Source organism: Agrobacterium sp. CG674 (assembly GCF_053521645.1).
On record NZ_JBNWDZ010000001.1, the window covers coordinates 229028 to 340254 of the forward strand.

At 57.8% G+C, this 111227-nt stretch carries 112 protein-coding genes and 2 tRNA genes (2 of these 114 running past the window's edge); 36 read left to right on the top strand and 78 right to left on the bottom strand.

Annotated elements, in window-relative coordinates:
• From cpaB to ACQZ51_RS01120, 3 genes are all read right to left on the bottom strand, one after another.
• A protein-coding gene (cpaB, locus tag ACQZ51_RS01110) for a Flp pilus assembly protein CpaB (RefSeq protein ID WP_448774613.1) crosses the window boundary here: on the bottom strand, nt 1-394 show its start. Its footprint begins 416 nt before the window's first position; the window shows 394 of its 810 coding nt (coding positions 1-394); the start codon lies at nt 392-394; its stop codon lies beyond the left edge, outside the window.
• Between the two features lie 124 nt (nt 395-518).
• Nucleotides 519-1031, bottom strand: a complete 513-nt coding sequence (locus ACQZ51_RS01115; RefSeq protein ID WP_448774615.1) for an A24 family peptidase — start codon at nt 1029-1031, stop codon at nt 519-521.
• 98 nt (nt 1032-1129) lie between these two features.
• The gene (locus tag ACQZ51_RS01120; RefSeq protein ID WP_448774616.1) at nt 1130-1318 is read right to left on the bottom strand and encodes a Flp family type IVb pilin; all 189 of its coding nucleotides are present in this window, start codon (nt 1316-1318) and stop codon (nt 1130-1132) included.
• Nucleotides 1319-1832: 514 nt separating this feature from the next.
• On the opposite strand from ACQZ51_RS01120, the gene ACQZ51_RS01125 reads away from it, so the two are divergent.
• Nucleotides 1833-2156: a pilus assembly protein N-terminal domain-containing protein gene (locus tag ACQZ51_RS01125; protein WP_448775702.1), complete on the top strand. Its 324-nt coding sequence runs from the start codon at nt 1833-1835 to the stop codon at nt 2154-2156.
• A 172-nt stretch (nt 2157-2328) separates the two neighbouring features.
• Here the strand turns inward: ACQZ51_RS01125 and ACQZ51_RS01130 are convergent.
• The 4 genes from ACQZ51_RS01130 to ACQZ51_RS01145 form a co-directional block, all read right to left on the bottom strand.
• Nucleotides 2329-2415 (bottom strand) — tRNA-Leu (locus ACQZ51_RS01130).
• A 149-nt stretch (nt 2416-2564) separates the two neighbouring features.
• Entirely contained in the window at nt 2565-2876 is a 312-nt protein-coding gene (locus ACQZ51_RS01135; protein ID WP_448774617.1) for a SelT/SelW/SelH family protein, read from the bottom strand.
• A 72-nt stretch (nt 2877-2948) separates the two neighbouring features.
• A complete protein-coding gene (locus ACQZ51_RS01140; RefSeq protein WP_448774618.1) occupies nt 2949-3467 on the bottom strand; it encodes an N-acetyltransferase family protein in 519 nt (172 codons plus the stop codon).
• An 18-nt stretch (nt 3468-3485) separates the two neighbouring features.
• The gene (locus ACQZ51_RS01145; protein ID WP_448774620.1) at nt 3486-4061 is read right to left on the bottom strand and encodes a helix-turn-helix domain-containing protein; all 576 of its coding nucleotides are present in this window, start codon (nt 4059-4061) and stop codon (nt 3486-3488) included.
• Between the two features lie 149 nt (nt 4062-4210).
• On the opposite strand from ACQZ51_RS01145, the gene lepA reads away from it, so the two are divergent.
• Nucleotides 4211-6049, top strand: a complete 1839-nt coding sequence (gene lepA / locus ACQZ51_RS01150; RefSeq protein WP_042616306.1) for a translation elongation factor 4 — start codon at nt 4211-4213, stop codon at nt 6047-6049.
• 63 nt (nt 6050-6112) lie between these two features.
• Here lepA and ACQZ51_RS01155 read toward each other — a convergent pair whose 3' ends face one another.
• Nucleotides 6113-6421 carry a hypothetical protein gene (locus tag ACQZ51_RS01155; RefSeq protein ID WP_448774622.1) on the bottom strand — a complete coding sequence of 103 codons (309 nt, stop codon included), beginning with the start codon at nt 6419-6421 and terminating at the stop codon, nt 6113-6115.
• 70 nt (nt 6422-6491) lie between these two features.
• A complete protein-coding gene (locus tag ACQZ51_RS01160) occupies nt 6492-7919 on the bottom strand; it encodes an aminotransferase-like domain-containing protein (RefSeq protein ID WP_448774623.1) in 1428 nt (475 codons plus the stop codon).
• A gap of 106 nt (nt 7920-8025) precedes the next feature.
• Here ACQZ51_RS01160 and ACQZ51_RS01165 point away from each other — a divergent pair, with 106 nt between their 5' ends.
• Nucleotides 8026-8889 carry a DMT family transporter gene (locus ACQZ51_RS01165; protein WP_448774624.1) on the top strand — a complete coding sequence of 288 codons (864 nt, stop codon included), beginning with the start codon at nt 8026-8028 and terminating at the stop codon, nt 8887-8889.
• 99 nt (nt 8890-8988) lie between these two features.
• Here ACQZ51_RS01165 and ACQZ51_RS01170 read toward each other — a convergent pair whose 3' ends face one another.
• The 3 genes from ACQZ51_RS01170 to ACQZ51_RS01180 form a co-directional block, all read right to left on the bottom strand.
• On the bottom strand, nt 8989-10071 hold the full coding sequence (locus tag ACQZ51_RS01170; protein WP_448774625.1) for a GH25 family lysozyme: 1083 nt from the start codon (nt 10069-10071) through the stop codon (nt 8989-8991).
• A 223-nt stretch (nt 10072-10294) separates the two neighbouring features.
• Nucleotides 10295-12811: a methyl-accepting chemotaxis protein gene (locus ACQZ51_RS01175; protein WP_448774627.1), complete on the bottom strand. Its 2517-nt coding sequence runs from the start codon at nt 12809-12811 to the stop codon at nt 10295-10297.
• Nucleotides 12812-12986: 175 nt separating this feature from the next.
• Nucleotides 12987-14054, bottom strand: a complete 1068-nt coding sequence (locus ACQZ51_RS01180) for an alpha/beta hydrolase family protein (protein ID WP_448774629.1) — start codon at nt 14052-14054, stop codon at nt 12987-12989.
• A 143-nt stretch (nt 14055-14197) separates the two neighbouring features.
• Between ACQZ51_RS01180 and ACQZ51_RS01185 the strand changes: the two genes are divergently transcribed.
• Nucleotides 14198-15286, top strand: coding sequence for a helix-turn-helix domain-containing protein (locus tag ACQZ51_RS01185; protein WP_448774631.1), 1089 nt, complete (start codon nt 14198-14200; stop codon nt 15284-15286).
• Between the two features lie 18 nt (nt 15287-15304).
• Here ACQZ51_RS01185 and ACQZ51_RS01190 read toward each other — a convergent pair whose 3' ends face one another.
• The gene (locus ACQZ51_RS01190; RefSeq protein WP_448774632.1) at nt 15305-16408 is read right to left on the bottom strand and encodes a TRAP transporter substrate-binding protein; all 1104 of its coding nucleotides are present in this window, start codon (nt 16406-16408) and stop codon (nt 15305-15307) included.
• A 343-nt stretch (nt 16409-16751) separates the two neighbouring features.
• Between ACQZ51_RS01190 and mbfA the strand changes: the two genes are divergently transcribed.
• Entirely contained in the window at nt 16752-17735 is a 984-nt protein-coding gene (mbfA, locus tag ACQZ51_RS01195; RefSeq protein WP_448774634.1) for an iron exporter MbfA, read from the top strand.
• Nucleotides 17736-17780: 45 nt separating this feature from the next.
• Here mbfA and ACQZ51_RS01200 read toward each other — a convergent pair whose 3' ends face one another.
• The gene (locus tag ACQZ51_RS01200) at nt 17781-18179 is read right to left on the bottom strand and encodes a RidA family protein (RefSeq protein WP_448774636.1); all 399 of its coding nucleotides are present in this window, start codon (nt 18177-18179) and stop codon (nt 17781-17783) included.
• Nucleotides 18180-18379: 200 nt separating this feature from the next.
• Here ACQZ51_RS01200 and ACQZ51_RS01205 point away from each other — a divergent pair, with 200 nt between their 5' ends.
• Complete coding sequence (locus ACQZ51_RS01205) at nt 18380-18973, top strand: TetR/AcrR family transcriptional regulator (protein ID WP_448774638.1); 594 nt, start codon at nt 18380-18382, stop codon at nt 18971-18973.
• A 16-nt stretch (nt 18974-18989) separates the two neighbouring features.
• Here ACQZ51_RS01205 and ACQZ51_RS01210 read toward each other — a convergent pair whose 3' ends face one another.
• Nucleotides 18990-19604: a transglutaminase-like cysteine peptidase gene (locus ACQZ51_RS01210; RefSeq protein WP_448774639.1), complete on the bottom strand. Its 615-nt coding sequence runs from the start codon at nt 19602-19604 to the stop codon at nt 18990-18992.
• Between the two features lie 98 nt (nt 19605-19702).
• The gene (locus tag ACQZ51_RS01215; protein WP_448774641.1) at nt 19703-20512 is read right to left on the bottom strand and encodes an alpha/beta hydrolase; all 810 of its coding nucleotides are present in this window, start codon (nt 20510-20512) and stop codon (nt 19703-19705) included.
• A gap of 186 nt (nt 20513-20698) precedes the next feature.
• Between ACQZ51_RS01215 and infC the strand changes: the two genes are divergently transcribed.
• The 6 genes from infC to pheT all read left to right on the top strand — a co-directional run bounded on the left by infC (nt 20699) and on the right by pheT (nt 26733).
• Complete coding sequence (gene infC, locus ACQZ51_RS01220) at nt 20699-21235, top strand: translation initiation factor IF-3 (RefSeq protein ID WP_342365783.1); 537 nt, start codon at nt 20699-20701, stop codon at nt 21233-21235.
• 243 nt (nt 21236-21478) lie between these two features.
• Complete coding sequence (gene rpmI / locus ACQZ51_RS01225; protein ID WP_042616318.1) at nt 21479-21682, top strand: 50S ribosomal protein L35; 204 nt, start codon at nt 21479-21481, stop codon at nt 21680-21682.
• A 40-nt stretch (nt 21683-21722) separates the two neighbouring features.
• On the top strand, nt 21723-22127 hold the full coding sequence (rplT, locus tag ACQZ51_RS01230) for a 50S ribosomal protein L20 (RefSeq protein WP_042616319.1): 405 nt from the start codon (nt 21723-21725) through the stop codon (nt 22125-22127).
• Nucleotides 22128-22345: 218 nt separating this feature from the next.
• Entirely contained in the window at nt 22346-23194 is an 849-nt protein-coding gene (locus ACQZ51_RS01235) for a lipopolysaccharide kinase InaA family protein (protein ID WP_448774643.1), read from the top strand.
• Between the two features lie 20 nt (nt 23195-23214).
• A complete protein-coding gene (gene pheS / locus ACQZ51_RS01240; protein ID WP_448774645.1) occupies nt 23215-24297 on the top strand; it encodes a phenylalanine--tRNA ligase subunit alpha in 1083 nt (360 codons plus the stop codon).
• A 12-nt stretch (nt 24298-24309) separates the two neighbouring features.
• Nucleotides 24310-26733: a phenylalanine--tRNA ligase subunit beta gene (gene pheT, locus ACQZ51_RS01245; RefSeq protein WP_448774647.1), complete on the top strand. Its 2424-nt coding sequence runs from the start codon at nt 24310-24312 to the stop codon at nt 26731-26733.
• A gap of 60 nt (nt 26734-26793) precedes the next feature.
• Here pheT and ACQZ51_RS01250 read toward each other — a convergent pair whose 3' ends face one another.
• The gene (locus ACQZ51_RS01250) at nt 26794-27795 is read right to left on the bottom strand and encodes an aldo/keto reductase (protein ID WP_448774648.1); all 1002 of its coding nucleotides are present in this window, start codon (nt 27793-27795) and stop codon (nt 26794-26796) included.
• Nucleotides 27796-27912: 117 nt separating this feature from the next.
• Between ACQZ51_RS01250 and ACQZ51_RS01255 the strand changes: the two genes are divergently transcribed.
• Nucleotides 27913-28803, top strand: coding sequence for a LysR family transcriptional regulator (locus tag ACQZ51_RS01255; protein WP_448774650.1), 891 nt, complete (start codon nt 27913-27915; stop codon nt 28801-28803).
• Here ACQZ51_RS01255 and ACQZ51_RS01260 read toward each other — a convergent pair.
• The 4 genes from ACQZ51_RS01260 to ACQZ51_RS01275 form a co-directional block, all read right to left on the bottom strand.
• Nucleotides 28793-29236, bottom strand: coding sequence for an N-acetyltransferase family protein (locus ACQZ51_RS01260; RefSeq protein WP_448775705.1), 444 nt, complete (start codon nt 29234-29236; stop codon nt 28793-28795). The two genes, ACQZ51_RS01255 and ACQZ51_RS01260, sit on opposite strands and share 11 nt — an antisense overlap.
• On the bottom strand, nt 29236-30171 hold the full coding sequence (locus tag ACQZ51_RS01265; protein WP_448774651.1) for an aldo/keto reductase: 936 nt from the start codon (nt 30169-30171) through the stop codon (nt 29236-29238). The genes ACQZ51_RS01260 and ACQZ51_RS01265 overlap by 1 nt, the downstream gene beginning before the upstream one ends.
• A 111-nt stretch (nt 30172-30282) precedes the next feature.
• Nucleotides 30283-31272: a GlxA family transcriptional regulator gene (locus ACQZ51_RS01270; RefSeq protein WP_448775707.1), complete on the bottom strand. Its 990-nt coding sequence runs from the start codon at nt 31270-31272 to the stop codon at nt 30283-30285.
• Complete coding sequence (locus ACQZ51_RS01275) at nt 31272-31832, bottom strand: isochorismatase family protein (protein ID WP_448774653.1); 561 nt, start codon at nt 31830-31832, stop codon at nt 31272-31274. The genes ACQZ51_RS01270 and ACQZ51_RS01275 overlap by 1 nt, the downstream gene beginning before the upstream one ends.
• A 172-nt stretch (nt 31833-32004) precedes the next feature.
• Between ACQZ51_RS01275 and ACQZ51_RS01280 the strand changes: the two genes are divergently transcribed.
• Nucleotides 32005-32991, top strand: coding sequence for a Gfo/Idh/MocA family protein (locus ACQZ51_RS01280; RefSeq protein WP_448774655.1), 987 nt, complete (start codon nt 32005-32007; stop codon nt 32989-32991).
• On the opposite strand, the gene ACQZ51_RS01285 is transcribed toward ACQZ51_RS01280, so the two are convergent.
• Both ACQZ51_RS01285 and ACQZ51_RS01290 read right to left on the bottom strand, forming a co-directional pair.
• Nucleotides 32988-33353 carry a hypothetical protein gene (locus ACQZ51_RS01285; protein ID WP_448774657.1) on the bottom strand — a complete coding sequence of 122 codons (366 nt, stop codon included), beginning with the start codon at nt 33351-33353 and terminating at the stop codon, nt 32988-32990. The genes ACQZ51_RS01280 and ACQZ51_RS01285 overlap by 4 nt on opposite strands.
• A 67-nt stretch (nt 33354-33420) precedes the next feature.
• Nucleotides 33421-33651, bottom strand: a complete 231-nt coding sequence (locus tag ACQZ51_RS01290; protein WP_448774658.1) for a hypothetical protein — start codon at nt 33649-33651, stop codon at nt 33421-33423.
• A gap of 195 nt (nt 33652-33846) precedes the next feature.
• Here ACQZ51_RS01290 and xseA point away from each other — a divergent pair, with 195 nt between their 5' ends.
• Nucleotides 33847-35445: an exodeoxyribonuclease VII large subunit gene (xseA, locus tag ACQZ51_RS01295; protein ID WP_448774660.1), complete on the top strand. Its 1599-nt coding sequence runs from the start codon at nt 33847-33849 to the stop codon at nt 35443-35445.
• 39 nt (nt 35446-35484) lie between these two features.
• On the opposite strand, the gene ACQZ51_RS01300 is transcribed toward xseA, so the two are convergent.
• Complete coding sequence (locus ACQZ51_RS01300) at nt 35485-35985, bottom strand: MarR family winged helix-turn-helix transcriptional regulator (protein ID WP_448774662.1); 501 nt, start codon at nt 35983-35985, stop codon at nt 35485-35487.
• A gap of 81 nt (nt 35986-36066) precedes the next feature.
• On the opposite strand from ACQZ51_RS01300, the gene ACQZ51_RS01305 reads away from it, so the two are divergent.
• The gene (locus ACQZ51_RS01305) at nt 36067-36930 is read left to right on the top strand and encodes an EamA family transporter (RefSeq protein ID WP_448774663.1); all 864 of its coding nucleotides are present in this window, start codon (nt 36067-36069) and stop codon (nt 36928-36930) included.
• Between the two features lie 4 nt (nt 36931-36934).
• Here ACQZ51_RS01305 and ACQZ51_RS01310 read toward each other — a convergent pair whose 3' ends face one another.
• The 3 genes from ACQZ51_RS01310 to ACQZ51_RS01320 all read right to left on the bottom strand — a co-directional run bounded on the left by ACQZ51_RS01310 (nt 36935) and on the right by ACQZ51_RS01320 (nt 39079).
• Nucleotides 36935-38173 carry an aminopeptidase gene (locus tag ACQZ51_RS01310; RefSeq protein WP_448774664.1) on the bottom strand — a complete coding sequence of 413 codons (1239 nt, stop codon included), beginning with the start codon at nt 38171-38173 and terminating at the stop codon, nt 36935-36937.
• A 73-nt stretch (nt 38174-38246) separates the two neighbouring features.
• On the bottom strand, nt 38247-38723 hold the full coding sequence (gene ybaK / locus ACQZ51_RS01315) for a Cys-tRNA(Pro) deacylase (RefSeq protein ID WP_448774666.1): 477 nt from the start codon (nt 38721-38723) through the stop codon (nt 38247-38249).
• An 8-nt stretch (nt 38724-38731) separates the two neighbouring features.
• Nucleotides 38732-39079, bottom strand: a complete 348-nt coding sequence (locus ACQZ51_RS01320) for an ArsC family reductase (RefSeq protein ID WP_448774668.1) — start codon at nt 39077-39079, stop codon at nt 38732-38734.
• A 191-nt stretch (nt 39080-39270) separates the two neighbouring features.
• On the opposite strand from ACQZ51_RS01320, the gene ACQZ51_RS01325 reads away from it, so the two are divergent.
• A complete protein-coding gene (locus ACQZ51_RS01325) occupies nt 39271-39438 on the top strand; it encodes a hypothetical protein (protein ID WP_202905893.1) in 168 nt (55 codons plus the stop codon).
• A gap of 338 nt (nt 39439-39776) precedes the next feature.
• Here the strand turns inward: ACQZ51_RS01325 and guaA are convergent, their stop codons facing one another.
• From guaA to dnaN, 19 genes are all read right to left on the bottom strand, one after another.
• Nucleotides 39777-41354 (bottom strand): glutamine-hydrolyzing GMP synthase, encoded by a 1578-nt coding sequence (gene guaA / locus ACQZ51_RS01330; protein WP_042616336.1) that lies wholly within the window; start codon nt 41352-41354, stop codon nt 39777-39779.
• Between the two features lie 84 nt (nt 41355-41438).
• Complete coding sequence (locus ACQZ51_RS01335) at nt 41439-42077, bottom strand: 5'-methylthioadenosine/S-adenosylhomocysteine nucleosidase (protein ID WP_448774670.1); 639 nt, start codon at nt 42075-42077, stop codon at nt 41439-41441.
• Complete coding sequence (locus tag ACQZ51_RS01340; RefSeq protein WP_042616338.1) at nt 42074-42523, bottom strand: PaaI family thioesterase; 450 nt, start codon at nt 42521-42523, stop codon at nt 42074-42076. The genes ACQZ51_RS01335 and ACQZ51_RS01340 overlap by 4 nt, the downstream gene beginning before the upstream one ends.
• 69 nt (nt 42524-42592) lie before the next feature.
• Nucleotides 42593-43045: a TspO/MBR family protein gene (locus tag ACQZ51_RS01345; protein ID WP_448775709.1), complete on the bottom strand. Its 453-nt coding sequence runs from the start codon at nt 43043-43045 to the stop codon at nt 42593-42595.
• A 50-nt stretch (nt 43046-43095) separates the two neighbouring features.
• Complete coding sequence (locus tag ACQZ51_RS01350; protein WP_448774672.1) at nt 43096-44187, bottom strand: DUF1513 domain-containing protein; 1092 nt, start codon at nt 44185-44187, stop codon at nt 43096-43098.
• Between the two features lie 3 nt (nt 44188-44190).
• The gene (locus tag ACQZ51_RS01355; protein WP_448774674.1) at nt 44191-45312 is read right to left on the bottom strand and encodes an imelysin family protein; all 1122 of its coding nucleotides are present in this window, start codon (nt 45310-45312) and stop codon (nt 44191-44193) included.
• Nucleotides 45312-46811, bottom strand: a complete 1500-nt coding sequence (locus ACQZ51_RS01360; RefSeq protein ID WP_448774676.1) for a di-heme oxidoreductase family protein — start codon at nt 46809-46811, stop codon at nt 45312-45314. The genes ACQZ51_RS01355 and ACQZ51_RS01360 overlap by 1 nt, the downstream gene beginning before the upstream one ends.
• Before the next feature lie 144 nt (nt 46812-46955).
• Nucleotides 46956-48233: an imelysin family protein gene (locus ACQZ51_RS01365; RefSeq protein WP_448774677.1), complete on the bottom strand. Its 1278-nt coding sequence runs from the start codon at nt 48231-48233 to the stop codon at nt 46956-46958.
• Nucleotides 48234-48380: 147 nt separating this feature from the next.
• Entirely contained in the window at nt 48381-49670 is a 1290-nt protein-coding gene (locus ACQZ51_RS01370; protein ID WP_448774679.1) for an RsmB/NOP family class I SAM-dependent RNA methyltransferase, read from the bottom strand.
• Between the two features lie 86 nt (nt 49671-49756).
• On the bottom strand, nt 49757-50125 hold the full coding sequence (locus ACQZ51_RS01375; protein ID WP_155398731.1) for a septal ring lytic transglycosylase RlpA family protein: 369 nt from the start codon (nt 50123-50125) through the stop codon (nt 49757-49759).
• Nucleotides 50126-50519: 394 nt separating this feature from the next.
• Nucleotides 50520-51398, bottom strand: coding sequence for an SDR family oxidoreductase (locus ACQZ51_RS01380; protein WP_448774680.1), 879 nt, complete (start codon nt 51396-51398; stop codon nt 50520-50522).
• Complete coding sequence (gene queG, locus ACQZ51_RS01385) at nt 51399-52514, bottom strand: tRNA epoxyqueuosine(34) reductase QueG (RefSeq protein ID WP_448775711.1); 1116 nt, start codon at nt 52512-52514, stop codon at nt 51399-51401. It abuts the gene before it with no gap.
• Nucleotides 52515-52617: 103 nt separating this feature from the next.
• Entirely contained in the window at nt 52618-53310 is a 693-nt protein-coding gene (locus ACQZ51_RS01390) for a glutathione S-transferase family protein (protein WP_448774681.1), read from the bottom strand.
• A 655-nt stretch (nt 53311-53965) separates the two neighbouring features.
• Nucleotides 53966-54946, bottom strand: coding sequence for a complex I NDUFA9 subunit family protein (locus ACQZ51_RS01395; protein WP_448774682.1), 981 nt, complete (start codon nt 54944-54946; stop codon nt 53966-53968).
• Between the two features lie 118 nt (nt 54947-55064).
• A complete protein-coding gene (locus tag ACQZ51_RS01400; protein ID WP_243256756.1) occupies nt 55065-55352 on the bottom strand; it encodes a DUF1330 domain-containing protein in 288 nt (95 codons plus the stop codon).
• 12 nt (nt 55353-55364) lie between these two features.
• Entirely contained in the window at nt 55365-56057 is a 693-nt protein-coding gene (pyrF, locus tag ACQZ51_RS01405) for an orotidine-5'-phosphate decarboxylase (protein ID WP_448774684.1), read from the bottom strand.
• Entirely contained in the window at nt 56054-56644 is a 591-nt protein-coding gene (locus ACQZ51_RS01410) for a histidine phosphatase family protein (protein WP_448774686.1), read from the bottom strand. The genes pyrF and ACQZ51_RS01410 overlap by 4 nt, the downstream gene beginning before the upstream one ends.
• A 15-nt stretch (nt 56645-56659) precedes the next feature.
• Nucleotides 56660-57253 (bottom strand): phospholipid N-methyltransferase PmtA, encoded by a 594-nt coding sequence (gene pmtA, locus ACQZ51_RS01415; RefSeq protein WP_448774687.1) that lies wholly within the window; start codon nt 57251-57253, stop codon nt 56660-56662.
• A gap of 194 nt (nt 57254-57447) precedes the next feature.
• Complete coding sequence (gene dnaN, locus ACQZ51_RS01420) at nt 57448-58566, bottom strand: DNA polymerase III subunit beta (protein ID WP_042616351.1); 1119 nt, start codon at nt 58564-58566, stop codon at nt 57448-57450.
• A 347-nt stretch (nt 58567-58913) separates the two neighbouring features.
• Between dnaN and rsmI the strand changes: the two genes are divergently transcribed.
• The 8 genes from rsmI (at nt 58914) to gshB (ending at nt 66181) form a co-directional block, all read left to right on the top strand.
• Nucleotides 58914-59771, top strand: coding sequence for a 16S rRNA (cytidine(1402)-2'-O)-methyltransferase (gene rsmI / locus ACQZ51_RS01425; protein ID WP_448775713.1), 858 nt, complete (start codon nt 58914-58916; stop codon nt 59769-59771).
• A complete protein-coding gene (locus tag ACQZ51_RS01430) occupies nt 59761-60123 on the top strand; it encodes a YraN family protein (RefSeq protein WP_448774689.1) in 363 nt (120 codons plus the stop codon). The genes rsmI and ACQZ51_RS01430 overlap by 11 nt, the downstream gene beginning before the upstream one ends.
• Before the next feature lie 148 nt (nt 60124-60271).
• The gene (ugpB, locus tag ACQZ51_RS01435) at nt 60272-61588 is read left to right on the top strand and encodes a sn-glycerol-3-phosphate ABC transporter substrate-binding protein UgpB (protein ID WP_448774691.1); all 1317 of its coding nucleotides are present in this window, start codon (nt 60272-60274) and stop codon (nt 61586-61588) included.
• Between the two features lie 77 nt (nt 61589-61665).
• Nucleotides 61666-62550, top strand: a complete 885-nt coding sequence (gene ugpA / locus ACQZ51_RS01440) for a sn-glycerol-3-phosphate ABC transporter permease UgpA (RefSeq protein ID WP_448774693.1) — start codon at nt 61666-61668, stop codon at nt 62548-62550.
• Between the two features lie 9 nt (nt 62551-62559).
• Nucleotides 62560-63408, top strand: coding sequence for a sn-glycerol-3-phosphate ABC transporter permease UgpE (gene ugpE / locus ACQZ51_RS01445; protein ID WP_448774695.1), 849 nt, complete (start codon nt 62560-62562; stop codon nt 63406-63408).
• A gap of 1 nt (nt 63409) precedes the next feature.
• Entirely contained in the window at nt 63410-64513 is a 1104-nt protein-coding gene (locus ACQZ51_RS01450; RefSeq protein WP_448774696.1) for a sn-glycerol-3-phosphate import ATP-binding protein UgpC, read from the top strand.
• A gap of 101 nt (nt 64514-64614) precedes the next feature.
• Complete coding sequence (locus ACQZ51_RS01455) at nt 64615-65121, top strand: cupin domain-containing protein (RefSeq protein WP_448774698.1); 507 nt, start codon at nt 64615-64617, stop codon at nt 65119-65121.
• Nucleotides 65122-65224: 103 nt separating this feature from the next.
• On the top strand, nt 65225-66181 hold the full coding sequence (gshB, locus tag ACQZ51_RS01460; protein ID WP_448774700.1) for a glutathione synthase: 957 nt from the start codon (nt 65225-65227) through the stop codon (nt 66179-66181).
• A gap of 54 nt (nt 66182-66235) precedes the next feature.
• Here the strand turns inward: gshB and ACQZ51_RS01465 are convergent, their stop codons facing one another.
• Entirely contained in the window at nt 66236-67819 is a 1584-nt protein-coding gene (locus ACQZ51_RS01465) for a peptide chain release factor 3 (RefSeq protein WP_448774702.1), read from the bottom strand.
• Nucleotides 67820-67909: 90 nt separating this feature from the next.
• Here ACQZ51_RS01465 and dut point away from each other — a divergent pair, with 90 nt between their 5' ends.
• Together dut and ACQZ51_RS01475 are read left to right on the top strand one after the other, a co-directional pair.
• A complete protein-coding gene (gene dut / locus ACQZ51_RS01470) occupies nt 67910-68380 on the top strand; it encodes a dUTP diphosphatase (RefSeq protein ID WP_448774704.1) in 471 nt (156 codons plus the stop codon).
• Between the two features lie 151 nt (nt 68381-68531).
• Nucleotides 68532-70064 (top strand): YifB family Mg chelatase-like AAA ATPase, encoded by a 1533-nt coding sequence (locus ACQZ51_RS01475; RefSeq protein ID WP_448774706.1) that lies wholly within the window; start codon nt 68532-68534, stop codon nt 70062-70064.
• Between the two features lie 1212 nt (nt 70065-71276).
• Here the strand turns inward: ACQZ51_RS01475 and cysK are convergent.
• The 4 genes from cysK to ACQZ51_RS01495 all read right to left on the bottom strand — a co-directional run bounded on the left by cysK (nt 71277) and on the right by ACQZ51_RS01495 (nt 74548).
• Nucleotides 71277-72245, bottom strand: coding sequence for a cysteine synthase A (gene cysK / locus ACQZ51_RS01480; RefSeq protein ID WP_448774708.1), 969 nt, complete (start codon nt 72243-72245; stop codon nt 71277-71279).
• 143 nt (nt 72246-72388) lie between these two features.
• Nucleotides 72389-73006 (bottom strand): LysE family translocator, encoded by a 618-nt coding sequence (locus tag ACQZ51_RS01485; protein WP_448774709.1) that lies wholly within the window; start codon nt 73004-73006, stop codon nt 72389-72391.
• 121 nt (nt 73007-73127) lie between these two features.
• Nucleotides 73128-73727 (bottom strand): EF-hand domain-containing protein, encoded by a 600-nt coding sequence (locus ACQZ51_RS01490; protein ID WP_448774710.1) that lies wholly within the window; start codon nt 73725-73727, stop codon nt 73128-73130.
• Nucleotides 73728-73834: 107 nt separating this feature from the next.
• On the bottom strand, nt 73835-74548 hold the full coding sequence (locus tag ACQZ51_RS01495) for a pyrimidine 5'-nucleotidase (RefSeq protein WP_448774712.1): 714 nt from the start codon (nt 74546-74548) through the stop codon (nt 73835-73837).
• 103 nt (nt 74549-74651) lie between these two features.
• On the opposite strand from ACQZ51_RS01495, the gene ACQZ51_RS01500 reads away from it, so the two are divergent.
• Nucleotides 74652-75554, top strand: a complete 903-nt coding sequence (locus ACQZ51_RS01500; RefSeq protein WP_448775714.1) for an EamA family transporter — start codon at nt 74652-74654, stop codon at nt 75552-75554.
• A gap of 1 nt (nt 75555) precedes the next feature.
• Here the strand turns inward: ACQZ51_RS01500 and argB are convergent, their stop codons facing one another.
• Nucleotides 75556-76440, bottom strand: coding sequence for an acetylglutamate kinase (argB, locus tag ACQZ51_RS01505; RefSeq protein WP_042616363.1), 885 nt, complete (start codon nt 76438-76440; stop codon nt 75556-75558).
• Between the two features lie 241 nt (nt 76441-76681).
• On the opposite strand from argB, the gene ACQZ51_RS01510 reads away from it, so the two are divergent.
• Nucleotides 76682-77047, top strand: a complete 366-nt coding sequence (locus ACQZ51_RS01510; RefSeq protein ID WP_448774713.1) for a hypothetical protein — start codon at nt 76682-76684, stop codon at nt 77045-77047.
• A gap of 70 nt (nt 77048-77117) precedes the next feature.
• On the opposite strand, the gene yihA is transcribed toward ACQZ51_RS01510, so the two are convergent.
• Genes yihA through rpmH form a run of 4 tightly spaced genes read right to left on the bottom strand, consistent with a single transcriptional unit; the run spans nt 77118 to nt 80140 of the window.
• Entirely contained in the window at nt 77118-77786 is a 669-nt protein-coding gene (yihA, locus tag ACQZ51_RS01515) for a ribosome biogenesis GTP-binding protein YihA/YsxC (RefSeq protein WP_192063306.1), read from the bottom strand.
• Nucleotides 77783-79588 carry a membrane protein insertase YidC gene (yidC, locus tag ACQZ51_RS01520; RefSeq protein WP_243256739.1) on the bottom strand — a complete coding sequence of 602 codons (1806 nt, stop codon included), beginning with the start codon at nt 79586-79588 and terminating at the stop codon, nt 77783-77785. The genes yihA and yidC overlap by 4 nt, the downstream gene beginning before the upstream one ends.
• Nucleotides 79588-79971, bottom strand: a complete 384-nt coding sequence (gene rnpA, locus ACQZ51_RS01525) for a ribonuclease P protein component (RefSeq protein ID WP_448774714.1) — start codon at nt 79969-79971, stop codon at nt 79588-79590. The genes yidC and rnpA overlap by 1 nt, the downstream gene beginning before the upstream one ends.
• Nucleotides 79972-80002: 31 nt before the next feature.
• On the bottom strand, nt 80003-80140 hold the full coding sequence (rpmH, locus tag ACQZ51_RS01530) for a 50S ribosomal protein L34 (RefSeq protein ID WP_042616368.1): 138 nt from the start codon (nt 80138-80140) through the stop codon (nt 80003-80005).
• A gap of 365 nt (nt 80141-80505) precedes the next feature.
• Between rpmH and ACQZ51_RS01535 the strand changes: the two genes are divergently transcribed.
• Nucleotides 80506-82533: a methyl-accepting chemotaxis protein gene (locus tag ACQZ51_RS01535; protein WP_448774716.1), complete on the top strand. Its 2028-nt coding sequence runs from the start codon at nt 80506-80508 to the stop codon at nt 82531-82533.
• Nucleotides 82534-82603: 70 nt separating this feature from the next.
• On the opposite strand, the gene ACQZ51_RS01540 is transcribed toward ACQZ51_RS01535, so the two are convergent.
• On the bottom strand, nt 82604-83950 hold the full coding sequence (locus ACQZ51_RS01540) for a dicarboxylate/amino acid:cation symporter (RefSeq protein ID WP_448774718.1): 1347 nt from the start codon (nt 83948-83950) through the stop codon (nt 82604-82606).
• A gap of 256 nt (nt 83951-84206) precedes the next feature.
• Nucleotides 84207-85184: an alpha/beta fold hydrolase gene (locus tag ACQZ51_RS01545; RefSeq protein WP_448774720.1), complete on the bottom strand. Its 978-nt coding sequence runs from the start codon at nt 85182-85184 to the stop codon at nt 84207-84209.
• Nucleotides 85185-85265: 81 nt separating this feature from the next.
• Between ACQZ51_RS01545 and ACQZ51_RS01550 the strand changes: the two genes are divergently transcribed.
• Entirely contained in the window at nt 85266-85685 is a 420-nt protein-coding gene (locus ACQZ51_RS01550; RefSeq protein WP_448774722.1) for an Rrf2 family transcriptional regulator, read from the top strand.
• Between the two features lie 20 nt (nt 85686-85705).
• Here ACQZ51_RS01550 and ACQZ51_RS01555 read toward each other — a convergent pair whose 3' ends face one another.
• The 15 genes from ACQZ51_RS01555 to ACQZ51_RS01625 form a co-directional block, all read right to left on the bottom strand.
• The gene (locus ACQZ51_RS01555) at nt 85706-85966 is read right to left on the bottom strand and encodes a hypothetical protein (protein ID WP_448774724.1); all 261 of its coding nucleotides are present in this window, start codon (nt 85964-85966) and stop codon (nt 85706-85708) included.
• A 79-nt stretch (nt 85967-86045) separates the two neighbouring features.
• Complete coding sequence (locus tag ACQZ51_RS01560; RefSeq protein WP_448774726.1) at nt 86046-86972, bottom strand: carbohydrate kinase family protein; 927 nt, start codon at nt 86970-86972, stop codon at nt 86046-86048.
• A 95-nt stretch (nt 86973-87067) separates the two neighbouring features.
• Entirely contained in the window at nt 87068-87766 is a 699-nt protein-coding gene (locus ACQZ51_RS01565; RefSeq protein ID WP_448774727.1) for an orotate phosphoribosyltransferase, read from the bottom strand.
• Nucleotides 87767-87836: 70 nt separating this feature from the next.
• Nucleotides 87837-88874: a dihydroorotase gene (gene pyrC, locus ACQZ51_RS01570; RefSeq protein WP_448774729.1), complete on the bottom strand. Its 1038-nt coding sequence runs from the start codon at nt 88872-88874 to the stop codon at nt 87837-87839.
• Nucleotides 88875-88970: 96 nt separating this feature from the next.
• Nucleotides 88971-90008, bottom strand: coding sequence for a 4-hydroxyproline epimerase (locus ACQZ51_RS01575; protein ID WP_448774730.1), 1038 nt, complete (start codon nt 90006-90008; stop codon nt 88971-88973).
• Nucleotides 90009-90077: 69 nt separating this feature from the next.
• Entirely contained in the window at nt 90078-91409 is a 1332-nt protein-coding gene (locus ACQZ51_RS01580) for an alpha/beta hydrolase (protein WP_448774732.1), read from the bottom strand.
• Nucleotides 91410-91589: 180 nt separating this feature from the next.
• Nucleotides 91590-92291: a hypothetical protein gene (locus ACQZ51_RS01585; RefSeq protein WP_448774734.1), complete on the bottom strand. Its 702-nt coding sequence runs from the start codon at nt 92289-92291 to the stop codon at nt 91590-91592.
• A 106-nt stretch (nt 92292-92397) separates the two neighbouring features.
• On the bottom strand, nt 92398-93108 hold the full coding sequence (locus ACQZ51_RS01590) for a hypothetical protein (protein ID WP_448774735.1): 711 nt from the start codon (nt 93106-93108) through the stop codon (nt 92398-92400).
• Nucleotides 93109-93114: 6 nt separating this feature from the next.
• Nucleotides 93115-94641 (bottom strand): glycosyltransferase family 2 protein, encoded by a 1527-nt coding sequence (locus ACQZ51_RS01595; protein WP_448774736.1) that lies wholly within the window; start codon nt 94639-94641, stop codon nt 93115-93117.
• A gap of 18 nt (nt 94642-94659) precedes the next feature.
• On the bottom strand, nt 94660-95388 hold the full coding sequence (locus ACQZ51_RS01600) for an HAD family hydrolase (RefSeq protein ID WP_448774738.1): 729 nt from the start codon (nt 95386-95388) through the stop codon (nt 94660-94662).
• Nucleotides 95385-96047: a hypothetical protein gene (locus ACQZ51_RS01605; RefSeq protein ID WP_448774740.1), complete on the bottom strand. Its 663-nt coding sequence runs from the start codon at nt 96045-96047 to the stop codon at nt 95385-95387. Before ACQZ51_RS01605 ends, ACQZ51_RS01600 begins: the two co-directional genes overlap by 4 nt.
• A gap of 453 nt (nt 96048-96500) precedes the next feature.
• Nucleotides 96501-96577 (bottom strand) — tRNA-Arg (locus ACQZ51_RS01610).
• Between the two features lie 189 nt (nt 96578-96766).
• Nucleotides 96767-98131 carry an ATP-binding protein gene (locus ACQZ51_RS01615; protein WP_448775716.1) on the bottom strand — a complete coding sequence of 455 codons (1365 nt, stop codon included), beginning with the start codon at nt 98129-98131 and terminating at the stop codon, nt 96767-96769.
• Between the two features lie 366 nt (nt 98132-98497).
• A complete protein-coding gene (pgi, locus tag ACQZ51_RS01620; RefSeq protein ID WP_448774741.1) occupies nt 98498-100129 on the bottom strand; it encodes a glucose-6-phosphate isomerase in 1632 nt (543 codons plus the stop codon).
• A 107-nt stretch (nt 100130-100236) separates the two neighbouring features.
• A complete protein-coding gene (locus tag ACQZ51_RS01625) occupies nt 100237-101940 on the bottom strand; it encodes a long-chain-fatty-acid--CoA ligase (RefSeq protein ID WP_448775717.1) in 1704 nt (567 codons plus the stop codon).
• 272 nt (nt 101941-102212) lie between these two features.
• Here ACQZ51_RS01625 and ACQZ51_RS01630 point away from each other — a divergent pair, with 272 nt between their 5' ends.
• The 4 genes from ACQZ51_RS01630 (at nt 102213) to ACQZ51_RS01645 (ending at nt 106707) form a co-directional block, all read left to right on the top strand.
• A complete protein-coding gene (locus ACQZ51_RS01630) occupies nt 102213-103259 on the top strand; it encodes an ABC transporter ATP-binding protein (protein WP_448774743.1) in 1047 nt (348 codons plus the stop codon).
• A gap of 157 nt (nt 103260-103416) precedes the next feature.
• The gene (locus ACQZ51_RS01635; protein WP_448774745.1) at nt 103417-104439 is read left to right on the top strand and encodes a Fe(3+) ABC transporter substrate-binding protein; all 1023 of its coding nucleotides are present in this window, start codon (nt 103417-103419) and stop codon (nt 104437-104439) included.
• Nucleotides 104440-104562: 123 nt separating this feature from the next.
• Nucleotides 104563-106236 (top strand): ABC transporter permease, encoded by a 1674-nt coding sequence (locus ACQZ51_RS01640; protein WP_448774747.1) that lies wholly within the window; start codon nt 104563-104565, stop codon nt 106234-106236.
• A gap of 78 nt (nt 106237-106314) precedes the next feature.
• Nucleotides 106315-106707, top strand: a complete 393-nt coding sequence (locus ACQZ51_RS01645) for a PRC-barrel domain-containing protein (protein WP_448774749.1) — start codon at nt 106315-106317, stop codon at nt 106705-106707.
• Between the two features lie 89 nt (nt 106708-106796).
• On the opposite strand, the gene ACQZ51_RS01650 is transcribed toward ACQZ51_RS01645, so the two are convergent.
• The 5 genes from ACQZ51_RS01650 to ACQZ51_RS01670 form a co-directional block, all read right to left on the bottom strand.
• Entirely contained in the window at nt 106797-107042 is a 246-nt protein-coding gene (locus ACQZ51_RS01650) for a DUF982 domain-containing protein (RefSeq protein WP_448774751.1), read from the bottom strand.
• A 101-nt stretch (nt 107043-107143) separates the two neighbouring features.
• Nucleotides 107144-107329, bottom strand: a complete 186-nt coding sequence (locus tag ACQZ51_RS01655; RefSeq protein WP_448774753.1) for a hypothetical protein — start codon at nt 107327-107329, stop codon at nt 107144-107146.
• 74 nt (nt 107330-107403) lie between these two features.
• Nucleotides 107404-108621: a class I SAM-dependent methyltransferase gene (locus ACQZ51_RS01660; RefSeq protein ID WP_448774754.1), complete on the bottom strand. Its 1218-nt coding sequence runs from the start codon at nt 108619-108621 to the stop codon at nt 107404-107406.
• Nucleotides 108608-109441, bottom strand: coding sequence for a DUF1365 domain-containing protein (locus ACQZ51_RS01665; protein ID WP_448774756.1), 834 nt, complete (start codon nt 109439-109441; stop codon nt 108608-108610). Before ACQZ51_RS01665 ends, ACQZ51_RS01660 begins: the two co-directional genes overlap by 14 nt.
• Nucleotides 109438-110799, bottom strand: a complete 1362-nt coding sequence (locus tag ACQZ51_RS01670; RefSeq protein WP_448774757.1) for an NAD(P)/FAD-dependent oxidoreductase — start codon at nt 110797-110799, stop codon at nt 109438-109440. Before ACQZ51_RS01670 ends, ACQZ51_RS01665 begins: the two co-directional genes overlap by 4 nt.
• Before the next feature lie 212 nt (nt 110800-111011).
• Between ACQZ51_RS01670 and ACQZ51_RS01675 the strand changes: the two genes are divergently transcribed.
• On the top strand, nt 111012-111227 hold the start of the coding sequence (locus tag ACQZ51_RS01675) for a sigma-70 family RNA polymerase sigma factor (protein WP_448774758.1). The gene runs 369 nt beyond the window's last position; only the first 216 of its 585 coding nucleotides appear in the window; it begins with the start codon at nt 111012-111014; the stop codon falls past the right edge of the window.

Consider the following 111227-nt stretch of genomic DNA (forward strand, 5'->3'; position numbering starts at 1 on the left):
CAGCCCGTTTGCCCGCTGGCAACAGGGCAGACATGATGCGCGTGCTGGAATCCACCACCTTCTCAGGCCGCAGTGGCTCGCCTTCAAACAAGGGCAGGCGCACCACAGAGCCGGTCAGCTCGGTTATGGCGTCTGGCCGTTTGGCCTCGGTCACGAAATTCTCATTAATGCTGCCCTGCGGCCATGCCGCCCACCGCACGGAATCCGCGCTCAGACGGCTTCCGACAGGCAGATTGACGGAAGACACCAGAATATTGACCGTCGGTTCTTTCTGAATGATGGCTTCCGCGTGCTCGACAACCTGCTGCGGGCCGCCAAGCTGCGTGGCCAGCAAACCGGCCAGACCGGCGGCGACCACGGCGACTGAAAGAATGACGATGCGAGACGGTTTCATGCTTGGGCCTTGAAGGAGTCAGAATCTCTCCCCACCATGGCCCGCCATTGGTGTAATTATAGTTAATAAAATGTGTCGCGCTGTGGTTAATGAGATTTAAACGCCGCCGGGATCAGGCGCTCGCCTACGAAATGCTTTGCATGGCGAGTTGCACGATGGGCGCCTCTGGATAGGTGAGTAAGCCAGCGGCAGCGATCGCAATGCCGTAAGGGACTTTTTTGGCGACAAGAAGAGAGTCTGGAAGTCGGAGGCCGATCACCATGATTTCCTGAGAACGTGAACGTAACAGCAAGATACCGACTGTCAGCAGTCCTCCGATGACTGCAACGCTTAGTATGAAGAGTGCCAATGAGAAATTAAATCCGAACCAGATAGCAGACACGGCAAGAAGTTTTGCGTCGCCGCCACCCATTACATTGAGCGCAAAGAGCGCAAAGCAAGCAGAAAAGACTACGAGGCCACCGAGCAGGTTCATGCCGAACATGTTCCAGTCCATTCCAGTCAATGGAACAATTAGGATAAAAGCAAAGAAAAGGGACACAGAGATACGATTGGGAATCGTCATCGTAAAAAGATCTGAGATTGCTGCGAGGGCAAGTCCCATAGGGAGGATAAAGAATACAATTCCAGCAACCATTCTGCGCCCTAGCCTTTAGCTTATTTACAAGAAAGTAAACCAGAACAAAAAGCCGCCCAGTCATGGGCGGCGGTCCTTTCGCGCGCTAAGCGACTCAATTACTGACCTGATGTCGTCGCAGCAGCTGTCATTTTTGTTCCGATGTTTGTGAACAGCGTACCAATTTGTGTTCCAACAACCCCTGCACCAGTAATAATAGCGACGGAAATCAACGCTGCGATCAGGCCGTATTCGATGGCGGTCGCGCCGGACTCGTCTTTCATGAAGCGAGCGAAAATCTTTGTCATGCGGGTTCTCCTAAACTTTTCGATTGTTGTTCAGCACGCCGACAACTGTTTTCCGTTGTTCGGTTCCAGCCAAACTAGCGAGGGTAGATTTCCAACCACTTAAAAAAAGTGCTTAAGAAATGATTAAGCGAGGGTCACGTGGAGCATAGTAAACAATAGATCAAAGTAGAATCTCAATATTTATACATCGCTCAAAGTCCTGATTCTTGCGGAAAACACGCTTTAATTCCCTCTCGGATAAAGTTTCATTGTGACGCATATCGAGTTTCAAAATGGGGCATGCCCCATAGTGGCGCAAAAAACTGGAGGCGCAAAGCTTTGCGCCTATGCCATAATGGGATTGCGATTTAACGCTTCATTCACCAATCCCGCGCATGGTGATTTCATGACTATAGCGCGCCCGCTCCAATCAAGGCTGTCCCGACCCATGCTGTCCATTTCCACGGCACGAATCGCTGTTACATTGGCTGTGGTCATCGCGTCATCGACGGCAGTTTTCTCAGCCGATGGCGATATGCTGCGTGTTTCCATGAATCATGCCCGCGTGCTGAAGCTGGATAGGCCGGTCAGCAAAGTCATTATCGGCAACTCCAAAGTCGCAGATGCCACGGTTGCGGATGCAACGACCATCGTGCTGACAGGACGCAGCTTTGGCACCACAAACCTGGTCCTGCTGGATATTGACGGAAATGCTATTGTTGATGAGCGCGTGCTCGTTTCCATTGATGAAGGCAACACCGTCCGCGTCTTCCGCCAGACGGCCCGCACGGTCTTGTCCTGCACACCGAACTGCGAAGAGCACGCGCCCACTGAAGGCGGCACGGCCAGCGGCCAATAACACTTTTCTGAAGATATCACTGCGCCACGGGCATTGCTGAAAACGTCAGCTGTGCTCGTGCATGTCTGCGCTTACGGCACGTGAAAGCGCGCAAATCCGCCTGCGCCCGAAGGCGTGATTTTCACTGCGAATTTTTGCTAAGTTGTTGATCTGGCAAAGATCAAAAATGGAATGGTGCCCAGAAGAGGACTCGAACCTCCACACCCTTTCGAGTACCAGCACCTGAAGCTGGCGCGTCTACCAATTCCGCCATCTGGGCGACGAGGAGCCATGTACGGGGGCAGCCGTCTGGTGTCAACAGACATTTTGAAGTTTTGTGACGATCATTGATTTTTAAGCGAAAAAAACGACATCAGCCTGTGGGAGTTCAACGCCAAGCCGCCTTCATCTCTGAAGCCGGCTTGAGAATCAGCTATCAATCCCTTCATTCGGGGCTCTGTCGAAATGACCGAGGTCCCGGTTCGGGTCGATCATATCGCGAACGCGCTGTTTGAGGTCCTTGGGGCCGGGAAAGCCCCCATCGCGCTTGCGCTCCCAGATGACATCGTCGCCGACCAGAATTTCGAATCGGCCGCCGGTTGCCGGAACCAGCGCTACCTCTGAAAGGCTGTCGGCAAATGTGTGCAGCAGTTCCTGCGCCATCCAGGCGGAGCGCAGGAGCCAGTTGCACTGGGTGCAGTAGATGATGGCAATGCGTGGTTTTGGGGCGGCGTCTTGCATCGTATCCTCATATCTGCGGAAAGGCGTGAAAAGCATGTTTCGCCAGGCGCAGCTGATTTGCAAGTGTGTGGGCTAACCGATTCGCTTGAAAAACAGGGTCGTGCCGCAATAGCGACCATCGGGAAACAGCGCGTAGTCGGGAATGACACCCACGCGCTGCCAGGCGAACCTGAGATAGATGGCTTCCGCATCGCTGCCGGTGGCGGTGTCCAGAACCAGAAGGGTTCGGCCACGCCTCGCCGCTTCGGCTTCCACGTGGTCCATCAGCTTGCGGGAGAGGCCGAGGCCCCTCGCTGAGCGATGCACGAGAAGCTTCATCAGATCGCCCCGATGCGGCTGGTTGGGCTTTGTTGCCAGCCCGACCTGAACGGTGCCGACGATTTTGCCATTCACCTGCGCGGTAACGAGGATGATCTCACCTCGATCCACGGCATCAGCCACGCCGCGCCAATAGGCCTCTGCATCATTGGGTGAGAAGGGCAGCATGAAGCCAACGGACGCGTCGCCATTGACGCAATCGGAGAGAACCTCGCAGAGCTCTGGCAACGCGGCCAATGTTTCCTGCTTGGTCAATGTGAGGATGAGGGTCATTCGTAACTCCTGAAGATGTCAGCTCTTGCGCTGGTCCAGCACCACGGCGTAGCGCGCCGATGTATCGGATGGATTGTGGAACATGTGTCCTTCGCCGATGGGCATGAAAAGGCAATCGCCGGGCCCCATCCGGTGCACCTCGCCGCCGGTCGTCATCTCCAGTGCGCCTTCCAGCAGCCATACATATTGCACCATGCCCCGGCTTGCCGTGTGCGGCGGGAAGGTCACTTTGGCATATGGCGGAAACTCCACCTCGACGATATCGACATCATACCCGTTAAGGGGAGGGGAAATCGCGCGTCTGATATAGCCGGTATCAGGATCTTGCCATCTCGGCTGGTCCTGCCGTTTGATGAGCGGTGAGGCGGCGTCTTCATCCTGCGCAAAGAAGCCGGATAGCGATAGCCCGAAGGCCGCGCAGATGCGTGCCAGAAGCGCAGCCGTCGGGCTGGCTTCCGCCCGCTCTATCCGCGAAATCATCGCCCGGCTAACGCCGGATGTGGAGGCGAGCTGGTCAAGTGTCAGATTGCGCTCTTGGCGGAGATGTTTGATGCGCTCCGCAATGGACCGCTCGATGTCATCATGGTTTTCCATTATATGAGATTAAAAATCTCTCAAGATGGAGTCAAGATGCCACATGAGAATGGCTAGTCAAAAAGTCTTCTGGCAGTGCGATCGTTAAAAAGCCGAACTTTAAAGGCGTTTCGCCAAATTCCCGCTTTTCCAGCGCAAGAGCCCCTGCTATAGCGCGGGGCATGAGCACAAATTCGACCCGCACCCCGCTTGACCATATCCGCAACTTCTCCATCGTTGCCCATATCGATCATGGCAAATCCACCCTTGCAGACCGGTTGATCCAGTCCACGGGCGGTCTTGCCGAACGCGATATGTCCGAGCAGGTGCTCGACAACATGGATATTGAGCGCGAGCGCGGCATCACCATCAAGGCACAGACCGTGCGCCTGCATTACAAGGCGAATAACGGCGAAACCTATGTCCTGAACCTCATCGACACCCCCGGCCACGTTGACTTTGCCTATGAAGTCTCGCGCTCGCTCTCTGCCTGTGAAGGTTCGCTTCTGGTGGTGGATGCGTCCCAGGGCGTGGAAGCGCAGACATTGGCCAACGTCTATCAGGCCATCGACAATGATCACGAGATCGTCACGGTCCTGAACAAGATCGATTTGCCTGCGGCAGAGCCAGACCGTATTCGCGAACAGATCGAAGAAGTTATCGGCATCGACGCATCTCAGGCCGTTTTGATTTCGGCCAAGACCGGCCTCGGTATTCCCGATGTTCTGGAAGCCATCGTTCACCAGTTGCCGCCGCCAAAGAGCGAGCTTGGCGAAAAGGGTCCGTTGAAGGCTCTGCTGGTGGATAGCTGGTATGACACCTATCTCGGCGTCATGGTTCTGGTGCGCGTTCTCGATGGCGTACTGACCAAGGGCCAGACCATCCGCATGATGGGTACCGATGCCAAATATCAGGTGGAGCGCGTTGGCGTTCTCACTCCAAAAATGGTGGCTGTCGATAGCCTCGGCCCGGGCGAGATCGGTTTCATCACCGGTTCCATCAAGGAAGTGGCCGATACCCGCGTTGGCGATACCATCACCGAAGACAAGCGCCCGACGGCGCAGGCACTGCCGGGCTTCAAGCCAGCGCAGCCTGTGGTGTTCTGTGGCCTCTTCCCGGTCGATGCTGCGGACTTTGAAGATCTTCGCGCCGCCATGGGCAAGCTTCGCCTTAACGACGCATCTTTCTCGTTTGAGATGGAGTCCTCTGCGGCGCTCGGCTTCGGTTTCCGCTGCGGCTTCTTGGGCCTCCTGCATCTGGAAATCATTCAGGAACGTCTGGAGCGCGAGTTCGACCTCGACCTCATCGCAACAGCGCCGTCTGTGGTCTATCAGCTGACCATGACCGATGGCTCCGAGCGTGAGTTGCACAATCCGGCTGACATGCCTGATGTCGTCAAGATTTCGGAAATCCGCGAGCCGTGGATCAAGGCGACCATTCTGACGCCGGACGATTATCTCGGTGGTATCCTGAAGCTCTGTCAGGATCGTCGCGGCATTCAGACGGAACTGACCTATGTCGGCAAGCGCGCCATGCTCACCTATGAGCTGCCGCTCAACGAAGTGGTGTTCGATTTCTACGACCGCCTTAAGTCCATTTCCAAGGGCTATGCCTCGTTCGATTACCATCTGGATGGTTATCGCGAAGGCAATCTCGTCAAGATGTCGATCATGGTCAATGGCGAGCCGGTGGACGCTCTCTCTATGCTCGTGCACCGCACCGCAGCAGACAAGCGCGGCCGTGACATGTGCGAAAAGTTGAAAGACCTGATCCCACGCCACATGTTCAAGATCCCCATTCAGGCAGCCATCGGCGGCAACGTCATTGCGCGCGAAACGATCTCGGCCATGCGCAAGGACGTGACAGCCAAGTGCTACGGCGGCGATGCCACCCGTAAGCGCAAACTTCTGGACAAGCAGAAGGAAGGCAAGAAGCGCATGCGCCAGTTCGGCAAGGTGGACATTCCTCAGGAAGCCTTCATCGCAGCGCTTAAGATGAGCGACGATTGATCACGAAAAAACCGCTTGAGCCAAGGCCGAGCGGTTTTTCTTTTTCACCAATATGGTGTCAGCTTATGGCTGCGTCTGCGTGCCGCCAGTGTTTGGCGATGCTGGCGCTGTGGTGTTTGGCGCAGCGGGTGTCATAGGTGCCGGTGCTGGCTCGTTGGCAGCTGGCGCTGTTGTCGATGAGGTCGTCGTCGCGTCTGTCGTCGCCGGCGCACTCATCTGCATCCATATGAAGCCACCGATCAGCAGCACAGCGATGATGGCAATCCACGGCATGAAGCCGGGTGAGTTGCGTGCGGCCTCCGGTGTGGTGCGCAGTTCAGGGCGATCTGGACGAAGGTTCGGATCGCGTGGCAGGTTTGGATCGATTGACATGCTCGTTTCTCCTCTACTATGCCGAGAAAACAAGCAGTCTGGCATTTTGTTCCAGAAACATGAGAAATCCTTAATATTCTGACGCGGACGTTTTCCCTGCGGTCAGGGATCGACGCAGAATATCGGCGAGATCAGGGCTTGCGCATTGCGAGACATTGAAGCGCATAAAGCCTGCTGCGCCGGGTGATGCGCTGAAGATTTGGCCCGGTGCCAGAACCATGTTTTGCGTCAAAGCATGGCGGGCAACCTGCGCAGCATCGACGCCTGATGGTAGCTTGCACCACACAAAGATACCGGCCTGCGGCAGCATCCAGGGGGTGATGCCAAGTTCGCCGAGCGTATTGATGGTCTCGATCCTCGCGCGCGAAAGCTGTAGTTTCAGCCCATCCATGTGGCGGCGGTATTGGGTGTCTTTCAGGGCCGCATAGACGAGGGCTTCCGAAAGCTGGCTGCCGGAAAAGTTGGCTGCAATTTTCAGATCCGTCAGTGGCTCGATCCAGTCTTTGGGCGCTGCGATGTACCCGCAGCGCACGGATGCCGACAGGGTCTTGGAAAAGCTGCCAATTTGCACAACGCGGTTCAAGCCGTCGAATGTGCTAAGGCGCGGCGCCCTCTGCTCTTCGAAATCGGCAAAAATATCATCTTCGATGATGGTGAGGTTGGCTCGTTCGGCCAACATCAACACGCGATGGGCGGTTACGGGCGATAGGCATGCACCTGTTGGGTTGTGGACGCCAGAGGTGGTGATGTAAAGCCGGGGTTTGTGTTCACTCAAAGCCTGCTCGAACATCGCCACGTCCGGCCCGGTGGGCGTGTAGGGAACGCCGATGACCTTGACGCGGTGGGCGCGCAGCAACGCATGGAAATTGAAATAGCAGGGGTCGTCGACCAGCACGGTTTGCCCGGGCTCAAGCAGAAAGCGGCACAGGAGATCAATCGCCTGAGTGCCGGAATCGACGAGAATGATCTGCCCCGTGCTTGCATGCAGGCCCTGCTCGGCAAAACGCCGCGAAAGAAGCTGCCGCATGGGCAAAAGGCCGAGCGGGGTGGCGTAATCTGTAAGGTGCTCCAGCTCACCGCGCGAAAGAGTGCGCATGGCGCGACGCAGCACATCCTGCGGCATCCAGGCGGCGGGCATCCAACCGCAACCGGGCTTCGCCACATCGGCCCCGCCATCCAGCGCCAATCGCGACACCCAGAAAGGATCAACCGCCCGGTCGAGTTTGGGACCAATTTCGGCAAGAGACAGAGGCGCAAGGGCGCTTGCGACATAGAAGCCCGAGCCGGGACGGGAACGGATCGCACCTTCCGCCACCAGTCGTTCATAGGCCTCAACCACGGTTGAGGTGGAAACCTGCATGAGCTTTGCAAAGCTGCGCACCGATGGAAGTTTTGCACCGGTTGGAAGGCTGCGTGCCGCAATGCGGCGTCTGATTTCACGCATCACCGCTTCGATGCGCGGCGCAGCACCATCGGCTTTCAAGGCTGATCCATCCATCCGTACTGCTCCACATACCATAACGGTTTGTTTCAACTGTACCGCACTGTTGCTGGTGTCGCTAGCCATGTTCACGCATAGCGTTGACTTGAAATGGAGTGATGCAATGGACAAGACATCAAGCGGCTGGTGGAGCGGATTGATCGGCGTGGTCATTTTTAGCGGTTCTCTGCCGGCCACACGCATGGCGGTCACGGGTTTCGATCCAGCCTTTCTCACGCTCGCCCGGGCCAGCATCGCGGGGCTTCTGGCGTTGGCCTTACTGATCGTGTTTCAAGAGAAGCGCCCGGCGCGCCGCGATATCATGCCTCTGGCAATTGTTTCGCTGGGCGTCATCGTCGGGTTTCCGCTGTTGACGGCGCTTGCGCTGAAGCACATCACATCCGCCCATTCCATCATCTTCGTCGGCCTTTTGCCGCTTGCCACAGCCATCTTTGCCGTGCTGCGTGGCGGGGAGCGGCCCCGTCTGGCCTTCTGGCTGTTTTCCGGCCTCGGCAGCAGTCTGGTCGCCGGGTTTGCGCTGGGGCAGGATGCGGCCATGTCGTGGAGAGGCGATCTCTTGATGTTGAGCGCAATCGTCGTTTGCGGGCTGGGTTATGCGGAAGGCGCGGCGCTTTCGCGAAGGCTGGGCGGTTGGCAGGTCATTTCCTGGGCGCTGGTTCTGTCGCTGCCGCTCATGCTGCCTTTGGCACTGTTCACCATGCCAACGCACTGGGGTGATATCGCAGCTGATGCGTGGGGCGGGCTGTTTTATGTGTCGCTGTTCAGCATGCTGATCGGCTTCATCTTCTGGTATCGCGGCCTGGCGCTGGGTGGCATCGCAGCCGTGGGACAGTTGCAGTTGCTGCAACCGTTCTTCGGCCTCACGTTAGCCGCGACGCTTCTGGGGGAGCCTGTGAGTGTGGCGATGCTGGCCGTCACACTCGGTGTCGTTGCCTGTGTGGCTAGCGCGAAAAGATTTTCGCGCTAGCGCATTTCCGGTGAACACGAGTTCACCTTCAACGCTCTATATGTTTGTTTTTACGCAATTCCGGACGCAAAACCGGTTCCCACTTTTGCTGGAATTGCTCTAACCCCTGCCACCTTGCGATGACCAGCGTTCCCAAGACTTCTCGTTGCCACTGAAGACATTCAGGTCGATCTTGCCATCAACCCCCTGAGAGAGGCCAGAGCCGGAATATTGCCAGAACAGCCACTTCCGTCCGGGATAGACCTTGGATGGATGCTGTGCGACCGCCCGCAGCCAGAAGGGATAATCCAGGAACTCGCCGGACAGGTGGTCCTTGTAGAAATCCGGCGCGGTGTAGATGATCGGGCGCTTGCCATAGTGGCGCTCCAGCATGTCCATGAAGACCTGCATCTTTTCCAGCACCTTGGCCCGGGGAAGACGCATCTTGCAGCTAGATTCGCCGTTATATTCCACGTCGATAACCGGCGGCAGTGCATCGGGGTCGCGTGGTACGTTGCGAATGAACCATTCCGCCTGATGGCTTGCAGCACGGCACCAATAGAAGAAGTGATAGGCACCCCGTTTGACACCTGCCGCCTTGGCACGGTTCCAGTTGGTCTTGAACATCGGGTCCAGATGGTCGCCGCCATCGGTCGCCTTGATGAAAGCGAAGTTGCCACCGCGGGATCTCAACCGTTCCCAGTCGATATTGGCCTGCCAACGGGACACATCGACGCCGTGCACAGGATAGTGCCGTGGCGTGACGCTGCCGAAATTGATGGGCTTTGCATCGCTGAAATTGGAACGGAAGAGGCGCGAACGCACCGCCGGTCCCGAACTGATTGCGGGTGCTGCCGCCATGGCCATCTGAACCGGACGCTCATTGGGTAGGGCGACCCCGGCTTGCTGCGCCATGGGTCGGTTCATTTCTGGCATGGGCGTCTGGTGATCGACAGCCGCAAAGGCTGGAGAGCCAGACGGCACGGGGCCACCCCAGGCCAGAACCTTTTGGGATGGTTCCGCACGAAGGGGAGCCTGCGTCTGGCCGACGCTTGCCTGGGGCACGGGCGCCGAAGGCGTCACGGAACTTGTAGTTTCCCGGGAAGGAATACCCGCCATTAGGCCTTCTGGCCCGGTACTGGATGTACAGGCTGTGAGGGATAGGCAGGCTAGGACAAAAGCTGGCACTGTCGATCGATGCATGAGAACCCGTACGCAAAACAAGGGGCAAAACGCAAAGCGCGCATGCCCGGGACCATCAAAAAATTATCACTAACGACAAATTATCAAAAAAGGCTGAATCCAATCTTTACGATCGGGAAATGTCTTGAGGCGCTATCCGTTTTTGCCACTTTGACCGGGTCTGCCAAAAAGCAAAACGCGCGGACGATTTCGCCCGCGCGTTCTGGTGTCAAACAATATTCGCTTAAGCTGCGAAGCGTTTGCCTTGGTTGCCGCTCTGGTTGGACTCCAGGCGGAACTGCGCCAGCAGACTGAGCAACTGGTCGGTTTCTTCGTTCAACTGCTCGCTCGCTGCGCTGGTTTCTTCCACCATGGCCGCGTTCTGCTGGGTCAAAAGATCCACCTCGCCGACGGAGCTGTTGATCTGCTGCATGGCCACAGACTGATCCTGCGTGGCCTGCGTGATCTGCCCGACCTGATCGCTGACATTGGCAATCTGCGTGCCGATCTGCGCCAGTGCTTCACCCGTCTTGGCGACGAGGCTCGCGCCTGCGGCGACTTCGCTGGATGAAACGGCAATCAGTTCACGGATTTCCTTTGCGGCAGCGGCGGACCGTTGCGCCAGTTCCCGCACCTCATGGGCAACCACGGCAAAGCCCTTTCCGGCTTCCCCGGCACGCGCTGCTTCCACACCGGCGTTGAGCGCCAGCAGGTTGGTCTGGAACGAGATGGAATCGATGACTTCGGTGATGTTGCCGATGGTCTGCGATGCATTTTCGATCCGCTGCATGGCGTCAACCGCATTGCGCACGATAACAAGCGATTCCTCGGTGTTGCGACGGGTCTTGTCGACAATGCCATTTGCTTCGCGGGCGCGTTCAACTGAATTGCGCATGTTGGAGTTGACCTCGTCCACAGACGCTGCCGTCTCTTCAAGCGAGGCCGCCTGGCGTTCCGTGCGGCGGGCAAGGTCAACTGCGGATTCCGACATCTGCTGGGCGTTGCCGCGAATGGCGGCGACATTCTCGGCAATGCCGCCAATCGTGTCGCGCAACCGCAGCATGGAGCGGTTGAAGTCAACGCGCAATTGCTCCAGACGATCGTTGAAAGGCGTGTCGATCGTGGTCGAGATATCGCCTGCAGAAAGCCGCTCAAGGCCACCGGCCAGCGCGCTGACGGCAAACTGGATCTGCCGGTCGAGTTCTTTCCGCTCTGTCTCGTTGGCGTGGCGCTGAGCTTCGGCAGAGGCACGCTGCTCCTGCGTTGAAGCTTCAAGCCGGATGCGCTCCTCAGCATTCTCCTTGAACACTTCCAGTGCCCGCGCCATGTCACCGATTTCGTCGTAGCGGTTCTTGGCATCAAGCGGAATGTCCATGTCACCTTTGGCCAGGCGCTTCATGGCGCCAACAATACCAAGGATTGGGCCCTTGAAGGTCATGACGAGGCCGATGCCCGCAAAAATCGCGACAAGAACGCCGATGATCATGGCAGAAAGCGAGATGCCGTCCGCTTTGCTGCGCTCGGTATCGGCTGCGCTGCGCTGCTTTTCAGCAAATGTCGTCAGGTTGGTCCAGACGCGGCCGATTTCCTCTTCCGCCATGCTGAAAGCAACGGTGCGCTGCTGCGAGATCGCAAGAAGCTGGGTCGCGGAGCCGTCCAGCTTTGTTGCCAGGCTGTCGATGGCCTTGGCGCTCTTGCGGGTGGCCTCTGACATCTGGCTGTCGCCGGACATGGAGCCGGTGGACACATTTAGACGGAACGCTGCGTCACGAAATGCCTCAAGTTTTTCCTTGCTCGGTGCGGCCACATAGCCGGCCATCTGCAATTCGAGGTTCTTTGCGTCCTCGGCGATCTGGCGAGCATTGGCCAGGAAGCCTGATGCCTGCTCCAGCGGCTGGTCCAGCTTGCCGAACACCTCTGTCGCCTGCCGTGATCTGAGACTTGCAAAGCCCTGAAGACGGATGGTTGCGGGCCGCATGAGATTGACCACGCGCTCGATGGCACCGACGGTGGTGTCGTTGACTACACCAATATCCAGTTGCGCGCGGATTTGCGTCACGCCCTCGGCCAGCTGGTCCATGATCATCTTCTGGTCGACGGTTGCTGTGGCGACGAGTTCCTTGACCGTGCTTTCCAGCGTTCCGATTGCAGCTTTGACGACGGCGGTCTTTTCTTCGGGCACGGTCGTCTTGTTGAAATCGGTAACGACAGTCGCAATGACATTGGCGCCGCGGTTCAGCTTGTCTGCTTCGCGCAACATCTGCTTGGCTTTTGCCTCATCCGATTGCAACGTGCTTCTGATGTTGGTGGCATTGGCCAGAACACCGTTCAACTCCCGCGTCATGGTCGCGAGGTCAGTGCTCATGCTTGCCCGCAGAGCCTGTTCCTGACCGTGGCTGGTCCATAATTCATCGACCTGCTTGTCGATTATTTTTGTGCGCTCGATGGCATCTTTTATCTCTGCAGAGCTGCCATCTTCGGCGGCGCGGAGAAAATTGGCCTGTTCGGCCAGCTGGCGGTGCAGAGCGGACCGTGTTTCCTCATTGGTATTGCTGAGAAACGATGTCATGCCGCCATAGACTTCTTTGAAGCCTGTCAAGGATTGCAAAATTGTGTTTGAAACATCCATGCGGCTTTGCAGCAGGTTCGATGCGTATAGTCCAGACAGACCAACCGCAAGGATACTTGCCACGAATGGTGCGATGAAAACGATGACTTTGGTTTGTATCTTAAACCGCGCCAGCATATTGTCGATGATCATTAACTTTCCCCAAGGCCCATTTTTGAACCAACGTCTCTGTTTTCTCGTGAGATCGTCGTGACCCAACTTGTGCAGCCGAGGTTTGAAAAAACCATTAATATCAGGGGGTTTGCTTTGGATCATAGAGGCCGGCGCAATATACCGGCCTCATCCTGCGACGAATTTTTGACCTTGCTTAGTGGTTGTCTTTCAGCCCCTTCTCAAATGCATCAACGATCATCTTTACCAGTTCGGCGTGGAGATCCGCCCGGTTGCGCAGGCCGGTTTGTGTGCAGATCGGATCGATCTCGCCAACCGATTTGAGAAAGGCCTCAGCGTCCGGCTTGCAGACCGGCAGAAAGCTGAAGTGGTCGGAACCATTCACCTGCGCATAGGTGCCATCTGGCACATCCTTGGCCAGTTGATCTGCTAGGACCGACACGGGGACAGTGCCGACGCTGCCCAGATTAATGAAGGTCAGCGGTATCTTGATGTCGTGAAGGCTGTCTTTCGTGAAGGCGACCTCAAGGCCCGGATCGACCAGAACAGCGGTGCGGATGCGCTCATCGTGGTTCGATTGCTCGAACCGTACTTTATCGACGCTGCGCAAATCCAGCGGCGGCACAGTGATAGCCTCGCCGTTTTTATAGCCACGGCCACCTGAGAACCATGTGCAATCCATGGACTGGGCATAATCGACGCAATATTGCACATAGGCGCCAAGATCGGCACGGGCTCCGACCAGTTCCAGCGCAGCGCTGCCACCCAGTGAAAAGCCCATGACGCCGATGCGATTGGCGTCGATGGAAGGTGACCATTCGGCATTTGTGGTCAGCGATGTGATGATTGTGGACATATCATCCGTCCGCTCCCAGATCTTCGGCGTGTCTTCCGGTGTGGAATCGCCGCTGGTCGTGCCAGGGTGATCGGGTGCTGCAACGATGAAGCCCGCCTTTGCAAGTTCCGTGGCAATCCAGGCCATGGTGGTGCCGCGTGCGCCGGAGCCATGCGAAAGAAGCACCAAGGGAAGGTGTCCCGGCTGAATGGCGACACCTTTCAGAGCCGTCGTCCCTTCGAAAATCCTGTTTTCGCCAACGCGAAGGACTTCGCCCTTTCCGTCAGATGGGTACCAGACGGTCACTGCAAGATCCTTGCCGCGAAGCGGTGAGGGGACGGCGATATCGCGGACGCCGACAGCTTCGCTTGCGTGAGCAGATGGAAGGAAGAAAGTGGATAGCAATATCGCAGATAGAATGGAGCGCATAAAAAGCCTCATGGGTTGGAGCAACGAGGCTGGTTTCGACCCATCCCACTTTTTTCACGCCCTGAAACACGTTTGAGGTCGTGCGCAAACACGATTCAGTTCATGTAGAACGCATTGTCGGTTCACACTCCGGATCACCCATCGTGCTTTTCATTCCCTTGCCTTTTGTCGTTTCGCTTTTGTTGTTCCTGATGTTGTTCTCAATTGTTCGCGGCAGTGGAGGGGGCAAGGCGAACCGGCCGTTTCTGGCGCTCATCGCGCTCAGCGCGGTGCAGTCGGCTCTGCTCGGTCTGCGTTGGGGTTATCAGGTCGAATGGCTGAGATTTGTCTTGCCGGTCATGGCGTCTGTCTTGCCGCCCTTGGCCTATGCCAGTTTTCGAAGCCTGATGGATGAATGGCGGCTGAAAAGCGCGGCAAATATAGCCAGTCTCGTCATGCCATCGCTGGTCATTCTGCTGGTGATGGTGCTTGCACCCCTCGCTATCGATTACGTTCTGATTGCCCTGTTTGTCGGCTATGCTGTTGCCATCGTGCTGCTTGGACGCCGTGGCCCCGATGGGCTGGAGGAGGCGCAGTTTGCAAGCGTTGCATCGGTCCATCGCGCGCTCTTTCTTGCGGGTGCTGCGCTCTGCATGTCAGCGACCTTCGACATTCTCGTCGTGCTCGATTTCCAGTGGGCACGCGGGCAAAATATTGGCGTCATCGTCGGCAATGGCAACCTGCTAGTCCTTTTCATGATTGGCCTCACCGCATGGGTTGCGGGCAACAGCAAGCCCGAGAAACTGGCAGGTGGGGCGCAGGACAGCGGCGCACTGGCGGATGCCGCGCCAGTGAGTGCGACGACCGAAGATCATGAGATTATGGCACGGCTGGAGGCGCTGATGACGCGGCAGAAAGTTTACCGCGACGAGAACCTCAATCTGTCACGTCTCGCCCGCAAGCTGGCATTGCCCAGCCGCCAGATTTCCCAGGCCATCAACCGCGCAACCGGTGGCAATGTCTCGCAATATATCAACCAGCTACGGATCAGCGATGCCTGCCGCCTGCTGGAGGAGACAGAGCAATCCGTGACCGCCATCATGCTGGACTGCGGTTTCCAGACGAAGTCCAATTTCAACCGGGAATTTCGCCGCATCACCGGCATGAGCCCGCTGGCCTGGCGGGAGCGTCAAGTGTGGAAGCTTGTCGCGTCCAACAAAAAAGGCCACCCGCCGGAGCGCGTGGCCTCTTAAATCTCGACCAGCGGATGATTACAGCGTGCCGTTGCGCTGCTGGATCATCATGTAGGTGTCATAAGTGTATTCTGCGATCTGAGCCCAGAGATAGGCGTCCTTCTTGAACGCCTGCTGGCTCTCATAGATCTTCTTGAAGTTTTCGTTGACCGAAGAAAGCTCGGCATAGGTTTCAAGCGCTGCCTTGTGGCAGACATCCAGAATTTCCTGGCTGAATGGACGCAGGATAGCGCCTTGCGCGACCAACTCCTTCAGGGCCTTGGGGTTGCGGGTGTCATAACGTTCCAGCATCGAGGCGCTGCCAGCCGCGCAGGCATCTTTCAGAATGCGCTTGTAGTTTTCAGGCAGGCTGTTGAACTTTTCAAGGTTCACAAAGGCGTGGCAGGCAGGGCCACCTTCCCACCATGCTGGATAGTAATAGTATTTCGCAACCTTGTAGAGGCCAAGCTTCTGGTCGTCGTAAGGGCCGACAAATTCCGTCGCGTCGATCGTGCCCTTTTCCAGCGCTGCGTAGACATCTCCGGCAGCAATCTGCTGCGGGGTAACACCGACCTTTTTCATAACCTGCCCAGTCAGGCCGGCAATGCGCATTTTCAGGCCTTTGAGATCATCGATCGTGTTGATTTCCTTGCGGAACCAACCGCCCATCTGGGCGCCGGTGTTGCCGAGCAGAATGGAATAGATGTTATGCTTGGCGAAAAACTCGTTCATGAGCTCGTTGCCACCGGCCTGGTTGAACCAGGCATTGGTCTGGCGGGCATTGAGGCCGAAAGGAATCGATGTGCCGAGCGCAAAGGTCGGGTCTTTGCCAACATAATAATAGGAGCAGGTATGGGCCATTTCGACCGTGCCTGATGTGACCGCATCTGCCGCCTGAAGTGCTGGCACGATTTCGCCGCCAGCAAAATGCTGAATGGTGAAGTTGCCGCCGGATGCTTCCTTCACATGATCCGCAACGATCTGGCCAGCGCCGAACAGAATGTCCAGTCCCTTGGTGAAGGACGAGGTCATGCGCCAGTTGATCTTGGGATTTTCCTGCGCGATAGCAGGGGCTGCGAGAGCGGTTGCGGTAACGCCAGCGCCAACGGCACCAGCCCGGCGGATAAATGATCTGCGATCCATTTTGATTCAAGCCTTGAATGTAGCACTATAGGCGAACCGCATGGTACGCCTCCCGCGAACTAATAACCATGTCCGCAAGCAGCCTTCAAGACATTGTTGTAGCAAATGCGGCATCCTGTCGGCTTTTCTAATGAACGTCAGCCGAGCTTGCTTACCTCCGAAGTCAGTCGCTCCGGATTTCGAAACAACGTGGCGCGGAATTGCCGGTCAAACCGTCTTGTTGGTCAGCGAAGGATGTGGAGTGAGCGATCACGCTGCGACGATCAAATTAGAATCATTCTAATTTCGCTTGCGCGACCGTCGCGACAGGTATATTTAGAATCATTCTAAGGAGAGCCTTATCATGTTGCGCAGCCTGTTGCCCCGCTCAAAGCGTCCATTTGCATCCCTGACCGAGCAGGAAATTCTTGCCCTTGCGATATCGTCGGAAGAGGATGATGCCCGGATTTATCGGTCCTATGCCGATCACCTGCGGGCGCAGTTTCCTCAATCAGCCAAGGTTTTTGCGGATATGGCAGAGGTGGAGCAGGCGCATCGCAACATGCTGATCGGCATGCATCAGACGCGTTTTGGCGAATTCATTCCCCTCATCCGCCGGGAACATGTCAGCGGCTTTTATGAGCGTAAGCCCGATTGGCTTGTTAAAAACCTTCCGCTGGAAAAAATCCGTGCCCAGGCGGAAGAGATGGAACAGCAGGCCATCCGGTTTTACGAGGAAGCGATCAAGCACGTGACAGACGCATCCACTCGCAAGCTGCTGGGTGATCTGGCGGAAGCCGAGCGTGCGCATGAAGATATCGCGACCATGCTCGATGGCAAGCATTTGCCTGACGATGCGAAATCTGAGGAAGAACAGACCGCCAAGCGGCAGTTTCTGCTGACCTATATCCAGCCGGGACTGGCGGGCCTGATGGATGGTTCCGTGTCGACGCTCGCCCCGATTTTCGCTGCCGCCTTCGCCACGCAAGATACGTGGCAGACCTTCCTCATCGGCCTTTCGGCGTCCGTGGGCGCCGGTATTTCCATGGGCTTTACGGAAGCGGCCCATGATGACGGCAAGCTGTCCGGTCGTGGATCCCCGTTCAAACGTGGCCTTGCCTCCGGCATCATGACCACCATTGGTGGCCTTGGCCACACGCTGCCCTATCTCATTTCGCATTTCTGGACCGCCACCGCTGTGGCCGCCATCATCGTTTTCGTGGAGCTGTGGGCCATCGCCTTCATCCAGAACCGCTATATGGAAACGCCGTTCATGCGGGCGGTATTTCAGGTGGTGCTCGGCGGCTCCCTCGTGCTTGCCGCAGGCATCCTCATTGGCAATGGTTGACCAAGGGAGAGGGGTTGCGAAACCCCTCAACCCCTATGGTCACGGTCATGCGGCCAAGGGAACGCGCGCAATAACCTTGATTTCGAAATCGAACCCGGCCAGCCAGTTCACGCCGACCGCCGTCCAGGTGGGGTAGGGCTCTTCACTGAAAACGGTTTCCTTCACCGCCATGATCGTTGCCATTTGGCTTTCAGGGTCGGTGTGGAAGGTGGTGACATCGATGATGTCATCAAATGTCGCACCAGCGGCAGCAAGCACCGCTTTCAAATTGTCAAAGGCCAGTTGCACCTGTTTGGCGAAATCAGACTCTGTCGACCCATCGTCACGGCTGCCAACCTGACCTGAAACGAACAGTAGGTCGCCGGAGCGCACGGCGGCGGAATAGCCATGCTTTTCATAAAGTGCGTGCCGGCCCGGCGGAAAAATAGCGTCTCGTTTGCTCATTGTCGTGTTCCTTTGCGCACGGCAGCCGCATCCATGCCCACGCATCGCTGGATGCGACAGGCGCAGAGTGTGCGGTCTGGCGATTGATTGGCTTTACTCGGCGGAACGAAATTTGATATACGCTCCGTATGTTTAGATATTTCACATACGCGACGTATGTCAATAGGCATACGTCGCGTATGTTAATGAGAGGCACGGATATGGCAACGAGAACGAGAGCGCAGATGGTTGAGGAGACCCGCGAAAAGCTCATCACTGCTGCCCGAAAAGCCTTTGCGACCAAGGGCTATGCCGCCTCATCCATGGACGACATCACGGCAGAGGCCGGGCTGACGCGTGGCGCGCTTTATCACAATTTCGGAGACAAAAAGGGCCTGCTTCAGGCCGTGATCGACCAGATCGACGCGGAAATGCTGGCGCGCTTGCGCGTCGTGCAAGAAGGTGCAGAGACACCCTGGCTTGGTTTGCTGTCTGAGAGCGCGGCCTATATTGAAATGGCGCTCGAGCCCGAGATACAACGGGTGATGCTGCTGGACGGACCCGCAGTTCTTGGCGATCCGGCCAAATGGCCCAACCAGACGGCTTGCCTGAAGCGCATCGAGAATACGGTTCAGACCCTGATCGATGATGGCCTGTTAAAATCCGTGGATGCCAGGGCGGCAACATGGCTGCTGAATGGCGCGGTGCTGAATGCGGCCCTGTGGATTGCCGGTTCGGATGAACCCGGCGAAGCCTTTCCCAAGGTGGTCGCGGCCTTTCACCATCTGGCATCCGGGCTCTTGGCCGAAAGCTGAGGCCCGTTCTGGCAGACTACCGAAGGGCTCCCACCAGCACGTCGCGGCCATCCTCGATGGATACCCAACGGCCTGTGTTGAACGAGGCCTGACGCTTCAGATAGGTGTAGTTGGTATCCGTCCAAAGTTTGACGTCATCGGACAGGTTGTCGAGAATGAAGTCGCCATTGTTCGTGCGCAGGGTCAGCACCGCGTGCCCCTCGCCATCAGGCTTGCGAACGACAGTGATCAGGAGATCGGACACAGCAAAGCCGCGCTCGATCAACGCCTTGCGCTTCAACAGCACGAAATCTTCGCAGTCACCGGCTGTCTTCGGGTATTCCCAGACTTCATCCTTGCCGTAGACTTCCTGGTCCGTCATGGCGATGATGCGGGAATTGATGTCCTTGTTGACCTCGCGAATGACGTTCCAGCCATATTCCGTCACCCGTGGCGGCGGCGTCAGCTTGCTGCGAATGTCGCACTCGGACTGATACTTCTGGCAGAACTCGTAATGACCGATGGGCTGGGACGTGATGCCTCCGGTGACCATGGCGGGGCTGCCCTTGTTTTCGGCCTGTGCAGTGGCTGCAGACAGTAGTCCTGCCGCAATTGCGACCAGCAGAGCAAGCGCCCGAGGTGCGTTCTTCATGAAACCAGTCCCTTAAAATCTTAATGAAAAGTTAAGAGGCTACAGGGGCATGTGTCAATCGGAACTCACCATTCGTGAACGCGAGATGAATAATATGGTTAAGATCGGGGCTGCTGCCCATGGAAAGCAAGGCTTTTCGCAGCCGCTAGCATCCGTTCTATATCCTGTGGACGCGACAGGCGATGGTCCCCATCGCGGATAAGGCTGAGCACGACATCATCGGCTGGCAGGTGCTCAAGCAGTTTGAGCGCGTGAGAATAGGGCACGTCGTCATCTTTCATGCCCTGCAGAATGTGGACTGGGCATCCGGTTTCTATGATGCCTTTCAGCACCAGATTGTTGCGCCCATCCTCGATCAGGTCGCGGGTGAATATGTTGGGCTCGCTGCTGTATTCGGACGGCTCCTCGAAATAACCGCGCTCAACCAGAGACGCTTTTTCCGCATCCGACAGGTTGGGTTCTATCAGCTCGGCTGTGAAATCTGGCGCGGGAGCAATCAGGAGCAGGCCGTCGACCGTGGGACCGCCTGTCTGCTTGCGCAGTTCCTCGACCAATCGCAGCGCAATCCAGCCGCCCATGGAAGAGCCGACCGCTACGATCCGCTTGGGCGCCGTGTGGCGCAGCACGGCCATCGTCTCTTCAAGCCAGCGCGAAATCGTGCCCTTGTTGAAGTCACCCTTGGAGGCGCCATGGCCGGAGTAATCCAGGCGTATGCAGGCCAAGCCATTCTCCTGCGCGAAACGGTCCAGCTCCACCGCCTTGGTACCGGTCATGTCGGACCGGTAGCCGCCCAGCCAGACAAGGGCCGGGGCGTCATCCTGTGTTGCCGCAGGGCGTGAGAGTATAGCGATCTCGCGTGTGTCGCCGCTCGCGCCGACGGTGATGTACTCGATGGGTCGCTCAGTCATCTTGGCGTTATTCTCCTGCAATTTGATGGTTATGTAGTGCAGATTCGGAAAAAGCACGACAGGAGGTGATTTTTTTGCGCAGGCATGCTATTGACTTCGCGGCGGCATTCACGACATTTCCGCCATTTGCACCGACAAGCTGGTTTTTGCCGACGCGATCCCGAAACAGATCAGGAGAATACGACCATTCGCAGACCGTTCAAAGCCGATGCCCCCGTCAAAGAGGGCCCGCGCTCCAACAGGGAAATTCGAATTCCCAAGATTCAGCTGATTGATGAAGAAGGCCAGAACCTTGGCGTCATGCCGACGGACCAAGCTCTGAAGATGGCGGAAGACGCCGGTCTCGATCTCGTTGAGATTTCGCCGAACGCCGAACCGCCTGTATGTAAGATTCTTGATCTTGGCAAGCTGAAGTACTCGACCCAGAAAAAAGCGGCCGAAGCGCGCAAGAAGCAGAAGATCGTTGAGGTCAAGGAAATCAAGATGCGGCCCAACATCGACACCCATGACTATGAGGTGAAGATGAAGGCTATGAACCGTTTCTTTGAAGAAGGCGACAAGGTAAAAGTGACGCTGAAGTTCCGTGGCCGCGAAATGGCCCACCAGGAACTCGGAATGAAGCTTCTGCTGCAAGTCAAGGAAGACACTGTGCTCATTGCCAAGGTTGAAGCCGAACCGAAGCTCGAGGGACGTCAGATGATGATGGTCCTGGCTCCGAAGTAAGTTATTGGCCGGGCGTATCGGCGCTCGATGCGCCAATTATACGATCTAGAGCGTCCTTTGTGCGTCCATTTGGGCGCGCAGGGCGCTAACAGCAGGGAATTTTGAATTCCCCGTTGCTCTTTTCTATAACTGCGGTTATAGGAGCGCGTCCGAACGGTCCGGCAGGGCATGCCGTGTCCGTTCCAGAATAGCTTGAAAGCAGGCTTCGTCTGCCTGTTTTCGATACAAGAATGGAGTAGCAAAATGCCCAAGATGAAGACGAAGTCCGCCGCTAAAAAGCGGTTCAAGATCACAGGCACCGGCAAGGTTCTCGCAGCCGCCGCCGGTAAGCGCCACGGCATGATCAAGCGGTCCAACAAGTTCATTCGCGACGCACGCGGAACGATGGTTCTGGCCGAGCCAGACGCCAAGAAGGTCGTCAAGAACTATCTGCCGAACGGTCTCTAAGACTTTTCCGCACTTTTGGACATTTTAAGGAGATCATGACATGGCACGCGTAAAACGTGGCGTAACTTCCCGCGCCAAGCACACCAAGACACTCAAGGCAGCCAAGGGCTTCTACGGCCGCCGCAAGAACACAATCCGCGCAGCCAAGGCTGCCGTGGATCGTTCCAAGCAGTATGCTTACCGCGACCGTAAGGTCAACAAGCGCAACTTCCGCGCTCTGTGGATCCAGCGTATCAACGCAGCAGTTCGCGAATTCGGCCTGACCTACGGCCGCTTCATCGACGGCCTCAACAAGGCTGGCATCGAAGTTGACCGTAAGGTTCTGTCTGACATGGCAATTCATGAGCCAGCAGCATTCGGCGTTCTCGTCGAAAGCGCAAAGAAGGCTCTTGAGTACCTCAAGGACGCAGGCACAACCAACGAGTTTGAAACCGCTGTAAAGTAATTACGGCGCGGACAAATTGTTGTTCATTTGAAACCCGCGCCGGGAAACCGGTGCGGGTTTTGCTATTTCTGGCGGTCTTTGATGGGCATTCCAAGCAAATTGGGAACCAATTCTGCTGGAATGGCGTAAAACAGAGAGCTGGAGTGTTTCGGTAACCGGTGTTCACCGGAAATGCTCCAAGCCGTAAAACGGGCAATGTTCCCGTGCACGAGTTTTGAATGCATCAAACTGCTGACCCTGATGAAAGAGCAAAAGGATTTCACATCCATCTTGAGGATGCGGATATCGCTGCCCTGATGCAGGCTCTTGTGGCCAGCGAAGGCCGCGTGCAGCAACTCACTCTTTCTGCTGGCTCGGTGTGGATCAAGCGACAGGGTGCTGAAAAGCAACCTTGGTGGGCCAAGCTACAATCTGTTTTCGCATCTGCGCTGCCCTATCAATTCCTGAAGCCATCGCCCATTCTTGCGCCCGCTGCCATGATGGCGCGCGAAAAACGCCGAATGGTCGAGTTTGGCAACAGGGGGTTTCCAGTCCCTGACATCATCTACCAGTCAAAGACGGCGATCGTCCTGTCCGACGTCGGGCCAACCGTTCAGCGGACGTTGAAAAGCATGCGTCAGGCGGGAGAAGCAGGCCATGACGCGTTGCTGATCGACTGCGCGGCAGCTATCGGCGCTCTCCATGCCGCCGGATTGTGTCATGGTCGCCCGCATGTGCGCGATTTCTTTCTGAGCCATGGCCGGATCGGCTTCATGGATTTCGAGGAAGAGCCGGAAGCGGTCATGCCGCTTGAGACGGCGCAGGCCCGTGATCTCTGGCTGCTGTTTTTGCCCCTGACAGACCTTGCCCAGAACGGTCAAATCACGCTCGATGCCGCTTATCAGGCGTGGGTATCGCGTGCACCAAAGGCCGCAATCGCCGAATTGCAGCGACTGGTGGGCGTTCTCAGCCGTTTTTTGCCGCTGGCACGGTTGATTGGGCGCGTGCAGATGGGTAGTGATCTCCGACGCTTTATCGTGGCGACCGATTATCTGAAGAATGCTGTGAACCCGAAGCCGCAGGCATAAGCCCGGCGAGGCAGGAAAATATGACCGAACTTGATACGTTGAAATCGCAATTGATGTCGGAAATCGCGGGCGCCGCAGATGAGGCTTCCATCGAAGCCGTGCGGGTCTCCGCGCTGGGCAAGAAGGGCTCGGTCTCAGAGCTTTTGAAGACGCTGGGCGCTATGACGCCGGAAGAGCGCCAGACCCGTGGCGCGGCTATCAACCAGCTCAAGACCGAAGTGACGGATCTGATTTCAGCCCGTAAAACGGAGCTGAAAGACGCCGCCATCACAGCCCGCCTTCAAGCGGAAACGCTGGATATCAGCCTGCCAGTTCGCCAATCACCTGCCGAGCGCGGTCGCATCCATCCGATCAGCCAGATCGTCGATGAAATCACGGCCATCTTCGCCGACATGGGTTTCTCCATTGCCGAAGGCCCGGATATCGAAACCGACTATTATAACTTCACGGCTCTGAATTTCCCGGAAGGGCACCCTGCGCGCGAGATGCACGACACTTTCTTCTTCCCGCCGGATGAGAAGGGTGAACGCAAGGTGCTGCGCACGCACACATCGCCGGTGCAGATCCGCACCATGGAAACCCAGAAGCCGCCGATCCGCATCGTCATTCCCGGCAAGACCTATCGCCAGGACAGTGACGCTACCCATTCGCCCATGTTCCATCAGGTCGAGGGTCTGGTCATCGACAAAAAATCGAATGTCGGCAACCTGCGCTGGGTGCTTGAAGAATTCTGCAAGACCTTTTTCGAAGTCGACAGCGTCGTCATGCGCTTCCGCCCGTCCTTCTTCCCCTTCACGGAGCCAAGCTTCGAAGTGGATATCCAGTGCGACCGTTCCGGCCCGATCGTCAAGTTCGGCGAAGGCAAGGACTGGATGGAAATCCTCGGCTGCGGCATGGTTCACCCCAATGTCCTGCGCGCTGGCGGACTGGACCCGGATGAATATCAGGGCTTTGCCTGGGGCATGGGTCTCGACCGCATCGCCATGCTGAAATACGGCATGCCGGACCTGCGCGACTTCTTCAACGCCGACGTCCGCTGGATGAACCACTATGGCTTCCGCCCGCTCGACATGCCGACATTGTTTGGCGGTTTGAGCAGTTAAGGAGAAAAGACGATGAAATTCACACTCTCCTGGCTGAAAGAGCATCTCGAAACCGATGCCTCTCTTGAACAGATTTGCGAACGCCTGACGGCCATCGGCCTTGAGGTCGAGGATGTCGATGACAAGGCGGCTTATAAGCCCTTCGTCATCGCAAAAATCCTGACAGCCGAAAAGCACCCCGAAGCGGACCGCCTCAAGGTGCTCAGCGTGGATGCGGGCGATGGCAAGCCGGTGCAGATCGTTTGCGGTGCGCCGAATGCGCGTGCTGGCCTTGTCGGTGCACTTGCGCGCCCGGGTGACTATGTTCCGGGCATCGATGTGACGCTTGCCATCGGCAAGATCCGTGGTGTCGAAAGCCACGGCATGATGTGCTCGGAAAAAGAGCTCAATATGTCCGATAGTCATGATGGCATTATCGACCTGCCTGAAGATGCGCCTGTTGGTACGTCTTTCGCGACCTATGCCGGTCTTGATGATCCTATGATCGAGATCAACCTCACGCCAAACCGCCCGGATTGCACGTCGATCTTCGGCATTGCGCGCGATCTTGCGGCTTCTGGTCTCGGCACGCTGAAGACAAAGCCTGCACCGGGCTTCAAGGTCGAAGGTCAGACCTCCGTTGATGTGATGCTCGATCTCGATGACGCCGCACTTTGCCCCGGCTTCAGCCTGCGCCTTGTGCGTGGCGTGAAGAATGGACCGAGCCCGAAATGGATGCAGCAGCGTCTTCTCGCGATCGGCCTTCGCCCGATCAACGCGCTGGTCGATATCACCAATTACATGACCTTCGATCAGGGTCGCCCGATGCACGTCTTCGATGCGGCCAAGGTCAAGGGCAACCTCGTCGTGCGCCGTGCCAAGGACGGTGAAACCATCCTTGCGCTGGATCAGCGCGAGTACAAACTCGGGCCCAACACTGTCGTCATTGCCGATGAGAACGGTATCGAATCCATTGGCGGCATCATGGGCGGCGAGCATTCCGGCTGCGATGAAAACACCACGGATGTGCTGATCGAGTCCGCTCTCTGGGACCCGATCAACATCGCCAAATCAGGCCGTGCGCTGGGTATCATTACTGATGCGCGTTACCGCTTTGAGCGCGGCATTGACCCTGAATATATGGTGCCGGGCCTTGAGCGTACGACGGAACTGGTTCTGGAGCTGTGCGGTGGCACGGCGGCAGAAGCAAAGATCGTCGGCTACAAGGGTTTTGAACCGAAGTTCGTGGATTTCCCCTTGTCGGACGTCAAGCGCCTGACGGGTCTTGAAATCTCGACCGAGGAAAGCCTCCATATTCTCAAGGGCCTCGGCTTTGGGATTGAAGGCTCCGGTGAGCGCGTCAGCGTTTCTGTTCCTTCTTGGCGTCCCGATGTGGATGGCAAGGCCGATCTGGTGGAAGAGGTCATGCGCATTCATGGCGTCGATAAGATCAAGCCTGAGCCGCTGGAGAGCTTCGGCGCGGTCAATGGCCGTATTCTGACGACGCTGCAGATCCGCACGCGAACGGCACGCCGGGCGCTGGCCAGCCGTGGCATGCTGGAGGCCGTCACATGGTCCTTCATTCCTGAAGCCCAGGCCAAACTCTTTGGCGGTGGCTCGGCAGGACTCAAGCTGGCAAACCCCATTGCTGCAGACATGTCGGATATGCGGCCATCGCTTCTGCCCGGTCTGTTGACCGCTGCACAGCGCAATGCCGACAAGGGCCATGCGGACGTGGCGATCTTTGAAGTATCAGGCACCTATGAAAGCGACACGCCGCAGGGCCAGCGTCGCGTGGCTGGCGGCATTCGCCGGGGCACCGCAACGCTGTCCGGTTCCGGTCGTATGTGGTCCAACGCCGCCAAGGGCGGTGGCAAGCCTGTGGATGTCTACGATGCCAAGGCCGATGCGCTGGCCGTGATCGAGGCCTGTGGCCTGCCTATGAGCAATGTCCAGATCGAAGCGGGCGCACCCGGCTGGTATCACCCCGGTCGCTCCGGCACGATCAAGATGGGACCAAAGGTCATACTCGGCACATTCGGCGAATTCCATCCGAAGACGTTGTCAGAACTGGATGTGTCAGGCGTCTATTGCGGTTTCGAAATCTATCTCGATGCCATGCCAGAGCCGAAGAAGAAGGCAACCCGCACCAAACCAGCTCTGGACCTGTCACCCTTCCAGACCGTGAAGCGCGACTTCGCATTCGTGGTGGATCGCTCGGTTGAGGCGGGCGCCATCATCAAGGCCGCGACCAGTGCGGACCGTAAACTCGTCACCGGCGTCAATGTCTTCGACGTGTTCGAAGGCGCATCCGTCGGCGAAAACAAGAAGTCCATCGCCATCGAAGTGCAGATCCAGCCGGTTGATAAGACCCTGACGGACGAGGATTTCGAAGCACTGACGGCCAAGATCGTCGGTAATGTCGAGAAATCCACGGGCGGCGTTTTGCGCGCCTGACTCTGAACGACATCGCTTGAACTCAAAAGGCCGGGGAAAATGCTCCCCGGCCTTTGCTTTTTATCGGTTCGCCATCGCCGCCATCTGCTCGGGATAGCGTCCGCCCGCCACCTTGGTGGGAGACAGAAGCTCACCCAGCTTCGCGGCCTCATCGGCACTCAGAACAATATCCGCAGCCGCAACATTTGATTCCAGATTGGCGATCTTCGTGGTGCCGGGAATAGGAACGATGAAATCGCCTTGCGCCAGCACCCAGGCAAGCGCCAGCTGCGCCGCCGTCACACCCTTCTTGGCCGCCATGTCTTCCAGCAATGTGACGAGCGCCAGATTGGCGTCAAAATTTTCCGCCTGAAAGCGGGGCAGGGAGCGGCGGAAATCCGTATCGGAAAGGCCATCGAGTTTCTTCAGCGCGCCGGTCAGCACCCCGCGACCCAGCGGGCTGAACGGCACAAAGCCAATCCCCAGTTCGCGGCAGGTATCGAGCACGCCATTGGTCTCGACGTCGCGTGTCCACAGTGAGTATTCGCTTTGGAGTGCGGTGATGGGGTGGGTGGCATGTGCCTTGCGGATCGTTCCGGCATTGGCTTCCGAAAGCCCCAGATAACGCACCTTTCCGGCCGCAACCAGTTCCGCCATGGCGCCGACCGTGTCTTCAATGGGCACATTGGGGTCAACCCGGTGCTGATAGAAGAGATCGATCACATCCACGCCCAACCGCTTGAGCGAGGCGTCGGCAACCGCGTGCACATTTTTTGGCGTGCTGTCTGTTCCCACCATCATCTGTCCCGCAGGCTTGCTGGCATCGATCTTGAAACCGAACTTGGTGGCTATGGTCACCTTGTCACGCAGCGGCTTTAGGCCCTTGCCAACCAGCACCTCATTGGTGTGGGGGCCATAAACCTCCGCCGTATCGAAGAGTGTGACGCCCAGTTCCACTGCCCGGTGAAGCGTCGCAATCGATGCGCTCTTATCCGCAGAGGGGCTATAGGCATGGCTCATGCCCATGCAGCCAAGCCCGAGGGCGGAAACGGTGAGGTCTTTGCCGAGAATTCTGTTTTGCATTGGAATGTCCTTCCCTGGGGAACCACCTTGTCATCAGGGGCATGCTGTAAGATAGCGTCTTATGAGGGCCAAAATAACTGCTGTAATTCACCCCAGCTTGTTCTATCATTTCGAATAATGAACCGCGTTCAACTCTCACAACTGGCTGTGCTTGCCGCCGTGGCCGAAGGCTTGAGCTTCCGAAAGGCCGCGGCAGAGCTGGGCATTGCGCCGTCCGCTGTCAGCCATGCGGTGTCGTCGCTGGAACTCAGCCTCGGCATGCGCCTGCTTCACCGCACCACGCGCAGCGTTTCTCCTACGGAAGAGGGCCGCAGGCTGCTTGAAACTCTGGCGCCTGCCCTTGCCAATATCGATGCCGTCATCGGCGCGCTGGCCGAACAGGGTGGACGCGCCGCCGGGCCGTTGCGCATCACCATGCCACGGCTGGCGGCGGAAGATATTATCGTACCAAGGCTTGGAGAATTTCTCAGCCGCTATCCGGATATTGCACTGGAAATCTCCACCGATGATCGCTTCGAGGATATCGTGGCAAAGGGCTTCGATGCCGGTTTGCGGCTGGGTGAAAATCTGGAAGCGGATATGATTGCGGTTCGCGCCAGCGGCCCGTTATGCGGTGCCATTGTCGGCTCACCAGCCTATTTCGACCATCACCCGATGCCGCAGCATCCGCGCGATCTCATGCAGCATCGCTGCATCCGCCGCCGCTTTTCAAGCGGCCTCATCTATCGCTGGGAGCTGGAGAAGGATCGCAAGCCGCTGGTGGTGGATGTTCAGGGGCCGCTGATCCTTTCCGATCAAAGCCTCATCCGCTCGGCGGCCATTGATGGTGCGGGGCTGGCATTCGTGTTCGAGCAGCGCATCGAAGACGATATCAGAGAGCGCCGTCTGATCCGTGTGCTGGAAGACTGGTGCGCTCCCTTCGATGGCTTTTACATCTATTATCCCTCACGCCAGCAAATGCGACCGGCGTTGAGGGCTTTCGTGGATTTCTTCCGCTTCAGAATTTGATGCGGTAGCGAATGTGGCCATCGCTCTCGACATAGCTGTCATAGAGCTTGCGCGCCCGCTCATTGTCCTCATTCGTGTGCCAGTAGAGGCGTGACCAGCCCTTCTCGCGGCAAATGGCAATCAGATCGTCGATCAGCGCCCGGCCAATGCCTTTGCCGCGAATGCTGCTGTCGATAAACAGGTCTTCCAGATAGCAGTCCGGTGTCTTGACCCAGGTGGAATCATGGAAGTGATGGATGGCAAAACCGGCCACCTGCCCATCCACAATAGCAAGGCGCGCAGAAACGCGGGAAGCGGGGTCAACAATGCGCGCCCATGTGTGGTCTGTCACGTCATCGGCAAGATCGACACTGTAAAAGGCAAGATAGTCCTTCCACAGTTTCAGCCAATCCGCCTTGTCTTCCACGCGCGCATCACGAATCTCTGGCTTCATCATGCGCCTGCCTTGTCGAGAAGGGCGACCATGTCGTCGGTCAATTTCAGTTCCGTGGCGCGCTTGAAGCTTTCCAGTTGCAAGAGGCTGGTGGCGCTGGCAATGGGCGCGGTGACGGCCTGTTTGCGCAACAGCCAGGCCAGCGCGATATCGGCAAGCTTTGCGCCTGTTTGCGCGGCGATCGTGTCCATGGCACCCAAAATCTCAAGTCCACGCGCATTGACGTAATCGCCCACGCGATAGGATCGCGCAACACCTTCCGTGTCGGCTTTGCTGCGGTATTTGCCGGTCAGAAATCCAGCCGCAAGGCTGTAATAATTGATGACGCCGATATCTTCCTTCAGCGAAAGGTCCGCCAGCTGCCCCTCGAACCTCTCGCGGGTGTAGAGATTGTACTCCGGCTGAACGACATCAAAGCGGGCGAGCCCCGTCTGGGCCGAAACATCCAGTGCTTGCTGCAACTCCGGTGCATCATAATTGGAGCAGCCGATGGCGCGCACCTTGCCTTGCTCTTTCAGCTTTGTGAAAGCGGCCAGCGTGTCTTCAATCGGTGTCTCGGCATCCGGCTTATGCGCCAGATAAAGGTCGATGTAGTCAGTCTGCAGACGGCGCAGCGATGCCTCGACGGCTTGCTCAATCCATTGCGGTTTGAGGCCCTTGTCATAGCCGACCTTGGAAACGATGATCGCCTTGTCGCGGGCAACGCTGCCCGTCTTCAGCCATTTGCCGATAATGGTCTCGGATTCGCCACCCTCATGCCCCGGCACCCATGCGGAATACACATCTGCTGTGTCGATGGTGTTGAAGCCTGCATCGAAAAAGGCATCCAGCAACTGAAACGAGGTCTTTTCATCCGCAGTCCAGCCAAACACGTTTCCACCAAACACGATGGGGGCGATGGAAAGGCCGGTTCGGCCAAGCGCACGTTTCTCCACGGACAATACTCCCTTTGCTTTCATGATAGGCGCGACACTATCAAGCGGCCCACGGCATAACCATTGAATTTCGTTGATGCCTGTCCCTCGCGCCTGTGATGCAAACGACGATCACGACGGAAGCGCTCTGAAAGAACTGGGCGGTTGCGCATGGTGCTGCTGCCAGACACGGCGAAGATGGCGGGCCGAGGCAAAGCCTGATCGTTCCGCCACCGCCTCCATATCAAGCCGGGAATGCGCCAGAATATCAGCCGCAAGATTGACGCGCATCAGGTTGATATAGTCCACCACGCTCACGCCTGCATGTTCGCGAAACAGGCGTGAAAGATGCCGCTCGCTCACATGCGCCAGCTTGGCAAGCGTTGCCAGCGACCATTCGGCGGCGGGGTTGGCAACAATGGCATCCTGCGCCCTGTGAACGGAAGGGTGGATGTGGTTTCGCCCTGAGAGCCATGGAGAGATTTGCGGATCATTGGCGGTCCGCCTGATGTAAATGACCATGATCTGGGCAATGCGGGAGGCGACGGCAGGGCTGGTCAGCCCTGAAACAATATGGAGCAGAAGGTCGATGCCGGTGGTTATGCCAGCACTGGAAAAGCAGCGCCCATCCTCCACGAACAACCGGTTGCTCACCGCGCAGGCCAGCGGCGCAATTTTTCGCAATTCATCCATGCAGTCGGCATGGGTGGTGCAGTGGCGATGATCAAAAAGCCCTGCCTCGGCAGCAATCAGCGCGCCCGAGCAGATGGAAACGACCGTCGTATCGCTTCGCACGCATCGCCGCAGCCAGTGCGCCAGAACCTGCCGTTCCTGCCGCGATCCGGCCTGCCTGGTTTCCAGAAGCGAGCCGCCTGAGATGATGACAAAAGCGTTTTCAGGAAGCGTTTCAGGCAATCCCTCCAGCCCGGATATTGTAAGCCCTATGGTCGTCGTCTGGGTCGGGCTTGCTGCAACATATCTGCAATCGAACTGAACAGCATTCTGCTCCTGGTTGGCGTAGCGCAGCACCTCCAGTGGGCCTGCAACATCCAGCAGCAGCGTTTGTGGCGGCAGCACCACGAAAACCGGTATGATTTTTGGTCGCGCGCCGCCATCGGTCATCATGCGGCGTCTTGGTCTGCCTGCAAGGCACCGTCTGCGGTGGTGATGCGGGCGAAACGGCCAGCGAGAACCAGTTCGGTGCGCTTGGCAATATCGGCTGCCGAAAACACCGTGCCAGATGCATGCGTCATCGGAAATGTCAGCGTCGCTTCGGTCACGAAATCAACCGCATAGCCCATATCGGAACCGTGGCGCGTGGTGGTCTCGCAGCATTGCTCGGTGCGAATGCCGGAAACGATCAGTCGCTCAATGCCGTGGCTCTTCAGCCACGCATCAAGCTCCGTGCCAATAAAGGCCGAATGCCTGTTCTTGCGAAACGTCACTGTCGGGTTGATCGTGATGCCATCGAGCGCGCGGATGAAGCCGCTCTCCTCAGCAAAGGCGCGGTCGCCATCGACATGGAAGATCTGGATGATGGGAATGCCAGCGGCCTGCGCCCCATCAATCAGCTTCTGCTGCGCGGCGAGAAAGGCGGGCAGGCCGCTTTCATCGAAATAAGGGGCGTGCCGAAAGGACTGCTGCACATCGATCACCAGAAGCGCTGTCTTCGCATGGGACATTTCATGTATCTCCGATTTCTTGAAATTACAGTATTGAGCCTCCAATAGAAAGCCGAAAGAAACGACAGCGCCGAAGAACGGACATATTCAGCCATGATGTTTCATAGCGTGTGGACATGTTGCACGCGGATCAGAGCGTGATAAGGTGCCGCCCAACATTGTGGAGGTTTGCATGCTGCGTTTTGGAATTCTGTCGACGGCAAAAATCGGTCGGGAACTCGTCATCCCCGCTATTCAGGATGCGGAAAACGCCGTTGTCACCGCCATTGCCAGCCGCGATGCCACCAAGGCACGGGCGTTGGCGGACCGTTTCTCTGTGCCCCACGCTTTCGGTTCCTATGAGGACATGCTGGCATCAGACCTTATCGATGCCGTCTATATTCCGCTGCCAACCGCCCAGCATGTGGAGTGGTCCATCAAGGCCGCAGATGCGGGCAAGCACGTGCTGTGCGAAAAGCCCATTGCGTTGAAGGCAGACGAAATCGACAGCCTGATTGCTGCCCGAGACCGCAACAAGGTGCTAATCTCGGAAGCCTATATGGTGACCTATACACCCGTATGGCTGAAGGTGCGGGAACTGCTCGCATCCGGTGCCATTGGCACGCTCAAGCACGTCCAGGGGTCCTTTACCTATTTCAACCGTGATCCGGGCAATATGCGCAACATTCCGGAACTGGGCGGCGGCGCACTGCCGGATATCGGCGTTTACCCAACCATCACCACACGCTTTGTCACCGGCAAGGAGCCGAAGCGCGTGCAGGCGGTGGTCGAGCGCGACCCGGTCTTCGGCACGGATATCTATGCCAGCGTGAAGGCGGATTTCGGTGATTTCGAACTCAGCTTCTATATTTCCACCCAGCTCGCCGCCCGTCAGCTCATGGTTCTGCACGGCACGGAAGGCTATATCGAGGTAAAATCTCCCTTCAACGCAGATCGTTGGGGTGCCGAGGAGGTTGAGCTTACCAACCAGAGCCATGGCCAGTCCCAGATTTTCCGTTTTCAGGACAGCCGCCAGTATCGCCGTGAGATCGAAGCCTTCGCAGCCGCAGCAAGTGGCGCAGAGGCTGATGTCGTGTCGCTGGAAAGCTCGAAAAACAGCCAACGCTTCATCGATGCCATCTACCGCGCCGCTGACAAAGATGGATGGGAAACGGTTTAACGCCTCTGCGCGCGCCTGTAGGCAAGGGATGCGAAGATCAGGCTCGCAAATGCGCTGGCGGCGAAGGCCGCCGGCCATTGCAGCATTGGATTTCGGCTGAGAATGAGAATGAAAAGCCCGCAACTCAGACCGGTGCCCAGCGCGCTGATGATGGCAGCTAGCGTGCGGCTGGGGCTATCGCTTGAGGCGCGCGGTGGCACAGGCCGGGCCATCGAGAAGCCAATCACAACAAGCGTGATCGTGCAACTTATGAGGCGAGCCTGGGCGATAGACAGCTCCGTCGCATTCGACATGACAAACGTCATCGCGCCGTCAATCGCCATGAAGGCGGCGTTCATCAGAATGAATGTCAGCATGCTCATGCGTCACCGCCCCGTCTCAAATCGTTGAAACAGACTCTATAGGAGCAGGGCGACGCGCAGAAGCCTTTTAAGCTGTACGCAATCCTCGCAAGACCATGAATACGCCGATGGCACCTCCAATGCCAACGTTGTAACCAGCAAGCGCAATGAGCAGCGTTATGATGTGCACGCCTGACGCAGAAACAAGTGCGGCGACACCAAATGCGATGGCAATAAACGTGCCGGTCGCTGCAATAGCAGTCATTGAGCGCAGCGCAAGCCCAGCTACGCCGAGACAGATTCCAAGAATAAATACCATGATGCCGCTCCTCCTCCAGAGGGCTTGAGGAAAGGCACCGTCATCCTCAAAAACCCTTATTCTCCTCCATTCATGCACGTCCAATTGCTAAAATACCAGATTGTTACAAATTTGTGAAATTTATTCGTCGTCAAATTGTCAAATCGGCGTCATCAAGTCGATTTGCGAATCGCGGCTCATGGGTTAGAAACGGGCATGAGCGATATTTTCAGCCAGCCTCTCACCAACCTCGCAGAGTTTTCTGTTTCGGAGCTTTCCGGCTCCATCAAGCGAACGGTGGAAACCGCCTTTGATCAAGTGCGGGTGCGCGGTGAAATCTCCGGTTATCGCGGCCAGCACACGTCGGGCCATGCTTATTTCTCCCTGAAGGATGACCGGGCGCGCATTGATGCCGTCATCTGGAAAGGCAGCTTCTCCAAGCTCAAATTCCGCCCGGAAGAGGGCATGGAGGTCATCGCCACCGGCAAGATCACCACCTTCCCGGGCTCTTCCAAATACCAGATCGTCATTGAAAGCCTGGAGCCTGCTGGCGCAGGTGCCTTGATGGCGCTGCTGGAAGAGCGCCGCCGCAAGCTGGCAGCGGAGGGCCTTTTCGATCAGGCCCGCAAACGCCGCCTGCCTTATATGCCCCGCGTCATCGGCGTCGTCACCTCGCCGACAGGTGCCGTCATCCGCGATATTCTCCACCGTATTTCCGATCGTTTCCCCGTCCATGTGCTGGTCTGGCCGGTCAAGGTGCAGGGCGAGGGGTCTGGCGAAGAGGTGGCCAACGCCATCAGAGGCTTCAATGCGCTTGAGGTTGGCGGGGCCATTCCCCGCCCGGATGTGCTGATCGTGGCCCGTGGCGGCGGCAGTCTGGAAGATCTCTGGAGTTTCAATGACGAGATCGTCGTGCGTGCAGCCGCCGAAAGCGAGATACCGCTGATCTCCGCTGTCGGGCATGAGACCGACACAACGCTGATCGACCACGCTGCCGATGTGCGCGCGCCCACGCCAACCGGCGCTGCCGAAATGGCCGTACCGGTGCGGGCAGATCTGGAGGCACAACTGGCGGGCCTGTCTGCGCGCCTGTCCGGCTCCATGTCGCGCCAGATGGACAATCGCCGCCAGGGCGTGCGGGCGCTGGTGCGCGCCATTCCCTCGCTGGATCAATTGCTCGCTCTGCCCCGTCGCCGGTTTGATGAGGCAGCCAGCGGTCTCGGTCGCGGTCTGGAGCTGAACACGCTCAACAAGCGCCGCAGTTTCGAGCGGACCGCCTCCGGTCTGCGACCAGACGTGCTGGGGCATGGCATCCAGCAGCAGCGTCAGCGCATTCAGGAGCGGATGCAGCGCGCCGAAGCTTTGGTCGAACGCCGCCTGCTGCAGGCGCAATCGCGCGTGTCCTCGTCTGACTCCTCCTTGCGCGCTCTGCCCGCGCGCCTTCTGGGCCAGTTGGATCGCCAGAAAGAAAAGGTGGCTGGTGCCACCCGCCGGGCAGATACCGCCGTGCTCAATCGCATGTCGCAAAACCGCGCCGGCATCGCCGCCCATGATCGCATCCTGCAATCCCTGTCCTATAAGAATGTGCTGAAACGCGGCTATGCCGTCATTCTCGATGAGGACAACCGCCCGCTCACCCGCGCCGCTTCTGTCGCTTCAGGCGCTGTGGTGTCGATGGAGTTCGCCGATGGCCGCGTCTCTGCCGTAGCCGGTGGTTCGGATACCCCGCCCGCAGAAGGGGCACCTCCAGCGCCGAAGAAGAAGCCTGCCAAACTAGGCTCATCAGGTCCTGTCGATCAGGGGACTCTGTTTTAGCGTGTGAGAACAGGATGGTGAGCTGAAGGCTATAGCCTCTCACTCGATCCTTGCTAAAAACAACCTGAGCAGCCGGTCAAATTCGAGCCGGTCGTTCTCACTTACCTCCGCAAGCAGTTCATGCTGGTTTGCGACATGTGCCGTCACGGCCTCATCGACAATGGTAAATCCCTTGTCGGTCAAGGCAATCAGCACGCTCCGGCGGTCCTGCGGATTGTTGATCCGCTGCACAAGTCCTGCCTTTTCCAGCTGGTCGATGCGATTTGTCATGGTGCCGGAACTGACCATGGTCATGCCGAGCAATTCGCCGGGCGAGAGCTGGTAGGGCGCGCCCGCCCGCCGCAAGGTGGCCAACACATCGAACGCGGATATTGATAATCCATGTTGCATCAGCACGGCCTCGATCTCGCGGCCAAGGTGGGTCGTCAGCCGGTGCAGTCGGCCGATAAGACCCATTGGTGCAACATCAAGGTCAGGTCGCTCCCTTTTCCATTGGGCGAGAATCTTGTCAACATGGTCAGGTGGGGGCGCTTCACTCATGGATTAGAAATATCATTGGATATCTTGACGTCAAGATAAAATGGCATAGGGTCGATTTATCTTGAAGTCGAGAATCTTGAAATGAAGAAAAAATTGAGCCACAGTATCGATATCGCCATGACCGCAATTGCTCCAGCCATCTGGGGCAGTACCTATTACGTCACGACGCAATTTCTTCCGCAGGGATATCCCATGCACGTCGCCATGCTGCGTGCGCTGCCCGCCGGGTTGCTCTTGCTGCTTCTTGTGCGCAGGCTGCCGCATGGAATCTGGTGGGGCCGGGTGTTTGTCCTCGGCGCTTTGAACTTCGCATTTTTCTGGGTCATGCTTTTCATGGCAGCTTACCGCCTGCCGGGCGGTGTGGCGGCCACCGTTGGCGCCGTGCAGCCATTGATCGTCATCGCGCTTTCACGGATCTATCTGGCGCGCCCCATTCGCACGCTGACCGTCGTGGCCGGTATCATCGGCATCGCTGGCGTCGCATGTCTGGTTTTGACACCCCAGGCGGCGCTGGATCCCGTGGGCGTCGCGGCAGCTTTCGCGGGCGCAGTGTCCATGGCCTTTGGCACGGTCCTGACGCGCAAATGGCAACCGCCGGTCTCAAGCCTCACCTTCACGGCGTGGCAACTGGCAGCTGGTGGTGTTTTGCTCGTGCCGGTGGCGTTGTTCTTCGAGCCCGCCTTGCCGGCACTGAGCGCGGAAAACGTGCTTGGTCTGGCCTATCTCGGTTTGATCGGAGCCGCCTTCACATACCTTCTGTGGTTCAGAGGTCTGGCGCGCATCGAGCCATCTGCGGCGGCATCGCTCGGCTTTCTCAGCCCGGTCACGGCGACGCTTCTGGGCTGGCTGGCGCTCGGTCAAAACCTCGCGCCAGCGCAGATCGCTGGTTTCATCATGGTGCTATCAAGCGTCTGGCTCAGCCAGAAAAGTCAGGCACCGCGCTGAATGCTCAGGCCCACTCGCCCTTGCGCATGACTGGCACCTTCGAGCCATCGGCTCTGACACCGTCAATATCGACCTTGTCGGAGCCGATCATCCAGTCGATATGGATCAGGCTGGAATTGCCGCCCTGTGCCTTGATCTGATCCTGCGTCAGCGTTGCGCCATCGATAAAGCACTTGGAGTAGCATTGGCCAAGCGCGATATGGCAGGAGGCATTTTCGTCAAACAGCGTGTTATAGAACAGAATGCCGCTGGCCGAGATCGGCGAGGAATGCGGCACCAGCGCCACTTCGCCCAAACGTCGCGCACCTTCATCTGTGTCCAGAACCTTGTTCAGCACCGCCTCACCCTTGGAAGCCTTGGCTTCTACAATGCGACCATCCTCAAATGTCACCCTGATATCGTCAATCAACGTGCCCTGATGCGACAGTGGCTTGGTGCTGGATACATATCCGTTCACCCGCAGCGCGTGCGGCGTGGTGAAGACTTCCTCGGTTGGAATGTTGGGGTTGCAGGTCACGCCGTTCTTGGCCATGGACGCACCGCCATGCCATTCGTGATTATCCGCAAGACCAATCGTCACATCCGTGCCGGGGCCGGTGAAGTGCAGCGAGGCGAAACGCTCGCCGTTCAGCCATGAGGAGCGCTTGGCAAGATTGGCATTGTGCTCAGCCCAGGCCGCAACCGGATCGGCGAGATCCACGCGCGACGCCGCAAAAATCGCATCCGCCAGCGTTTTCACCGCTTCATCTTCGGGAATGCCGGGGAACACCTGTTTCGCCCAGGAAGGGTTGGGATAGGAAATGATGTTCCAGTTGATGTCGAAGTTTGAAATCTTCTCAAGAGCTGGCTTGTAGGCGGTGGAGTTGGCCTTGTTGGCCCGTGCCACCTTGGCCGGGTCCGCATCCGCAAGCAGCATCGGGTTATCGCCGGAAATGGCAAGGCGGGCTGCGCCATTGGCATAGGCCTTCGCCATGCCTTCATAGAGCCAGCCTGACGCGCGGTCGAAATTGGCATCGCTGGCATGGTTGTAACGGGCGAGCGTCGTTTCTTCGTCGGAGTAAAAAGCCGTCACCAGACCACCGCCAGCCATATAGGCATGCTTGGTCAAAAATCGCACCAGCGGCAGCGCGGCGAGCGGTGCGGTGATGACCAGATCCTGATCCTTCTGCAATTGCAGCCCGACCTTGATGGCCACTTCGGCCAGCTTTTCCAGTTTGACGGGATCGATGGGGGAGACTGTCATGGTACGCCTTCAATGTCTTTATTGCGAGGCGCAAAACATAGCCCATTCGCCGCGAAAGCCAACCGTCTTTGTGCTAATCCGTGACCAGCGGCACTGAGAGCGCCCTCAAAACCGACTGCGCATCGACGGGTGAAAGGCGCACCTGCAACCCGCGCTGGCCGCCATTCATGTAAACCAGATCATGCCCCATGGATTGCGCTTCGATGGCCGTGGGCACCCGCTTCTTCTGGCCGAAAGGGCTGATACCGCCGACATGATATCCCGTTGCCCGCTCGGCATCCGCGGGCTTCATCATATGGGCGGATTTGCCGCCAAACGCCGCCGCCAGCCTTTTCATGCTCACCTCCCGGTCAGAGGGCACGACAACGCAGACGGCCTTGCCATCCACCTCTGCCATCAGCGTTTTCAGCACCAGATGCGGCTCGGCCCCAATCGCTTCCGCCGCCTGCAGCCCGATCCGCTCGGCATTCGGATCATAGTCATAGGCAACGGTGGTGAAGGAAATACCGGCCTTGGTCAGCAGCTGGGTTGCGCGGGTGGTTTTTGACATGGGGCAGCCTAACCGAACAGCGCCGCGTAGATCTCGGGCTTGAAGCCAACCGTGACCTTGCCTTTCGCTTCCAGCACGGGACGCTTGATCATGGAGGGCTGCGCCTGCATCAGCGCGATCGCCTTTTCGCGTGTCAGATCGGACTTATCCGCCTCATCCAGCTTCTTGAACGTTGTGCCTGCGCGGTTCAGCACTGTTTCCCAACCGGCAGCATCGCACCAAGCGTTCAGGTGAACAGCATCAATGCCTGCGGTTTTGTAATCATGAAATGTGTAGGCGATACCTTGTGCCTCAAGCCAGGTGCGCGCCTTCTTCATCGTGTCGCAGTTCTTGATACCGTAAATCGTGACCATCACGCCGTCCTCCGCATTGCTGGAATGGACATATCAACAAATCAGCCACGTTCAAATGGCTCCGAGCTATGCATATTTATTGGGTCAGTCATTCAAACGAGTTCGAGCTAAGCTGCATGGCTTGGCTGCTAAATCATGAGTTGTGCGAAATCGCTTAAATACTCATATTATGGGCATCACAAGGAGAGACGCACATGCGTAACGTTGCTAAGACATCCCGTAAGTTTTTTGGCGAAACATTTGCAGTTTTCGGCGCAGCTTTGGCCGTTTCTGCAGCGGTTCGCTCCCACCGCAAGCCTGCAGGCGCTGACCTCGACGCACTCGGTATCGACCGCCAGGCTTTCGACAAGGTACAGCTCTAATCTCTCAAGTCTGTCGGCGAGGCGCCATTGCCTCGCCTTGGTATGAGGCGCACATGCCCCTCATCCACGCGCGGTGCATTTCACCGCATTCGTTGAGGCTGTATCGCGCATGATGCGCAATCGCCCGACGATGAACATGTGACACACGCGACCAACCCGTCGCATCGCAGTTCCCATCAGATGCTCAGCATCAACCAATTCCCACAATTTTCCGCTTTCGACCGCCACAGCAAATATCGATGCTCGTCCGGCGCAACCGCATCCGTCTGAAATGAAGTCAAAAAAAACCGGGCTCCGTCTTCAGACGAAACCCGGTGATATCTGGCATCAGGAGCGGATTATTCCCACTCGATCGTGCCCGGTGGCTTGCTCGTCACGTCGTAGACCACGCGGTTGATGCCCTTGACCTCGTTGATGATGCGGGTTGCCGCACGTCCGAGGAAGTTCATGTCGTAGGGGTAGAAATCCGCCGTCATGCCGTCCACGGAGGTTACGGCGCGCAGCGCGCAGACGAAATCATAGGTGCGGTAGTCACCCATGACGCCGACGGTCTGAACTGGCAACAGCACGGCAAAGGCCTGCCAAATGGTATCGTAAAGACCGGCCTTGCGGATTTCGTCCAGATAGACGGCGTCTGCCTTGCGCAGAATGTCGAGCTTCTCGCGTGTCACGACGCCGGGGCAGCGGATGGCAAGACCCGGGCCAGGGAAGGGGTGGCGACCGATGAAGCTTTCGGGAAGGCCCAGTTCGCGGCCAAGCGCACGAACTTCATCCTTGAACAGTTCACGAAGCGGCTCTACCAGCTTCATGTTCATGCGCTCTGGAAGACCGCCGACATTGTGGTGGCTCTTGATGGTCACGGATGGACCGCCGGAGAAGGACACGCTTTCGATCACGTCTGGATAGAGCGTCCCCTGCGCCAGAAACGCCGGTGCGCCCTTGCCGTCGGAGGCGATCTTGGCGGCTTCGGCCTCGAATGTCTCGATGAACAGGCGACCGATTGTCTTACGCTTCACTTCCGGGTCGGAAACGCCAGCCAGTTCCGTCAGGAACAGGTCGGAGGCATCCACATGCACCAGCGGAATGTTGTAATGGTCGCGGAACATGCCCACAACCTGATCGCTCTCGCCCATGCGCATCATGCCATGGTCGACGTAAATGCAGGTCAGCTGATCGCCAATGGCCTCATGAATGAGAACGGCTGCAACGGAGGAATCCACACCGCCGGAAAGGCCGCAGATCACGCGCTCGCTGCCCACCTGCTCACGGATCTTGCGGATCATCTCGGCGCGGTAGGCGGCCATGGTCCAGTCGGATTTCAGGCCGACGATCTTGTGCACGAAGTTGGACAGAAGCTTTGCGCCATCAGGCGTGTGCATCACTTCCGGGTGGAACATGGTGGTGTAGTAGCGCCGCTCCTCATTGACGGCGATGGCAAATGGCGCGTTTTCGGATGTCGCGGCCACTTCGAAACCATGCGGCAACTGCGTCACGCGGTCGCCATGGCTCATCCATACAGGGTAACGATTGCCCACATCCCAGAAGCCATCAAACAGCGGGCTTGCCTTCTTGATCTCGATATCGGCGCGGCCGAATTCTGCCGCATGTCCGCCTTCAACCGTGCCGCCCAGTTGCGTGCACAGCGTCTGCTGGCCGTAGCAGATGCCGAGGATCGGAATGCCGGAATCGAACACTGCCTGCGGCGCGCGCGGGCTTCCCTCTGCCGTGACCGATGCCGGGCCGCCGGAGAAAATCACGCCCTTCGGCTTCAGCGTCTCAAACGCATCGCTTGCGTTCTGGAACGGATGGATTTCACAATAAACTCCGGCCTCGCGAACACGGCGCGCAATAAGCTGCGTCACCTGGCTGCCGAAATCGATGATGAGGATGCTGTCGGGATGGGCTATCTGGGTCATGGCGAGCCTTTAAAGAAATATGGTGCTTTAGGCAACCCGTGATATGGCCTGAAAAGCCAGAAATTGCGCCATCAGGCAAGTGGTTCAGAGCGAAATGCTGCCATCTTCCACGGCGCGGCAGAGCCTGTCCACCGCTTGCGCCAGCTTCTCGTCGATCACATGCAGATAGGCGGTCCAGTCGGAAATATGGTGCACATCCGCCTTGCCATCCGATATGCCGCGCAGACCGATCAGCTCAACATCGAAACGCTGGCAGGCCCTCAGCAGCGCAAATGTCTCCATCTCCACCATATCGGCATCGACAGTGTCATAGGCCGCGCCTGAGACGACATTCGCGCCCGTGGACAGTCTTGCGCCGGCGACGCCTGGGATTTGCAAGGGCAGAGCGATTTCAGCAGGAAGATCGAGAAACGGTGTGCGGCCTTTCTCGAAACCGAAGGCAGACGCATCCATATCGCGGTAGGACACGGAGGTAGCCTGATAGACCTCAGCTTGCTCGAGTGTGCGAGATCCCGCCGAGCCGAGAGACACGACAAGGTCTGGCAGGGCGTTGTCCGCCTGAAGTCTTGCGAGGGTCGAAGCCAGCGTCACAGCCGCTTCCACCGGTCCGACACCCGTCATCAAGGGCTTAAAGCGGGCCTGCAGGTGAGGTCCATATTCGGCATCCGCTGCCATGACGAACAACAGCCGCTTGCCCGCGACTTCAACAATCTCAAAACTCATTCTTCAAAACCTTCCCGTCCCTTCATCACCATCATCGTGCCGGTCATGGAGGCGATCAGCTTGGCGGGGCCGTCGGAGAGCGCATAGGCGCGGCCATCGGCCACGATGATGTTGCTGCCGGGCTTGGTAATTTCACCGCGAAACAGAAACCGCTCGCCGCGCCCCGGCGACATGAGGTTGACCTTGAATTCGATTGTCAGCAAGGAGGCATCGGGTTCGATGATGGTGTAGGCGGCATAGGTGCAGGCTGTATCAAGGGCAGCGGCAATCACACCGGCATGCAGAATGCCGTGCTGCTGCGTCAGCTTGCGGTGAAATGGCAGTTCGATTTCCACCAGCCTGTGCTCAATGCGCGAAATCTCTGCCTTGATAGCCTGAACGACGCCCTGGCGCGCAAAGCTCTTTTCTATCCGCTGGCGAAAATCGCCGGGATCGATGAAATCCATTCCCCTGCCTCTTTTTGTCTTTCCCAAAACATGGCGTGTGACAGTCCGCAAGGCAAGTGCGTGAGACGGTTAATTGAGATAAACGATGCTGGCGTTCAACAGCGTGGCAAAGGCCACCCACGCCGCATAGGGCACGAAAAGCCACATGGATATGCGGTCCCGCGTAGCCGTCATGATGATGAAGGCGATGACGCAAATCAGCATGGGCACGATGAGGATCAGCGCACCAACGGGGCTTTCCATAGTGAAGAAGATCGGCGACCACATGAAGTTCAGCAGCATCTGGCTGCCCCACAGCTGCATCCGCCCGCCCATGCGGCTTTTCAGCCATGTGCGTGCACCAGCAATGCCGATCATCACGTAGAGAGCCGTCCACACCGGCCCGAAAATCCAGTTGGGTGGATTGAAGAAGGGCTTGTTCAGGGTTTGATACCACGCGCCCGGAACATTGTTCATGCCAATGAGCGCGCCAATGGCAACGACGGCAACGATGAAAGCGATGTAGACGAGGAGCTTCTTCATGGACCATGAAATGCACAGAAAATGCTTTGGTTCCAGTGCCATCAGGCAATTTACCCGGTAAGCCTGACGATATGCTGGTCCCAGGCCACAGGGCTCGTCGCGGTGCTGAAATGTCCGTCATAGGATGATGTTACGACGCCACGCGCCGCCGCCGCCACGCCCGCCGCTTCACTCAACGTGGTTTCGCGCAAAACCTTGCCGGTCTTCTCATCCAACGTCACCGCCACATTGCCGTTGGGCGATGTCACGCCGATGACGCCATCCCGTCTGTTGACGGCAATGGCGCCGACATAGTTCGCCAGCCGGGTCGTTGTCTCATCCGGCAGATTGATGAAATTGAGATCGTCGCCCTTGGAAAAATGCCCGATCAGCGGTGGCAACGTGTTGCGTGGCCCCTCATACTGGCAGGCAAACCAGATGCGCCCGTCACGGCCAAGATCCACATGGCGGGTCGAAAGCTGGCTCAGGTTCTTGGCAAGGCCATGTTTCTGTATCAGGCGCCCCGTTGCCGCATCCAGGAGCACCAGCGAGGGCTCCATGGCATCAAGGTTGAGTTTGGTGCGCCCGAAATCCGGATGGGTTTCTATGCCGCCATTGGCGATGATGATCATTTTTCCATCGTCGCTGATGGTCATGTCATGGGTGCCGATACCCCGCGCACTGTATTCGCCGATGCGGCGAAAGCCGTCCCGCGCATCGTAAAGACCGATCACGCCGCGATTTTTATCGAAATCATTTTCGCTGGCGTAAAGAATGGAGCCGTCAGGCGAGAACTGTCCGTGGCCGTAGAAATGGCGGTTCTCAGGCGTGTGCATCACGATTGGCTCGCGCTTTCGGGCCGGATCAAACGCCATGAAGAACGTGCCGGGTCTGCGCGCAAAGGCAACCGTCATCCCAGTGGCATGGCTGGTTGCCATGCCGTGGGCGCGGGCTGGCAGTGGCATGCGCTCGACGATCTCTCCGGCTTCGGTCACCGTCGCAACACCGTAGGAGCCATCGCGGGCGCGGAAAGCCGAGGCGAAAACCGCATCTGCCCGCTCAAGCGCGTAGAGCGAGCGCGGGGCAAGGCCGGCCAGAAATGGAACGCCTGCCGCCTTGATGAAGGTTCGCCGGTCGATCAGCAACCGTTTGTCGCGAGCCACCGTTCAGTCTCCGTCCGAGAAGGAAAAGCCGGAGCTGAGCCCGATGGCGCCACCATACTGGTCGTTGATGCGATAGATCATATCCTTGCCATTCAGCAGCAGGTAATCGACCTTTGCGCGCTCCTTGTCGTCGGCAAGTGCCTTTTCCACGTCGGGCTCGATTGTGCCTGCAACACGAACCATGGATTTGGCGATGAAATCGATGGAGCCGATGATGGAACGTTGATCCGGCGGCAGCAGATCGCTCATCTGCGCCGTGTGCATCAGCCGCTGCACGGCAGAAATATTGGTGCCAATGCTCATCCAGGTCAGGCCAGAGCGCAAATAGATCGCGGTGCGCGGAAATTTCGCATTGTCAGGTCCCTTGTAAAAGGTCTCGATGCGCTTGTCGCGAATGTCTTCGGAGGCGTGAACCAGAATGCCCAGCAGCGCCACCAGTGCTTCGCGCTCATCGCGGAACACGGGATTGTCCGGCCCCGGCTCCTTCCAGTGTTTCGCCGTGCCATCAGGTGCATTCCACAGGTCGGAAAGCTCAACGCCAATATTGGCAATGTTACCAGCAATGGCTGTGCCATAACGGCAGCGAAGGCTGTTCTTCTGCTTCAGCGCGTCATCTGCTCCGGTGCCATAGAGGACATATTCCAGCGCACCGAAGCCTTGGGCCGCAACGCTCTTGCCTCGCAAGCCTTGTGGCGTGGTCACGCTTTCGTCCTTATCGACAAGATATTTCTGCACCTGCTTCAGGCCGAGGCCCTTCTTGTCAGGATAATAGAGCACACGCTCAAAACGGTTCTGTTCGATCACCGGACCAACCCGCACAATCTCGATGCCAGACCATGCGCCTGCCGCGTCTGCAAAGCCCGCTTTCGCAGCTGCCATGTTGTCTGCCGAAGGTGCGGCACACAGCGCCTGCATCTTGCCTTCCAGCGCCTTGGCACGATCACGAAATCCGTCATAGCCGGGGCGGATGAACCCATCCACGGCCTTTTCCATCACGGTGCGTATTTTCACCGGGTCAAGCGGCGGCGGTGGCATCAGCTCCACATCCTGCGCCAGTGCCGTGCCGAAGCTCAGCAGAAAGGCCAGCGGCAGAAGCATGTGAGAGGGTCGCATCGCTATTGTCATCAAAGGGACTCCAGAAAACTCAGCAAAGCCTGCCGGTCAGGCTTTTGCAAGGCAGCAAAGGCGTCACGCGCCTTTTGCGCCTCGCCACCATGCCATAAAATCGCATCGGTCAGGCTGCGCGCCCGCCCGTCATGCAGATAAAAGCCATTACCATTCACGGCTTGCGTCAGGCCGATGCCCCAGAGCGGCTGCGTGCGCCACTCACTTCCGCTTGCCTCACCCACCTGCTGCCCGTCTCTGAGACCTTCGCCCATATCGTGCAGCAGAAAATCCGAATAGGGCCAGATCAGCTGGAAAGCGTGCAGGGGGTCTGCGGCATCGCGCTTCGTCACGAATTTCGGCGTGTGACAGGCGGCGCATCCGGCCTGGTAAAACTGCTGCTTGCCTTGCAGAACGGTGGGATCATCCACCTTGCGGCGCGCAGGCACAGCCAGATTTTCGGTGTAGAATGTCATGAGGTCAAGCACTGGGGAGGGCGCTTCTGCATCGCCCAGCCGTTTCTGCACACCCGTCGGCAGGGCCAGACAATCCGCTTGCCTTTGCGTGCAATCACCAAAGGCATTGGGCGCATCCGGAGAGGATATGCCGATATCGTGCGACAGCGCATTGGCTGCCTGATCGCGCACGCTGGCATTCTGCGCCTTCCAGCCGAAGCGCCCGAGCTTTAACCCCCCGCTGCGGTGGTCGCGCACCCATGCCGGTCTGCCTGATACCTCTCCACCGGGTCTGGCGCCCGCCAGAATATCCTCGTCCGCAATGGCTTCGATCAATCCCAGACCAAGGGTCGGCTGGGCGATGCGGGGCGAAAGCGTCGTGTCGTCGCCAAGCGGCCCGTAATTCAACCCTGATACGCCGTAGGAGGGTTTGCGCAGCGAAACGACTTCGCCACCGGGCAGCATCACGCTCTGCTCAGTGTAGGTCACGGACAGCTTTCCTTCAGCCTTCAAGCCCGGAACAGCCTGGTTCTGAAGCTGGCCGCCATAGGTCGCGTCGGGAAAGTTCACAACCTCATGGCTTTGGATTGCGTTCGTCTCTTGCGCTGTGCGGGCTGGCCGGGCCAGCCGCAGAAACATCGAAACGGCATCTTCGCCGCCAACAGGCGGACGCCCGCGCCCATCCTTGATGTGGCAGGTCTGGCAGGAGCGCGCATTGTAAAGCGGCCCCAGCCCGTCAGAGGCCTGCGTGGACGATGGCGAGGAGACCCACAGCTTCTGAAACAGCGCATTGCCCAGCTTGAAATCCTGCCCGCGCTCAAAGCCCATATTGGCGGAGGGTTGCGAGAAGGGGTCCGTCGTTGCCGTCGTCGTCGCAGCCCCGGCGGACATGGCCTCGAAGGGTTCTGCTTTGGAAAAATCAGTAGTAGGCTGCGTGACCTGTCGCACGCGCTGCAAGTCGTCAGCGGAAATGTCGCCGCGTGGCACGTCTTCGGCAAAGGCGATGCCGCCCGCGGTCAAAGCAAGCAGCACGCCGGAGCGACAGAGCTGTCGTGCCGATCTCATGAAAGGCAACCGGCAGGCCGCGCCTGATCCGCATCAGCTCTGTGATACCGACATGTGAAAGATTGCGCTCTTCGCAAAATGGTCCGCCTGCAACGCTTTTGAATAGGAGGCCGCGTGTCATCCACGCGGCCTGCCTGATCGGTTCTACTTGAAGACGGCGTTCGGGCTGTCAAGGCTGTCTGAGCCTTCCAGCTGGATCTTGCCGAGATCAAGCGCAGCAATGACGCGCTCGATGGTCTTGGTCTGGTCCAGAAGCCCGTCAATGGCAGCCTGCACCACGGCGTTGCCCTCCTTGTTGCCTTCGCCGATCATCTGGTCGTAGGCTTCAACGGTCTGGCCGCGCTTTTCCATTGCGTGCATGGCATCAAGCGTCTTGTTCAACTTGGCCTGCATTTCGCCGTCCAGCGTCTTGTCGCTTGCGGCAACCAGCTGCGAGAGCGAAGGGCCTGAGAGCTTGGTGCCATCAACGCGGGTATACTCACCCGTATAGGCCGAGGCGATGCCGATGGCGTCGTTGAGATGCGAATTATAGGTGTTGTCGGAAAAGCAATCATGCTCTTCTTCAGGATCGTGCAGCAGAAGGCCAAGCTTCATGCGCTCGCCCGCCAGTTCGCCATAGGACAGTGAGCCCATGCCGGTCAGGATGGCTGTGAGGCCCTGTTTCGGGTCGGCCTCGACAGCTTTCGCAGCCTCGCCACCCGGCGCCCAGTTGTCAGCCATTTCCTTGAGGTCGGCAACCAGCAGGGTGGATGCAGCCTTGAGGTATTCGGCGCGGCGGTCGCAATGGCCGCCGGTGCAGTTCTTCACGTCATAATCGGTATAGGGGCGGTTACCCGCACCTGCGCCGGTGCCGTTCAGATCCTGCCCCCAGAGCAGAAACTCGATGGCGTGGTAACCGGTGGTGACATTGGCTTCCACTTCGCCCGCTTCCGCAAGGCTGCGGATCAGCTCTGGCGTGATCCTGGAGGCATCCACCTCTTCGCCGCCAACCTTGAGCTTGGTGTTGGCAATGATGTTGGCGGTGTAAAGCTCGTTCTCATCGCTTTCGGTGCCGTAGGAGCCGTCGACATAGTCGATCAGGCCTTCGTCCAGCGGCCAGGCGTTGACCTTGCCTTCCCACTCGTCAACGATCGGGTTGCCGAAGCGATAGACTTCCGTCTGCTGGTAAGGCACGCGGGCCTTGATCCATGCCTCGCGGGCAGCCTTCAGATTGGCTTCGCTGGGGCTTGCGATCAGCGCGTCGATTGCCTTGTCCAACGTCTGCGCTGTCAGCAGCGAGTCCTGATATTTGGCGTAGCCCAGTTCCGCATAATGCTTGACCACGGCGGCTGTGTCGGTTGCGGCCCGGGCTGGAATTGCGCTCAATGTCGCGGAAGCGGCCAGAAGTGCCAGGCTGGCACCCAAAATGGATTTGCGGAACATCATCTCTCCTCATCCAGCCCACTCGTAACGAGGCTGTGATGGCGAGTTCTGAACCAATCACAAACTTGTGTCAAATATTCTAGTTTAGAAGTGTTCCAAGGGTGACATGCCAGCTGCGCCAGCATGTCAGACCATTTCGGAAGGATATCAGGCCGTGCGCTTCATCGCGCAGAAGAAAAAGCCGTCCGTATCTGTGGTGGCCGGGGTAAGCGTCACAGTCTCTCCGTCGGAAGAATGCGGCTTGATAGTGTCTGCACCGAAAATACTGGTCCAGCGGTCAAGTCCGGAGCGGATGGAGAATTCCGGGTTTTCCGCGCAGAAACGGCGCACCTGGCGCTCATTTTCTTCCGGTAGAACAGAACACGTCACGTAAACCAGCTCACCACCGGGACGCACGAACATCTTGGCCTGATCCAGCGCCTGAACCTGCTGTTCGACGCGCTCTTCCAGATTGCGCTGCGTCAGCCGCCATTTGGTGTCCGGGCGGCGGCGCCATGTGCCGGTGCCGGTGCAGGGGGCGTCTACCAGCACGCGGTCAAATTTGCCCTGGTAGCGTTCGAGGTTTTCCGCCCGGTCATGCACCTGCACATTGCGGGTACCAGCGCGCTTCAGCCGTTCGATGATCGGAGCCAGCCGTTTGCGGTCCGCATCGAAAGCGTGAACCTGACCCTTGTTGTTCATGGTCGCAGACATGGCCAGCGTCTTGCCGCCACCGCCTGCGCAATAATCGAGGATCTGTTCGCCTTCCTGCGCACCGGCAAGATCGGCAACGATCTGCGAACCCTCATCCTGAACCTCGAACCAGCCCTTCTGGAAAGACAGCTCGGCGGTCACGTTGGGCAGGCGCGATGGGCCTTCACCGGCGGCAATGCGCACGCCGTGGCGGGCAATGCGCGTGGCTTGCGCCTTGGCATCTTCCAGCGCCTTGATGACCTTGGTGCGGGATGCCTTGAGCGTATTGGCGCGAAGGTCGAGTGTCGGACGCAGGTTCAGCGCCTGCGCCTCGCGCAGCCAGTTCTCGCCAAAGGTCGCCTCGAAGGAGGCCTGCACCCAGTCAGGAATATCGCCCTGCACATGATGAGGTGCATCGGCAAGAGAGCGGGATGCAAAAGCAGATGCCGCGGCATCCGACAGGGGCTCCGGTGCAAACTTGTCGCCGTCGAATTCGGCGGCCAGTTGCTCGACGGATTGTCCCCATTGGCGCAGCATCACGGCGTAACCCAGCGCGTTTGCGCTATCGTCATCCATCACCCATGCGTGGGAGAGTTTCATGCGCAAGGCGTCATAGACGATGTTGCCAATCGCTGCCCTGTCGCCGGAACCAGCGAAACGGTGCGCCAGTCCCCAGTCCTTCAGTGCATCGGCCACCGGGCGCCTGCGCGCTTCGATATCCGCCAACACTTCGATCGCCCCGGCCAAACGCCCGCCCAAACGCATAATCTACCTCACACACACATTCGTCCGGGTAGGTAGACGTGAATAGTGGCGAGGGCAAGCCTTCGCGTAGATTTCGCTAAAGAACCTTACTTGGCCGCGATGATCTCGTAGCAAACCTTGGCCGTGCCGGAGCTGACCATGCCGATGTCCTTGGCCGCTGCCTTGGAAAGATCAAGCACACGTCCCTTGATGAACGGACCGCGATCATTGATGCGCACCACAACAGCCTTGCCGTTCCGGGCATTGGTCACCTTGACCTTGGTGCCGAAGCGCAGCGAGCGATGGGCAGCCGTCAGGTTGGAAGGGTTCATCCGTTCGCCCGAAGCAGTCTTCGAGGTCAAGGCATACCAGGATGCGCCCCCGCAACCGGTACCGGCATTGGCTTGTAGTGGAGTCATGATGGAACAGACGGCTATAGTTGCCGCCGCGATAGTCATGCGTCGAATATTCGTCAAACTGTGCTTCCCTGACACTCGGCCCCGCGCCGATGAACTTAAGGCTCATTCAATTGATGGAGTGTAGAGCGTGGGAAAAATGGCGAAAAATGGCCGAGGTCTAATCACGAAGTATTACAGTCTGTAACATTCGTGATCATACAGCTGACCTGCAATTTGGATAGCTTTCGATGATTCAGCAAAAAATTCATTTGGAATCAAAGAGCAACGAAAATCCATTGCGTGAAGCGCCGAACAGGAGTCGGATCACGAAATCCCTGTGAAATAATTTTCCAATGCATGAAAAATTAAGCCAAATTGCACTTTAACAAATGGTTAATTAGGCGCAATTGCGATTAAAACATTCCCCAAAAGGGCCTTTGGATGGATTTTTCACCGCATCCAATATGAATATTTATTCATCTCGCCAGATGCCCGCATTCCACATCTCACGCAGGGATTGCCGATAGTCAGGATGCGAAAAATCGAAACCGAGCGCCTTGAGCTTGCTGTTGGAGACCCGTTTGTTCTCGCCATAAAAGGAGCGGGCCATCTCGGTCAGTTGCGCGGTCTCGAACGACTGTTCTTCAGGCGGCTCTATACCCATCAGTCCGGCGGCGAATGTGACAACATCCTGCGGCGGCGCAGGTTCGTCGTCTGTCACGTTGAAAATGCCATTTGCCTTCTGCTCGATCAGAAACGCCGTGGCCGCGCCGATATCTTCAACGCGAATACGGTTGAAGACCTGATCCTTCTTCACCAGCCGTCGCGCCGTGCCTTTTTCGAGATTGATAAGCCCGTTGCGTCCCGGCCCGTAAATGCCGGAGAGACGCAGCACGCACAGCTTGACGTCAGCCTGCTTGCAGGCCTCGCCCCAGGCATTTTCGGCGTCCACCCGCTCTTTTGAGCGCACCGAGACGGGCCGACAGAGCGTGTCCTCATCCACCCAGGCGCCATCATGGTTGCCATAAACGCCGACCGTCGAGAGGTATGCACACCATTGCAAATTCGGCATCAGGCTTTTCAGGTCGCCCTCACTCAGCCGCAGCAAAGGATCGCCGAATGTGCTGGGCGCAATGGACTGCACAAGATGCGTCACCGATTGCAGCTCGGCGCGCAACTCGTCACTGATGGTTTCACCGGTGAAGATAAAGGGTGCGATGGCGTGGCACTGCAGCGTGGAAAGTTTGCCCTCGCTGCGCGTCGTGCCGGAAATGCGATCCATGTCGGTCTGGAGTGCTCGGGCGATAGCTTTGCCGGAATATCCGGCCCCGAAAATCATCAGATGCGACATTTACACTCCTGCGGTCATCCACTCGTTCAGCACGTCCGAATCGTCCTCGGGTGCACGGGCCGCAGCGTAGGCATTGAAGCTCTGCCTGTCCATCAATCTTGACAGCGCCCACACCGCCATGCCGCGTACGTCTGGTGAGTCGTCCTTGCTAAGTATCTGGCACCGTTCAATAAATGAAGCATCAGCAGAATTGCCTGCTGCAATCAGAACATTGCGAATGAAGCGGTTGCGACCGATGCGCTTGACCGGAGATCCGCTAAAAAAGGCGCGAAATTGCGCATCATCCAGCGTCAGCAAAAAGGCGATTTCAGGCTCTTTTAGATCGTCCCGGGCCTGCAATTTCATCTCGGATGCACTGGCTGCAAACTTGTTCCACGGGCATGCCGCAAGGCAATCATCGCAGCCATAGATGCGGTTGCCGATCAAGGGCCTCAGCGCATGGGGAATGGTCCCCTTGTGCTCAATGGTCAGGTAGGAAATGCAGCGCCGCGCATCCAGCTTGTAGGGCGCTGGAAAGGCATCCGTCGGGCAGGCGTCAAGACAGGCCCGGCACGATCCGCAATGGTCGCGCTCCGCCTCATCTAGCCAGAGTTCCGCCGTTGTGAACATGCTGCCCAGAAACAGCCAGGAACCATGGCTGCGGCTGACGAGGTTGGTGTGTTTACCCTGCCAGCCAAGACCCGCTGCCGCTGCCAGCGGTTTTTCCATCACAGGCGCGGTATCGACAAAGACCTTCACGTCCTCTCCCGCCCGTGCGGCAAAGCGGGTGGCAATCTCTTTCAGCCGTCCTTTGATAAGGTCATGATAATCGCGGTTGCGGGCATAGACCGATATGGCCGCCTTGTCCGGTTTTGAGAGAATGCCACGTGGGTCTTCATCCGGGCCGTAATTCATGCCGAACATGACCACGGACCGCACCTCGCTCCACAGCGTTTTCGGGCTGGCGCGCCGTGCTTCCGTTTCTTCCATCCAGCCCATCGTGCCGTGGAAGCCATTGTCGATGAATTCCCGAAGCCGCTCAGGCGCCAGCGGAATGCTGTCGGCAGAGGTGACGCGACAGAGATCAAAGCCAAGCGAGGTCGCTTCAGCGCGGATGAAATCCGTCAGCTTCGCCATCCGCGCTTGCTGCTTCTGCAATGCCGTGTCGATGGCTGTTCTCCCGATGCTGGTGGCAGACATCCCGCCGGTCTCAGCATACTATCATAAGCTGTCGGCGCGCTTAAAAATCGAGATCCGCATAATGGGACGATGGCGCAAGACGCGGCACGCGCTCACCCAGAAGCGGGCGGAAGGATGGGCGGGACTTGACGCGCTGATACCATTCCTTGGCAATCGGCGCTTCCAGCCAGTTGATCTCGCCGAGGTAGTCGAGAATCGAGATTGAGGCACCCGCAGCCAGATCGGCGTAGCTCAGCCGGTCACCCGCTAGCCATGTGCGCGAACCCGCCAGCCATTCCAGATACTTCATGTGCTGGTGCACATTCGCACGCGCGGTGCGCAACAGCTTGCTGTCTGGTGGACCGCCGCCCTGTGCCGTGGACATTTGCAGCTTGTGCGCGCGCTCGCGCACCAGAGGGCGCGTCACGTCCGTTTCCATCTTCTGCAGAAACCACTCGGTCAAACGTCGAATTTCAGCGCGCTGGAAGGGGTCTTCGGCTAGCAGTCGCTTGTCCCGTTTCAATACACCATGGGTTTCGTCCAGAAACTCCGCCAGCACATAGGGCCCGCAAAGCGAGCGCATATTGTCATCCAGATAGACCGGCAATGTACCCGCCGGGTTGAGCGCCAGAAACTCCCGCCGTCTTTCCCAGGGCTGTTCTTCGACCAGATCGACCTGAAATCCGTATTCGGTCAGGATCAGCCGGACGAAACGGGACGCAGTTGACATGGGAGAATGAAAAAGGGTTGGCATCGGCACTCAAACATTTGGTGAAAGGAGGGGTGTGTCTTTTATCGCCAGACAGCGGACGTGATCGCCTGTGCAGAAACTATAAGTTCAGCTTTTTTAAGACAAGTTTAACGAGATGACGATTGTCCCCGCGCATAACGGCTTAAAAGGGCATTTTTCATGAAAAAAGCGCCGTCGATTGAGCCGATGGCGCTTTTTAAAAAATCAGAGCAAGGCGCTCTGCTTGCGATTGATCAGTTCGCCGAGATGGAACTCGTCGTGCAAGGGTCGACGCCGTAAGCTGGTGAACAGCCTGACTTGTTGGCTGCGACAGTACCTGGAGCCATAAATGAACCTGCCAGAACAACCAAAGCCGCACACGCAAAAAAGAGTGCGATAGACTTGCCCATTTTTATTTAGCCTTTCAGACGATGAACGTGGGGACGCGAAGCGTTGCACGGTGATTGTTATGTTCTGGATGTGTGTAGGATGTGGCGTGTAGCAATAAAGGAGCTTACTGAATACGGGGTTAATGCGAACTCTTGTCCACAGTTGCCCTTGTGCCACGCTTGTGCCGCTGAAACTCTGATCATGATGTGCCCCCACATACAAAAGGACAGCGAACTAGCCGCTGCCCGTTATCGTGAGAACGCACGGATGTGCGTTTGGTTGCACTGCCTCAGGCAGCTTTTCCTGCATTGCTGAACTGTCCGTTGGTGCGGTAGCTCACCATATAGGTCGGCAGGATCGAAGACACGCGCACGGGCGTCATGCCGATACCTTCCAGCGTCAGACCAGCCTTTTCGGCCTCTGCAGAAACGACGTTGTCATCGCGCAGCATCGTGACCTGATCTGCCGTCAATGGCGGCGTGATCAGCGGCACCATGGACGCGATCTTGCCGATCAGCGTTGCGATGCCAAATGGCAGGTTCACCAGCGGGCGCTGGCGGTAGGTCGCGGCCAGAACCGCCTCAAGACAGGCACGGAATGTCATGACATCCTGTCCGCCAAGCTCATAGGTCACACCTGGCTTCAGCGCGCCATCAACGCTGCGGGCGACGACTTCGGCAACATCTTCCACATAGACGGGCTGGAACTTGGTGTGACCACCGCCGATCAGCGGCAGGAACGGCATGCTCTGGGCCATGCCCGCAAACTTGTTGAAGAAATCGTCTTCGGGGCCAAACACGATGGATGGGCGAAGAATGATGGCGTCTGGCAAAGCGGCACGGATCGCGGCTTCTGCGCGGCCCTTGGTACGGGCGTAACCGACGGTCGAATTGGCATCGGCACCAATCGCGGAAATATGTGTCAGCGTCGCACCGGCATTTCTCGCAGCTTCCGCCACGGCGCGTGCGCCGAATTCTTGCACAGCGTCGAATGTGTTACGTCCGCTCTCAAACAGAATGCCGACGCAGTTGACCACATGGTCTGCACCCTCGACGGCCTTGTTGATGGACTCCTTGTAGCGCAGATTGGCCTGCGCAAAGGAGATCTGTCCGACATTGCCCTGCGGCTGCAAAAAGCCCGCCAGATCGGGGCGGCGTACGGCGACGCGAATGCGGTATCCGCGCTTGGCCAGAGTGCGCACCACATGCCGTCCGACAAAGCCCGAACCGCCGAAAACGGTGACGAGAGGGGGAAGGTTGGCCAAAGGCATGGGAAGCTCCTGCGAAGCGTTGAATCTAGGCGTTTCCGTCTCTTAGCTTAAAGCCGATGCAACGGGAAGAGAGAACAGCGACCAGACATGATGAGAGTGAACGTATACTTGATAATGATCAGGCGCCGTCGAGAATCATCAACTCTGCATCGGCTACTTCCTGACGGATCTTGAGCGCCTGCTGGTATTCGTCACTGTTGTAGCAATCCAGCGCATGCTGCATCGATGGAAATTCGATGACGACATTGCGCGCCCGGCCCTTGCCCTCAAGCTGGTTGACCACACCACCGCGCGCCAGAAAATTTGCGCCGAAACGCTCGAAGGCGGGCTTGGCTGTCGAGATGTAATCCTTATAGCGTTCGGCATCGCGCACATCCACCTGTGCAATCCAGTAACCCTTGGCCATGATGTCTTCCTTTCAGATTGCCTTGGACATTTCATCCATGATAGCGCGTGCCGCAGCTTTCGGATCGGCGGCCTTGACGATGGGGCGGGCAACCACGAGATGGCTGGACCCTGCCTTGATCGCATCAAACGGTGTCACAACCCGCTTCTGGTCGCCAGCATCTGAACCAGCGGGGCGAATACCGGGTGTCACGACCGCCATGTCGGCGCCCACAATCTCGCGTACGGCAGCGGATTCTTCGGCCGAACAGACAATGCCGCCCATGCCCGCATCCCGCGCCTGCGCTGCCCGCTTCATCACCAGCGAACGTGCATCGCCCTGATATCCCGCTTCGATCAGATCGGCGTCGTCCATGGAGGTCAGAACGGTTACGCCCAGCAGCGTCAGGTCAGAACCCTGCGCCGCCTTCACCGCAGCCCGCATCGCTTTGGGGTAGGCATGCAGCGTCAGCATCGACATGCCCATCTTGGCAATGTTTTCCACGCCCGATGCCACCGTGTTGTCGATGTCGAGAAGCTTCATGTCGAGAAAGATTTTCTTGCCGCTCTGCGCAAGGTCCCGGGCAAATTCCAGCCCGCCCGCAAAGGCCAGCTGATGCCCGATCTTGTAGAACAATACGTCGTCGCCCAATGCGTTGACGATTTTTTCGGCTTCGGCCACGGTTGGAAGATCAAGCCCGACAATCAGGCGCTCGCGTGCGGTCATAATGTCATCCCCTTCCACTGTTCCATTGGCGTCCAGTCGCATGTGAGACTGCGGTCTGCAAGACTAAAACAGAAGATATTGCCACCACCGGGTGGCTGGTCGCCGCGACGGCTGATGGTGCCATGCGCAAGGTGCGATTTCAGCAGCGTTCCGACCGCGCCGTGGCCGATGAAGGCGATGGGTGCTGCGGGATCGTGGCTGGCGAGAACGGCCTCGATGGTGCCGACGATCCGCGCTTGTGCGTCCGCTGCCGTCTCCCAGCCCTTGTAGCTTGCCTGCGGGTGGGCAAAGAACCAGTCTGCGGCGCGTTCGAACTCATCGGGCGGAAGAAATCCGGTGGCGCTTCGGTCGTTCTCGTGCATGTTGGCTGCGGTCTCGACCTCGACACCGGCAGCGCGCGCGAAAATCCGCGCAGTTTCAATGGCCTTTTTCTCGCTGCTCGAAACGATGCGCCGCAACGCCTTTGCCCAAGGAAAGGCGGCAGCCCTGCGAACGCGCTGCGCACCGATGTCGGACAGTCCCCAATCAGGGACCGGCACGTTCGCATCGATCCTGACCTGCGGATGGGTAATATAGAGCGCGTACATGACGCAGACGCTAACTCAGGCGCGGGTATAGGTCCACAGCTGGGCAGGCGGAATGTTGCGCACCACGAAGTCGAAATGGCGGATGTGGTAGAGATGCGGTTGGGCAACGATGGGCGAAACCGGACCGTAGGAAATCTGGATCACCGGGCGACCATGCGGCACGCGGTTCAGCAGGTCATCCAGAAGGCGGATGCGCTCGGCCATGGGGAAGTTCAGCATCGGCACGGCTGAAATCACGCAGTCGAACATCTGGTCTTTTTGCGCTGCCAAGGTCGTATTCAGATCGAAGGCGTCGCCATTGATGAAATTCACGCCCGGATAGCTGTGCAGCAGTTGCTGGTAGAAATCCGTGGAATATTCGATGGCCGTCACGTTTTCCGGCTTCACGCCCCGGCCCAGAATGGCTTTTGTGATGCAGCCGGTTCCCGGCCCAAGCTCCAGCACGGGCAGGCCCGATTGCGGGGTGATGACGCTCGCCATGCGCCGTGCTGTCACGCCGGAGGTCGGAACGATGGCGCCAACCTTCTTCGGCTGGTTGACCATTCCCTTGAAGAAACGGATTTCCTCTTCGAATTTTCTGCCGAAGCGCTGCTTAAGGCTCAGTCCCATCCGGTCCCCCTTTTTAATTATTGTCGAGACAACATTTGTGGAAACTATGGCGATATGTTGTCTCGTGCTGTCGTAAAAACAACGAAAAATGTCGCAATGGAGAAATCTTAACGAAAGATGAAAATTCTGCAAACAAAAAAGCCGGCGAAGGAAATTCGCCGGCGGTTATAAAGTCTTGCTAATATTGTGGAACGCTAGACGCGCATCGGCATCAGCACGTAAAGCGCATCATCGCCTGCGGTGTCGCGCACCAGCGTTGGCGAACCGGCGTCGGCCAGAAGGAAGATCGCGTCTTCGCCGGAAAGCTGGGCGGTAATATCCAGAAGATATTTGGCGTTGAAGCCGATTTCCATGCCTTCATGTTCGTAGCCAACGGCCACTTCTTCCGTAGCACTGCCCGAATCCGGGTTATTGACAGTCAGCGTTAGCTGTCCCTCGGTAATAGCCAGCTTCACAGCGCGGCCACGCTCGGAAGAAATGGTCGATACGCGGTCCACTGCCTTGGCGAAGGACTGGCAATCAACGCGCATTTCCTTGTCGTTGCCGGTCGGGATCACGCGCTGATAATCCGGGAAGGTGCCGTCGATCAGCTTGGATGTCAGAACGATATCGCCAATCGCAATGCGGATCTTGGCGTCGGAAACCTCGACGGTCACTTCCAGCTCGGGATTGTCGACCAGCTTCTGCAACTCGCCAACGGTCTTGCGCGGAATGATGATGCCCGGCATGCCTTCGGAACCGGAGGGCGCGTTCACATCGGCGCGGGCCAGACGGTGGCCATCGGTTGCCACGGCGCGCAGCTTCAGGTCATTGCCGCTTTCAATCGTGTGGAAGAAAATACCGTTCAGATAATAACGTGTCTCTTCGGTCGAAATCGCAAATTGCGTGCGGTCGATCAGCATTTTCAGGTCCGATGCCTTCAGCTTGAAGACATGGCTGAAGGTTCCAGCGGTCAGGTCCGGAAAATCGGTTTCCGGCAGGCACTGCAGCGAGAACTTCGAGCGGCCGGATGCCACCGTCATGGTCGAGCCATCAGGGTTGGTGGCCAGAAGAACCTCGGAACCGTCAGGCAGCTTGCGCACGATTTCATAGAGAAGATGCGCAGGCACCGTGGTCGAGCCGGCCTGTTCCACCATGGCAGGTGTCGCCTCGGTGATTTCGAGGTCAAGGTCGGTCGCCTTCATGTCCAGCTTGGCGTCGGAGGCGCGCAGCAGCACGTTGGACAGGATCGGGATCGTGTTACGCCGTTCCACCACGCGGTGAACGTGGTTCAGCGATTTCAGAAGGTTCGACCGCTCGAGGGTAATACGCATGAAGACTTCCGCTTTCAACCGATGCGATCCTGAAGGGGAGGGATCGCCAAGATAGTGTCTCCGGCATTTTGGCCGGATAATGTGGACGGGCAAAATGGCAGAGTTATCGAGGAAAATGCAAGGGGCCAAGCTCAGTCATTGCTGCCTTTTCCACGCTATACATTCCCTTGGGTGGCTTGAGCCGCCAGAACGGCCTTGTTCATGGGCCTCGTCTTGCCCATAAAGGCAGGGAATTGAGACATGACGGGAATGACGCAGTGACAGATGAACCATTGAGCGACCAGACCACCGATGACGCAGACGGCCCAGACGGTAATGGACGCGGTTTCAAACTCGCCGGTTTCACCGTGCCAGCGCGCCCCATCGAGGCAGCACTTTACCTCGTCGCAACGCCCATCGGCAATCTGGGCGATATCACCGTGAGGGCACTGGAAACATTGGCCTCTGCCGATGTTCTGGCCTGCGAAGATACACGCGTCACCCGCGTCCTCTTGGATCGATACGGCATTCGCAACCGTCCCTATTCCTATCATGAGCACAATGCCGAAGAAGCTGGCCCGAAGCTCATTGCAGCGCTGGATGCCGGAAAATCGGTCGCCCTTGTTTCAGATGCCGGAACGCCGCTGGTGTCTGATCCCGGTTACAGGCTCGGCCAGATGGCGATTGAGGCGGGCCACCGCGTCGTGCCTATTCCCGGTGCGTCTGCGCCGCTTGCCGCGCTCGTCGGCTCTGGTCTGCCCAGCGATGCTTTCATGTTTGCGGGCTTCCTGCCGGTCAAGGATAAGGGCAAGCGAGACCGTTTCTCGGAACTGTCTAAGATACCAGCGACCATGATGTTCTTTGAATCCCCGCACCGCATCTGCGCCACCATAAAGGTTGCATCTGAAGTGCTGGGCCCAAACCGCCGCGCTGTCGTGTGCCGGGAACTGACAAAGACCTTCGAGGAATTCCGTCGCGGCACGCTGGGTGAACTTGCCGAGTTCTATAATGATGACCGCATCGTCAAGGGCGAGATCGTGCTGCTCATCGAGCCGCCATCCTACAATGAAATTCCCGATATGGAAGACGTGGAAAAGCTGCTGAAAGACCTCATTTCCACCATGCCCGCCGCAAAGGCCGCCGCCGAAGCCTCAAAACTTACCGGCCTGCCACGCAAGGAGCTTTACCAGCGCATTCTGGACCTGAAGGACAGCGATGGCGCGTGAGGCAATTGCTAAGCGCCGCGCCTACAGGCGCGGCCATATCGCCGAATATTGGGCAGCACTCTATCTCATGCTGAAAGGCTATCGCATTCTGGCGCTGCGCTATCGCACGGCGTCAGGCGAAATCGATCTCATCGCTCGCAAGAAGGATGTCGTCGCCTTTATCGAGGTCAAGGCCCGCGCCACGGAAGCGGGCGCTGTCGATGCTGTCAGTTACACCGCGCAACAGCGTATCCGTGCTGCCGCCGACATCTGGCTATCACGCCGAAGTGATGCCGCTCACCTGTCCATGCGGTTCGACATTGTGGCGGTCATGCCGCGCCGAATACCAAGACATTTCATCCATGCTTTTTAATAGGCACACGCCACAGATGCAGCGGCCAAAACCTCCCGCTTGATTAGGTTGTGCTGTAATAAATCTGCCATAAAACTGTAAAAGGCCCGTCATACAGAGGGCCTATTCGCATCCTCACCCCAACATAGTGGCGGAGAGGAATATTCAAATGTTCAAACACCTTACGATGGCGGCTTTTGCTGTCGCCTTGTCTGCATCGTCTTCGCTTGCAGCGACCGAAGTTACCTGGTGGCACGCCATGGGCGGTGAACTGGGCCAGAAGCTCGAAGCCGTCGCAAAGAAGTTCAATGAGACGCAGACCGAATACAAGGTCGTACCTGTTTACAAGGGCAGCTACCCGGAAACTCTGACGGCCGCTATTGCCGCGTTCCGCGCAAACCAGCAGCCAGCCATCGTTCAGGTCTTTGAAGTAGGCACCGGCACTATGATGGCTGCCAAGGGCGCCGTCTATCCGGTTTACAAGCTGATGGCGGATGAAGGCGAGCCGTTCGACACGAAGTCGTTCCTGGCGCCAGTCGTCGGTTATTATTCGGACACCAGCGGCAACATCCTGTCGCTGCCGTTTAACTCCTCTACGCCAATCATGTATTACAACAAGGATGTCTTCAAGAAGGCTGGCCTTGATCCAGAAATCGCTCCGAAGACCTGGAAAGAAGTCGAGGAATTCTCCAAGAAGATCGTCACATCTGGCGCTGCCAAGTGTGGCTTCACATCTGCCTGGATCACCTGGGCTCAGACAGAAAACCTGTCCGCACTTCACGATCAGCCGTTCGGCACCAAGGAAAATGGCTTCGGCGGCTTTGATGCCAAGTTCGAATTCAATGGCCCTGTTCAGGCCAAGCATTGGGCAAACCTGAAGAAGTGGCAGGATGAAGGCCTCTTCAAGTATGGCGGCCCTGTCGGCGGCGATCAGGCTGCAACCATGTTCTATGCGCAGGAATGCGCGATCACCATGAACTCGTCGGCTGGTCGCGCAGGCGTTCTTGCCAACGCCAAGACCTTTACGCCGGGCTTTGCTCCGCTTCCATATTATGATGACGTCATCAAGGAGCCTAAGAACTCCATCATCGGTGGCGCAACGTTGTGGGTGCTGAACGGCAAGGACAAGGCCACCTATAAGGGCGTTGCCAAGTTCTTCACTTACCTGTCCAAGCCAGAAGTACAGGCAGAGTGGCACCAGGCCACAGGCTATCTGCCAATCACCAATGCTGCCTATGAACTGGGCAAAAGCCAGGGTTACTACGAAAAGAACCCAGGTTCCGACATCTCGATCAAGCAGATCATGCGTGGCACTCCAACCGCCAACTCCAAGGGCGTTCGCTTTGGAAACTTCACGCAGGTCCGCACGATTGTAGACGAGGAATTCCAGTCGCTTCTCGCTGGCAAGAAAGACGCTCAGCAGGCACTCGACAGCGCTGTAACGCGCGGCAACACGCTGCTGCGTGAATTCGAAGCGGCAAACTAAGCGCCTTCGATCTTTAGGGAGAGGGCCGGCGCATGCCGGCCCTCTCTTTGTCTGTTCAGCATGCCGTGCGAGGCTTCATGGAAACGAAACGAACCACATTCGACAGTCGCTTGCTGCCTTACATGCTGCTCGCTCCTCAATTGATCATCACTCTTATCTTCTTCATCTGGCCCGCAGCACAGGCAGTCAAATCCTCGTTCGAGCGCGAAGATCCCTTCGGCATGGCCACTGTCTTCGTGGGGCTCACCCATTACCAGAACCTGCTAGCCGACCCGAACTATCTGGATGCGCTGGCGCGCACGGCCGTTTTTGCCGTTTCCGTCACAGTGCTGTCGATGGTGCTCGGGCTGGCATTCGCCGCTGCCGTTGATCGTCTGGTTCGCACCGGGCGGGTCTACACGACACTTCTGGTCTGGCCCTATGCGGTGGCGCCGGTGATTGCGGGTGTCTTGTGGTGGTTCATGTTCAACACCTCCACCGGTATTCTGCCCTATTATCTGCAGTTCATCGGCGTGAAATGGGATCAGGATCTGAATGGCACTCACGCCATGATCCTCATCATCATCGCTGCCGCCTGGAAGCAGATTTCCTATAACTTCCTGTTTTTTCTGGCAGGCCTGCAATCCGTTCCTCAGTCTCTGATGGAGGCGGCTGCCATTGACCGTTCCGGCCCGGTCAAACGCTTCTTCACGATCTCACTGCCGCTGATTTCACCCACGACCTTTTTCCTGTTCATCATCAACGTGAATTACACGATGTTCGATACTTTCCCGATCATCGACGCAACAACCAATGGCGGCCCCGCGCAAGCCACCACCACGCTGGTCTACAAGGTTTTTGTCGACGGCTATGTGGGCCTGAATATCGGATCGTCCTCGGCACAATCGGTCTTGTTGATGCTGATCGTGATGGCGCTGACCTTCATTCAGTTCCGCTACATCGAACGCCGCGTGCAGTATTAAGGAACGACCATGGTTGAAAATCGCCCCTTCCTCACCTTTCTGACACATGCTTTCCTGATCTGCGGCTTCCTGATTGTCGCTTTTCCGGTCTATATCGCGGTCATCGCATCGACGCATGACACCGCGACCCTGGTCAGCTCCTCGATCCCGCTTCTGCCCGGCTCGCATTTCATCGAGAATTACCGTCACATTCTGACGGGTGCATCGGCTGCCAACGGCCTGCCAAACTATTCGAGCATGGCAATCAACTCACTGATCATGGCCTTGGTCATCACCGTGGGCAAGATCGCCATCTCCATCCTCTCGGCCTTTGCCATCGTCTATTTCCGCTTTCCGTTTCGGCAACTGGCCTTCTGGATCATCTTCGTCACGCTGATGCTGCCGGTCGAAGTGCGCATCATGCCGACCTACAAGATCGTTGCAGACTTGGGCATGCTGAATTCCTGGGCTGGCCTGACGATCCCGTTGATCGCGTCTGCCACCGCGACATTCCTGTTTCGCCAGTTCTTCATGACCATCCCCGATGAAATGCTGGAGGCCGCGCGCGTCGATGGTGCAGGCCCTATGAAATTCTTCCGGGATATCCTGCTGCCCCTGTCGCGGACCAATATCGGTGCGCTCTGCGTCATCCTCTTCATCTACGGCTGGGTTCAGTATCTCTGGCCCATGCTCGTGACGACGGACCCGGGCTACTACACATTGATGATGGCGATGAAGCGCATGGTCACCGTGCAGGACGGCGTCATTGAGTGGAATTTCGTCATGGCGGGCGCCGTCTTGGCGATGCTGCCACCCATCTTGATTGTGATTTTCATGCAGCGGCTGTTCATCCGCGGCCTTACAGAGACGGAGAAGTAACATGGCTGCTATCACCATAGCCAATGTGTCGAAGAATTACTCAGGCGGTGCCCGGGCGGTGGATTCCGTCTCGATCGATATCACCGACGGTGAATTCATCGTGCTGGTCGGCCCGTCCGGCTGCGGCAAGTCCACCCTGTTGCGTATGGTCGCTGGTCTTGAGACCATCTCGGACGGCGAAGTGTCTATCGCTGGCAAGATCGTCAACCGCATGGAACCCGCCGATCGCGACATCGCCATGGTGTTCCAGAACTATGCTCTCTATCCGCATATGTCGGTTCGTCAGAACCTCGAATACGGTCTGAAAAACCGCAAGACGCCAAAGGCAGAGATCGATGCGCGCGTGGCGGAAGCCGCCCGCATGTTGGAGCTTGCGCCCTATCTGGATCGCAAGCCGCGTGCGTTGTCCGGTGGTCAGCGCCAGCGTGTGGCCATGGGCCGCGCCATCGTGCGCAAGCCTGCCGCCTTCCTCTTCGATGAACCGCTATCCAACCTCGATGCCAAGCTGCGCGTTTCCATGCGTGGTGAGATCAAGCGCCTGCAACGCCGCCTCGGCACCACCTCCATCTATGTCACCCATGACCAGCTGGAAGCCATGACGCTGGCAGACCGCCTCGTGGTGCTGAATGCCGGTCGTATCGAACAGATCGGCGCGCCGCTGGAGGTCTACCACAAGCCAGCCTCGACCTTTGTCGCCAGCTTCATTGGCTCTCCCGCCATGAACCTTCTGTCCGGCGAACTCCACGGAGATCGTCTGGCCATCGGCCCAACGGTCCTGTCGCTTAACGGCTACGCGCCTGCCTCCGGTGCCGTCACGGTCGGCATTCGCGCCGAGGATCTGCGCTTCGTCCATGGCCCTGAACAGGGCATGCCCTTCCGCGTCGAATATATCGAAGAGCTCGGCTCGCAGCGCCTCATTCACGGCATGCTTGGCGATCAGGCGCTGACGGTGGCCTGCGCATCGGAAACCGAGATCCCGCAGGAATTGTCGCTCTCCATCGCACTGGAAAAGCTGCATTTCTTCGACCGGGAAACCGGCAAGCGCATCGAAGGTGCCGCACATAGCGCACACCATCAGGCACCAGAGCTTGCTAGCGCCCACTGATCTCCCAAAAGTGATCTTCCGTTAAAATTGAATCTATTTATGGAAGTTCATGCTTACGCGGTTTGTGATATGGCGTTCCCATTGCAAAATGGGGGCGCAATATGGCTTTGCATGTACTGATCGCAAGTGTTGCGGCTATGGCGGCGCGTTCCGTGCCGTCGATACCGTTTGGAAGCCGCAGCCGCAGGGCAGATCCCGTCGTGTCGCAAGCATCGCACGCCATGGAGATGAAGCCCGCCCCGATCAATCCAGACTGGATCATCGAAGGCCAGCCCGTTGCCCGCATGGCCGACCACTCCAGAAGTGACGACCGTGCCGCCCACACAGCCCTTTGGGATTGCACGGCGGGCACCTTCCGCTGGTATTTCGGCTGGGATGAAACCGTCCATATCGTCGAGGGCGAAGTCCATGTGACGGCGGAAGATGGTACCATCCACATGCTGCGCGCTGGTGATGTCGCCTATTTCAAGGCTGACACCTGGGCCACGTGGCGGGTGAATAACTATGTGCGCAAGGTCGCCTTTCTGCGCCGCCCGTTCCCGGCACCGATTGCCTTTGCCTACCGCGTCAAGAACAAACTGATGCCCGTGAAAGCGCCAGCGCTATAGGCCTCGCACAGGTCAATAAAACTCATAGATACCCCACGGCGTAACAGTTGCCTTTGAAGCTTGGCTGCCCTAAACCTTTCGGGCTTTCAAAAGGAAACTGCGCATGGCCAAAATCAAGAACGTCGCGATCCAGATGGATCATGTCTCCGGCATCAACATTGCGGGCGATAGCACCTTCGCGATCAGTCTTGAGGCGCAGGCCCGTGGCTATCGCCTGTTCCACTATACGCCGGATCGCCTGTCGATGCGTGATGGCAAGATCTACGCCACCGTGGAGCAGATGCAGCTGCGCGATATCAAGGGCGATCATTTCTCCCTGTCCGAACCCGAGCGCGTCGACCTCGCGACCATGGATGTCATCCATCTGCGCCAGGACCCGCCATTCGACATGGCCTACATCACCTCAACGCATCTCTTGGAGCGCATCCACCCCAAGACGCTGGTCGTGAATGATCCGGCCTGGGTGCGCAATTCGCCGGAAAAGATATTCGTCACCGAATTCGCCGATCTGATGCCGACAACCCTCATCACCAAGGATGTGGCCGAGATTGCCCGCTTCCGCGAGGAGATGGGCGATATTATCCTCAAGCCTCTCTACGGCAATGGCGGCGCTGGCGTGTTCCACTCCACCCGCGATGACCGCAACTTCTCCTCGCTTCTGGAAATGTTCGGCCAGATGTTCCGCGAGCCCTATATCGCCCAGCAATATCTGCCTGACGTCCGCAAGGGCGACAAGCGCATCCTGCTGGTGGATGGAGAGCCCGTCGGTGCCATCAACCGTGTGCCTGCGGAAAATGATGCCCGCTCCAACATGCACGCCGGTGGCCGCCCTGAGCCGACCGAGCTCACGGCCCGTGAAAGGGAAATCTGCGAACGCATCGGCCCTGCTTTGCGGGAACGCGGCTTCCTCTTCGTCGGTATCGATGTGATTGGCGATTACATGACGGAAATCAACGTCACGTCGCCCACGGGCATCCGCGAAGTCAAGAAGTTCGGCGGTGCCGATGTCGCAAGCCTGCTGTGGGATGCCATCGAGCGAAAGCGCGACGCGCAGGGCTGATAATGTCTGAGATATTACCCCGGCCTTGCAGCCGGGGTTTTCATTTGAATGTTGTCACGCCGCTTTTGCGACATGGTATTCCTTGATCGCCACCATCTTGATGCCGGGATAGCGTTCCGCCTCATAGCGCAGCGAAAACGCATCCTGCGCCAGAAACACCGGGTCGCCGTCCAGATCGCGGGCAATATCGCCGCGCTTCACGGTCAGGAACTTCTCCATATCGGCAGGCTGCTCGGCTGAGATCCAGCGGCAGATCGAAAAGCGCGACATTTCGAACGAGACCGGCAGGCCATATTCGCCCATCAGCCGTTCTTTGAGCACATCCAGCTGCAACGCGCCGACAACGCCCACGATGGCGGGTGAACCGTCTTCCGGTGAAAACAGCTGCACGACGCCCTCTTCGGCCATCTGGTGCAAAGCTTCCTTCAGCTTCTTCGCCTTCATCGCATCTTCCAGCCGCACGCGGCGTAGAATTTCCGGCGAGAAGTTTGGCACGCCCTGGAAAACGAGGTTTTCGCCCTCAGTCAACGTGTCACCAATGCGTAAGGTCCCGTGGTTGGGAATGCCCACCACATCGCCAGCAAAGGCCGTGTCGGCAATATGCCGCTGCGAGGCGAAGAAGAATTGCGGGGCCGTCAGGCCCATCTGCTTGCCGGTGCGCGCCAGCCGCGCCTTCATGCCACGCTCCAGCTTGCCGGAGCAGATGCGCGCGAACGCAATGCGGTCGCGGTGGTTGGGGTCCATATTCGCCTGAATCTTGAAGACGAAGGCCGTCATCTTGTTTTCATCGGCATGCACGGTGCGCGTATCGGCCACCTGGTTGCGCGGCGGTGGCGCAATCTCGCCCAGCGCATTGATCAGGTCGCGAACACCAAAATTGCGCAGCGCCGAACCGAAGAACACCGGCGTCAGATGACCCTCGAGAAACGCCTCGCGGTCAAACGGACGGCAGGCTTCCAGCGCCAGTTCCGTTTCCTCGATAAAGGCTTGGCGCTCGTTTTCCGGCAAACGGCTGGCCACATCCTTGGGGCCGGAGACCTGCGTTGCCTCAACTTCCTTGTCGGAACCGCGAACCTTGTTGCTGGCCAGATAATAGGAGCCGCAGAAGCTCTTCGAACGACCGATTGGCCATGTGATCGGCGCCGTGTCCAGCGCCAGCTTTTCTTCGATTTCATCGAGAATTTCGAAAATGTCCCGGCTTTCGCGGTCCATCTTGTTGACGAAAGTGATGATCGGAATATCACGCATGCGGCACACTTCGAAAAGCTTCAGCGTGCGCGGCTCGATACCCTTGGCAGCATCGATCACCATTATGGCAGCGTCAACCGCCGTCAGCGTGCGATAGGTATCGTCGGCAAAGTCTTCGTGACCTGGCGTATCGAGAATATTGAAGACCTTGTCGTCATATTCAAACGTCATGACCGAGGTCACGACGGAAATGCCGCGTTCGCGCTCGATCTTCATCCAGTCAGACCGCGTCTGGATGCGGTCCTTCTTCGCCTTCACTTCACCGGCCAGCTGAATGGCACCGCCGAACAGCAGCAGCTTTTCGGTCAGCGTCGTCTTACCGGCGTCCGGGTGCGCGATAATAGCGAAGGTGCGGCGGCGGGAAACCGCCTCTGCGAGTGTTTCGGTCATCTGACAAATCCTGTGGAATTGCGGGGTATCTAGCGTTTCGGGGCCGCTTTTGCAATTGACCTTGGCCCGCACAAGGAAAACTAATGCGCCATGACCCAAGAAAACCGAAATCGCCCCGCCCTCAATCTTGTCCGTCTGCCCCACGCGGCAGGCATCGAGCTGCCCTCCTACGAGACATCGGGGGCCGCTGGCATGGATCTGCGCGCAGCGGTGCAAGAGGGCGCCCCGCTGGTGCTTGCGCCCGGCACCCGCGCTCTGGTGCCCACAGGCTTCATCTTCGAAGTGCCTGAGGGTTACGAGGCACAGATCCGCCCGCGCTCTGGCCTTGCCATCAAAAACGGCATCACCTGCCTCAACACGCCCGGTACCGTGGACAGCGATTATCGCGGTGAGGTCAAAGTCATCCTCGCCAATCTGGGGCAGGAGGATTTCGTGGTCGAGCGCGGCATGCGCATCGCCCAGATGGTCATCGCACCGGTCACGCAGGTTGATGTTGTCGAGGTCAGCGAAACCTCGCAGACTACACGCGGCGCGGGCGGCTTCGGCTCCACCGGCGTTTGATTGCCTGCAACCGGCCACGCTTTTTCTGCCCGGTATAAGTGAAATTGTTCACTTCCTGTTCTTGTTTTGCGTAGGCGTCTGTGCAAGGTTGCAGAAGCGGACGCATACACGCTGTATGCGATTGTTCTAAAGTCCGCATATGGGGGCTTTCATGGTTGCGCGCGTCAATACGGTGGCATTTCAGGGCATAGAGGGTGTGCCTGTCGAGGTTCAGGTCATGGTCGCGCCGGGCAAGGTCGGCATGCAGATCGTTGGCCTGCCGGATAAGGCCGTGGCGGAAAGCCGGGAGAGGGTGCAGGCCGCGCTCCATGCGTCCGGCTTGGCGCTTCCCGCCAAGAAGGTCACCGTCAATCTGGCGCCCGCTGATCTGCCCAAGGAAGGCTCGCATTTCGATTTGCCCATTGCGCTCGGCCTCATGGCCGCGCTGGGTGCCATCCCGGCAGAAGCGCTCAATGCCTATGTTGTTCTCGGTGAGCTTAATCTGGATGGCACCATCGGGGCCGTATCCGGCGCGCTTCCCGCTGCCATCGGTGCCAATGCGCAGGGCAAAGGCCTCATCTGCCCGGCAGATAGCGGTGGAGAAGCCGCATGGGCAGGCGCTCAGTTTGATATTCTCGCGCCCCGCAGCCTCATTGCGCTCGTCAATCATTTTCGCGGAACCCAGATGCTGTCGCGCCCCGTCGCCGCCATCCGCGCCAATCCCGCTAACCTGCCTGATCTTGCCGATATCAAGGGGCAGGAGAGCGCCAAGCGCGCTCTGGAGGTTGCCGCTGCCGGAGGCCATAATCTCTTGATGGTCGGTCCACCCGGCTCGGGCAAATCCATGCTGGCCTCGCGCCTGCCATCCATCCTGCCGCCGCTCTTGGCGTCGGAATTGCTGGAAGTTTCCATGGTCCATTCCATCGCGGGGCAACTTTCCGGCGGCAAGTTGTCGGATCGTCGTCCCTTCCGCACCCCGCACCATTCCGCCACCATGGCCGCACTTGTGGGCGGTGGCATGCGGGCAAAGCCGGGGGAGGCGTCGCTTGCCCATCACGGCGTGCTGTTTCTCGATGAGTTCCCGGAGTTTTCACCGCAGGCGCTCGATGCCCTGCGCCAGCCGTTGGAAACGGGTGAGTGCATCATTGCCCGCGCCAATCATCGCGTCAGCTATCCCGCAGAAATTCAACTCGTCGCTGCCATGAACCCGTGCAAATGCGGCATGGCGGGCGAGCCCGGCTTCACCTGCGCCCGCGGTCCGCGCTGCGTCACGGATTACCAGCAACGTATTTCCGGCCCCTTGATGGACCGCATCGATATCCGCATCGAGGTTCCCGCCGTTTCCGCAGCCGACCTCATCCGTCCCATGGCCGCAGAAGCCAGCGCCGATGTGGCACTCCGCGTTGCCCGCGCCCGCGATTTGCAACAGGATCGTTTCGCAGCCGCAGGCTTCAACGGCATTCGCACCAATGCCCGCTGCTCCACGGCGCTGATCGAAAAATTCGCAGAACCGGATGCGCCCGGCCTGCAATTGCTGCGTGATGCTGCTGAGAAGCTGAAATTCTCCGCCCGTGGCTATCACCGCATCCTCAAGGTCGCCCGCACGCTTGCCGATCTGGATGACAAGCCAACCGTTACCCGCATTCATCTGGCCGAAGCCATTTCCTACCGTATCGCCGGGGAGCGGTTGACAGCGGCTGCTTGATCGAGGGCGCGCGGTTACCTCTCCCCTGGTGGGAGAGGACAGAAAATCACGATCTTAGCGCAGCTCAGTCGTCGAATTTTGAGGTGAAGGGTCATGCCTCGACCACCAGCATTCCTCTATTGCAAGATATTTTCATTATGAATCAGTAGCTTAATAAAAACCTTCAGAAAATCGCAAAAAACATTCCGCAAGTTTCTCAATGACGGGCGAATCACCCGCACAATGCCCCCGTTCCGCCCTCGGATACACCGCAAGGCGTTGCGGCGAGGCGGAACCGGCGCTGGTGGTGATGAGGCTACGCAACCTTTCATCGCCGGGGTCTGGCAGCGATCTCCCCGGTGGCAACGGGTGAGGGGATAGCGCCGGTTTCGGACCGGCTGGCGCAATCTTCTCCATGTTCGATCCGGCCTGACGCTTGCGCTTTGCGAATGCCTGACGGGTTCGTAAAGCGTCTGCATCAGTCCGGTTTGTGCGCCACCGGGCGTACCGACAGCCCTCCACCTATGGTCGAACGCGACCGGATGGCGGAACGGCGAAAGTCAGGCGGTACACAGGAACACGCTGCATCTGCCCTGTGCCAGAGATGGTGCGGACGGATCGCGAGGGACAGCATCGGCCTAGTGGCAGATGCACACCTTGCGGAAAACGGATCGCTTGTGCCCGCGCCTCGATCAATCGGCGCGGATGTCAGGCGAAGGCAGGTGTGGCCGAACTGGCAGGCGATATCCCAAAGGGGTGTCGCCGCCCGGAATGGGGAAGGGTTGGATCTTGGTCATGTCCGACCGGTTTTCCGGCAAGGTTCGCCCTCGCCATCCGGGATCAGCCAGCCGTGGCAAGAGATCGTGGGCGGACATAAACCGCTGAACGGGGCGCTGAAAGGTGCCAACACTTAAACTACCCAACGAGGCAACTTCCAGCGCCCCGTCCGAAATACCCATGGCCGCAAACGGCGATGGTCAGAACTGAGAAGATCAAGCCACGGGCAGAACATGCCGCGTGAACGGCGAAGCTTGGCTAAAAGCTCGCCGCGATTTTTGATAGCTTGAGTTTCATGGAAGGTTGCGGAGAGGCATCATCGCATAAGCTGCGTAGCGCCCTCACAGGCACCAGCAACGCAAGCTCCGCAAATATCGGTCACATCCACCGTGTCGAACGGCAAAACGAGTGACGCCCCACAGACAATCGCCAGCGGGGCGTTACGTCTAAGCGATCTTAAAGGCCAAGGCCTTCAAACAATGCAGTCGAGAGATACCGCTCGGCAAAGGATGGAATGATGACAACGATCGTCTTGCCCGCATTTTCTTCGCGGGCCCCAACTTTGATGGCGGCAGCAAGGGAAGCACCGGAGGAGATGCCGACCGGCACGCCTTCCAGGCGGGCGACGAGACGTGCGGTCTCGAAGGCCTCTTCATTGCTGATCGTCACGATTTCATCATAGACTTTTGTGTCGAGAACGGCTGGCGCAAAGCCCGCGCCAATGCCTTGAATCTTGTGCGGACCGGGTGTGCCGCCCGACAGAACCGGGCTGTCGGCAGGCTCGACCGCTACCACCTTCACCTCAGGCTTGCGCTGCTTCAAGACCTGGCCCACACCGGTAATCGTGCCGCCCGTGCCAATGCCGGAAATGAAGATGTCCACGCCACCATCGGTGTCGTTCCAGATCTCTTCTGCCGTCGTCTTGCGGTGAATATCGGGGTTGGCGGGGTTTTCGAACTGTTGCGGAATAACGGCGTCTGGAATGGTCGCAGCCAGCTCATGCGCTCTGGCAATCGCACCCTTCATGCCCTTCGGCCCCTCGGTCAGAACCAGCTCGGCACCCAGCAGCGCCAGCATCTTGCGGCGCTCGATGGACATGGTTTCCGGCATGGTCAGGATCAGCTTGTAACCCTTGGCGGCTGCGGCAAAGGCCAGTGCGATGCCGGTATTGCCGGATGTGGGTTCCACCAGCGTCGTCTTGCCGGGGATGATCTTGCCTTCAGCTTCCAGCGCTTCGATCATGGCAACCCCGATACGGTCCTTAACGGAGGCAATCGGGTTGAAGAATTCAAGCTTGGCCAGAATGGTCGCTTTGACGCCCTTTTCCCGCGCCAGCTTGTCGAGCCGCACCAGCGGCGTATCGCCTACCGTTTCGGTAATCGAGGAATAGATCCGTCCGCGTCCGGGTTTTCTGGCTTCAGACATGGCATGCTCCCAAAGTGCAAATGGTCGAGAATTTTGCCCAGAATAGGGAAATTGACCTGACGACGCTAGAGAATGGGAGTGCTTATATTGGCTTGCGTCCAGCATGGCATTCTACAATTTCTGGTACTTGTAGAATGATTGCCTCAAGTCGCCCGGGTTGCGATCATGGCGGCTGTCGCAGCCAGAATGCCGGCAGCCGTGCGGTTGAGGATTTGAAGCGCACTGGGCCGCTTCAAGAGCGCCCGGGCCTTGGAGGCCAGCAGAATATAGGGAATGAGCACCGCCATCAGCACAACAAACGTCACCGCCAGCAGGGTGACATACTCCGTGCTGCCGATGAGGCGGATATCGATCAGCGTGGGCACCAGCGCCACATAAAACAGCATGGTCTTGGGGTTGCTAAGCGTAATCAACAGGCCCGCCAGGAAGGACATGCCGATGCTCGTGCTTTTCTTGGCCTGAAGATCCTGCGGCAAAAGCCCTGCCGTCCAGAGCTTCCAAGCAATGTAAAGAAGATAGGCAGCGCCCGCGATCTTCAGGACCATGAAGGCTTCCTGAAAGGTCTGCGCAACGAAGGCGAGGCCAAGAATGACGGCGGTCAGATAGACCATGTCACCCAGCACCAGTCCCAGCCCCATGAAAAAGGTTTCGCGAAAACCGGAGCCCAGCGCCCGCGCCACAATCGCCGTCATGCCCGGCCCCGGTATGGCGGCGGCGATGAAGAGGGCGGTTGCATAGGCAAGGAGGGTGGCGGTGCTCACGAACATATCCTTCAGATGACAATGACCTGATATAGCACGAAGCCCGTTTGTGAAAAGTGCAAATGCTGGAATGCACAAAGCCCGCACAAGCCGGGCTTTGCTTATCGAATGCTTGGCGAGATTACATGAACGGACGGTCCGGCATGTCGTCGATGCTGATGACGCCGTCGGTGTTCTTGTCCAGACGGGCAAACATCTTTTCGCCGGCGGCTGTATATTCAGCCTTGCTGATCTGGCCGTTGCCATCGGTATCGACCATGGCGAACATCGCGTTCATCCGGCCACCGGGACGCTTGCCGCCTTCGCGTCCCTCGTGCTTGCGGCCTTCATGGCCCTTGCCGTCGCGCTCTGCATGCTCAGGTCCAGCCTTCTTGCCTTCACGACCTTCCATCTTTTCACGCTCTGGACGCGGATTGGCGGCACGGAACTCATCCATCCGGGCTTTGCGGAAGTCCCGCATTTCCTTCGGCGTCACAGTGCCATCCTTGTCGGCGTCAATCTGTGTGAACAACGCGTCCTGACGTGCGGCAAACTCTTCCTTGGAAATCTTGCCGTCCTTGTTCGTATCAGCCGTCTTCAGCAGATAGACATAGGCCAGTTCAGGGCGCATCGGCGGGCCGTCCTTGCCAGGGCCACGCGGTGCTGCCATGGACATCGGGGCTGTGGTGCCCAGCACCAAAGCTGCGCCGAGAGCGGTGAGGGCGAATTTTCTGATTGTCATGGTCTATACCTTTCAAATGCTGTCCCTGGTTGAAAGGTAGTGATCTCATTCCACTTCCGCTACTTAAACATCAGTAATGTGGATGACAAATCGGTAACCTCTAACATTCATGTGCCGGGCAGCGCTTTCAGAAAACCGGTCAGATCATCGGTCACGAAATCAATGTGGTCGTCGCTGGTCGCAGGAATTTCCCAGCGCTCCATGACAATGCCTTCCAGATTGCGCGGCACCAGAAGCACCGTCTTCATGCCCAGAGCCTTCGGCGCCGTCAGGTTGCGCGGCAGGTCCTCGAACATGGCGGCCTTGGTCGTGTCCAGCTTGGCGAGGGCGGCGAACTTCTCGTAGGTCGCGCTGGCGGGCTTTGGCAGGTAGTCGGCAGCGACAATGTCAAAGATGTCCTCGAAATGGTCGAGAATGCCCAGCGCACCGGCAGCCGCCTGCGCATGCGGCACGCTGCCATTGGTCAAAATGAACTTGCGCCCCGGCAAGGCCTTGATCGCTTCGCCCAAATCCGGGTTTGGCAGCAGGGCTGAGTAATCGATGGCGTGGGCGCGCTCCAGAAACGCATCCGGATCGACGCCATAATGGATCATCAGGCCCTGAAGTGTGGTGCCGTGCTCGTGATAATACTGCTTTTGCAGCTTGCGCGCCTCGTCGGGCTCCAGCTGCAAAAGCTCGGCCACATAGGCCGTCATGTTTTTGTCGATCTGGGAAAACAGGTTTATCTCATGCGGATAAAGCGTGTTGTCGAGATCGAAGACCCACTCAGTCACATGGGAAAATTCGGCGGGGTTCGGTGCGTTTTTCGGTTTCGTGCTCATGGGCCTGTTATGCCCTGTCGCCAGCCCAAAGAAAATCGAAAAGGCGACACTTACGCCATTTTCCGGGCTTTGGGGCGTCAGTGCGGGCGTGATAACCAAAGGCATGGAACTCTGGATACCCATCACCATCGCCGCCGCATTCATGCAGAACCTGCGCTCTGCATTGCAAAAGCAATTGCAGGGGTCGCTCGGCACCCGCGGCGCAAGCTTCGTTCGCTTCGGATACGGTTTTCCGATTGCCATTGCCTATGTGCTGTTTCTGCATCTGGGAATGGGCGAGATGTTGCCAAGCTTCACCCCAGGCTTTTTCCTGTGGGCTGTCGTCGGTGGATTGGCACAAATCTATGCGACGATGATGCTGGTGCATCTGTTTTCGCTGCGTAATTTCGCAGTCGGCACGGCCTATTCCAAAACGGAGCCGGTGCAGGCAGCCTTGTTCGGCTTTGTCATTTTGGGCGAAAAGCTCAATGCCGGTGCCATCGGCGCCATTTTGGTCGGCGTCCTTGGTGTGATGACGATTTCCGTGGCGCGGATGCCACTATCCTGGCGAAACACTTTGACGGCGATGACCAGCCGCACGGCGTTGATCGGAATTGCATCAGGCGGCATGTTCGGCATTTCAGCCGTGGCTTACCGAAGCGCATCCCTGTCGCTTGAGGGGGCAGGGCCGATCGTGTCTGCGGCCGTGACGCTCGCATGCGTCACCATGTTTCAGACCGCATACATGCTGGTCTGGATGGCGTGGAAAGACAGATCCGAGATCGTGCAGGTGCTGGTGACGTGGCGCTCATCAGCGCTGGTTGGCATTGCCGGGGTAATCGGTTCTGCCTGCTGGTTCACAGCCATGACGCTGCAACAGGTGGCCTATGTGCGCGCGCTTGGCCAGATCGAATTGGTCTTTACCTTCATGGCGTCATGGTTCCTGTTTCGTGAACGGGTCAACGCCATGGAACTTGCAGGATGCCTGCTGATTGTCAGCGGCATCCTGGGATTGCTGTTCTCTTAAATCAGGGAACGATGAGCGTTCCGGCACCTTCGGTGAAGATTTCCAACAGAACCGAGTGGGCCGTCTTGCCATTGAGAATGACAACGCCCTGAACGCCCGCCTTGATGGCTTCGATGCAGGTCTCGACCTTGGGGATCATGCCACCGGAAATCGTGCCATCCTTGATGAGCGCCCGCGCCTGGGAAACCGTCAGCTCCTTGATGAGCTCCTTGTTCTTGTCGAGAACGCCTTCGACGTCCGTCAGGAACAGCAGGCGGGTGGCGTGCAGCGCACCGGCAATGGCACCTGCGAAGGTATCGGCGTTGATGTTGTAGGTCGCGCCATCGCGTCCCGGAGCAACCGGCGCAATCACCGGGATCATTTCTGACTTGGCCAGAAGGTCGAGCAGGGTACGGTCGACTTCAACGACTTCACCCACGAAGCCGAGGTCGAGAACGCGCTCGATATTGCTGTCGGGATCGATGACGGTCTTCTTTGCCTTTTCGGCGAAGACCATGTTGCCATCCTTGCCGCACAGGCCAATGGCCCATTCGCCGGTCTGGTTGATGAGGGCGACGATCTCCTTGTTGATCGAGCCTGCCAGAACCATCTCAACGATTTCGACTGTCTTGGCGTCGGTGACGCGCAGGCCACCTTCGAACTTTGATTCGATGCCCATCTTGCTCAGCATCGCGCCGATCTGCGGTCCGCCGCCGTGGACGACGATGGGGTTGATGCCGGACTGCTTGAGAAGGGCGATATCCTCGGCAAAGGCCTTGCCCAGGCTCGAATCGCCCATGGCATGCCCGCCATATTTCACCACGATGGTCTTGTTTTCGTATTTTTGCATGAAGGGCAGGGCCTGCGCCAGAAGCCGGGCCTGCATTTCGCTTTCGGAAGACGCCATGGGAAAGATCCTCGTCGTTGATTGTCGCGCTTTTAGCCCAAGTTTTTGACAGATGAAACAACGCAGAGCCGATCGCTTGCAGAAAATTCAAACCCGGCCTCGTTCCGGCAAGCCAATCTGATTGACAACATTCACCAATCGGCACAGCTTAACAGATGGAGGCCATGGGTGCGTCGGGTGGAGAGAGCCGAAGCAGTGCCATGATATCGATTTTGCATGACAGCGGGGAGTTGTTTGGCGAATGACCTTGCCAGATCGGGAGAAACGGAGCGGTTTGAACGACGAGGTGCTGGCGGGCGAATATGTGCTCGGCGCATTGAGTGAGGCCGCGAATACTGAGCTTGCCAAACGCATCAAGACAGACCGCCAGTTTGCCGCTACCGTGCGCCGCTGGCAGGACAATCTTTCCCAGACCCAGCAAAACGACCAGCGCGCTTACTCAGCCTATGGCGCCATCGCCGGGCGCGATAGCGCAAGGCGAACGCAGCGGCGGCATAACGGCCTGTCGGGCATCCTAAGGCTGTTCGCAGGGCTGTGGGCCTCGGTCAGCTTCTGGCGCCTGCTGGCGGTGGCGTCACTTGTGTGGGTGTCTTTTTTGCTGGCATGAACGCAGTGCTATCGCGCAAAAAAAGAGGTGCGACTTGCGCACCTCCTTGGGATCTTACTTGCCTGCGATTTTACTTGATGCCGACGGTCTTGCAGATTTCTGCACGGACGTCATCGAGACCGGAGGTTTTCTCCGAAGATGTCGCCAGAACTTCCGGATAAGCCGCTGGACGCTTGCGGATTTTTTCCAACGTTTCATTGATGACGCGTGGAACGCCTACATCCTTGATCTTGTCGGTCTTGGTCAACACGATCTGGTAGGAGATCGCGGCCTTGTCGAGAATTTTCAGAACATCTTCGTCATTGGCCTTGATGCCATGGCGCGAGTCGATGAGCAGGTAAACGCGCTTCAAGGTGGCGCGACCACGCAGATAATCGAACACCAGCTTCGTCCAGGCATCCACATGGTCCTTGGGAGCCTGCGCATAGCCGTAACCGGGCATGTCCACAAGCGCCATCGGAGGCATATCGCCCGGCTCTCCGGAAAAGCCCTCAGGAACGAAGTAGTTCAGTTCCTGCGTGCGGCCCGGCGTGTTGGACGTGCGCGCCAGCCCTTTGTGGCCGACGAGCGCGTTGATGAGCGAAGACTTGCCAACGTTGGAACGTCCGGCAAAGGCGATTTCAGGCGGACCTTCGGGCGGCAGGAACTTCATGGCGGGAACGCCACGAATGAAAATCCAGGGCCGTCCGAAGAGCGGCTTTTCCGTTGCCGGTTGGCCGCCTTTGATTTCGCTGGTCATTTGGTTTCCACCGGCTTTCGTTTGAACAGGCTCTTGAGGTTGTCAAACAGCTCAATCTTGGCGCCGTGGCGCTTCATGATGAGGGCCTGCTGGGAGATGGAGAGCGTGTTGTTCCAGGCCCAGTAGATGACGAGACCGGCAGGGAACGAGGCCAGCATGAAGGTGAAGATCAGCGGCATCCAGGTGAAGATCATCGCCTGGGTCGGATCTGGAGGCGTCGGGTTCATACGCATCTGCATGAACATGGTGATGCCCATAATGATTGGCCAGACGCCGATCATGAGGAAGTGCGGAACATCGTAAGGCAGGAGGCCGAACAGGTTGAACAGCGAGGTCGGATCCGGCGCAGAAAGGTCGTGAATCCAGCCGAAGAACGGCGCATGCCGCATTTCGATGGTGACGTAAATGACCTTGTAGAGCGCGAAGAAGACCGGGATCTGCAACAGCATCGGCCAGCAACCGGCCACCGGATTGATCTTCTCTTCCTTGTAGAGCGCCATCATCGCCTGCTGCATGGCCATGCGGTCATCGCCATGCTTGGCTTTGAGCTCTTCCATTTTCGGCTGCATGCGCTTCATGTTGGCCATGGAAGCGTACTGCTTGCTGGCCAGCGGGAAGAACAGAAGCTTGACGACGATGGTGGTCATGAGAATGGCCACGCCGAAGTTGCCAAAGTAACGGAAGAAGAAATCCATCAGTTTGAACATCGGCTTGGTGATGAAGTAGAACCAGCCCCAGTCGATCAGGCGGTCGAACTTCGGAATGCTGTACTGCGTCTCATAGCGGTCAACCAGCGGAACTTCCTTGGCGCCTGCAAAGACGAGGTTCTTCAGTTCGATGGACTGACCCGGTGCCACAGTCATGGCATCGCTGCGGTAGTCGGCCTGATAGCGCGGCTGACCGTCTGTGAAGTGCGAGTAGCGCGTTTCAACCGCAACATTCTGCGGGGGAACGATGGCTGCCGCCCAGTACTTATCGGTGATGCCAAGCCAGCCGCCCATAGCCTTTGGCAGCGTAACAGGCTTTTCCTCGATGTTCTTGTAGGTGTCTTCCGTCAGGCCCGCTTCTGTGCCAGCCACGCCCAGGAAGCCTTCGTGAATAACGAAGACGGCAGGCGTTGTCGGCTTGTTGTTGCGCGTGATGCGGCCATAGGTCGAGAAGGACACTGGCGCCTGGCCGGGGTTCTCGATCTTGTCCGTGACGGTGATCATGTAGTGATCGTCAATTGCGAGCGTGCGCGTGAAGACAACGCCGACATCATTGGTAAAGGTCAGCGTAACAGGCGTCGTCTCGGTCAGCTTTGCGCCCTGAGGTGCAGTCCAGACCGTGGAAGGGCCGGGAGCGGAACCTGCGGTGGCTTCGCCCGCGATATAGCCAAGCTCTGTGAAATAGCCGTCACGGGTGTCGGACGGAGAAAACAGCGTGATCAGCGGGCTCGAATCGTCAACCGTCTCATGGTATTCCTTGAGGCGGATATCATCCAGACGTGCGCCGGTGAGGCTGATGGAGCCCTGAACGGCGTTGGTGTCGATTTCGATGCGCTGCGATTTCGTCAGCGATTCCTCGCGAGAAACTGTGGCTGCCTGCTGGCCGGTGGCGCCGGGCAATGTGCCTGCTGGAGCGGCGGCCGTGCCGGGTGCTGCATTGGTCGTTGTTGTCTGCTGCGTGGCCTGCTGCGCCTGTCTCGCCTCTTCAGCGCGGCGCTGCTGCTCTATGCGCGGATTCATGTAGAGGAACTGCCAGGCAAGCACGATGACAACCGAAAGGCCTATCGCGATAAAGTAGTTGCGGTTTTTTTCCATCATTCTTTCCTGGAGCGGGTCTCCCGGGGGCGTCCGGCTTTCGCTCGTCCTTCGATCCGCTCTGTGAGCAAGTGTTCCAGTACGGCGAATTCGGTTTTCAGTACGTCCCTTCGGGCGACAATCACATAGTCATGTCCGGGTTTCATTGCAAACCCTGCGGAGTGCCTGACGGCTTCTCTCAAGCGGCGGCGCATACGATTGCGTTCAACCGCATTGCCTTGGCGTTTTGTGACCGTAAAACCGACCCTGGGCTCGGTTTCCGGCTGTTTACGATCCAGCACTTCCAGAAGAAATGTGCTGCCTCGCCTCTTTTCTCCTGCCTGAACAGCAAGAAACTCCGGTCGGTTTTTCAACCGACCGGGTATTTTTTTCTCATGCGTCATGTGCCACGACTTTCATCGGGCTGTGGCCGGTTTAGGCCGAGAGACGGGCGCGGCCGCGTGTGCGGCGAGCGGCCAGAACCTTGCGACCGCCGGCAGTTGCCATGCGGGAACGGAAACCATGACGACGCTTGCGAACAAGCTTGGATGGCTGGAAAGTACGCTTAGACATTTATTTAATACCGCGGGGTGCGGCCCTTCTTGACTTTGCCCCTTATGGGACAAGAGCGTTTCGTTTTTCGCCCGGGAATGATTGCACAAGCGGCAAACGCCCAGACGTGCGGGCTTATAAGGGCTTAAGCGCCATAAAGTCAATTGCTGAACAGCATCCTCCCTGGAGCGTGTAGGGCTTGAAGGGAGGAGCCAGCATCATGCGCCTGGGTGTGCTTGACTAAAATCACAACCGGAAGTGGAGTTCTCGTATAGTATTCGAAATCCTTTTTTAATGGAAACTGATTAAACGTTGTCATGCTGAACTATCTTCGCGGAGGCGTTTCTTAGCTTTCTGGGGAGTGGGGTCTGAAAGGGGAGTAGAAAGTGAAAATACGCGGTAAGATCAATCTTCTGGTGGGGCTTTTGAGCCTTGTTGCTTGCACCATCGGCGGCCTGGCGATTTATGCAGTTAGAGAATATCACACGCAGACAATTGCATTGGATGCCGTTGCTGACCGCGCACTTCATGGTGAGAAATTGAACCGTCTGGTCACGGCGGTTGTTATGGAATCTCGCGGCGTCTATGGCGCCAAGGACATTGCCGCCGCTTCAAAGTTTGCCGATGGCATCGTGAAGAATCTTGATGATATGAGCAAATTGCTGGACGCCTGGAAGCCACAGGTGCCCGCAGAGCAGGCCGCACAATTCGCCAACCTCGAAAAACGCTTTGCCGAATTCCGCACCTTCCGCACGGAAACGGCGCGACTTGGCCGCGAAGTCAGCCCGCAGGATGCCAATACCCAGGGCAACAATGAAGCGAACCGCGAAAACCGGAAGGCCTATCAGGCCGAGATCGACGCCGTGGTCAAGAATGACCTCAAGTCGCTGGATGCCGTCAAGGCTGAGATCGAGGCCTTCAGCCAGTTCATCTTTCTCGTCGTTGCCTTTGTAACGGTGGCCGGAGTAGCGGCTGGCGCTGCCTTTGGTGTCTATATTGCATCCAAAGAACTCAGCGGTCCTATTCTCAAAGTATCCAACGTGATGAACGCCGTTGCCGAAGGCGATCTGAACACGGCTGTGCCCTATCTCGACCGCAAGGATGAGATTGGCGAAATGGCGGCTGCCGTTGAAGTGTTCAAGCGCAACGGGCAAGAAGCGCGCCGCAAGACTTCGCAGGAAATGTCCATGCGCGCCAACAGCGACGAGTTGCAGGCCAGCATGGCTGATATCGTCAGCGCCGCAGCGGCTGGGGACTTCACGTCGCGCATCAACAAGGACTATGGTGACGAGGCTCTCAACCGCTTCGCGCAGAACATCAACGCGCTGATGGAGAGCGTCGATCGCGGCGTGACGGAAACCGGCCGCGTGATCGAAAGCCTGGCCAATGGCGACCTGACCCAGACCATGAACGGCAATTTCCATGGCGTGTTTGCGAAGCTTCAGGCCAATGTCAACGAGACATTTGACAAGCTGAAGGACACGATGTCCGAAGTTCGCGGCAGCACGGGCAGCATCAACGGCAATGCCAATGAATTGCGCTCTGCCGCCAATGATCTGTCCAAGCGCACCGAGCAGCAGGCTGCAGCTCTGGAGGAAACCTCCGCCGCGCTGGACCAGATTACCGCCGTTGTTCGCAACTCGACCGACCGCGCGCAGGAGGCCAGCTCCATGGTGACCGAGACCAAGGAAAAGACAGCGCAGTCTGCCAAGGTCGTGGGTGAAGCAGTGTCTGCGATGGGACGCATCGAGCAGGCGTCGAAAGAAATCAGCCAGATCATCAATGTCATCGATGAGATTGCTTTCCAGACCAACCTTCTGGCCCTGAATGCCGGTGTTGAAGCCGCGCGTGCAGGCGAAGCCGGCAAGGGCTTTGCGGTTGTGGCGCAGGAAGTGCGTGAGCTTGCTCAGCGTTCTGCCAACGCAGCGAAAGACATCAAGGCCCTGATTACGAAGTCTGGCGAGGAAGTGGGCAAGGGCGTGACGCTCGTTCAGCGCACGGGCGAAGTGCTCAGCGAAATCGAGACCCGCGTTCTCAGCATCAACGACCACATCCATTCCATCGCGGCTTCTGCGAAAGAGCAGTCGACTGGCCTCAATGAAGTCAACCTTGCCATCAACCAGATGGATCAGGTTACGCAGCGCAATGCTGCGATGGTGGAAGAAACCTCTGCGGCGACCCATAAGCTCAGCAGCGAAGCGGAAAGCCTTGTTTCGCTGGTCGGACGGTTCCGTCTGGGTGACGAGGGTGGCCAGATGGCGTCCTACTCGGCTCAGCCTTCCCGCCCTGCCGCTGCAACGCCTCGTTCCGCACCGGTTGCATCGCCCGTTCGCAAGATGATGGGCAATGTTGCCCGCGCCTTCAGCGGCAATACGGCAGTCGCACAATCCCGCGACGAATGGCAGGAATTCTAAGAGCTGCTGCCAACTCTGTAAAATTCAAAAACCCGCCGGGCAACCGGCGGGTTTTGTGTTTGAAGGCTCGTTACGCTGCGGCTTGCGCAGGGTCCAGACCGTCAATGCCGTCCTGACGGTCATAGGCTGCCTGATCCAGAATGCCCTGACGCTTTGCCACGATGGTGGGGATCAAAGCCTGACCCGCAACATTGACGGCGGTGCGTCCCATATCGAGGATAGGATCGACCGCCAGCAACAGGCCAACACCTTGCAGCGGCAGACCGAGCGTTGAGAGCGTCAGCGTCAACATGACGGTTGCGCCAGTCAGACCCGCTGTTGCTGCCGAACCCAGCACGGAGACGAAGGCGATCAGAACATATTCCTGAATGCCAAGCGGCACGCCGTAGAACTGGGCGACGAAGATCGCCGAGATCGCCGGATAGATCGCAGCACATCCATCCATCTTGGTGGTTGCGCCCAGCGGCACGGCAAAGGCTGCATATTCACGCGGCACGCCGAGATTGCGCTCGGTGACCTGCTCGGTCACCGGCAGCGTGCCGATGGAGGAGCGGGACACGAAGGCGAGCTGGATAGCTGGCCATGCGCCTGCAAAGAACCGTACCGGGTTGAGGCCATTCAGGGTGAGGATAACAGGGTAGACCACAAACAGCACAAGAGCGAGGCCGATATAGATGGCCGCCGAGTACCAGCCGAGCGAGGCGAGAGCCTCCCAGCCATAGACCGCAACTGCGTTGCCCAGCAGGCCAATGGTGCCGATGGGTGTGAGGCGGATGACCCACCACAGGATCTTGCGGGTAATGGCCAGGAGCGAGCGGTTGAAGGCGAGAAACGGCTCTGCCTTTTCACCCACCTGCAAGGCAGCGATACCGACCGCGATCGAAATCACCAGAATTTGCAGGACGTTGAAGTTGAGCGCGGTAGTGGCACCGCCCTGTGTAATCTTGGTGGATGCCTGAAGGCCGAGCAGGTTGGCAGGGATAAGCCCTTTGAGGAAATCAAGCCACGAGCCTGTGCTGGATGGAACCGCAGCAGCGGTCACCGCTACGCCCGAATTGATGCCGGGCTGGATGACGAGACCCAGCGTGATGCCGATCAGAACCGCAATCAGCGCCGTGATCGCAAACCACAACAGCGTCTGCCAGACAAGGCGGGCCGCATTGTTCAGCTCACGCAAATTGGCAATGGAAGCCACAATCGCCGTGAAGATCAGAAGCGGCACCAAGGCCCGCAAAAGCTGCACGAAGATCGTTCCGATGGTGGCCAGCGTCTGCACCAGCCAGTTCGGCCCTGCCTCGGTCGCGCCCATCTGGCGGGCGATATAACCCAGCACCAGACCGACGACCATGGCGGCAAAAACCTGAAAGCCGAAAGACGTATAAAACGGCCTTTGAGCCGTTGAGGAAGAAGAGGACATGTTTGCATTCCATAATAGCGCGACGACCGCAGCAGCGGCTTAACGCATAAAGGGGAGGGATGATCCCATTTTCCGCGTATTCAACACGATATCAACGAATGAGATTGCGCGGGAGGTGGAATTCTTAGTTTTCCATGCCTGCGGCCGATCATTACGCTCAGGTGAATTTTGCGGGTCCGAGCCAGTAGCTCAGGACAGCGGTCGACCAAGCAGAGGTGGAAGCGTAGCGCTCTGACTACGGCATATCCTCCATCTGCTATCCATAGATGGACCGCGCAAAATCAATGATTGCCGTGCTGACCTCGAGAGGCTTTTCCTGGGGTGCCCAGTGGCCGCACTCGGATAGGGTGAGGCTCTGCTTCAGGTTCGGAACCAGCGCTGGCATCGCATGGATCATCTCTCTCATGCCGGGAATGCTCAATCCCACATCCTGCTCGCCCACCATAAAGACGGCGGGAACAGTGACCTGTAAGCCGCTGAGAGAACGCTGAAGGCTCCAGTTGGCGTCGAGATTGCGATAGTAGTTAAGCCCGCCGCCAAACCCGGTCCGGCTGAAGGTTTCGACATAATGGGCGAGGTCTGCCTCACTCAACCAGTGGGGAAGTGTTTCGGGTGTTGGCAATGGTGCCAGAAACCCGTCTTTACGCGAGACCATGCTGAAGGGGTTCGGCGTTCCGTCGCTTGGCTGCCGAGGTCCCGCCTCTCGTGATGCTGAGAACAGGATCTTGCGCAGAGTCGCATCGACGTCGCGTTCCAGTTCCGCCTCTGCAATGCCCGGCTGTTGGAAATACAGCGTATAGAACAAAGCATCGTCCGTCTGCGGAAAGAATGTCGTCGGCGGGGCGGGCGGCGCACCCATCATCGGAACGCCGATCGCGACAACGCCCTTAAACCTGTCGGGCCGCATCAGTGCTGCTTGCCAGGCAATGGTGCTGCCCCAGTCGTTCCCGACGATGATGGCGTCGTCATAGCCAAGTGCATCGAGAAGGCCCACAAGGTCTCCAACAAGATCGAAGATTGAGTATCGATGAATATCGACTGGTTTTTCGGTCTCCCCGTAGCCCCGCATGTCTGGCGCGATGGCATGAAATCCTGATGCCGCCAGCGCGACAAGCTGGTGGCGCCAAGCGTACGACGTTTCTGGAAACCCGTGAGCGAAAAGGACCGCTGGGCCATTGCCCTGCTCTTCGATGTGCATGGAAAGGCCATTGGCAATCAGTTTGCGAGACGACATCACGTACTCCTCTACTATTCCGCAACAAGGTATGTTACAGATAGAGCAACGTCAAGTTTCCGAAACATGTAAAGTTACGCAATGTCAGATACCAGACTCTCCCGAATGCTTCACGTTCTACTTCATATGCATCTGCTGGGCGGCAGCGAGACGTCGGAAACCATTGCGAAGATGCTGAACACCAATCCGGTTGTCGTGCGCCGGACGATGGCGGCCTTGAAGGAAAAAGGCATCGTGACCTCTGCCGGGGGACGAAGCGGAGGCTGGCGGTTCGCCAAGGCCGTGGACGAAATCACGGTGGAGCAGGTTCACGATGCCCTACTCACCGGATCGTCGTTTTCTCTGGGACTTTCTAAGGACCACAGCACCTGCCCTGTGGAAGGTGCCGTAAACCTGTTTCTGGATCAGGCCATGGCCGACGCGGAAAAAACCCTTCGGCTACGGTTTTCGGGGACGACCATCAAGGACCTCGCGAGTCCATTTTTACGCGATAATGGCTGACATTGGCTGTCGCTGAGCAGCTACCACCGCCGCTGGCCGTCATCGGACCTTCCGCCATCATGCCAATGGTCATAATAGCGCATGGCGGTGTCCTGTGCGGTTCCCAGCACTGCCGGGTTTTGCCAGACCATCATGCCGCCGATGACGACGGCGGCGAGAAGCGCAATTCCGATCAGCTTGCGCACCAAGAACATCACTAGCCAGATGGCGATGACCGCAAAAACGGCCATGACCAGCATGGAGCCGACGTCTTCAGGAATATAGGCCTCAAAGATTTCCATGGTCGCTTATAGAGGGAGTGTTTTGGCCGAAGAAAGGCAGAGCGGGGAAACGCTGGGCCAAAACCGGCGAAACATCTGCCTAAAGCCCGATTTCCTCAGCCCAAGGCGGGTTAGCGCCTGCGCGTGACACCGTCACAGCAGCAGCCTTTGCGCCGAGTCCGAGTGCCTTGGTGATCTGCTCCTCGGTCAAGGCGGCGACTTGTGGCTTGGTGAGCAGGCCCTGGAGTTTCAGCGAGGCGAGGATGCCGGCGTCGAAGGTGTCGCCTGCGCCGACGGTATCGACGACATCGACGCGCTCGCTTGGCACTTCCACGCGAAGGTTGGATGTATAGCCGACCGCGCCTTCTGCGCCGCGCGTGACGACCACTAGCTTGGCGCCGTGGTGCAGCCAGTGGCGGGCCAGCGTGTCTTCATCGCCTTCCAGACCGAACCATGCCAGATCCTCATCCGAGAACTTGACGATGTCAGACTTGGCGGCCATGCGGTTGATGCGGTCGAGGTGTTTCTGCTTGTCCTTGATGAAGCCGGGGCGGATGTTGGGGTCGAGCGAGATAACACGCTTTTCGTGTTCGCGCATCAAAAGTGCCTCATAGGTGCCGCCGCAAGGCTCTGGAATGAGGCTGATGGCGCCGAAATGCATGGCCTCGCAATCGGGGCCGATATTGGGCAGATCGCTTTCAGACAGCATCCGCAACGCCGTGCCTTCATCGTAAAAGGCGTATGTCGCGTGGCCGTCCACCAGCTTGACGAAGGCAATGGTGGAGGGGCGGTTGGAGAAAGCGCAGAGGCTGTAATCCACATTGCTGGCCTTCAGCGTGTCTTTCAGGATCTCGCCCATCATGTCATCGGCGATGCCGCAGAAGAAGGCGGAGGGAACACCGAGACGACCCAGCGCGATGGCCGTGTTGAAGACCGCCCCGCCCGCATAGGGCGCAAAACCGGCTTCGCCCTTCGTGGTTTCACGCGGCAGCATGTCGATCAGGGCTTCACCACAACACAGGATCATCCGGTTTTCCTCCGTACCAAAAACTAAATCGATTTAAACAACTTCGCCCGACTTTTCCAGTCGCCTTGAAGCTGAAAATGTTTCGCCAGAAAAGATCAGGATTGCGGCAATTCGCTGACCCCGCCGCGGGCGGCAGACCATGGCAGCGGATTGTCGAGGAAGGCTTCAACTTCCGACAGGGTCTTGTCATCGAACAGCTTTTCGGCGCGTGCGACGGCCAGAACATCGCGCCATGTGCTGAGGTAATGCAGCTTCACATTGCCGTTGGCAAAGCGTGCTTCGGCTTCCTGGAAGATGCCATAGTAGAACAGGGCGATGCCGTGATCGACAACGCCACCGGCCGCGCGGATGGCTTCGATGAAGGTGAACATGGAGCCGCCAGCCGTTGTCAGGTCTTCGATGACCAGCACGCGCGCGCCTTCGGGCATGTGGCCTTCGATCTGCGCATTGCGGCCATGGCCTTTGGGCTTCTTGCGGCAATAGATCATCGGCAGGCCAAGGCGTTCCGCCAGAAATGCGGCGAAAGGAATGCCTGCGGTTTCGCCACCGGCCACGCAATCGAATTTTTCAAAACCGGCATCTGCCACGATTTTCGCGGCTGCGAAATCCATGACGGTGGAGCGAATGCGCGGATAGGAAATCAGCTTGCGCATGTCGATATAGACAGGGCTCTTCATGCCCGATGCGAATGTGTAGGGGCTTTCCGAATTGAAATGAACCGCCTTGATCTCCCACAGCATCTTCGCGACAAGTTCTGCCACCAGGGCGCGATCCGTGAATGTGAATGTGGACATCGGGCGTTTCCTCTTTGATCAGGTGCTACATAGAAAAACTGCCGGACGAACCGGCAGTGATTTTGAAAATTCAGGCGACATCCCAATGCAACGGGAACATGGGGTCAAATACGGTCACCGGGCCAGCGCCCGTTTCGATCTTTTCCGGGAAGCTGACCGACTCATCGCGCTTGATGAGCGTGATGGTCTCCTCGTTCGGGGCAAGGCCGTACCAGGCGGGGCCGCTGAGCGAGGTGAAGGCTTCCAGCTTGTCCAGCGCATTGTCCTGCTCGAATACATGGGCAAGGCAGCTCATAGTGTTGATGGAGGTGTAGATGCCCGCACAGCCGCAGGCGCATTCCTTCAACGGGTCCACATGCGGGGCAGAATCCGTGCCGAGGAAAAATCTGCTGTCGCCGGATGTGGCGGCAGCGCGCAGCGCCAAGCGGTGCTCTTCGCGCTTGGCAACCGGAAGGCAGTAATAATGCGGCTTGATACCGCCGACCAGAATGGCGTTGCGGTTGATGATGAGGTGATGGGTGGTGATGGTGCCTGCGAGATTGGCCTTGGATGACTTGATGTAATCCACGCCGTCCTGTGTCGTCACATGCTCCATCGTCACCTTCAACTCGGGCAAGCGCTTTCGCAGCGGCTCCAAAACCGTTTCGATGAACACCTTCTCGCGGTCGAAAATATCCACTTCGGGCGTCGTGACTTCTCCGTGGACGCAGAGGGGCAGGCCGATCTTCGCCATGCGCTCCAGCACCGGCATGGCCTTGTCCATATCCCTGACGCCGCCATGGGAATTGGTGGTGGCACCGGCGGGGTAAAGCTTGACCGCATGGATGAGGCCACTCGTCTTGCCCTGTTCCACATCATCAGGGCTGGTGTGTTCGGTCAGGTACAGCGTCATCAGCGGTTGGAAGCGGTCACCTGCGGGAATAGTCTTGGTGATGCGCTCTTTGTAAGCGATGGCATCTGCTGTCGTAACGACAGGCGGAACGAGGTTCGGCATGATGATGGCGCGGGCGAAATGGCGGCTGGTATCGCCAATCACGCCTTCCAGCATTGCGCCATCGCGCAAATGCAGGTGCCAGTCATCAGGGCGGCGAAGGGTGATCGACTTCATCGTAAAACCTCTGGATCATGCTGGAATTACGCCCGTTTAGCACCATTCCATGGAAGAAAACAACGTCCAGGACGCGTTTTTCCAACCCGTAACGGGTTAAATCGCGCCCGCCTGCGGACCCCAGACATCGGTCATGGCAAAGCCATCTGCCAGCGGATCATTGGGATCAAGCCAGACCTGGTGCATGCCGAAGGTAAAGCCGCGCCCGGCAATGGTGGGAATGACAGCTGGCTTGCCAGCGACCTCGGTAACGGCTGACAACCCCACCTCGAACTGCGTGCCGATGATGGAGCGCGATGTATAGCTATCGCCAACCTTCACCTTGCCGCGCGCATGCAGCGTGGCGAGATTGGCCGAGTTGCCGGTGCCGCAGGGCGAGCGATCCGCACGGCCCGGCCACATGGTGGTGCAGGTGCGGAAGGTGCCATCGGCCTCGGTATCGCGGAACATCACATAGGCAACGCCCGAAATGGCGGGAATTTCCGGATGCACGACGGGCAAGTCGCGGTTGACGATGTCTTTCAGCACCATGCCTGCGGCGACAAGCTTTGCCGCATTGGCCTTGTCTATGGTGAGGCCGATCTGGCCCACGTCAACGAGGGCATAAAAAATGCCGCCATAGGCGATATCCATGCGGATGCGGCCCCAGTCCGGCGTGTCGATCTCAACATCCAGTTCATGCACGAAGGATGGCACCATGGTCAGCGTCACCTTTTCGCAGCGCCCATCGCGGCAGGTGGCGGTGGCCTTGACCAGACCGGCCGCCGTTTCCAGCATGACGATGGTTTCCGGCTCCTTCATCTCCACCATGCCGCTTTCCAAAAGGGCTGTGGTGGCGCAGATGGAGTTGGAGCCGGAGCTTGCATGCGCCTGATCCGGCTGGAGAATGACGAAGGCGGCATCCGCATCCGGGTGTTTGGGCGGCAGAAGAAGGTTGACGGAGCCAATGGGCGCGCCGCGCGGTTCCAGCGTCAGGAAGCGCCGGAGTTCTTCGCCCTTCGGATCGGTGTTGAGCCAATGAAGCTGCTCGGCCACCGTGCTGCCCGGAATTTTCGGAACGCCGCCGGTTGCAACGCGCCCGATTTCACCTTCGCAATGAACATCGAGAAGCTGAAGGGTACGTCTGAAGCGCATGGCGATCACTCCGGCAGGAATTGAGATGTACGCTCATAGCGCATAAAATACTGTTTGTATATTATGCGCTCAGCGATCCCGGCATTCAGAATTGCCTCGGTTGACAGACAGGTTGCAATCATCAGATCGCCGCGTGCCGGTGTTTTGCCCTTGCGGATCGATGACGCTGGTTGCCGTATCGCCCACGGAGCCAACGGTGTTGCCGACGGAGCGGCCGAGGCGCTCGACCTGGCGGCCATAGTTCTCGCGGGTTCGCGGATCGAAGACGGCAATGGGCGCGCTGACGACGACGCTGGCCGCCGTGCCGACGGTCTGGGCGGCGCCGATACCGACTGCGCCAATAGCCTCACCCAGGCCGACATCGGAATCCGTCACCGTCTGCCCGTCGATCAGCCGGCCGCCGATAAGGCGCACGACTTCCGGGCTTTCGGCAAATTTGCCATGGTTGAGGCGATCGCCGGATTTCAGCTTGGTGAGATCAAGAACGGTGATGCCAGCACTTTCCAGCTGGCTGCGATAGGGTTCAGCGGCAGGGTCGATCTGGCCGAGGCGGTCGACATTGCCGGAGATGCGGCGCGACAGGCTGAGCGCCCTGTCATCCTGAGAGACGAACAGCGTGAACTTGGGCTTGTCCGCGCCAAGGCTTGCATATTGACGTGCAAACACATCGACATCGAGATCTGGTGCGGCCAGAATGACATTGTTGATCTTGGGATAGACCCGGCCGTGGCGGATGGCCATCTGGCGCAGGGACTCCACCGCAAGCCACGTTCCCATGGAATGGGCCATGATGGTCACGTCGCTGACGGCATTGTCTTTTGCCAGCCGCGTCAGCATTTCTTCCAGCGCATCGCGGGAATAATTGGTGCTTTCCTTGTCGTAATTGTAATCGAACACACTGGCGCGGGACGGCCAGGTGAAGACAACAGGCATCACATCCGACCCGGAATCATGGACGATCTGCGCAAAGCGGTAGACCGATTCCTCATAGCGATTGTTGAAGCCATGCACGAAGACGAGAACACGCTTGTTCTTCAGGCTGTTGCGCTTGATCCAGCTTTGGGTGTCGGGATCGTTCTTCAAGGGTTCAACGGAAACGGTGGTGAAGCTCTTCAACGGATCGGCGGGAAGCTTCTTCGGCCACTGCACCTGGCCGACCGTGCGGTTGGCTTCGGGCGGAATGGAAACGGAGATGGCATCGACCTTCAGCCCTGTTCCGCGCTCGCCTCCGAAGAGAATGGCTTTGTCCTCAGACGGCGCCCGGGTTGTTGCCACCAGCAGATTGACCGCAGAGGTGCCCTGCACGCGCTCGCCCGTGGGCGTCATGACGCCAATGGGCCGACCGCCGCAACTGGCGAGAAAGGCAAGCAGGGTGACGAAAGCGACAAGCCTTGCGACCATTCCGATACTCCAGGAACAGGGCAAAGGCTCTCTCGCCACAATGACGATCTGGAGCCTTGGCCTTTATCGTTTCCCTTATTGCAGAACAGCCCGCCATAGGCCAGCCGCAAGCCGGAATTGACGATTGCTATTCGCGGACGGTGTGTCGCGAACGCCTCAGCACAACATCCGCACCAGACGTTACTCTCCGAAGATTTCCGTCGGTATGATGCCATTGTGCGGCGTTTCCAGCCGCGGCCGATTGGAAATCTTGTAGAGCGGATTGTCGCATTCGGGGTTGGAAAACAGCGTGTTGGAGTCCCAATGCCCGGGCTCGATAAAGCGGGCGGTTCCAACGGTCGTTCGCAGGAAATAGTAGAGCATGTGAAGGTTGGTGCGCCTCGCCAGCTGGCACATGATCGTGGCATTGTAAAAATCACTCATGGCCTTACGGCCGATAATGTGGACCGCATCGCCCACACGGTTGTGGTCCCGCCAGCCCTGTAAGGTTTCCTTCCAGCTGAAATAAACGCTCAAATCATCAAGCTGCACGTTCCAGTCGTCGAAATTCTTTTTGAAGTCGAGATCGAAGCGCGAGACGATGAGCGTGTCGAAATCATCATTGTCGAACACATGCTTGAGACCCTGTTTCAGGGTTTCAATCTGCGTGCTGCCTTCCGCATCGAGCGGAATCATCTCGCAGGGCCCGATGAGTTCCTTCAGTTCTTCGAGCACAGGGCTGTCATAGGTGGCGAGGTAGAGCTTGGTATCCGGGTATTTCAACCGGATCGGCAGCAGGAACTTTTCCATCAGCGACGCGGCATTCTCACGCGCATCCATGGGGAAGCCGAACCGGTCCTTTTCGAGAAAATGGTGGCCGCGCAACAGGATAGCTATTTTCATAGAGGCCTCGATATATCTGACAATTGTTTCATGACGAGCGTGAGAAGGGTTGGTTCACCCGCTCAGTAAAAAAGGAAAGGAGCGCGGTCTTCGGCACGGCACGCCATCATGATTTCACATCCCTCACATCCGTCACGCCATGGATGGCGACACGCAGCGACTGGGCAAGCACGCCATTAAAAAGCGGACACACGAAAAACAGGTCGCGATGGGTCTGCGTTGCGGCATTGTCCAATGCATGCGCGACGGCGCGCAGGAAGATCGAACCGCTTTTGAACACGTAGGTGCCAGCCGACGCTTCGTTTGAGATGACCTTTTTCTCAGCGGCTTCGACCACCACGCCATCGGCGTCTCTGCGCAGGTAGCTGTAGATCGGATTGGAGCTGGTAAAGGTCAGGGCAATGCCGCCATCGCCGGAGTTTTCATTGAAATGGCGCGCTGGATCAAGATCGGTCGTGTAGATGATATCGGCCAGATCCACCATCAAGGGTCTGTTATCGGCGCCCATCTGGAGGGTGGCCCCGGCCAGACTGCTCAGCGCCGCACCGGCGGTGAAACGCGACAGGAAGACGGTGCTGCAACCGGGATACCAGGATTGCAGCTGCTGTTCTGCGAAAGCACGGGTCTCTGCACGGTCATGCAGAACGAATGTGTAATCGCTGGGCGCGGCGAGGGGCGCCCAGGGCCGCCCCATCAATGTTGCCCGCAGAAACGGCTCGGCATCACCAATATCCTTCAGCGCCTTGATCTCTCCGTCCGCAGACACGAAATCCGGTCCGGCCATCGGTACGATGATGTTGAAGCCCCCGCCTGCCATCGACCGTCAGCCAGCCATCGCCATCGGCGCATCCGCCGAGACGGGAGCGCCGGTTTCGGTGAGGAATGCGGTCAGGTCTTCAGGCGTTCCTAGACCCTTCATGGCATCGCTGGCGACTTCATAGACGCCGATCTTCGCACCATTGCGGATCATGTAATTATAGGTCGGGCAGGTATAGAACTCGTTGTTGACGCGCTCATTGGCCGCGATCATGTCAATGGCGGCGCGAACGAAGTCCGAGCCCCGGCGGAAGAGATAGATACCAACGGTCGCCAGATCGGAAATCGGCTTTTTCTCTGCGACCTCGACCACGAGCCCTTTCTCATCGACCCGTGCGAAAGACCATTTCGGGTCCATGGCGACATCACGAAACACCAGAATGGAGCCGTCCAACTTACGGTCTATACAATCCTTCACAAAGGCTGTGCAGTCGAAATCGACCCACTGGTCGGAATTGGCCACAAGCAGCGGCTGGTCGTTGTCGAATGTGCTGCGGGCCAGCAGCAGCGTGCAGGCCGTGCCTTCCGTCAGGCGGTCAACGGTGCGAATGGCCACACCGATTTCATTCAGCCGCCGCACATCTGCATCACAGGACTTGATGTGCTCGGCACGCAGCAGAACCGTGGTGCTGGCATTGGGCGGGCAGACATTGCCGATCACATGCTCCAGCATCATCCGCCCATCAACGTCGATGAAGGGCTTGGGCTTGCGCCAATTCTGCTTGGCAAAACGGCTTCCTTCACCTGCAGCAGGAATGAGGACGTTAATCGGTGCGTCGTCGCCGGGGTGATCGCGCAGGCTCATGGCGAGCTCGGTCGTGGCAAATTCGGCAATCTTTTCCGGGGAATAGAAGCTGTAATATTTGGACGCATCAATCTTCGCATACGCAACATTCACATCCTGAAGAATGATCTGGTTGAGTGCTGCGGAAATGTAATAGAGGCCATCAACCTCGTCGCCGCTTAGGATGGCGCGGCGCGCGGCGTCGAAGAAATCGCCCGCCCGCTGGAAATAGTAGAAGCCGGCAATGGCGATATCTGAAACGACACGCTTTTCTGCCGCCTGCGCAACACGCCCCTGCTCGTCAGGAACGATGTAGCACCAGCGCGGATGGACAGATCGGAAGGTGATGACGCCGGATGCGACATCGTCTTGGCGGAATTTTTCAAGGATATCCATGAGCGGCACATCGATGATCTGATCGCTGTTGCAGATGACCAGCGGCTGCTCCATGTCCAGTTCGTCGCCCGCCAGAAGGGCAGAGCATAGCCCGCCCTTGGTCTCGCCAATGCGCTGAATGACCTTGGTGTGCGGCCCGCCAATGATCTTCAGCGTTTCATCCAGCGAAAAGCGCCGCGCATCGTCGCCAGAGATGATGAAGCAGAAGCGGGCATCCGCTATCGTCGACTTCAACGCCGAGACGACCGTGTCGATCATCGGCTTGCCCGCAATTTCGATCAGCGGCTTTGGAAAGAAATACTCCTGTTCCGGAAAGAACTGGGAGCGGCTGGCGATCGGCATAAGAATCTGCATAGCGAATCCTGACTGATGTTACGCTATCTTGCGCTGATGAGCTTGAGGAGCATCAGCAACGGACTGCGGCGCGGTGTTTGCCGCAGGTGGTGTCTGCGCGCCCTGGGCCAGCAACTGCTTCATCTCGGCAAGCTCGATCTCGCTGATGCGCGCCATGATCCGCTCATAGGTAACATCTGCCGGCGTGCCCACCACAAACACATGCCCACCGCTGGCGCGGGCCGCGCGAATGCCGTGTTCATTGTCTTCGAGAATGAGGCACTCATGCGGCTCGACGCCGAAGCGCTGCATAGCCGAGAGGTACATTTCAGGATCAGGCTTGGCCTTGGCCACGTCTTCATTCGAAATGATCTCGTCAATGAAGGGTGTCAGTGCCGCAAGCTTCATCATCACTTCGATGGAATTGCGGATCGAATTGGAGCAGACGGCGATCTTGCGGCCGCTCTTGTGCAACCGCGACAAGGCCTTCTGATGATGGAAGACCGGCTTGCACCGCAAATGGGTCAGCTCGATCGTGTAATTCTGCTTGAGCGTGTTGATCAGACCGGTCAGGCCGCTCGGCAAACCATGCGCTGCGCTGAGGATCTCCAGCTTGCGGCGTGTGGGCAGACCATCGAAGGTCGACAGATGGGATTCGCGGCTGATCGTATAGCCGAACAGTTCGAGCGCACGGTTCAGCGCCTCGTAGTGCCAATCCTTTGCGTCGATGAGGACGCCATCCATATCGAAGAGAACGGCTTTGATCATGATATTGCACCCTTAAAAAACGACGCCGCCTCATCCGGAAAATCGGTACAAAGCAATATCGACGACATATCCAGCCCGGCCTGATCCTTCAGGGATGCCCAGAAGGCTTCGTGCGGACGCTTGTGAAGTTCCGGAGAGACGATGGCGATCGGCTTGCCAAGAGTCTGCAGCTTGATCGCAGCGTCCACTTGAGGAAAATTGCCGGTGAAATTGTCGAGCCAGATGCCGGAGCAACGATCGGCCAGAGCAGGCTCCGGCTCGTACTCACTGACACGGCTATAGGCGGGCATGTCGGCATTCAGATACCAAAGCGTATCGGGGATAGACATGTCGAAAACGAAATAGGCGCTAACGCCATGGCGAAGCAGCGCAGCCTTGCTCATTGCAGCCAGGCCATCGGATTTGATATTGAGCGCAAGTACACCGGCGCAATGGTTTGCGACGTAGAATTCCAGCAGCCAGTCAAACGGAATGATATCATCAGATGTTTTCGGCGGATCGTGGGAAACGACCAGTTCTCCATCGAGATCGCGGATATCAGTTTCCAGGCCGTAACCGGCCAGAAGTGCGCGTGACAGTGCTTGCCGCGAATTCTTTGGAATATCGCTGTTCCAACTGCCACGGTGCGCAAGGATGTTGCTGGTGGAAAGGTTGCTCATTTTAACGTCCTTGCCACATAGCACCTGCCAAGGAATTGCCACCAGGCATGCTTTGTCGCCGCTTTGATTCGAGTTATTCTAGCGTTATTTAAGGTTGTAGACCTTGCGCCAAGCTTATTGCGGCTGATGACGCCAGTTTAAGACTATTCTTTATTATCAATATTGGTGATGGAGTTGGAGCGCCGAAATATCAAAGGAAATTCAGGGGAGAACTTGCTGCGAACGTCAAATATGCCGTGTGTCGGGCGTAGATGAGCGAGGTGCCTATTCAATAGGACAAGAACGGAGCGATGTGCAGCACAAGGAAGCTTCAAACGTTCCCGGTCATCACTCCAATGGCGATGCGCGTTCAGCATGAGCTGAAAAGGAATTGCAGCGCAATCACGAAAGCAGACCTGGCAATCAAAGCTTCCGCCAAGCCCATGATATCTGACAATTTAAAGAGAAGAGAAATGGCGCACCCGAAGAGATTCGAACTCCTGACCCCCAGATTCGTAGTCTGGTGCTCTATCCAGCTGAGCTACGGGTGCGTGCCGCAGAAACATGTTCCGTTGGCGTGGCGATCCTCTAAAACGTCCTCAGTTTGAATGCAAGCGGTTTTGCTGAGAAATTGTCATTTTTATGTAATGAATTTTCTAAGTTATTGAAATCATTGAAATTATGATATGCATAAATCGAAGGGCAAAAACAGCCGCAAAAGGTGCTGCGGCATTTTCTTATCAGGCGCCGTTGGTGGCGCGCAGATCGGATGCTGCGCGATCAGGGATTTCGATGCGGAATTGCGTGCCGTGGTGCGATTTTTCCACCAGCGCGATGGTTCCCTTGTGGGAGAGCACCAGCTCACGCGCAATAACGAGGCCAAGGCCTGTGCCGCCGGAGCGGGCGGAGCCACGGAAGGCCGAGAACAGGTTCTCCCGTGCCTTCTGCGGCATGCCGGGGCCATTGTCGTCGATGACGATGCTGACGACGTCTCCGTTGCGCTGTGCGGCAATCGTCAGGCGTTTGTCGGGGTAGTCTTCGCCCCGGGCTTGCTGGAGCGCCTGCACGGCGTTGCGACAGAGATTGTAGAGAACACGGAACAGCTGTTCGCTGTCGGCATCGATTCGCAGACCGGGTGGAACGCTGTCCACCAATTCGATGCCGCTGGCGGGATCGACCGCCAGAATATCCCTGACGTCCTGCACCAGCTCCTCAAGATCTATCAGGCGCCGCTTTGGTGCGCCTTCGGTGGCCTGCCCATAGGCCAGAACCTCGCTGGTATAGCCCACGGCGCGGTCTATGGTGCGCAGAAGCTTTGGCGCGAAGCTTCGCACCATCGGGTCATCGACATCGACAAGCCTGTCCGACATCAGCTGCGCCGATGAGAGGATGTTGCGCATATCATGGTTGATCTTGGAAACGGCAAGGCCGAGATCGGCAAGGTTTTTTTGCTGCTTCAGGGTTTTTTGCAGCTGCGCCTGCATATCCGCCAGATGCCGCCCCGCCACTGTCAGCTCATCTGTTCCCTCATCCGGCTTGAACACACGGGAGGGGTCGTCTGGCTGTTCGGAAAAGCTCTGCATGCCAAGCGTCAGTCGACGGATGGGCCGGATGAGAATACGGTTAATGGAGACGAAGATCAGGCTGGCGGTAATCAGCGAGAGCGCCACCGACAGCATCAGCACGTTGCCGGCATAGGCAATCATCGCAGCGCGAAGCTTGTGCTCGCCAATCACGATCTCGATGATCATGTTGCTGTCGCCGATCACGTCGAACACCCGGATGACGCGGTTGCCGCTGGACAGCAGCACCGAAAAGGCATCCCGCACCGCCGTCAGCTGCGACACATCGGAAAGGTCATACTGGTCATCCACGCTGGGCGGCACCTCGGTCGCCGCCAGCAGCGTGTTGGTGCCATCCTTGCGCAGAGCGATCAGCTTGGCGCCTGTGGCCAGCAGTGTGTCGTTCTGGACGCTTCTGGGCAGCTCGGTCTGCAAGCCATCGATCACCACACCGGCGGCGGCAGCGGTGTTCAGGCGGTCACGCAGCCACGAGAGGCGCATATTGGCAACGGAGGGAACGAAGATCAGAACTTCGGCAATCATCACGAAGATGACAGTCAGCAACAGCAGGCGGCCGGACAGGCCTTGCGTCAAGGCAGGCACTTCGCTCTGCGCCTGCGCGTCCAGATGGTCGGTCCTGTTTATGAGGTTCGAAAACACCAGGCCTGTTCCTGTTGTTGCATGGGCCTATGGTTACTTATCGGCGCACGGCCGCAATTCCAAGCGATATTAGGGTTTTCCGCACGATTTACAAACAGATGGCGCGTTTGGAAGGCGGCTGAGAGAAGGAGCCGTTGCAATGATGCTAAAACAGCCCTTCTGGAAAAACAGCCCGCCGATCATCTCGGCAGGCTGTTTCAATTGTCAACCACGCCCGGTAAGGGCGCAGCGCATCTCGCAAGTGGAAACTCAGGCAGTTTTTGCCAGACCTGACAGGGCCTTTACCAGTCCCTGCGTCGAGCTGTCATGATCCGCTGCACTTTCCTTGCCCTCGACCACGGGCAGGAGGCCGGTAGCCAGTTCCTTGCCAAGCTCCACGCCCCACTGGTCAAACGAGTTGATGCGGAACAGCACGCCTTCCACGAAGACGCGGTGCTCATAAAGCGCGATGAGGCGGCCGAGCGCAAATGGCGTCAGCGTATCGTAGACGAAAGTGATGGACGGGCGGTTGCCGGTGAAGACGCGGTGCGGGGCGATGAAGTCGGCGTGGCTGTCATCCATGCCCTTCGATGTCAGCTGTTCCTTCGCTTCCGCCAGCGTGCGACCCTTCATCAGGGCTTCCGATTGGGCAAGGCAATTGGCGATGAGCAACTGATGCTGATGGCGCAGCTTCGGCTCAAAGCCATTGGCGGCAATCATGAATTCCGCTGGAATGACGCTCGTTCCTTGGTGGATGAGCTGGTAGAACGCATGCTGGCCGTTGGTGCCGGGTTCGCCCCAAACAACCGGGCCGGACTGGCCTTCCACCGGCGTGCCATCAATGGTGACGCCCTTGCCGTTCGATTCCATGTCCAGCTGTTGCAGATAGGCCGGGAAGCGCGACAGGCGCTGGTCGTAAGGCAGAATGGCGCGGGTGGAATAATCCAGCACGTTGCGATGGTAAAAACCGATAAGGCCGAGCAGCATCGGCAGGTTCTGCAGCACGGGGGCTGTGCGGAAATGGGTATCCATGGCATGCGCACCATCCAGGAACTTGCCGAAATTCTCCGGTCCGATGGCAATCATCAGCGGCAGGCCAATGGCCGACCAGATGGAGTAACGTCCACCCACCCAATCCCAGAAACCGAAGACGCGCTCGCTGTCGATGCCGAACTTTGCCACCTTGTCGAGCGCTGTGGAGACGGCGCAGAAATGGAATGCGACGGCATCTTCGCCCAGCTTGTCGGCAATGAAGGCGCGGGCTGTTGCCGCATTTGTCATGGTTTCGATGGTGGTGAAGGTCTTGGAAGCGATGATGAACAGCGTCGTCTCAGGGTCAACAAGCTTCAGCGTATCGGCAATATGCGCGCCATCGATGTTGGACACGAAATGCGCGCGCGGGCCATCATGGAAGGGTGCCAGTGCGAGCGTCGCCATGACCGGGCCGAGATCGGAGCCGCCAATACCGATATTGACGATATCGTTGATCTTCTTGCCGGTTGCGCCCTTGAGCACGCCGGTGCGAATGGAATGGGCGAACTTGCCCATGGCGGCCAGAACGCCGTTCACATCAGGCATCACATCCTTGCCGTCAACCAGAACGGGCGTGTTGGAACGGTTGCGCAGCGCGGTGTGCAGCACGGCACGGCCTTCGGTGAAGTTGATCTCCTTGCCGGAGAACATCTCGTCGCGCTTTGTCTCGACGCCGCCTTCAATGGCCAGCTTTTCAAGAAGGGCGACGACCTCGTCGTTCACGGCGCATTTGGAATAGTCCATCAGCAGGTCGTCGAAACGCACGCTGAACCGCTCGAAGCGTTGTGCATCTGCGGCGAAGGCGGCGCGAAGATCGGTCGCACCAGTCTTTTCGACTGTGGATTTCAGGCTTTTGACGATGTCCTGCATGGAATGCTCCTCATGCTCCGGGGAAGGATGAGGAAACTATTCTTTTTCACGAGGCTAAATCAAGGCGCGTTCGACTAAATCGATTGAAATATTATAAAGCGCACCAATCAGTTAGCCAGCTTTCGAAGTTCACGGCGAAGGATCTTGCCCACATTGGTCTTTGGCAGCTCTGCGATGAACTCGATATGCTTGGGCCGTTTGTAGTTGGTGAGGCTAATGGCGCAAAATGCCTTCAGCTCTTCCACGGTCAGCGCAGGGTCTTTCTTGACCACGTAAAGCTTCACCGCCTCGCCGGAATGTTCGTCCGTCACGCCAACAGCGGCGCATTCCTGCACGCCGGGATGGGCTGCTGCAACCTCTTCGATCTCGTTGGGGTAAACGTTGAAGCCCGAGACGAGGATCATATCCTTCTTGCGGTCCACGATCTTGGTGTAGCCACGGTTATCCACAAAGCCCATATCGCCAGACCGGAAGAAACCGTCAGCAGTCATCACCTTGGCGGTCTCATCCGCACGCTGCCAGTAACCGGCCATGACCTGCGGACCACGAATGCAGATCTCACCCACTTCACCAAGCGGCAGGCTTTTGCCGTCATCGTCGCGAATATCGATATCGGTGGAGGGCATGGGAAGGCCGATGGTGCCGCTAAAATCCGATGTGCCGAGCGGGTTGACCGTGGCAACGGGCGAGGTTTCGGACAGGCCGTAGCCTTCGCAAATGTGGGTGCCGGTGACGGATGCCCAGCGTTCGGCAACCGGGCGCTGCACGGCCATGCCGCCGCCCATCACCAGAACCAGCGATGACAGGTCGAGCTTGCGGAAATCCTCATTGTTCAAAAGCGCGTTGAACAGCGTGTTGATGCCGGGGAAGACATGCGGCGTATAGCCGGAAAGCTCCTTGACGAAGCCCGGAATATCGCGCGGATTGGCAATCAGCAGATTGTGGCCGCCAAGCGCAATGCCCATCAGGGAATTCACGGTCAGGGCAAAAATATGATAGAGCGGCAGGGCGCAGACGAAGTTCAGCACCTCTGGCCGGGCCCGGTTGACGAAGGCTGGCTCCATCCACAGCGCAATCTGGCTCTTATTGGCCAGAAGATTGCGATTGGTGAGAACCGCGCCCTTGGATACGCCTGTCGTGCCGCCGGTATATTGCAGAAAGGCGATGTCATCGAGGCCGAGATTGACGGGCTTCAAGTCCATATGGCGCGATTGCGACAGAACCTGCTTGTAGCTGACAGCCTGAGGCAGCGCATAAGCCGGCACCATTTTCTTGACCTTTCGCACCACCAGATTGACGATGTGGCCTTTCAAGCCGAGCAGATCACCCATCGTGGCGACGATGACGTGCTTCACATCGGTCTTGGGCAGGGCTTGCTGCACCACATGGGCGAAGTTTTCCAGCACGAAAAGTGCCTTGGCGCCCGAATCCTTCAACTGGTGCTCAAGCTCGCGCGGCGTGTAGAGCGGATTGACATTGACGACGATCAGACCGGCGCGAAGAATGGCGTAGGTCGCAACCGGGTTCTGGAGAATATTCGGCATCATTACCGCAACGCGGTCGCCCTTTTGCAGGCCCATTTGCTGAAGCCACGCGCCGATGCGCCGGGTTTGATCCTCAAGCTGACGATAGGTCAGCGATTTACCCATGCTGGAAAATGCCTTGCGATCGGCGAAGCGTTCACAGCTTTTGACAAGGAGTTCCGCAAGCGACGTGTAATCGGGCGCTGGAAGCTCAGCCGGCACACCCTGCGGATAGGACGCAAGCCAGGGTCGCGGCAAATTGCCCGTTTCCAGGCGGCTCAAATTCATATCGCTCATATACCCGTCCTCCCATGCTGGCACTTGCAACCTATACTACGCGATCACTCCTGTCTGCTCCTCAGCCTGACAGGCACACCAGCGATTGCAATCGTAGATGAAGCCTCCAAAACCATCCACTCACATCAGCGTAATTAACTCTAACGTAAACGTCAACTATCGGCGCTTGCGATCTCCACCATCGCGCGCCGCGTGATTGGCTTTTGACTTTAATGCTGATTTGCGCAATCAACAAAACCGACTGAAGAACTGGGAAACCGGACATGCCAGAGACTGCCGCGCTACAACTCAGCACCATCGGAAAGCGTTTCAGTGATGTGGACGTGCTCGATGCTATCAACCTGACTGTCATGCCGGGCGAGATCATCTGTCTGGTCGGCCGTTCCGGCTGCGGCAAGTCCACCTTGTTGCGCATCATCGCCGGCGTGGAAACGCCTGACGCTGGCTCAATCATCATGAATGGCGCAGAGATTGCAGGACCTGCAACCTTCATGGAGCCGGAAAAGCGGCGCATCGGTTTCGTCTTTCAGGATTACGCGCTGTTTCCGCATCTGACCGTCGAGCAGAATGTGCTGTTTGGTCTGAAAGGTCAGCCGAAGGCGCAAGCCCGGGCGCGGGCTGCGGATATGATCGAGCATGTGCGCCTGACCGATCTTGCCAAACGCTATCCACACACTCTTTCCGGCGGAGAGCAGCAGCGCGTGGCGCTGGCGCGTGCCTTGGCACCCCGGCCCGAAATCCTGTTGATGGACGAGCCTTTCTCCAATCTGGATCGTGGCCTTCGCGACAGTGTGCGCGACGAGACGCTGAGCCTGCTGAAAGAGCTGAAGACCACGGCCATTCTGGTGACCCATGATCCCGAAGAGGCGCTTTCGGCTGGTGATCGCGTCGTCCTGATGCAGAAGGGCCGGATCGTGCAGGTCGGGACGGGCTATGCGCTGCATGACAATCCCGTCAGCCGTTACGCGGCAGATTTCTTCTGCGCCTTCAACAAGGTCGAAGGCACCGTCAGGAACGGCCATATCGAGACGCCGGTCGGCAATTTTGCCCACAAGGGAGACCTTGGTGAAGGCGCCAAGGCTTTCGCCTATATCCGCCCAAGCGCCATTACGCTGTCTCCGGCGGTTTCCGATGCTGAGATCACAGGGCGCATCACATCCCGTGTGTTTCTGGGCGAGATCGAACAGGTGTCGGTGAGCGTTGAGGGTCTTCGTCACGAATTGCGCGTTCGCAGCATGCGCAGAACTCCTGTGGATGCTGATGCCGTTAAACTTTCCGTTGCCAGTGAGACTGTGCTGACATTTACTTGAGGTTGAAGATGTCTGGATCTCTCGCCGAAATTCGGTCCCGCTTCAACTCAAAGTGAGTAATCCCCCCACAAAATGCGGCTGAGATAACTTGATTTGTATGATCAAGTATGGTGCATGCAGCTCCGACACCATTTCAACGTCACCGAGGGGGATAGACATGATATCGTCGACCGTTACGAAGATCGCGCTTCTCGCAAGCACCATGGCTTTTGCAGCCGGAACAGCGAATGCAGCAGAACTCAACATCTATACAACGCGCGAACCGGCGCTGATCCAGCCGCTTCTGGACGCCTTCACCAAGGAAAGCGGCGTTGCGGTCAACACGGTCTTTCTGAAGGATGGTCTGGCTGAACGGGTCTTGAGCGAAGGCGCAAGCTCACCTGCTGACGTGCTGATGACGGTTGATGCAGGCAATCTGGTCGATCTGGCTGAAAAAGGCGTGACGCAGCCGGTTCAGTCCGACGTGCTGACCAAGGCCATTCCAGCCGAGCTTCGTGATGCCAAGGGCAACTGGTTTGCGCTGTCCATGCGCGCCCGCGTTCTCTATGCCGCCAAGGATGTGGATCTGGCTTCCTTCAATTATGAAGATCTGGCAGACGCCAAGTGGAAGGGCAAGGTTTGCATTCGCGCTGGCCAGCATCCCTACAACACCGCTCTGTTTGCAGATTACATCGCTCACTACGGCGCAGACGCTACCGAAAAGTGGCTTGCCGGTGTGAAGGACAATCTGGCCCGCAAGGCTGGCGGTGGTGACCGTGATGTTGCCAAGGATATTCTCGGCGGCATTTGCGATATCGGTATTGCCAACTCCTATTATGTCGGGCTGATGCGCTCGGGCAAGGGCGGCGAAGAGCAGGTCAAGTGGGGCGAAGCCATCAAGGTCGTTCTGCCAACGTTCAAGAATGGCGGCACGCAGGTTAACGTCTCAGGCGCAGCCATTGCCAAGAATGCGCCGAACAAGGCTGAGGCCGTGAAGCTTCTCGAATATCTGGTTTCCGATGAAGCCCAGAAGATCTATGCCGAAGCCAATTACGAATATCCGGTCAAGCAGGGCGCTGCCCTCGACAAGATCGTGGCATCCTTCGGTGATCTGAAAATTGACAACAAGCCGCTGACCGAAATCGTTTCCCACCGCAAGGAAGCCAGCCAGTTGGTGGACAAGGTCGGCTTCGACAACTAAAGGCTGATGACAATAACGACAAGCAGGGGCTTTGGTCTCTGAAACTTGAGGCGCCCGTTACAAGCGGGCGCCTTGACTGTTTACGAAGCTCCGTATTTTTGCGGTTAAACCCTTAAAGTCAGCATGGTTTTCAGCAGCAGCACGGCCACGGCATCAAGATCTGGACTGCGCAATTCCGCATTCTGGTGGCTGGCGGCTTCCTGTGTGATTGCTGCCCTTGCCTTGGTCCCGGTTCTGGCGCTGCTTTCGGAAGCGATTCAGGGTTCTGATGGATTATGGCCGCATCTGCGTGATACCGTTTTGGCAACGGCGCTGCCGGAAACGCTGATCCTGCTTGTAGGCGTCGGCATCACGGCAGGTGTTCTTGGCACAGCCAGCGCATGGTTGGTCACGGCCCATGATTTTCCCGGACGAAGGCTGCTGGAATGGGCGCTGCTGCTGCCTTTGGCCATGCCGACCTATATCGTGGCCTATGCCTATCTCGACATTCTCCACCCGTTGGGGCCGGTGCAGGGCGTTGTTCGGTGGTTGCTGGGATATTCCAGCCCGCGTGAATTTCGCCTTCCCGATATTCGCTCGATGACGGGCTGCATCGTGCTTCTCGGCTTCGTACTTTACCCCTACGTCTATATTCCCGTCCGGGCGATGTTCCTGACGCAGGCCGGAAATCTGCTGGATGCGGCGCGAATGTTGGGAGCCTCGCAACGGGCGCTGTTCTTTCGGGTTGCGGTGCCGCTGGCGCGTCCGGCCATCGCAGTCGGCATCAGCCTCGCCTTGATGGAGGCGCTGAACGACATCGGTGCATCCGAGTTTCTGGGCGTGAGGACGCTGACCGTTTCCATCTACACCACATGGGCAACACGCTCGGACCTGCCGGGTGCTGCGCAGATTGCGCTCTGCATGCTGCTTCTGGTCGTCGGGCTGATCGCCATGGAACGCTGGGCCCGCAGGCGCCAACGCTATGCCGCTTCAGCACAGAAAAGTACGGTGCTGGCACCCACCCCCCTGCACGGCCTGCGCGGTTGGCTCGCCTTTTGCCTCGGCGGCCTGCCGATCCTGATCGGCTTCGTTGCCCCGGCCATTTATCTTGTCGTGGAAGCATGGAAGCGGTTTCAGTTCAGCGGCCTGTCGTCGCGGTTTGCATCAGAGGCCGTCAACACCATCGTGTTTGCCGGGTCCGCCACTCTAGTGACGGTCGGCGTAGGGCTGGTGGTGGCTTATGCGATGCGGCTTGCGCCGGGGCAGACATCCCGCTGGTCCTTCCGTCTGGCAACTGTCGGCTATGCAGCACCGGGAACCGTTATCGCCATCGGAGTGCTCATCGCGCTTGGTGGTTTCGACCGGTTTGTTGATCAAACCATGCAGCACTGGTTCGGCATATCCACCGGCCTTTTGCTGATCGGCAGCGGATGGGCGCTGATATTTGCCTATACCGCACGCTTTCTCACCATTTCCGGCGGCGGTATCGATGCGGGGCTGAGCCGCATTCCAGCATCCTTCGATCACGCTTCCCGCACGCTGGGCCGCACGTCGACGCAAACATTTTGCGCCATCCATCTGCCTTTATCGAAGGCGGCGATGGCGGCTGCGGCACTGCTCGTGTTTGTGGATTGCGTCAAGGAATTGCCCGCAACGCTTTTGTTGCGGCCGCTCAATTTCGAAACCTTCGCCACGCATCTCTATGGGGAAGCCGCCCGCGGAACCTATGAGGAGGCATCCATTGCCGCACTTGCCATCGTGCTGGTCGGCATTTTACCCGTGATTTTGTTGGCCCGCATCGGGCGGCAAAGAGCCTGAGATACAAAAACCGGGAACGATTTTTCTGCCGCTGGATTTACCATTCGTAACGAATGCAAATCCAAAGGAGGAAACATTATGGTACATCACGAACCCCGCGCCGGTCAGGACCCTTACGTCAAGGACACGCCAAGCTTCATCGCCAGCGATAAGGTCGAAGGCACCAGCGTATACGGCGCCGACAGCAAGAAGATCGGCTCGATCCAGCGGATCATCCTTGAAAAACGCGGCGGTCGCGTCGCCTATGCCATCCTCAGCTTCGGCGGCTTTTTAGGGATCGGTGATGACTACTACCCGCTCCCTTGGGAAAAGCTGCAATACGATGAGGAGCTTGACGGATACCGCATCGACCTGACGAAAGAGCAGATCGAGAATGGTCCTAAATTCGCCAACCGCGATGATGAAAGCTTTCTCGGTCGCGACGACCGCAACGTCTACGACTATTACGGCGTCCCGCCATACTGGATGTGATGAAGACAAAGAAATGGCCCCACTTGGGGCCATTTTCTCGCGATACGATTTTTATGAGCGGGTTGGCTTCAACGTGACCATAAAGCCCTTCAATGCGACGGGCGCATCCTCGCTTCAGAGACCGCTTCTTCAAAGCACCTGCGTGCTTCTTCGAGCGTCTTGCGACCATCCAGTGCTGCGCGACATGCGCTCCTCGCACGGACGAACATCAGCCCGCGTGTATGCGGCCAATTTTCTGTCAAAAGAGCCAGCGCATCACGGGGACCCGCAACGACGTCTTTGCTCGATTTATCGACGCTGATTTCTACTGGTTTAGTCCATACAATCTTGTTCATTGGACGCCTCCCTAACGTCCATGTCAACGACCTCTACGCCGACATGGTTCCCGTCAAAAAGAGTAATTCAAATTTACAGCTTTACAACTATAAATTTATTCTCAGCGAAAGCCGAAGAATGACAGGATTGCAAGCACGATGACAACGAGGCCGACGATATAAATGATCTGGTTCATGGCTTTCTCCGCAGTGTAATATCGAGCCGGGACGGCAAAACCGCTTCCACAGGCTGCGATGCTAAAACATATGACACTCACCGTAACGTGAGTATCTGCGTGAGGTTCCATGCTAGCGCGAATTTCATTGTGCGCGAGGAGATTGCGCTCTCGACATATCCAGCCGAGAGCGCCTGTCGTCTTGCTCAGGGTTTCGCCAGTTTGAACTGGACGACATCGATGCGGTCGGTTCTAAAGCCCGCTGCGCAGTAATGCAGGTAATATCTCCACATACGGCGGAAGCGTTCGTCAAAGCCGAGCGGCTGGACGCGATGCCAGTTTGCAGAGAAGCTGCGGTCCCACAGCATGAGCGTGTGTTCATAGTCCTTGCCGAAGCGCAGCATATCGGGAACAGTAAAGCCCTTGTTTTCGGCTGCCTTGCGGAAGGCCGTCACCGTCGGCAACATGCCACCGGGGAAGATGTAGGTCTGGATGAAATCGGCGTTGCTGCGATATTCATCGAAGCGGTCCTCAGCGATGGTGATAACCTGCACCATGGCTTCTCCGCCCTTTGCCAGTAGGTCTTGCAGACGTTGGAAATAGGTCGGCCAGTTTTCTTCGCCAACGGCCTCGAACATTTCGATGGAGACGATTTTCGAGAACGTGCCCTGGCAGTCGCGGTAGTCCTCAAGGCGGATGTCGGCGCGGTCAGCGAGCCCTGCCTTGGCAAGGCGCTTTCTGGCGAAATCAGCCTGTTCGGTGGAAAGCGTGAGGCCCGTGACGCGGCAGCCGGTCTTGGCAATGGCATATTCTGCAAAGCCGCCCCAGCCACAGCCGACTTCCAGCACGTGGTCATCAGGGCCGATCTTCAACTGCTCGACGATACGGTCATATTTGCCGTTCTGCGCATCTGCCAGGCTCTGGCCTGGTGTTTCGAAAAGCGCCGATGAATAGGTCATCGTCTCATCCAGCCAGGCAGAATAAAAGCTGTTGCCGAGATCGTAGTGGAACGAGATGTTGCGACGGCTGCCCGACTTGGAGTTGCGGCGCAGGCGGTGGCGCAGATAGGCAAAGGCCGAGACCAGACGGGCAGGTTCAGAAACCGACATCCAGTTTGCCTCGTTGGCAATGGCCACTTCGATCAGGGTCGCAATATCTGGCGTGTCCCAATCACCATCCATGTAGGCTTGGGCGAAGCCGAGGCTGCCACCCATGAGCAGGCGGCGAACGACGCGGCCCCTGTTCAGGGAAACGACCGCGTGCGGGCCGGGCTCCTGCCCGGTGCAGACAAATTCAGCTCCGCCCGGAAAAATGACGGTCAGGCGTCCATGGGTGATGGTGTTTAGACGGCGGCAGATCATGCGCTGCCAAAGGGGTGCGTGTTGCATGAGAAAGGGAGTCGTCTCCTGTTCAGCGTGGCTCATCTTTTATTCCTCCCATTTTTGCGCCTGCAATGCCGCCATCCAGAATGACGGAGCTGGCGATGCGACTGCGCGCAGCCTTGTGTCGATAAATTGGATTGCCTTTAACCCAGAGTAAGAGTGCTTCCCAGTGGATCGCACCCATGATTTTCATGGTCATGAGCGGATAGGACAAAAGCGCCCGCAGGAGCGCCTTGTCAGTCAAAGGGCTGCGTTTTCCCGCAAAGGACGCAAACAGCAGCTCGCCTTGCGCATCCTTTTCGTTGATGGCAACCAGCACCTTTTCAGCCGGCGGCTGAATGCGGAAATCATAGGTGCATTCCATCGGAACGAAGGGCGATACGTACATTTCCTTGGCACAGGAGTGGCGGACGACGCCCGGTTCACCGCCTTCGGTCGGAATGACATAGGTGTGGCGTTCGTGGAAGGTGTTGCGCACTTCATAGAGAATGGCGACGAGGCGCTGATCCTCCCGATCGTGGCAGAAATAGACCGTCAACGGATTGAAAACATAGCCAAATATGCGCGGGTAACACAGCATATCCACACGCAGATTATCCTTAGGCACTGTAATGCCAGCATCGGCGAGATGCCGGGCAACCCAGTCTTTCAGGCCACCCGCTTCACCCACACCATGGTCGCCATCGTGGAAGCTGAACACGGCCCGGCGATTATAGCCAAAAAAGCGAAAGGCCTTGTCGAGCAGCGGAAGTTCATCCAGATCGAGCAGCAGCGAGAAAACGCGGTAGCGCATGGAATGGGCATGCGGGCGATGGCGCGTATGCACGACGTGTCCGGCATAGATGGCGGAACGAAAGGTCATTGCGCATGCGCCTTTGCGGGCGACAGGAAAATGCGGCCGGACTCGTTTTCAACCTTCCATGGACGTTTGATACCACCCAGTGCCTCGGCAACGGCAAGGCCGGATTGCAGCCCGTCCTCGTGGAAGCCGCTGCCGAAATGCGCACCGCAGAACCACGTGTTTCGGCGTCCCTGAAGACCCCACAGAAGCTTTTGCGCTTCCATGGCTTTTGCATCAAACAAGGGGTGGGCGTAATCGAAGCTGCGGATCACCTTTGCCGGATCGATGGGGCGGGAGGGGTTGAGTGTCACGAACAGGGGCGTTGCGTCATCAATGCCCTGAAGCTTGTTCATCCAGTAGGTCAGGCAAAGCTCTTCGGTGCCGTTGGCATTTGGCTCGCTCATATAGTTCCAGCTGGACCAGACCCGGCGGCGCTTCGGCATCAAGGTTTCGTCCTGATGCAGGACGGCGAGGTTGCTGGTATAATCGAAGGCGCCCAGAACCGAACGCTCATCGGCGTCCGCGTCACCCAGAAGGGCAAGCGCCTGATCGGCATGGGTTGCGATGACAACATCATCGAAGACCGACACGTTGCCGGATCGATCCACGAGCTTCACGCCACCCGCCTCACGCAGCATGGATGTGATCTGGCTATTGAGAACAATCGTGCCTGAAAACTCCGCCTTAATGCGCGCCACATATTCGCGGCTGCCACCCTTGACGGTGCGCCATTGCGGGCGATCCGAAAGTTGAACAAGCCCGTGGTTGACGAAAAACCGGATGAAGGCGTGCAGAGGATAGGCGCGCATGTCGGCAGCCGTGGTAGACCAGATCGCAGCACCCATCGGCAAAAGATGGTCATCGATGAAGGCTTGAGAATAGCCGTCTCTATCGAGATAATCACCGAGGCTAACACCCCGCAGCGAAGGATCGTCGAGCAGCTTTCCGGCCTGCTTGTAGAAGCGCAGCACATCTCGCACCATGCTCCAGAAGCGCGGGCGGAGGATGTTGGATCGCTGACCGAACAGGCCATTGATGCCAGAGCCGGAGTATTCGAGTTCCCCGCCAGACAGCGAAGCGGCAAACGACATGTCTGAGACGTCGGTCTTGACGCCGAGGTGGTCGAAGAGTGCGACGAGGTTTGGATAGTTGAGCACGTTATAGACGATGAAGCCGGTATCGACGGCAATAGCGGGCTTGCCGGGCAGCTCGACGCTGACCGTGTTGGAGTGACCTCCCAAACGGTCTGCTGCTTCAAACAGCGTCACATCGGCGGATTTATCCAACAGCCATGCCGCGGAAAGGCCGGATATGCCCGAACCGATGACGGCGATACGCCGTCCTTTTTTCCGGTTGCTGTTTGCTGTCTGAAAATCCATATCGTCCGGTTCCACGTTAATCTTGAGATCATTACGACAGTTCTGCGCCGCTGGATTGGTGTCAGCGTATTTTTTTATCGTATGTGATCCGGTTGTCAGCCCCTGGCGTAATCGATTTCATGACATTAAGCGTTTCCTTGATAAGCCCCACGTGCCAAACTATAAGTCGTCCCGCAAGCAAATCGGGCGTGGGTAAACTGCATGGAAGCGGAGTGAAGCCGATCCGCATGAATGATATCGTCACCAACAATATTGAAAGCCAGTGTCCGAGCCTTATCAAAGCTGTCGCCACCGAGCGCAGCGTCGAAGCGTTCGAAGTGCTGTTTCGTTATTACGGACCTCGCGTGCGGATTTACATGTTACGGCAGGTGCGTGACGCGCAGGCCGCTGAGGAACTGATGCAGGAAACCATGATGACGGTCTGGAAC

Excerpts from the sequence above, each read along its gene's own strand:
- ACQZ51_RS01495 (WP_448774712.1), bottom strand. The coding sequence starts at position 74,548 with ATGAGCACGAAACCGAAAAACGCACCGAACCCCGCCGAATTTTCCCAT.
- rpmH (WP_042616368.1), bottom strand. The coding sequence starts at position 80,140 with ATGTCTAAGCGTACTTTCCAGCCATCCAAGCTTGTTCGCAAGCGTCGT.
- ACQZ51_RS01550 (WP_448774722.1), top strand. The coding sequence starts at position 85,266 with ATGTCAGATACCAGACTCTCCCGAATGCTTCACGTTCTACTTCATATG.
- ACQZ51_RS01290 (WP_448774658.1), bottom strand. The coding sequence starts at position 33,651 with ATGGTATTTATTCTTGGAATCTGTCTCGGCGTAGCTGGGCTTGCGCTG.
- ACQZ51_RS01235 (WP_448774643.1), top strand. The coding sequence starts at position 22,346 with ATGCATCAAACTGCTGACCCTGATGAAAGAGCAAAAGGATTTCACATC.
- ACQZ51_RS01325 (WP_202905893.1), top strand. The coding sequence starts at position 39,271 with ATGCGTAACGTTGCTAAGACATCCCGTAAGTTTTTTGGCGAAACATTT.
- pmtA (WP_448774687.1), bottom strand. The coding sequence starts at position 57,253 with ATGGGACTGAGCCTTAAGCAGCGCTTCGGCAGAAAATTCGAAGAGGAA.
- ACQZ51_RS01565 (WP_448774727.1), bottom strand. The coding sequence starts at position 87,766 with ATGTCCACATTCACATTCACGGATCGCGCCCTGGTGGCAGAACTTGTC.
- ACQZ51_RS01125 (WP_448775702.1), top strand. The coding sequence starts at position 1,833 with ATGCTGCGTGTTTCCATGAATCATGCCCGCGTGCTGAAGCTGGATAGG.
- ACQZ51_RS01335 (WP_448774670.1), bottom strand. The coding sequence starts at position 42,077 with ATGAGTTTTGAGATTGTTGAAGTCGCGGGCAAGCGGCTGTTGTTCGTC.
- pyrF (WP_448774684.1), bottom strand. The coding sequence starts at position 56,057 with ATGACCGCACGCGAGCGCCTGATTGTCGGGCTTGATCTTCCAACCGTG.
- ACQZ51_RS01390 (WP_448774681.1), bottom strand. The coding sequence starts at position 53,310 with ATGCCAACCCTTTTTCATTCTCCCATGTCAACTGCGTCCCGTTTCGTC.
- ACQZ51_RS01170 (WP_448774625.1), bottom strand. The coding sequence starts at position 10,071 with ATGCATCGATCGACAGTGCCAGCTTTTGTCCTAGCCTGCCTATCCCTC.
- ACQZ51_RS01450 (WP_448774696.1), top strand. The coding sequence starts at position 63,410 with ATGGCTGCTATCACCATAGCCAATGTGTCGAAGAATTACTCAGGCGGT.
- ACQZ51_RS01560 (WP_448774726.1), bottom strand. The coding sequence starts at position 86,972 with ATGATCCTGTGTTGTGGTGAAGCCCTGATCGACATGCTGCCGCGTGAA.
- ybaK (WP_448774666.1), bottom strand. The coding sequence starts at position 38,723 with ATGTCAAAAACCACCCGCGCAACCCAGCTGCTGACCAAGGCCGGTATT.
- rnpA (WP_448774714.1), bottom strand. The coding sequence starts at position 79,971 with ATGACGCATGAGAAAAAAATACCCGGTCGGTTGAAAAACCGACCGGAG.
- ACQZ51_RS01650 (WP_448774751.1), bottom strand. The coding sequence starts at position 107,042 with ATGAACAAGATTGTATGGACTAAACCAGTAGAAATCAGCGTCGATAAA.
- ACQZ51_RS01605 (WP_448774740.1), bottom strand. The coding sequence starts at position 96,047 with ATGAGCAACCTTTCCACCAGCAACATCCTTGCGCACCGTGGCAGTTGG.
- pheS (WP_448774645.1), top strand. The coding sequence starts at position 23,215 with ATGACCGAACTTGATACGTTGAAATCGCAATTGATGTCGGAAATCGCG.
- rplT (WP_042616319.1), top strand. The coding sequence starts at position 21,723 with ATGGCACGCGTAAAACGTGGCGTAACTTCCCGCGCCAAGCACACCAAG.
- dut (WP_448774704.1), top strand. The coding sequence starts at position 67,910 with ATGACCCAAGAAAACCGAAATCGCCCCGCCCTCAATCTTGTCCGTCTG.
- ACQZ51_RS01635 (WP_448774745.1), top strand. The coding sequence starts at position 103,417 with ATGATATCGTCGACCGTTACGAAGATCGCGCTTCTCGCAAGCACCATG.
- ACQZ51_RS01500 (WP_448775714.1), top strand. The coding sequence starts at position 74,652 with ATGGAACTCTGGATACCCATCACCATCGCCGCCGCATTCATGCAGAAC.
- ACQZ51_RS01510 (WP_448774713.1), top strand. The coding sequence starts at position 76,682 with ATGACCTTGCCAGATCGGGAGAAACGGAGCGGTTTGAACGACGAGGTG.
- ACQZ51_RS01205 (WP_448774638.1), top strand. The coding sequence starts at position 18,380 with ATGGCAACGAGAACGAGAGCGCAGATGGTTGAGGAGACCCGCGAAAAG.
- ACQZ51_RS01545 (WP_448774720.1), bottom strand. The coding sequence starts at position 85,184 with ATGTCGTCTCGCAAACTGATTGCCAATGGCCTTTCCATGCACATCGAA.
- ACQZ51_RS01580 (WP_448774732.1), bottom strand. The coding sequence starts at position 91,409 with ATGGTCGCAAGGCTTGTCGCTTTCGTCACCCTGCTTGCCTTTCTCGCC.
- ACQZ51_RS01365 (WP_448774677.1), bottom strand. The coding sequence starts at position 48,233 with ATGTTCCGCAAATCCATTTTGGGTGCCAGCCTGGCACTTCTGGCCGCT.
- ACQZ51_RS01410 (WP_448774686.1), bottom strand. The coding sequence starts at position 56,644 with ATGTACGCGCTCTATATTACCCATCCGCAGGTCAGGATCGATGCGAAC.
- ACQZ51_RS01190 (WP_448774632.1), bottom strand. The coding sequence starts at position 16,408 with ATGGATCGCAGATCATTTATCCGCCGGGCTGGTGCCGTTGGCGCTGGC.
- ACQZ51_RS01155 (WP_448774622.1), bottom strand. The coding sequence starts at position 6,421 with ATGTCAATCGATCCAAACCTGCCACGCGATCCGAACCTTCGTCCAGAT.
- yidC (WP_243256739.1), bottom strand. The coding sequence starts at position 79,588 with ATGGAAAAAAACCGCAACTACTTTATCGCGATAGGCCTTTCGGTTGTC.
- ACQZ51_RS01455 (WP_448774698.1), top strand. The coding sequence starts at position 64,615 with ATGGCTTTGCATGTACTGATCGCAAGTGTTGCGGCTATGGCGGCGCGT.
- ACQZ51_RS01215 (WP_448774641.1), bottom strand. The coding sequence starts at position 20,512 with ATGACTGAGCGACCCATCGAGTACATCACCGTCGGCGCGAGCGGCGAC.
- ACQZ51_RS01585 (WP_448774734.1), bottom strand. The coding sequence starts at position 92,291 with ATGAAAATAGCTATCCTGTTGCGCGGCCACCATTTTCTCGAAAAGGAC.
- ugpB (WP_448774691.1), top strand. The coding sequence starts at position 60,272 with ATGTTCAAACACCTTACGATGGCGGCTTTTGCTGTCGCCTTGTCTGCA.
- rpmI (WP_042616318.1), top strand. The coding sequence starts at position 21,479 with ATGCCCAAGATGAAGACGAAGTCCGCCGCTAAAAAGCGGTTCAAGATC.
- ACQZ51_RS01210 (WP_448774639.1), bottom strand. The coding sequence starts at position 19,604 with ATGAAGAACGCACCTCGGGCGCTTGCTCTGCTGGTCGCAATTGCGGCA.
- argB (WP_042616363.1), bottom strand. The coding sequence starts at position 76,440 with ATGGCGTCTTCCGAAAGCGAAATGCAGGCCCGGCTTCTGGCGCAGGCC.
- ACQZ51_RS01300 (WP_448774662.1), bottom strand. The coding sequence starts at position 35,985 with ATGAGTGAAGCGCCCCCACCTGACCATGTTGACAAGATTCTCGCCCAA.
- ACQZ51_RS01640 (WP_448774747.1), top strand. The coding sequence starts at position 104,563 with ATGGTTTTCAGCAGCAGCACGGCCACGGCATCAAGATCTGGACTGCGC.
- ACQZ51_RS01660 (WP_448774754.1), bottom strand. The coding sequence starts at position 108,621 with ATGAGCCACGCTGAACAGGAGACGACTCCCTTTCTCATGCAACACGCA.
- ACQZ51_RS01120 (WP_448774616.1), bottom strand. The coding sequence starts at position 1,318 with ATGACAAAGATTTTCGCTCGCTTCATGAAAGACGAGTCCGGCGCGACC.
- cysK (WP_448774708.1), bottom strand. The coding sequence starts at position 72,245 with ATGTCTGAAGCCAGAAAACCCGGACGCGGACGGATCTATTCCTCGATT.
- ACQZ51_RS01630 (WP_448774743.1), top strand. The coding sequence starts at position 102,213 with ATGCCAGAGACTGCCGCGCTACAACTCAGCACCATCGGAAAGCGTTTC.
- ugpE (WP_448774695.1), top strand. The coding sequence starts at position 62,560 with ATGGTTGAAAATCGCCCCTTCCTCACCTTTCTGACACATGCTTTCCTG.
- ACQZ51_RS01615 (WP_448775716.1), bottom strand. The coding sequence starts at position 98,131 with ATGATTGCCGAAGTTCTGATCTTCGTTCCCTCCGTTGCCAATATGCGC.
- ACQZ51_RS01180 (WP_448774629.1), bottom strand. The coding sequence starts at position 14,054 with ATGCGCTCCATTCTATCTGCGATATTGCTATCCACTTTCTTCCTTCCA.
- dnaN (WP_042616351.1), bottom strand. The coding sequence starts at position 58,566 with ATGCGTATTACCCTCGAGCGGTCGAACCTTCTGAAATCGCTGAACCAC.
- ACQZ51_RS01305 (WP_448774663.1), top strand. The coding sequence starts at position 36,067 with ATGAAGAAAAAATTGAGCCACAGTATCGATATCGCCATGACCGCAATT.
- ACQZ51_RS01355 (WP_448774674.1), bottom strand. The coding sequence starts at position 45,312 with ATGACAATAGCGATGCGACCCTCTCACATGCTTCTGCCGCTGGCCTTT.
- ACQZ51_RS01655 (WP_448774753.1), bottom strand. The coding sequence starts at position 107,329 with ATGGAACCTCACGCAGATACTCACGTTACGGTGAGTGTCATATGTTTT.
- ACQZ51_RS01340 (WP_042616338.1), bottom strand. The coding sequence starts at position 42,523 with ATGGATTTCATCGATCCCGGCGATTTTCGCCAGCGGATAGAAAAGAGC.
- xseA (WP_448774660.1), top strand. The coding sequence starts at position 33,847 with ATGAGCGATATTTTCAGCCAGCCTCTCACCAACCTCGCAGAGTTTTCT.
- ACQZ51_RS01160 (WP_448774623.1), bottom strand. The coding sequence starts at position 7,919 with ATGGATGGATCAGCCTTGAAAGCCGATGGTGCTGCGCCGCGCATCGAA.
- gshB (WP_448774700.1), top strand. The coding sequence starts at position 65,225 with ATGGCCAAAATCAAGAACGTCGCGATCCAGATGGATCATGTCTCCGGC.
- ACQZ51_RS01395 (WP_448774682.1), bottom strand. The coding sequence starts at position 54,946 with ATGCCTTTGGCCAACCTTCCCCCTCTCGTCACCGTTTTCGGCGGTTCG.
- ACQZ51_RS01285 (WP_448774657.1), bottom strand. The coding sequence starts at position 33,353 with ATGAGCATGCTGACATTCATTCTGATGAACGCCGCCTTCATGGCGATT.
- ACQZ51_RS01115 (WP_448774615.1), bottom strand. The coding sequence starts at position 1,031 with ATGGTTGCTGGAATTGTATTCTTTATCCTCCCTATGGGACTTGCCCTC.
- ACQZ51_RS01260 (WP_448775705.1), bottom strand. The coding sequence starts at position 29,236 with ATGAAGCCAGAGATTCGTGATGCGCGCGTGGAAGACAAGGCGGATTGG.
- ACQZ51_RS01400 (WP_243256756.1), bottom strand. The coding sequence starts at position 55,352 with ATGGCCAAGGGTTACTGGATTGCACAGGTGGATGTGCGCGATGCCGAA.
- mbfA (WP_448774634.1), top strand. The coding sequence starts at position 16,752 with ATGTTGCGCAGCCTGTTGCCCCGCTCAAAGCGTCCATTTGCATCCCTG.
- ACQZ51_RS01625 (WP_448775717.1), bottom strand. The coding sequence starts at position 101,940 with ATGAATTTGAGCCGCCTGGAAACGGGCAATTTGCCGCGACCCTGGCTT.
- ACQZ51_RS01575 (WP_448774730.1), bottom strand. The coding sequence starts at position 90,008 with ATGCGCTTCAGACGTACCCTTCAGCTTCTCGATGTTCATTGCGAAGGT.
- ACQZ51_RS01380 (WP_448774680.1), bottom strand. The coding sequence starts at position 51,398 with ATGTCGCATCTGATGATTTTCGGGGCCGGATATTCCGGCAAAGCTATC.
- ACQZ51_RS01140 (WP_448774618.1), bottom strand. The coding sequence starts at position 3,467 with ATGACCCTCATCCTCACATTGACCAAGCAGGAAACATTGGCCGCGTTG.
- ACQZ51_RS01200 (WP_448774636.1), bottom strand. The coding sequence starts at position 18,179 with ATGAGCAAACGAGACGCTATTTTTCCGCCGGGCCGGCACGCACTTTAT.
- ACQZ51_RS01490 (WP_448774710.1), bottom strand. The coding sequence starts at position 73,727 with ATGACAATCAGAAAATTCGCCCTCACCGCTCTCGGCGCAGCTTTGGTG.
- ACQZ51_RS01670 (WP_448774757.1), bottom strand. The coding sequence starts at position 110,799 with ATGGATTTTCAGACAGCAAACAGCAACCGGAAAAAAGGACGGCGTATC.
- ACQZ51_RS01430 (WP_448774689.1), top strand. The coding sequence starts at position 59,761 with ATGGCGCGTGAGGCAATTGCTAAGCGCCGCGCCTACAGGCGCGGCCAT.
- guaA (WP_042616336.1), bottom strand. The coding sequence starts at position 41,354 with ATGACCCAGATAGCCCATCCCGACAGCATCCTCATCATCGATTTCGGC.
- ACQZ51_RS01310 (WP_448774664.1), bottom strand. The coding sequence starts at position 38,173 with ATGACAGTCTCCCCCATCGATCCCGTCAAACTGGAAAAGCTGGCCGAA.
- yihA (WP_192063306.1), bottom strand. The coding sequence starts at position 77,786 with ATGACCAGCGAAATCAAAGGCGGCCAACCGGCAACGGAAAAGCCGCTC.
- ugpA (WP_448774693.1), top strand. The coding sequence starts at position 61,666 with ATGGAAACGAAACGAACCACATTCGACAGTCGCTTGCTGCCTTACATG.
- queG (WP_448775711.1), bottom strand. The coding sequence starts at position 52,514 with ATGGCGAAGCTGACGGATTTCATCCGCGCTGAAGCGACCTCGCTTGGC.
- pheT (WP_448774647.1), top strand. The coding sequence starts at position 24,310 with ATGAAATTCACACTCTCCTGGCTGAAAGAGCATCTCGAAACCGATGCC.
- ACQZ51_RS01360 (WP_448774676.1), bottom strand. The coding sequence starts at position 46,811 with ATGAGATCGGCACGACAGCTCTGTCGCTCCGGCGTGCTGCTTGCTTTG.
- ACQZ51_RS01465 (WP_448774702.1), bottom strand. The coding sequence starts at position 67,819 with ATGACCGAAACACTCGCAGAGGCGGTTTCCCGCCGCCGCACCTTCGCT.
- ACQZ51_RS01555 (WP_448774724.1), bottom strand. The coding sequence starts at position 85,966 with ATGGAAATCTTTGAGGCCTATATTCCTGAAGACGTCGGCTCCATGCTG.
- ACQZ51_RS01600 (WP_448774738.1), bottom strand. The coding sequence starts at position 95,388 with ATGATCAAAGCCGTTCTCTTCGATATGGATGGCGTCCTCATCGACGCA.
- pyrC (WP_448774729.1), bottom strand. The coding sequence starts at position 88,874 with ATGAAGTCGATCACCCTTCGCCGCCCTGATGACTGGCACCTGCATTTG.
- ACQZ51_RS01165 (WP_448774624.1), top strand. The coding sequence starts at position 8,026 with ATGGACAAGACATCAAGCGGCTGGTGGAGCGGATTGATCGGCGTGGTC.
- ACQZ51_RS01645 (WP_448774749.1), top strand. The coding sequence starts at position 106,315 with ATGGTACATCACGAACCCCGCGCCGGTCAGGACCCTTACGTCAAGGAC.
- ACQZ51_RS01665 (WP_448774756.1), bottom strand. The coding sequence starts at position 109,441 with ATGACCTTTCGTTCCGCCATCTATGCCGGACACGTCGTGCATACGCGC.
- ACQZ51_RS01275 (WP_448774653.1), bottom strand. The coding sequence starts at position 31,832 with ATGTCCCATGCGAAGACAGCGCTTCTGGTGATCGATGTGCAGCAGTCC.
- ACQZ51_RS01270 (WP_448775707.1), bottom strand. The coding sequence starts at position 31,272 with ATGACCGATGGCGGCGCGCGACCAAAAATCATACCGGTTTTCGTGGTG.
- ACQZ51_RS01250 (WP_448774648.1), bottom strand. The coding sequence starts at position 27,795 with ATGCAAAACAGAATTCTCGGCAAAGACCTCACCGTTTCCGCCCTCGGG.
- ACQZ51_RS01175 (WP_448774627.1), bottom strand. The coding sequence starts at position 12,811 with ATGATCATCGACAATATGCTGGCGCGGTTTAAGATACAAACCAAAGTC.
- ACQZ51_RS01595 (WP_448774736.1), bottom strand. The coding sequence starts at position 94,641 with ATGCAGATTCTTATGCCGATCGCCAGCCGCTCCCAGTTCTTTCCGGAA.
- ACQZ51_RS01540 (WP_448774718.1), bottom strand. The coding sequence starts at position 83,950 with ATGTCCTCTTCTTCCTCAACGGCTCAAAGGCCGTTTTATACGTCTTTC.
- ACQZ51_RS01135 (WP_448774617.1), bottom strand. The coding sequence starts at position 2,876 with ATGCAAGACGCCGCCCCAAAACCACGCATTGCCATCATCTACTGCACC.
- ACQZ51_RS01280 (WP_448774655.1), top strand. The coding sequence starts at position 32,005 with ATGCTGCGTTTTGGAATTCTGTCGACGGCAAAAATCGGTCGGGAACTC.
- ACQZ51_RS01345 (WP_448775709.1), bottom strand. The coding sequence starts at position 43,045 with ATGAAGAAGCTCCTCGTCTACATCGCTTTCATCGTTGCCGTCGTTGCC.
- ACQZ51_RS01475 (WP_448774706.1), top strand. The coding sequence starts at position 68,532 with ATGGTTGCGCGCGTCAATACGGTGGCATTTCAGGGCATAGAGGGTGTG.
- ACQZ51_RS01145 (WP_448774620.1), bottom strand. The coding sequence starts at position 4,061 with ATGGAAAACCATGATGACATCGAGCGGTCCATTGCGGAGCGCATCAAA.
- ACQZ51_RS01255 (WP_448774650.1), top strand. The coding sequence starts at position 27,913 with ATGAACCGCGTTCAACTCTCACAACTGGCTGTGCTTGCCGCCGTGGCC.
- ACQZ51_RS01590 (WP_448774735.1), bottom strand. The coding sequence starts at position 93,108 with ATGGCAGGCGGGGGCTTCAACATCATCGTACCGATGGCCGGACCGGAT.
- ACQZ51_RS01370 (WP_448774679.1), bottom strand. The coding sequence starts at position 49,670 with ATGCGTTTGGGCGGGCGTTTGGCCGGGGCGATCGAAGTGTTGGCGGAT.
- pgi (WP_448774741.1), bottom strand. The coding sequence starts at position 100,129 with ATGCAGGACATCGTCAAAAGCCTGAAATCCACAGTCGAAAAGACTGGT.